Genomic DNA, 115343 nt, shown 5'->3' with positions numbered 1-115343 from the left:
TGCAAATAGCGAGATGATATTGATGCTGACGCCCAATACTGGCATCAGCATGACTGCGCCTAGGAAGCATACAGGAAGCCCAACCATTACCCACATCGCTAGGCGAACACGCAAGAAGATACTCAGCATTAAGGCAACTAGAAATGCACCTTGAAGTAAGTTCTTCAACATCATGTCCAAACGAGCGTTTAAGTAATAAGTCATGTCGACTAAGGTTTTGATCTCCAAACCTTGTGGCAACGTTTTATTCTTGTGCTCGATGTAAGCTTTAACAGAGTTGGCCACTGTGACCATATTCTGATCTTTGGTTGCCTTTACGGAAAAGTAGATAGCGTTTTCGCCGCTGTACTTGAAGTAACGCTCTCCTTCCGTGAAACCATCTTTGATCGTTGCGATATCCTGCAACAGCACCTTACCGCCGTTCGCACCGATTTTTACCGGAATATCGCGAAACTCTTCACCGCTGTAATATTGGTTTTCTATACGGACTGAAATCATTCCTGAGTTAGTACGTACCTCACCCGCTGAGTAGTTTGCTGAGTAGCGTTGAATGGCTTTGGTTACATCATTTAAGGTTAAGTCGTACTTTCGCAGCGTCTTTGGATCGACTTCTACCGCAATTTCTTCCTCTGGGGCACTTAAATCCACCAACATGACATTGTTCAGTTGAAGTAACTCGTCCTCTATTTTTTTCGCGATTGGCTTAAGTTCTTCTAACGGTTTATCCGCAACCAGTGACATTTCGATAACATCTTGCCTAAATTCGACTTGATAGACATTGATTGGCTCCATAGCGGCAGGAAAGCTCGCTATCGTATCAATACGTTGTTTAACGCTATCAAGCACTTCCGATAGATCTCGTTTTACATCGATTTCTAACGAGATGTGGCCGCTGCCCCTGCTTGCTGTAGAAACCGACTTCTTGATCCCCGTAACATCCTTCAGCGATTCCTCTAGCTTGACCAGAATGCTTTCTTCAATTTCTTGAGGAGACGCCCCTGGGTACGATGCACTGACATTAACGTAGTTAATCTCAATATTCGGAAACATTTGTCGCTGAATAAAGAAATAGCTGACGGTTCCCATGATCAATAGAAAAACCATGAGCAAGTTTGCCGCGACAGAGTTATTCGCAAAATAAGCGATTAACCCTTTGGGTTTTAACTGTTCCATGTTGATCCCTTACTGAGCCGAACTGTCGTTAGTATTTGTATCTTGAGCGACGTTAACTAACATCCCTTTTTGCGGGTACTCAGGAAGCGTCAATACCAATTGGTCTGCTTGCTGCAAACCAGAGGCGATCAACAAAAATTCACCTTCCGCTCGAACAACGTTCACGGTACGCGGATGAAGTTCGTTATTTTCATTCATTACCCAGACCGTGCGGTTATTCACATACTCTTGTGGCAACTTGTAAATATGCTGTAGCTCTTTGCCGCCGAAGCTCACCTCAACATAAGAACCAAACTTTAGTGCGGGTTTCTTACTGTCCAAGCCATATGGGTCTTTAATACGCACAACCATATTCACCATGCGTGTACTGCTATCAATCACACCCAAATCACGATCAATAACACCATTTCGCGTGACTTTCTCGATTCCATCCTGAACAACGGTCGCCGTTAATCCAGAATAGTTTTCAGGTAAGAACGCGCTATCAAAACCAGCAATAGGTACTTGAACTTCCGCCGATTCGACATTGTTTAGAACCGCCACTTGCGCCCCTGCAGACACATATTGCCCTACACCAATATCACGCTCGATCACTAACGCATCATAAGGTGCGATAACCACACAGTTTTCTAAATCTCGTTTCGCTCTTTTTAAAGCCGCTCGCGCAGATTTAACTTGAGCTTGGGCGCTTAGAACTTGAGGTTTTCTTAGGTATAAATCACTGACTTGCTTGTCACTGATTTTCTTAGCTTGGCGTTCAGCAACTTTCGCTTTAGCTTGCTCTTCAATCAGTGACGCTTGGGCGCTCGCTAGATTCGCTTCAGCTTCTAACACTGCCGCTTCATAATTATCTTTTTCGATAGTGAACAAGGTTTCACCACGCTTCACAATTCCACCAGTAATAAAGTTTTTATGCCAACTGATTACTTCTCCAGAAACGTGTGCAGACAAACGCGTGCTCTCTAAAGGTTGAACTTCACCATAACTGGTTATCACGACTCGATGGTCAGAAGGGAATAGCGATACTACCTCGACCGTCGGCTCTGACTGTATATCTGCCTTTTCTTCAGACTCAGGGGCACTTGCGGCGATAGCGGAATATCCCGCATAGGCACCTCCAAGCAGTACAATGGGAAATAGCCAACGTAATGATTTAACGATCATTAGAATTCCTTATAATAATTATGTCCTTAACAAATCTGGTCACTAGGACTCTGAACACACCAAATCTGTGTATATAGGTATAAGACTCAAGATTTTATAGAAGTTCACTTATTATTGATAATAAATATATGTATACGTAGATTAATCAAAACAAGCTCACTAATAAAGCAAGGCAATACTTGTGCCAAAATTTAGTTTCTTAATATCAATAGGTTAAGTTAACCTTAGTAAACAACAGAGCAATGAGTTGGTAATTTTCACCAAGATCAGGTTACATTCACCTCGTGAATATTAATATCCCAATTGCACCTAATACGCCGTTAGGCTTCATATTTTATAATCAACTACATCTACTGAACTTTGTCAGTAGAAGAGTCTTTTGCTACGTAATCTAGCCTCCTAACCATTTAATACAGGCGAAAACCTTTACACTCCCTGTTTTCCCCTTACAATTAGCGCAAATTCTGAAAACCAAGGTTATTCCCATGTCTATTCAATGGTTCCCGGGGCACATGCACAAAGCCCTGAAAGAAATTGAAGAAGTTATCCCGCAAGTAGATGTCATTATTGAAGTGCTCGATGCTCGTATTCCATTCAGTAGTGAAAACCCTGCAATCTCAAAGCTTCGCGGTGATAAGCCTTGTGTCAAAGTGCTTAACAAGCGAGATCTCGCCGACCCGGAACTGACGCAGTTATGGATTGACCACTTTGAAAAAGAAAAAGACGTTAAGGCAATGGCAATCACAACGTCGCAGCCTCAAGAAGTTCATAAAATCATGGAGCTTTGCCGAAAATTAGCACCTCACCGTGAGCAAATGGGCAAAAACATTCGAACCATGATTATGGGTATTCCGAATGTTGGTAAATCGACGATCATTAACACCTTAGCTGGCCGCACAATTGCTGTAACAGGTAACCAACCGGCGGTTACTCGCCGTCAGCAGCGTATTAACCTTCAAAACGGTATCGTACTTTCAGACACACCAGGAGTACTGTGGCCTAAAGTAGAAAACCCTCACAGTGGTTTCCGCCTTGCTGCCACTGGCGCAGTAAAAGATACGGCGATGGAATACGATGAAGTAGCATTCTACACAGTCGAGTATTTAGCGCAGCAATACCCTGAGCTACTCAAAGAGCGTTACCAAATCGAAGAGCTACCGGAATCTGACATTGAATTGATGGAAGAGATCGGCCGAAAACGCGGTGCTTTACGCGCCGGCGGGCACATCGATCTTCATAAATGTTCTGAAATTCTACTTCATGAGCTACGTAACGGGACCCTTGGCTTAATTACACTTGAGCTGCCTGAAATGATCACCAAAGAGTTGATCGAAGTAGAAATTGAAGCGGAACGTAAAGCTGCTGAAAAGATCAAGAAAAAAGAAGAACGCAGAAAGCGTTACTTGAAGAATAAGCGTTAAGAACTTCTTAATTATTCCGCATTTTACAGAACGTAGAGTGCGGGATAAATTCAACACCTCCTACCTCCTCTAAAATCTGCCTACAACCTGCTTCCTACATTTACAACTTCGTTACACACATACATACTGTAATTTCAACTTACCCCTTTTATTGCGCGTGTGTGGTATGCGGACTTATACAGGCTTCAAAAAACTCAGGTATCAGACCTACTTCAATAATGAAGTGTATTTGCCGTACGCTAAATTTGTGTACATCCCGATTGCAATGTTCATGGTATTTGCCATTACTGATGTTGTTCATTTCAAAGAAGAAAGCTACCTACCAGTAATCTTGAGAATTAGCGTGTGCCTCGCCATGATTGGTAGTGCCTTCTATTGCTTAAACTATAAGCCCAGAGCATTTCAGTTTTTCGAAGCGGTGTTACTTGTTTTCTCTTCACTATTTTTGGTATACGTTGGCCGCTTAGCCATTGATATGGGAAATTATGATTATCAAGGTGGGATACTACTGGTGATGGTTTACGCAGGCACGTTTTCAAGAATGTCAGCCCGTTATAGTCTAGCCGCACTCTTATGTTCCTTCTTGTGCTACGTGTTAGGCCTTGCGCCATTGCTGTATGAAGTCGACCCTCATCATGAAGTAGAAAGTTTATCTATCCATTTCTCGACGTTTATCCTCGTCGCTGCAGCCTGTTTAAGACGTGACTTAGAAGCTCACAAACGCTTTAGCCAAAGCCTTAAGATTCGCCAACAATCAATTATGCTACGCGAACAAGCGCGTAGGTTTAAATCGCTCTCTTTTATTGACACACTGACACAGTGTAAGAACCGCCTGTTTCTTCATGAAACCATTGAACCTAGCTTAACTGATAGCACCTCTATTGCCGTCTACATGCTCGATATTGATCACTTTAAGGGCATTAATGATAAATATGGTCATCAGGTAGGTGATGCGGTTCTTAGGGAGTTAGCACAGGGAATTCTTGCAAATCTGCCTGCTGACACACACTGTATTCGCTACGGTGGTGAAGAGTTTTTAATTTTGGCCAAAGGATTACTGTTCAGCGGTGTAGAAGTACTTGGTACAGCCTTACTTGAATCAACGACAGAGATAACGAGCTTTAAAGAAGAACGAGTCACAGTTTCGATTGGCGTTTCATTTCATGAGAAAACACTGCTTTCGCTTGATGCCCTGATCGAACAAGCAGACCAAGCGCTCTATCATTCAAAGCAAAATGGCAGAGATCAATTATCTTGGTTTATAAAATAACAAAAGGGAGCAAACGCGCTCCCTTAAGTTTCTTTGAACAAACCAATCTTAACTATAAGTGACTTCTTGGGTATTGCTGGCTAAATGCTTAGGAGAAGACCACGAGTAGACCTTTTCTTTTACTTTCGAGCCACATGGTGCAGCCCACACTTGCTCCAACTCTTCTTTACCGCCAATTGAGGAATAAAAACCCACCGCCTGAGAATTGTCTGTCATGACTTCAAGATAAAGACCAGATTCAGAGAAATATTGCTCAAGCCAGTTAGCCAATTCTCTTAGTAAAGTTCTACCTGCCCCTCGCCCGCGAAAACCGTCGTCAACATGCAGAGCGTCAATAAACGTTCCTCGTTCGAAGCTGTGATTACCGAAAGCACAAACAAACCCAATAAGTAAGCCGCCTTCTTCTAGAAGCAAAACGTGTTGATTGAAAGGTGGGTTGATAAGACGAGTTTGCCAGATAACTAAACGATCGTCGTAGACTTCGTTTTCTAGGTAGTCATCCGCCAGAATTCCTTTGTAATACTTTTTCCAACTATTAGCGTGTAATTGAGCTATCCGCTCATAATCCTTATATTCCGCTACTCTAATTTCCATCTATTAGCCCTTATTACTTCCTTTTAGCGCTTGTTTCTACATTTAACACTACATGTGCTTACATTTAAAGCAAAACATTCTAATCACATTTTACATATTCATAATTGACTTACACGTGTGCGCTGATATTCTAGCGAACAGTTGTAAGCTCAAAGGATTTTTGTCATGAAACCTGACACAATACATCAGGAAAAAAAGCCACCTCTTATATGGCTTAACATCTTTATATTTAGCTTTAGTATGTTGCTTGCGGTCGTCGCTGCACCTGTTTACGGGTATTACTTCGGCTACGGTACTGAACACTGGATTTGGCTTCTTATTTGTTTCTGTTTCTGTAACCTTTCGATTACGACAGGCTACCATCGGCTTTGGTCCCACAAAGCGTTCGATGCACATGCGAGCCTAAGATTTCTATTTGCATTAGGTGGTGCGTTCGCTCTACAAAACAGCGCGCTTCATTGGTCTTCCGATCACCGTGTTCACCACAAATTTGTCGATAACAACGATAAAGACCCATATTCGGCAAAACGTGGATTTTGGTTTTCACACATTGGATGGATGCTTCGTCATTACAATAAAGCAACTTATGACGACTACTCGAATTGTCGAGATCTGAAAAAAGACAAGGTCTTGATGTGGCAACATAAGTATTACATTCAACTAGCAATACTGATGAACTTTGGTGTACCTATTGCGTTGGGCGTAATCTATGGCGACGTGCTTGGAATGCTACTTATGGTTGGCGCGGTACGACTAGTATTGAACCACCACACCACTTTCTTTATTAACTCACTTGCTCATATTTGGGGATCGCAGCCCTTTACTGATAAAAATACGGCACGTGACAACGGTATCTTGGCGTTTTTAACATTTGGTGAGGGTTACCATAATTTCCACCACATCTTCGAGAATGACTACCGTAACGGTATCTACTGGTGGCAGTATGATCCAACAAAATGGATCATCAAGGCATCTTCTTTAGTTGGCTTAGCCAGTAAACTTCGTCAAACGCCACAAGTCAGAATTGATAAAGCACGAGCTACAATGATGCTTAAACGAACTCAGAACCGTATCAGCCATTTACCAGATAGGCAGCAGGTCGCGGAGAGGCTACAACGTGAGTTTGACGACTTGGTCAAAAGCATGAACGACTATTATGAAGTGAAGAAGCAGCTTCTAGAGAGTAAAAAAGAAAACGTGGTGAAAAAATATGAGCACTCCGTATTGAAATTACGTTATCAAGAAATCAAGTCTGACTTAGAGCACCATAAAATGGTTTGGTCTAAAACAGTCACTCAATACTCTTAATTTTTATGAACCAAAGTGCTACTCATTGAGTAGCACTTTGTCATTATTTCACATTCACCCTTTCTCAGCCTAAATACTGACTCCCCCAAAAGTCGCCCTCATATTCGTGATCCAAGGCATATCGCAAAATTTCAAAATTTGCACTTCTCGATCTTTCGACTTAATTTTTATTAGTAATGCGATGAAAGTCATACAAATACCAAAGTAGACACTCAGATATGCACTAGCACCTCTGAAGTGCTACGTACCTAGGTCATCGACACACTATAAGTTTTATTGTAAAGGCCCATGTATGGAACGATCTAAATTTATCTTCGAAAGTGGTTATGATGGTATTTTTGATCTACATAATCGGCGACGCGTACTCAAGGTCATTCTCGTAGTTTCATTTTTAATCATGGTCCCCTTGAGTATCAAAAACTACTACATTGGTCAGAGTTCACTGGCAACGTTACTGCTTATTTTTGAGTCGAGTCTTTTTATTGAAGTCTATGGGGTTCTGTACCTAAAAAAAGCGGTGTTTGGGTACTCAGTTCCACTTGTCTTACTTGGCATCTCTATCATTTATAGTGTTCATATTTTTGGGACGCTAGCGACCTATTGGACGTTCCCGATCATCACGAGCATTGTCTTCGTCGTTCCCAAACACGCTGCATTAGCCATAAATACTTTGATAATAGTTGGAGTATCTGCTGCCGCGTTCCAACATCAAGACTCAATGATCACACTTCGCTTCGCACTAGCATTACTTACCTGCGCCACTATCTCTCACTTTGCCATTGAAGCGGTTAGGACGTTGCAGCACAACTTACGTTACTTATCGACGAGAGACTCACTAACAGGAGCTTTAAATCGCCACCAGCTTGATGCTTTTTTGGAAGATGCCTCTCAAGGAAATAAAAGACAACAAGTCGCTTCGATTGCCATCATTGACATAGATAAATTCAAACAGGTCAATGACCTATTCGGACACGATGTAGGAGACCAAGTCATAAAAATAGTTGTAGAGACAATCAATGAGAACTGTCGACAAAGAGATCTCTTGTTTCGCCTAGGGGGAGATGAGTTTTTGCTGCTTTTTAACAACACAACGCAAGACGTAGCACAGCGAGTTCTTAGCAGCATTTCTCACAAAATACGAAACCGACATTACCCAAGCCACGCCCAAGTCACACTAAGTATCGGTATCGCCGAATCCCAAACCGATGAAGATATCGACCAGTGGATTAAGCGTGCAGACGTTGCCCTTTATGAAGCTAAACGCTCTGGAAGAGATGCCATCTACCTTAACCAAATTCCCCCCTCTCAGACTAGTACGTCTATTAGCCTTTGATATGTATTTCGCTTAGAAAGTATCAACACTGATTATTGGTTTAGAGTAATTCTATATCTTAGCGTTATTTTCTTATGTCTAGCACGGACTTTGTCTAGTCATAAATGCTACTAACCCACCACTTTCCAATTAACAGCAATACAACACTTTAAAAACAACCTATTCCACCAAATTTAATAACAATTTAATTCGTTGCTTTAGATCATGAGAAAGGCAGTTTAGTGTCGTGCTACCGAACGCTTTTCTGTACATTCAATGACATATTCTGAAACAGTTTCTTATATTTTTTACAAATTTAAATGAAGTGGAGAAACCTATGCTAGAGCTCTTGATCGGGTTAGCAGTGACCATTGCCGTCGGCTATTTTATTGTCAAAGGATACAAAGCCGCAGGGGTGCTGTTAACAGCAGGCGTCGGCCTTCTACTCCTTACTGGGGTATTAGGACATACAGTGTTACCAGCAAAAGTTGCATCAACAGGCAACATGGTAACGGACGCATTAGAGTTCGTAAAATATATGCTCCAATATCGTGGGGGCGGCTTAGGTATGCAAATCATGTTACTTTGTGGTTTCGCTTCCTATATGACTCACCTTGGTGCTAATAACGTTGTTGTTAAACAGTTTTCTAAACCTCTTTCGTTTATCAAGTCACCGTATGTCTTACTAGTAGCGGCCTATATCGTAGCTTGTTTAATGTCTTTAGCAGTAAGCTCTGCAACTGGTCTAGGCGTACTACTAATGGCGACGCTATTCCCTATGATGGTAGCTATGGGCATTTCTCGCCCTGCGGCCGTCGCTGTGTGTGCATCACCAGCTGCAATCATTCTTTCGCCTACTTCAGGTGATGTCGTTATTGCTGCCGAGAAGTCTGGCTTAGCTCTTGATGTTTTTGCTGTGCAAACAGTACTGCCAGTATCTATATCAGCAATTATCGTGATGGCAGGTGCCGCTTTCTTCTGGAACAAATATTTAGACAAGAAAGAAAACACACCAATGGAAAAAATTGATGTGTCTGAAATAGAAGCCGATGCGCCCGCTTTCTATGCGCTTCTTCCTTTCTTGCCAATTATCGGTGTATTCCTGTTCAACGGCCGTACAATCCCGGGCCTATCCCTCGATATTTATACCATCGTAGTCGGTTCAATTTTCATCGGTGCCTTGGTCGATTTCGTAACTCAAAGATTCAATGGAGAGAAAACACTAGAAGATTTAGAAGCGTGCTATGCAGGTATGGCTGATGCATTCAAAGGCGTCGTGATGTTGTTGGTTGCAGCTGGCGTGTTCGCGCAAGGCTTAATGTCAATTGGTGCGATTGATAACCTTATTGGCCTAGCAGAAGCAGCAGGTGCAGGCGGTATTGCGTTAATGTTGATCTTAACAGGTTTAACCGTTGCGGCAGCAATTGCGACAGGTTCGGGTAACGCTCCTTTCTACGCATTCGTTGAGTTGGCGCCTTCATTAGCAGCGAAAATGGGCTTGAGCCCAGCTTTCCTAATCATTCCAATGCTTCAAGCATCAAACCTAGGCCGTACAATCTCTCCTGTATCAGGGGTAATCGTTGCAACCAGTGGTATGGGTAAAATCAGTCCATTTGAAGTAGTGAAGCGTACATCAGTGCCTGTAATTTGTGGTCTAGCAACCGTTATTTTAAGCACCTTAATCCTGGTTCCTATGCATGCCTAACTAGCATCAAAATCTATGATAAAAGGGCCTAATCTCTAGGCCCTTTTTAGTTTCTATTACTTTTCATTAGAGCTTGAATCTCCCTACAATTTCTATGAGTTGGCTATTCACATTATCAATGTTAGATGCCTCATCAAGGGCTTGTTTACCGTTGGAGTCTAGTTCCCCCACAATGTCATTAATTGCGGTCATATTTCGACTTAGCTCTTGAGTTACGCTACTTTGCTCTTCCGCGGCCGTCGCTATCTGTGTGCTCAAATCGTTAATTTCAGTCACGAAATTGGTCATGGTTTCTAAACTTTCGACAACCTCTCCTGCTCCCTCTGCCGTTTGTTCACAACGACTTTTCGTTACATCCATAGACTCGACCACAGATTGGCTTCCTTTTAGTAAGCTACCAAGTGCTGTTTCGATTTCTTCAGTACTGGTTTTGGTCCGGCTAGCGAGGTTTCTCACTTCATCAGCCACAACAGCAAACCCTCGCCCTTGCTCTCCCGCACGCGCCGCTTCAATTGCTGCATTCAAAGCAAGTAGGTTGGTTTGCTCGGCGATGTCACCTATCACACCCAAAATTGTGTTAATACCATCGGTTTCGCTACTCATTTGTTGGACATTTTCCGCTGCAACTCCCACGTCAGAAACCAATTCTGACACATTCGATTGCGCTTGCATCGCTGTTTGCTTAGAGCTGCTCCCCGCTTCATTAGCTTTGTTCGTCAGTTGGGCGGTGTTTGCTGCATCCGTCGCCATAGACTCGGCTGTAGAGTTCATTTCTTCAATCGCCGTGACGACTTGTTCAGTCTCAGATACATGGTTTTGCAAGATAACGGAGTTACGCTGGGATTGATCTTTTAGCTTATCGACATTTTCATTGAGATCATTGGTCACTCCCCTAATCTCTAACATCATATGCTGGAGGCTTTCGATAAACTTATTCACGCCATTCGCTATCTCTCCTAAATCATCTTTAGTCGTCACTTCCAAACGCTGAGTAAGATCCCCGTTACCCTGTGACAATCCATCTATAGTTTGTCTTAAAGCCAGAATTGGGCGATACAATGCTTGTAGAACTAAAAACGCAACGACAACACTGACAATAGTGGCAATGAAAGCGCTAAGAATAGCGGAGTATTTGGCTTCCGCTAAACTTGCGAACGCGACATCGTTATCAACACCAATAGCAAAGTACCAACGTTTATCTGCAATATTGATCTGATGAGAGAATAGTAACTTGTCCTTGCCTTCGAACATATAGTGTTTAACGTTACTCACATTAGACACGGCTTCGTTGGCAACTTCCCGCAGCCATGGGTAAGCCGTCGCTTTTTCGCTCGATTTAATTGCTTCAGTTGACGAAGCTAGGATGGTGGTATCTTGGCTCATGATCATCGCGACAGCCCCGGGGATCTCGGTGGCATTTTTTACCATCTCGTTGAGAAAACCTAGCTGCATATCGACAGATATCATCCCATTTTTTATTTTCTCAACAATACTGATCCAGAAAATATCAGACCCCGCGCCTAAATAAGGCTCCGTCATTGCCGTGCCTGGGCTGTTTCTCGCCAATTGATACCATGCACGCTCAGTGATATCGCCGTCGAGTTTATGGTTTGGCCAGCTTTTGGCTGTCTGATTCCAATACCCGTCACCATTTTCAAAACCAATTACGGAGCTATTTAAATTCATGGCTCCCGCCATCACCTTGGTCAATTCGATAAAGCTTTCAGGCGTTCCTGTCACCTCTTCTCTTTGGAATTTGGCAGCGAGTTTGCTTAACCCCGATACTTTTTCTCCCAACTGATTTTCTATCAACAGTGCTTGCTTCGCGACGTACTCTTCATTCGCCGCAGTGATTATTTCAACAAGCGTCTCTTCTTGTTTTATATACGAAACGTAGCTCGAAGCCGATACGGAAATTGCCACCAAAGCAATAATCGAAATGAGTAGTACGTTTTTAAATCCTAGTTGCTTCATTATCCTATCCGCCTATCGTTCACCCTGAAACATAAATAGCAGAGGTCATCAGCCAACTCTGGGCTTAATGATTATTCTATTGATAAGAATAGTCCTTTCTGGATAATTCAGTTGGTTAGATAGGAGGAATTTCGAATTAAAATGGGATCTTGAGGGAAGTGTTCTACGTTTTTGTTTAAATTAGAGGCAAGGCTTTTTACTCATGAGCCGCTCGTAGCAACCGTTGGCCTTTAACTTGCTGATACCACGATCAAAAATGTCAGCCAGCATATGACCTCTATCATTGTTAGGGAACAGCATAAACATAGGATTACTGATCAGCGCTTTTTCTCCAATGCGAATTTCATCTAAGCCGTTATCAGTCAACTCTTCGATCATTAGTAATCCAACTTGTTTTTCAATTGGTAAAACCTCAATCCGCTGTCGATACAGCTTTAATATATTTTCTTCCATGCTTGTCGCACTGATGGTTTTAACATTGTTATCTTCCAAAATTTTCGTAGAGGCATATCCTGGAACACTGCCCACTTCATACTTGGCTAAATCTGAAATGCTATCCCACTCTAAATCTACGTCTTTATGGTAAAACATCAGTGTATCGGCATGAAGAATGGCTTCTTTCGAAATTATATATTGCTGTTGCCTATCTTCATTTGAATACCAAGGAAAGGTTCCATCTCGCTTAGAATATTTGACTAACTTTGCGCTTCTTACCCAAGGATAATATTCAATGACGACTTCATAACCTTCTATCGCAAACGAACGCTCTACGACTTTTTCTATTAGACCTTTCCCTTCTTCACTTGATGTATAGGGGTACCAATCCCCTGAAGCAAGACGAATGACTTGGCTTTCTTCAGCATGAGAAATTTGCCCTAATAAAGTACAAAGTGCAATGAAACATAAGGTTAGCGTATTTTGCATAATGTCAATGTTCAACTAATCCGTGTTCAAAAACTAAACAATCAAAAAATAATCATGACACATGCCGAGTGATAAAACGACTATTAACAAAAAAAACAATAGATAACGTATTGAGAAAGGCAGCATTAGAGAGTGGCAAGGATTCAAGGTCGAGTTTCGCCTAACCCCACGCTAACAGCGTGGCTGTAGAGGGTATTTGAGCGGAGAGTAAAGCTACCAAAAGTAACGGACATACTATGATCAGAAAGCAGATACAAAGAATGCCATGTCGATCAAACATGGCACATCATTACAAATCGCTACAGGCTATCGCTGACAAATCAGCTACTTCAAATCGCCATAGCGTTCCAGGTAAAGAACCGTTGCTGCTGTACGAGAAGGAACTTGCAATTTTTTAAGTAAGCTCTTCATGTGAACTTTAACCGTAGACTCAGAGATAAATAGGTGATCGGCAATTTGCTTGTTTCTATAACCTTTAGCAACCTCTTGCAGTATTTGCATTTCTCGCTCAGTCAGTTGCTCAAAAATATCTTCACGATCTTTATTGTCTTCAAGGTACTTAGCAACCACACTGCTATATGCTTTATCGCCACTATGTGCTTGTTTGAGCAAGTCTATTAACTCGTCAGGTTCAGTGTCTTTCAATAAATAGCCGTCAGCTCCGGCTTTAACAATAGCTTCAATATCAGCTGGGCTATCTGACACCGTAAGAATGACGATATTCGCGTTTGAACCATCCGTACGTAACGCTTTTAGCGTATCAAGCCCAGACATGCCCTTCATATTTAAATCGAGCAAAATAAGATCTGGGTCTTCTTCATGAGCTAAAGCGACAGCCTCACTGCCATTGCTAGCTTCAGCGATTACATCAAACTCATCTTCGAAACTTAACAGTTGGCTAATGCCACGACGCATTAGAGGGTGGTCATCCACCAGCATTACTTTACATATGGTCAAACTTAGATTTCCTTCAAACTTTTATACTTCAAAATTACTTTGCAGCCGCTACCTTTAGCCGCTTCAATTGTTAGGTCACCATTAAGCCTTGCCGCTCTTTCTTGCATGATACTCATACCATAGTGATTCAATTTAGAAGCACTAGGGTCGAATCCATCCCCGTTATCTTTGATTTCAACAAGTACATCCCCTTCTTCATCCAAGCAACACACATCTATCGAAGACGCATTCGCATGCTTGATAGAGTTCATCGTTGCTTCACGAATAAGTTGAAGTAAGTGTACTTGCCTGTGAGCGTCTAGCTCAATTGACGATAAATTATTTATTAGAGTTATTTTAGCGTCCGTGCGCTCATTTAATTGTTCTAGCATATCGCTCAGAGCTTCACCAAAGCTTCCTTCTTTAATTGATAACCTGAACGTTGTTAGCAGCTCTCTGAGCTGTGTATATGCTCCCGATAGCCCATCATTAATCTCCAACGCAATTTGCTCTGTTTGACTAACGTGTTTATGTTCCGGAAGCTTTCCAATCACTCGCTTAAGCAAAGTGACTTGAATTTTTAAATAAGAAAGTGATTGAGCTAACGAATCATGTAGCTCTCTTGCGATCGTCGCGCGCTCTTCCATCAGGATCAGCTGCTCTGCTTTCTTTTGAGCATGATTATAATAGATCGCTCTCGACAATATCTGGATAAAATTCGCAATTAGAGCATGCTCTTCGGTTTGTTCGCTATATGTACAGTACAAATAGCCAAGCTGAACATCATCGAGCTTCAATGAATACTTCTGTTCATAATCTGTCACAACCTCACCTTCGTCGAGGATCAAAGCTCGTCCACCGACATCAGCGATTTCCAAGCGCACCGACGTGACGCTTTCTAAGCTGACTAAATATTGGAGTATTGCGCGGAAGTTATCAGGGTTAATTCTAGCCGCCGTGAGCTCTTGTGATGAATCATAAAGAACTTGTAAAGACTTATTCGCTCTCTGCAATTTTTTTGTTTTTTCATCAACAGCATGCTCAAGATCTCGGTACAAATCTCCCAAATCTTTCGCCATTAAATTAAAGGTACGGGTCAAAATACCCATTTCGTTACTACTCGTAACCTCGAGGTTAACGTCAAAGTCACGGTTCTTTATCTGCTGACTTGCGCCAACTAATGCATGTAGCGGTGTCACCACTTGTTTGCGAACAAAATGAACAACGAACAGAGAGATAATTAAAATTCCACCAAGCCCTAGCCCTCCAACCCAAGCCAACTTGATTAATTTTTGTTCTGAGAACTGCTGAAGTTTAAATACAAAACCATCAATTTCAGACACAAAATTCGCGACAAGGACTAAATAATAGTCTCGCTGATCACTTTCTAATACCGCTTTAAGTTCATGCCACCGAACAATAATTCGGTAGTAATCCTGAGTAATATCTGACGGCACATCCCAATCTTGAAGATTCTTCATAGAAGGTGAATACAGAGAGCTTTCGAACTGCCTGATGTGCGAAGAATAGTCGATAGATTTAATTTGGATATCGTGCGCCAAACGATAACTTTGCATCCTCATTGAACCGGCGACGTTGACCGCTTCAGCATCATTCAAACTTGAAGCTAACGTGAAAATCGCGAAGCCTGTAGTTGCCACAGACAGTAACAAAATCAATAAGAGTGACTTAGCAATGGTGCTAGTAACCGATGAAACATGACTCATAATTTAGGTGGTAATCCTAGGTTCATAGATATGAAAAACAACTAGTTAAGGGGAGAGAATAACAGGCTACCTTTCCAATATGTGATCAACCGCTTCAAGTTTTATTGATCTAAAACAATCTTGGCTAGCATTAACCCTTAGGGGGTATTTATACAATTATTTCTAAAATTACACTACCTATGAAAATTAATTAAAGTTTATTAATAGCTTAGCGTCACAATTCGTTAACAAGATTTTGAGCTTTCACACTTTCAAGTCTGCGAAGTTCTCTTTGTACGCTATATTGGTAAGTGCAATGTTACAAATTGGAAGAGTTAGGTGGTTGACTTAACAAAAAGACGATTATTTTCCCGTAGAAAGGTCGACGAAAGTCAGATTCGCCTACCGTGGATAAAAGAGCTCAGTACGTTTACCGACGACTGCACCCGATGCGGAAAGTGCATTGATGTTTGCGAAACGAAGATTATCACCATCGGTGATGGCAGCTTCCCAACCGTAGATTTCAATAAAGGCGAATGCACTTTTTGTTATCAATGCGCCGATATATGCCCTGAGCCAATTTTCACCGACATGCAAAGCACGCCTTGGCCTGCGAAAGCTTCAATTAGCGAAGAGTGCCTTGCAAATAAAAATGTTGAATGCCGAAGCTGTGGCGACATGTGTGAACCTATGGCCATTCAGTTTCAACTAAGAGCCGGTGGTGTGGCTTTACCCAAAATCGAAGTAGATGAATGTAGTGGTTGTGGGGCGTGCGTTTCAGTTTGCCCTACTTCAGCAATACTTGTGAGCAATAAATAAAAATAACGAGAGTGACTTTATGGCACTAAACGAAGTGCACATTTCAAGTTTAGTCGTACATGTGAGCCCTGAGCACCTTACCGAAATAAAAGCGGAAATCGAAAAATTCGATAACGCTGAGATTTACGGTGATAGCCCGGAAGGCAAAATCATTGTGGTACTGGAGACGGAAAACCAAGGTTTTGTCACCGACACCATCGACGCAATTAACAATTTAACGAACGTATTAGGCACAGCTTTGGTTTATCACCAAATCGAAACTGGCTTAGACGATATAGATTCAGACACTGGAAGTAACAATTCTCAAATCGAGGGTGAAGTATGAAAATGACAAGACGTGCGTTTGTGAAAGCAAACGCAGCAGCATCAGCGGCAGCAGTAGCCGGCGTATCATTGCCAGCAACAGCGACCAACCTGATCGCAAGTTCTGACCAAACTAAAATCACTTGGGACAAAGCGCCTTGTCGTTTTTGTGGTACAGGTTGTTCGGTACTTGTTGGTACACAAAATGGTAAAGTTGTGGCAACTCAGGGTGACCCTGAAGCGCCAGTAAACAAAGGTCTTAACTGTATTAAAGGTTACTTCCTTTCTAAAATCATGTACGGCAAAGATCGTCTTGAGCAACCTCTTCTTCGTATGAAAGATGGTAAGTACCACAAAGACGGTGACTTCGCTCCTGTAGATTGGGATACCGCTTTCGATGTTATGGCTGAAAAATGGAAGCAAGCATTAAAAGATAAAGGTCCTACTGGTGTTGGTATGTTCGGTTCAGGCCAATGGACTGTAATGGAAGGTTACGCTGCAGCTAAAATGATGAAAGCAGGTTTCCGTTCTAACAACATCGACCCTAACGCTCGTCACTGTATGGCATCTGCTGTAGGCGCATTCATGCGTACTTTCGGTATCGATGAGCCGATGGGCTGTTACGACGACTTCGAACACGCAGATTCTTTCGTTCTGTGGGGTTCAAACATGGCAGAAATGCACCCAGTATTATGGACTCGTATTACTGACCGCCGCTTAAGCCATCCTCACGTACAAGTGAACGTACTGTCTACTTACTACCACCGTTCTTTCGAGCTTGCAGACAAAGGCTACATTTTCGAACCTCAATCTGACCTTGCTATTGCAAACTTCATTGCTAACTACATCATCGAAAACGATGCGGTTAACTGGGACTTCGTAAACAAACACACGAACTTCAAGCAAGCAACGACTGATATCGGTTACGGCCTACGTGACGACGACCCGTTACAACAAGCTGCAGCTAACCCGAACAGTGGTAAAATGTCTTCTATCTCATTTGATGAGTACAAGAAGTCTGTAGCACCATACACAGTTGAAAAAGCTTCTGAGCTATCCGGTGTTGCTGAAGACAAACTTATTGAGCTTGCTAAGCAATACGCAGATCCAAACATTAAAGTAATGTCTCTGTGGACTATGGGTATGAACCAACATACTCGTGGTGTTTGGATGAACAGCCTTGTTTACAATATCCACCTTCTAACAGGTAAAATTGCGACTCCAGGTAACAGCCCGTTCTCACTAACAGGTCAACCTTCAGCTTGTGGTACAGCGCGTGAAGTAGGTACATTTTCTCACCGTCTACCTGCAGACATGGTTGTTGCAAACCCTAAACACCGTAAGATTGCAGAGAAAATCTGGAAACTTCCAGAAGGTACTATCCCGCCAAAACCAGGTAAGCACGCTGTTGCTCAAGACCGCGCGCTGAAAGATGGTGCTATAAACGCTTACTGGGTAATGTGTAACAACAACATGCAAGCTGGTCCAAACATCAACGAAGAACGTCTACCAGGTTACCGTAACCCAGCAAACTTCATCGTATGTTCTGACCCATACCCAACAGCTACAGCTCAAGCGGCTGACCTTATCCTTCCTACAGCTATGTGGATCGAAAAAGAAGGTGCTTACGGTAACGCAGAGCGTCGTACTCAAGCTTGGTACCAACAAGTAGAGACTGTCGGTAACGCTAAGTCTGACCTATGGCAAATCATGGAGTTCTCTAAGCGCTTCTCTATTGAAGAAGTTTGGGGCGAAGAGTTGCTAGCAAATGCGCCTGAGTACCGTGGTAAAACAATGTACGACATGCTGTTCAAAAACGGTCAAGTTGACAAGTTCCCAATCGAAGAAGCTCGTGAGCTTAACGATGACGCACACGCTCAAGGCTTCTACGTACAAAAAGGCCTGTTCGAAGAGTACGCTGAGTTTGGTCGCGACCACGGCCACGATTTAGCACCATACGATGTTTACCACACTGTACGAGGTCTACGTTGGCCTGTAGTTGACGGCAAAGAAACTCTTTGGCGCTACAAAGAAGGTTCAGATCCATATGCGAAAAAAGGTTCTGGTTGGGACTTCTACGGTAAACCAGATGGTAAAGCACTGATCATATCTGCTCCATACGAAGCGCCACCTGAAGCTCCAGATTCAGAATTCGATTTGTGGCTATGTACAGGTCGTGTTCTAGAGCACTGGCATACAGGTACTATGACACGTCGTGTTCCAGAACTTTACAAAGCAGTACCAGATGCACTTTGTTACATCCACCCTGCTGATGCTAAAGCTCGTGGCTTACGCCGTGGTGATGAAGTTCTTATTGAGAACAAGCGTGGCGAAGTACGCGTGCGTGTTGAAACTCGCGGCCGTAACCGTCCACCGCAAGGCTTGGTATTCGTACCATTCTTTGATGCACGAATCCTAATTAACAAACTGATCCTTGATGCGACTGACCCGCTGTCTAAACAGACAGACTTTAAGAAGTGTCCTGTGAAGATCACTAAGGTTTCTTAATTACACACTTATTTAATAAGTAAGAATGAATGCTCGGGCTACCGCAATAAACCGTAGCCCAATCAAAGAATTAGCCATTAGGCGGAGAATTGATATGAAAAAACTGATTACAGCCCTACTGTCAGTTGGTTTATTACTGACAGGCGTTGCACAAGCAGAACTTGATAATCCAGGTGGTATCGGTGGTGTTGAATCACTACGCGGTGCTTCTGAATTAGAAGCAACACGTGCAGCTGACGACTTTAAAAAGTTCCCTCGCGATCAAGTACTTGATAGTGAGTATGTATACCAGCCACCTCTAGTACCTCATACTATTCGTAGCTATGAAGTATCTCTAAACGCAAATAAATGTCTTGCTTGTCACAGTTGGAAAAATGCGAAAGAGATGGGTGCGACTAAAATTAGTGTGACTCACTACGTTAACCGCGAAGATGCAGTACTAGCTGACGTTTCACCTCGTCGTTACTTCTGTCTTCAATGTCACGTACCTCAAGCAGAAGCTAAACCTCTGGTTGAGAACGAATTCAAACCTGTTGATTCGTTACGCTAATCGTAGCCATAGTAGAGAGGCTATTATATGAAATTACTTAAAGCGTTTTGGAAACGATTAGCAGCCCCAAGTAAAGCAGCCGTAGGCGTGGTTTTATTCATGGGTTTCGCTGGTGGTCTATTGTTCTGGGGTGCATTCAACACCGGAATGGAAGCGACAAACACAGAAGAGTTTTGTTCAGGTTGTCATGCACCGATTGTTGCTGAGATACAAGAAACTATTCACTACTCTAACCGTTCTGGTGTACGTGCTATCTGTTCAGATTGTCACGTACCTCATGAATGGACAGATAAGATTGTTCGTAAGGTTCAGGCATCTAAAGAGCTATATGCACACTTTATCGCTAAAACCATTGATACCGAAGAGAAATTCAAAGAGCGTCGAGCTCACCTCGCAGAGCGCGAGTGGGCGCGTTTGAAAAGCAATGATTCTTTAGAGTGTCGTAACTGTCACCAGTTCGATTTCATGGACTTCTCAGAGCAAAGCCCACGTAGTGCTAAACAGCATTCAACGGCATTAGCGTCTGGTGAGAAAACATGTGTAGACTGCCATAAAGGTATTGCACACAAGCTACCCGATATGCACGGTGTAGAAGGCTGGTAATAAGGAGTACTTGAATGAGTTCACTAGAGAGTTTTATCTGGCATTTCCTTGGCTACAGCGCAATGCCTGTAATCATTTTAACTGGCTTTGCCTTAGTTGCAGCCTTCTCAGTTTGGCTTCTTTCTCTGGGTAAAGATAAAGAAATCGACTAGAAATAAATCCGTCAGCTTTTGCCTATTATGCTGACACTAAAAAGCCACTGTTTTCAGTGGCTTTTTTATTTCAGAGTGTAGTTCGAGTTAACTATTCAACGATAGGAAGAACCTGTTTCACGTACTCACCCGGTGCAGTCCCAATCACTGGATTTAGCTCAGAACCTTGACTGAACGGTTCAATTTGTTCGCTAGTTTCAAAACCACCTAACCATTGATTCCAATGGGTCCACCAAGAACCTTCCTTATGTGTTGCATTAGTGAGCCACTCTTCCGCTGAATCATCTAGATTGTCGTTCACCCAAAAACCATATTTATTCTTGTCTGGATGATTCACGATACCCGCTATATGACCAGATTCACCTAAAACAAATGTTTTGTTTCCTCCTGTATTCAATGCACCACGGTAAGTGCCTTGCCATAACGCGATATGATCTTCTTTCGTCGAAATGAAATAGCTAGGAATTTTAATTTTGTTTAGATCAATCCAGACACCACCAACTTTTACGCCTTTTTCTTGAACGAGTTTATTTTCAAGATACAGTTCACGTAACAAGAAGTTATGGCACTTCGCAGCCACGTTCGTACTGTCACTATTCCAATATAAAAGGTCGAAGTCCATCGGACTGCTGCCCTTCAAATAGTTATCAACGTAATAATTCCAGTACAGACTGTTTTCGCGCAACAAACTAAAGGTCACGCTTAGCGAGCGTCCATCCATAAACCCTTTGGTCTCGTTTTGCTTCTCAATAGCACTAATGATCGTATCATTGACGTAAGCACCAACCTCACCAGGCTGTGAGAAGTCTAATAGCGTCGTAAAGAAAGTCGCCGTTTTAATGCGCTTCTTCATACGTTTAGCCGCGTAGTAAGCAACCGTTGAAGCTAAAACAGTACCGCCAATACAATAACCTGCGGCGTTAATCTGTTCTTTACCAGTGATTTCTTCAATTGCAGATACCGCTTTAACAACACCATCAGTGACGTAGTCACCAAATTCGACATCCTTTTGACCTAGGCCAGGATTACGCCAAGACATCATAAACACGCTATGACCTTGCTCTAGCAGCCAACGTACCATCGAGTTCTTTTCTCTTAAATCGAGAATGTAGTACTTGTTAATAAATGGAGGAACAATGAGAAGCGGAGTTGCGTTAACTTGAGGGGTTTTAGGGTGGTATTGGATGAGTTCGAAGAGCTCATTTTGAAATACGATGTCACCTTCTGTATTTGCGACATCAAGGCCAAGCCTGAACGCATTACTGTTGGTCATTCGAATTTTAAGGATGTCGGCACTGGCCTCAACATCAGCTCTAAGCTGCTCTAAACCGTCCAGGAGGTTTTCACCGTTTCGTTCTAACGTAAGCTTTAGTAACTCTGGATTAGTCGCAATAAAGTTACTAGGGGATAACGCATTAATCGCCTGACGAGAAAAGAACGCCACACGTTCTTTAGTTTTCTCATCAATCCCTTCTATCGAATTAATGGTTTCTAAATAGCTTTTGCTAAAAAGAAGGTAAGACTGCTTTATAAAGTTATAAAACGGGTCATTCTTCCAAGCTTCATCAATAAATCGTTTGTCACTGCGATCTTCAGCGATAACACTTTCTGTATTGCCCATTAGCACAGCATTTTGCCAAATTTGAAGCTGCTGTTCCCACCATTGGGATTGAAGTTTTAGAAGGTCTGTAGGTTGGTTTATGGCTTGTTCGAAAATCTTGGATGCATCGTCAAAATTCAGTTCTTGCATCGCTTTGTTGAGGGGTGACTGTGCGGCTTCCTTGCTTTGTTCAAAGTTGGTCCACCATTGCTGGTTGGTTTGTTGAAGTTTTACAAGGTAGTCCGAAAAGAGGTGTTGAAACATAACATGACTCCAATAATCGGAAAATCGCCATCAAGCAGAGGCACTTAGCTAAGGTGCATGCTCGATGGCGATTAAAATTTATGCTGGTGTAGCAGTCTTCAAGTTTTCAGTTGTTAGTGTTTCAACATCTTCTTTGAACTCTTTCGCCACTGCTTGAAGTTTAGTGCTATCACTCATCATTTGCTGTGAAAGCTGGCTAAGAACCGCAAGTTGTTGGCTATTAAAAGCAGCAAGCCCTGTTGCATCTTTAATATCTGTTACCGCTTTCATTTGTGCCAAACCCATGTCCGTGTATGTCTTCATTGCGTTCATTTGCAATTCAGTAATAGTTTGGACGTTCTTCGCTACTAGCTTGTTGAACTTGAAGTACGGTTCGAATTGCTTTTCAGTTTGGTCCGTGAAAGTTTTAAAAATATCCGTGTACATAAGTTACTCCTGAGTATTACGATTTAAATTAAGTAATGTTGATTCAATGTCAGCTATAACGCTTAAGCACTTACACCTTTAAGCAATACAGCGGTACCCATTCCTCCCCCTACACACAACGATGCAACCCCATATTGAGTCTTGTTGTTGATCATTTCGTGAATAAGAGAAACGATAATTCTGTTTCCTGATGCGCCTAGTGGATGACCTAATGCTATTGCTCCACCGTTCACGTTTACCTTCGACTTCCAAGCATCAAGTGGTAATTCGTGCTGTTCCGACAGCCCCTGCATCACCCCTAAAGCTTGTGCTGCAAATGCTTCATTCAGCTCAAACAGATCAATGTCTTTAAGTTCTAAATCCGCTTTGTTCAACGCCTTAGAAACCGCTTCAACTGGACCTAATCCCATAACTTTAGGGTCTAAGCCTGATTGAGCATAACTAGTGAGCTCCACAAGAGGAGTTAAGTTGTATTTTTCAACAGCAGATTCTGACGCTAATACAATCGCACTCGCGCCATCGTTGATACCGGATGCGTTGCCAGCGGTAACGCTACCTTCTTTGTCAAAAGCCGGGCGAAGTTTAGAGAGGCCCTCAAAGGTTGCGTCAGATTTAGGGTATTCATCAGTATCAAAAGTGACGACTTTCTTGCGCTGTTTTACTTCAACGGGAACAATCTGGCTCTCAAACTTTCCAGCCTCGATTGCTGCGACAGCTTTTTGCTGACTTTCAAGTGCGTAGTTGTCTTGCGCTAAACGAGAGATATGAAGGGACTTCGCAATGTTCTCTGCGGTCACGCCCATATGGTAGTTATTGAACGCATCGGTTAGGCCATCCCCAATCAATAGGTCCGTCATGTTAATACCGCCCATTTTGTGCCCGTTACGAATATTCGCGGGAACGATAAACGGGATCTGCGACATGACCTCAACGCCTGCTGCTACCACAACTTCCGCGTCGTTTGCTTTTATATGTGCCGCAGCATCCATCACGGATTTCATTCCACTGCCACAAATCATGTTTACGCCATACGCTGGAACCTCTTCAGCAATGCCAGCTTGGATAGAGGCTTGACGAGCGACTCCCATCCCTTGCCCTGCTGAAATCACATTTCCAACAATAACTTCATCAACGATCTCAGGAGCAATGTTTGCTGAGCCTAGAGCGCCCTTAATTGCAACACCTGCTAGTTCCCCGGCTGAAACTGATTTTAGCGAACCTGTAAATGAACCTATTGGTGTACGTTTTGCTGCTACTACAAATACTTTTTCCATCATTCAATCCTTGTTAATCCCGAACATCTATTAGTGCATGTATAAGCCGCCGTTAATCGACAGAGTTTCACCTGTGATATACGCACCCGATTCACCCGCTAGGTAACCGACAGCATTTGCGATTTCTTCAGGTGTCGCTAGACGCTTCATTGGGATTTGTGCTTTTATGGATTCAAGTACTTCTGGTTTCATTTGTTCAACCATAGGAGTTCCCGTGTAGCCAGGTGCAACTACATTAACCGTTACACCACTTCTAGCCCCTTCTGCAGCCAATGCTTTTGAAAAACCAATCATTCCCGCTTTCGCAGCTGAGTAGTTGGTTTGACCAAATTGCCCTTTCAAGCCATTAACTGAGGATATGTTAATGACTCGGCAGTTCCCTTTCTCACACATTGGTGCAAACAAAGGCTGAGTTACATTGAATAAGCTATTTAGGTTTGTATTAATTACATCATTCCAAGCTTCAACATTCATTTTCTTGAACACGCTGTCACGAGTAATACCAGCATTATTAACTAGAACATCAATTGTCCCTTCGTCTTCCAATAGTTGACTTAATCGTTCTTGGCATTCAGCTGTATTCGTCACATCTAGTTCAAATAGTCTAACCTGATCTTCGTTAAAGCCTTTTTCATTAAACCAGTCCAAAGCACATTGGTAATTACCCGTAAAATATGTCGCGATAACTCGATATCCATCCTCTACTAATTTTGAAGATATCGCCGAGCCAATGCCACCCTTTGAACCAGTAATTAAAGCTAGTTTTTTCATTTATGATTCCGTCCCTTTACAAGCCTAAAAAATAATAACAGCACAAATTCAATGAAATATAAGAGCTGGCTTTTATACAATCCATTCACTCTATTTAATCTCTAGTATTTAAACTAACGAACTATTGTTACATTTCAAAAACAATTTAATTGAATATATAAAAACACGACTTCGATCCCATCCGCATGAAATGTTATATATATGTTATTTTTTGTAACTTACTGATTTAAATGAAGAAAATAGAGAGACATAGATACCAATAGATACCTAAGCCGTTGTTTTTAAAGGGCTAAATTGATTGCATATGAGGTTTGCAAGGTTTTTGTAGGATCTCGATAAACAACCATAATCTACGATAATCTCTCGACGCACTTCAAAAAATTACTGATAAAATTAGCAATTGTGAAATCGAGCTAGAACTATCAAAGAACATACTCCTGAATATACTAGGTATTGATAGGATGTATTTAAGGTAAAAAAACCACCACCCTTTAGGGTAGCGGTCAAAGTATTAATTATAAAAGTTAATTATATAAAATTATCAATAAATAGTAATCATTCCAATCTAAACGTTTCGTTTTTAATTACGTCTAGATAGATTTTATTTTCAAGCTTCATCCCATCACAATAGATGAAATATATTTCCTTATTCTCAAACTTAATCGACTTGACCCAGCCACCTAATTCATCAAAATCCTCTGGCGAACAGTCACCTTTTGATATTAACTCTTTTGTCGCTTTTCTAAATTGATCTTTATAACTAAGTAAATCGTCAGACTCCTCAATATAAGAGTCTAATATTTCTAGGTTTTCTTCATCAGAAATAATAACTTCGTCTTTGCTTAGGCCATCCATAGCGATCCACTCAGCTACTTCTTCACCGCCGTCTTCATAAACGATGTAGTCTGATATTCTTACCCAGCCATCTTTTTTTTCTAAAATCTCGACTTCATCTGATTTATATCTATATCCTTCAATGACACCGGCATCACTAGGATCGTTCACTATCGCAACACGTCTCTCTTTCACGTAATAGATTTTTTTTCCCATCTGTTGGGACAGATCCATAATTGGTTTTGAATCCACCGTATCTTTCATTGCATTCGTATCTTGTGTTGGGACGTCCTGCTCAACCGGTTCTGCTTGCTCTTTATTCATAACCAAGAAATAGTACGCTGCACCACCTCCACCAATCAGTAGAAGTAGCACTAAGCCAATAATCACTTTTTTCATTTATATCTTCACCACCAAGCAAGAGAGTCTTCCTAGAAGTGTACAACAACTAATGTAGGCACTCATCTATACTCTAATCTAGACAAAGAGTATTGAGATATAAATCAAGTGTTAATTTGGTGAGAAATGAATGCTTTAACGTACAGAACATACACCACAATTTTGGGTACTTTGGGGCTCCTCTTCTGTTCTGCCTGCTTCGCGCAACATTGTACGAATCAATCTTGGACTCAATTACTCGACAAGCAACACCAAGTCGAACATTGGTACAATCACAACACGATGGGGTTCAACGAATTACTCAACCTACAAGAACATCAGGTTTTTATGAGTAAGGAATTTACAGATAAAGAACTCCAATCGTTTTGGCACCCTAAGAAAACGGAATTGCATCAAAAACTCCATGACCAGATTGAAAGTTCTACCTACCTCTCTGAATTACTTTTAGATAGAACTCATTTGATTCGAGAGAAAATGGACGAGGTGTCAGGGCTAACGCTCGCGTGGAAAGAAATGAGCATTCACTGCTTGAAAGCCAACTTAGCGTTGAACTATCAAACTAGCCAAAATAATGTAAGTACCTCAGAATCGTTACTACAAGACCTAGCCACTTTAGAAAGTAAATACGATGCCCTTCGCCGCCTTTACGAACAAGAAGCTTTATCACTTAAAAATTCAAAACCTTAGTATAAAAATTCAAGTTTTCCCTTCACTGAAATTCACATTACTACTTTTTCAACAACCAAACCTACAGCAACAAAAAATCAACAAATACAGTTAATTACACTGCTTCATTTATCAGCAAGCTGTACATTTGGACGTCAAATCCGAATAATAATTGCGATATACATCACAAAATGATTTACAGTGCCCCGAAATTTGTTATCATAAGATTTCATATAACTTAACAATAAATATTAATCTGGCTAGGTGTATGCAAAAAAACAAAGTTTTCAATCGCTTGAATGATATTGAGTGCCCAGTCGACGTAAAAGCTAAGCTTCTATCTGTCGTACAGCACATGGAGAAATTTGGTTCGGTAAGTGAACTAGAACTTTGCAAAATTTTTGGAGAAGTAATCTGGAATGATGGTATTGACTACCATTCACACGCATTTTCATTTCGTATTGATGAGGAAAAACGTCACTGTTTAATCTCTAGATTCAAATACCATTAAAAGATACACAGAAAAAGGAGCTCTATGAGCTCCTTTTTTTATTGCCTGCTAAAAACGTAAAGACACTACTGATAGATAGGCAATGCTGAGTTTCCTTTTACCTGCCTTATCGCTAAATGAGTATGGATGTCTTTTACATTTTCAAGGCGCTGCAGCTTTCGTGTAAACTCTTCGTATCCGGTTAGATCTCTGCTCACCACCTCTAACAAATAGTCATAAGCACCAGACACCACGTGACAGCTGATCACCTCCTCCATTTCAACGACCGCTCCTTCAAATAGATCAATTGAACGCTCCTGATGGTTATTCAAGCTCACTTCAACAAACACCGTCATTGCAATTCCCGCTTTTTCTCGAGATAGCGTAACTCGATAACCATCGATAATGCCTTTTTCTTCAAGGCGTTTGATTCTTCTTGCACAAGGTGAAGCTGACAAGCCGACTTGATCAGCTAACTCGGCAGTAGTTAGCCTTCCGTCTTTTTGTAACAAAGACAGTAAATGTAGGTCGATTCTATCCATACCTTTCCCATAGTTGATTAGTATCACCAATAATTATCAGTTTAATGGTGAAAACCGCCAAAGTTCAAACAACTTAGTCGTTTTTTGCCAACATTCCCTAATTAGAAGCATCAATAATATTTATAGAATCCACTTATATGTTACAACTCGATGAAATACGGATATTTAGCTATTTGTGTCACCTTATTGCTATGGGCTGGTTTTTTCCTTTCTCTGAAAGGAGGGGCTATCTCTAATTTGACCCCAGCAGACATCGCATTGACTCGCTTTGCTTTACCAGCATTGGTCCTCCTTCCCCTAGTTAATAAACATATAAAACAGATCCTAAATGTTCCTGTGAAATATCTATTAGGTATGTTTATTGGCTGCGGCTTGCCTTACCTTTTAGTTGCAAGTTACGCGATGAACTTTGTCCCGGTATCTCATGGCAGCGCACTCGTACCCGGCACATTGCCGCTCTTTGTTACGGGAATTGCTGTCATGTTCTATAAGCAGCCTCTTAGCTCACACCGCATCATTGGAATTGGTTTGATTATTGTTGGTATTTCGATATTTTTGAGTACGAGTATCAGCACCTACAATTGGCAGCAAACTCAAGGGCACTTATTGTTCTTACTAGGAAGCTTCATGTGGGCTATTTTTACCATATCGGCTCGAGTGGCGAACCTCAATGCTCTGGTGACGGCAGGGTTAGTTTCGCTCTTTTCTAGTATCACTCTGCTCTTGTCGATAGCATTTGGCGCACTAGATAGCCACTTATTCAACTCTCCGCTTAATGTTTGGCCATATAAAGAGTTACTTGTACACCTATCTCTACAAGGCGTTGGTGCAGGCCTAATCGCTGCATTCACTTATTTATACGCGGTTGGTAAGCTTGGCGCTGAACGTTCCGCAGCGTTCGGCTCAGCGACACCAGCCATCGCCACTTTGCTGGCCATCCCCATTTTTGGTGAAGTTCCCGATCTCACAACTTGGGCGGCATTATTTTTCATTTGTATCGGCAGCCTCATTGCGAGCAATATATTTATGAAAAATGATGCATCTATGAACTATCAGCCGACCGCTCGTTAATTGGCTTAGTTGAGCCAAACAACTCACAGAAAGGACGCTAAGGGAATAAATAACGCGTTAGTTTTGAACCTTAGTTCAATCTCCATTACACTAGCGCCCCTTTCTTGTTAGCTAAGAGAATTCACATGCAACGCGATTACACGCTCAATAGTTTACTCACCATGCCACGCCACGAACTTGAGGAGTTCAGCCTGCGTATGATTCACCGCTTAGTTCCAGAAGATGCTATGAATGAGCTATTCACATTCGAGCAAGAAGAAGTGACAAGCGAAGAGCGAATGCAATCGGCTAAATTTGATGCGATGCTGCGAATGACTGCTATTGCATTGGGCGAGGTCAATCTTGCATTTTCGGAGTCAGAAAACTCTCAGCAAAACATCGAAAGAATGACAAGATTATTGCTCTGGCATTTCTACTCAATCTCTTTCAATTTAGAAGAAGCGATTAACTTAGAAATACATTGTGCAAAAGTCGAAGAGATCTTGAAAAACGCTCCGACCGATGCATTTGGCTGGGTCAAAGAACTGACTGAACTACTGCATTTCTACGCCAAAGTGAACGAAGAAAACGCTTAACATTAGATTCAAAAAAGCAGCCGAACTGGCTGCTTTTTATTTTTACTTACAAGTAGTTAGCATCAACGAGCTCACTCGTTTCAACTTTGGTCACTTCTCTACGATTTTCCAACCAAGTCGCCACTAATGCTTTTTCTTCTTCCGTTACTGAACGGTAACGCTCAATTGAGCACAAGAAACCTTCAAACAACTCAAGACCACCGCCACCGAAACATAATCCAATACTGTCGATGTAGTCGATAAACTCATCCACAAACTGATCATAGCTATCGAAATCATTGATAGACGTTACACAGCTCACCTCGAAACCTAAAATGGCAAACTCGCCCAAATACAATTTTTTGCGAATACGACGATTTTTATTATCTAACTTATCAAGTTTCATGATGTTCTCTCTATTCAGGTTGAATACGGCATTTATACACAGTTCTCAAAGATAACCAAAGTAATTCATCATCACTATGCTACAAAATATCTTAATGTAATCATTTGGAAACAAAAGCTTAACTAAACTTGCAATAAAGCGTCACCTTTCTCTATCAGGATTGCTAACAAATTAATTCTAATAAACTACATAGGACGCATTACACATGAGCAAAGAAACCTTTGACAGTACTTTATTTAATAAAAGTAAGAATAGACCTTTTGAAGCCGTACTAGAAGCAAGCCTATCTAGAAGAAAAGTACTCAAAGGCGGGCTCGGTTTAAGCGCGATGACCGCTTTCGGAGCATTCGGGCTTTCTGGCTGTGGAAGCAATACTTCTGGTGTGGATACTGGCTCTCAGAGTGGTCAGAGTAACGCCGTACTTAATTTCGATTCAATTCAAGGTTCACTGACCGATGGTGTCGTTGTTCCTGTAGGTTATACAGCACAAATCCTCGCGCCATGGGGAACGCCACTAAACACGTTCGGCAACCCTTGGCAAAGTGATGGCTCCAACACTTCCGATGATCAAGCAAACGCATTGGGTATGCATCACGACGGAATGCACTTCTTTCCAATCAGCACTGACGGTAATGATGGGCTTTTAGTCATCAATCATGAATACATTGATTCCAATGCACTGCATCCAAACGGTCCGACTTCAACAAACGGAGTTCGCAGTGATATTGACGAAGTACGTAAGGAAATCAACGCACATGGTGTCTCTGTTGTACGTATTACCCTTATTGGCGATACATGGACTGTCATCGACGATGATCCGCTAAATCGCCGATATACAGGCGCAACAGTCATGGATGTTTCAGGCCCTCTTGCTAACCATGCGCTGCTTAAAACTAAATTCTCGCAAGATGGTAGCCAGGCTAGAGGCACATTGAATAACTGTGGTAACGGTTATACGCCTTGGGGCACCTACCTAACGTGTGAAGAAAACTGGCCGGGTTACTTCGTAAACACCGGTGTTCGCACTGAAGAGCAAGAACGTATCGGCGTTTCCACAACGGGTACTCGATATGGGTGGGATACACTATCAGACCACAATGAAGAACGATCCGACGAGTTTTCGCGTTTTAACGTGACGGAATCAGGCGCTTCAGCCCTTGATGATTATCGTAACGAAGCAAACGGGCATGGTTACATTGTCGAAATTGACCCATACACGCAAAACTCCCGCGCCAAAAAACGCACCGCACTCGGTCGTTTCCGCCATGAAGGATGTACGTTTGGCAAACTGACCGAAGGCCAGCCTGTTGTCTTTTATTCCGGGCATGATTCTCGCTTCGAGTACCTGTATAAATTTGTTTCCGATGCAGTATGGGATTCAGCCGATGCTTCACCTAATAACCGTCTCGTTACCGGAGACAAATATATGGACGCAGGCACACTCTATGTAGCTAAATTTAGCGACGATGGAAGCGGCGAGTGGCTACCATTAACGATGGAAAGCCCAACTTCTAATGGCGGCACGCTCGCCGATGAATTTGGGTCACTCGCAGAGATAATCATTAACACTGCCGGTGCTGCTGATTTACTGGGAGCAACGCCAATGGATAGACCTGAATGGTGCGCGGTTGATCCTAAGACAGGAACTGTTTATCTAACCCTTACAAACAACACCAAACGAACCGAAGATCAAACCGATGCTGCTAACCCAAGAGCGATTAATAAGTTTGGTCACGTTATTCGTTGGGACGAAGGTTCTACTGTTACTGACTTTGAATGGGATATTTTTGTATTCGGTTCACCTGCTGATGGCGACCTAGAAGAGACTAACCGCTCTGGCCTTGATGATTTAAACCAATTTGCGAGCCCCGACGGCCTAGCATTTGACGGGCGAGGTATCCTATGGATACAAACCGACAATGGCGCATCAGAAGTGACAAGTTACACCAATGACCAAATGCTAGCCGTTGTACCATCTCGCTTATCAGGGAATGAATCGATCAATGAGTCTAACCAAGCCCAACTAAAACGATTTTTCGTCGGGCCTAATGGTTGTGAGGTGACAGGTTTTGCTATGAGTCCTGACTACAAATCCGTTTTTATCAACATTCAGCACCCTTCTAATTGGCCATACAGTGAAGATGCGACTCAAGTGACACCTAGTGACACAACATTAAGACCACGTGCATCTACGGTGGTTATTCGCCGTCAAGATGGTGGTGAGATAGCCGTATAGCCTAAGAGATGTACGCCTAATCTATAAATAAAAAGGCGAAGTCATATGACTTCGCCTTTTCGGTTATTCTGGGTTTTGTGCATGCCAAGCATCGAGCAACGACTTCCCGTAGATAACTTCTGTCTGCATGTGTAAGTAGAATAATACCGCTACCAAAACAAAGCAGGCTGCGTTGTACCAATTGGTAATTCGACGCCGCTTTTTTTCCTCAAAAACTGCAAACTGAATTCCGACTAGGACAAAAGGATAAAGCCCTAACGCAATCAATAACCCGCCTAAATAATTTGAAATCGCCATTGGATCTAACATGATTTAGCTCCTATTGTGTTTACAATCATGAGCTTATCAAAAGCGACGTTTCAGTTTTGGTTCAACGAATCAATTTGTCGAGCTATATAACTAATCGGGGCTTAGGTTAAGAAAAGAGTCCTGCAAAGAACAACTTAACGGTATCAAGCAGTCGTTTAAACAAACTTCCTTTTTCCACTGATTCGAGCGCAATTAAAGGTTGTGATTTCACATCCTCTCCATCGACAGTGTAATGAACAAGGCCAAGCACTGCCCCTTTTTCGATAGGCGCTTTAAGTTCACCGTTCAACTCTACCGATGCCGTCAGTTTATTTCGGTCACTGCGGGGTAGCGTGACATAAGCGTCTTCTGCCACACCAAGCTTGATGCTATCAGCCTCTCCATACCACACGCGTTCAACCGCGACTTGGTCGTTACTCTTGTGTGGATTAACCGTATCGAAGAAACGGAAGCCATAACTCAAAAGCTGCTTACTTTCTGATTCCCTACTTTTCGCGCTAGACGCCCCCATCACAACCGCAATCAAGCGCATGTCACCCTGTGTCGCAGAACTTGCCAAACTGTACCCAGCGCCAGAAGTGTAACCAGTTTTCATTCCGTCAACGTTCATACTTCTATCACGCAGAAGTCCGTTACGGTTGTACTGTGTAATACCATTATATGTATAAGAGGTTTCGCTATAGAGGCTATAGATATCAGGTAAATCTTTGATGATGGCTTGTCCTAACAGAGCAATATCGTAAGGTGTAGAATAGAGATTTTCAGCATCTAAGCCATGTGCATTGGCAAACTGGGTATTGGTCAGATTGAGGTTCGCAGCCCATGAATTCATTAAGCCGACAAACGCCCCTTCCGAGCCTGCCACGTGCTCTGCAATTGCCACACTCGCGTCGTTACCCGACTGAACAATCAAACCTCGATAGAGATCCATCATGTTTACGTCGGTATTCACCTCGATAAACATCTTCGAAGAATCGGGGAAGTTTTTTGCCCAAGCATTTTGACTGATTCTGACTTTATCATTTTCAGAAATGTTTCCTCTTAGCATTTCTTGGCCAGCGACATAGCTTGTCATCAGCTTGGTTAAGCTTGCAGGGTTAAGTGGTGTGTTGGAGTTGTGCTCAACGATGACTTCACCGGAATGGAAGTCCATTAACACATAACCTTTCGCTCCAAGCGTTGGAGGATCAGGAACAATAGTTGGCGCTGCGAAAGCTGAAGAAACAAATGACATTGAGCTAATGAGAACAAGAGGAAGCTTAAGAGAGAAGTTCATTTGATAGATATCCTGAAAAATCATTTATTTCAGTATATCCAAGCCACAGCAGAATATAGGGTAAGTTTACTAAGATTTACGTTAATCTAAAATTAGTTACATTTAGCAGTCCAAAAGATATTAAAACTCTTCAATAAAGGAAGCTTATTCATAGATTAACGATATGAATAAGCTTCTATAATCTACTTAGTTAAGAGAGTTTGAACTTATCCATCTCTTGATTAAGCTCAGTCACTCGGTCTCGAACTTGGTTGGTTGTTTTATCTGAGTTCTGACTAATACTGGATACTCCTTCGACTGAATGAGTCACTCCATCCACCAGCTCTGTAATCGCTTGTGTGGCATTCGATTGTTGATCGGCGGCAGACGCTAAATTCAACATTTGCTCATTTAGGGTAGCAATCAAGTTTGTGGTTGAGTTTAACTTCTCTACAGCCTGCTCGGTATGAGATGCTCCTTCTTTTGCCAAGCCTTGGCTCAGTTCAATCTCTTTCACCACAGAAGATGTCGACGTTTGAATCGCGTTAACAATCGTATTAATCTCAGTGGTAGATTCCGTAGTCCGAGTTGCAAGTAAACGAACTTCATCTGCGACGACAGCGAAACCACGTCCATATTCGCCGGCTCTAGCAGCTTCGATCGCGGCGTTCAAGGCAAGTAAGTTGGTTTGTTCCGCTAGACCTTCGATCACCTCAGTAACGCGTCCTATTGCTTCGCTTTCTTTGCTCAGCTCACTCACGAGTCGATTGGCTTTATCAATGGTTTCATCCAACTTTATCGCTACCTCTCGATTATGATCTAAGGCAGACGCACCTTCGCTTAGCTCTTGCTGAGAATCACTCAATGACTGCACCGATTCTTGGGCTAATACCGCAGTATTATTCGCCGATTGAGAGACTTCTCCAATCTCCTGCCCCATTCGATCAATATTCACTTTTTGATTGTCGACTTCATCAATTGTGTCACGGTTACATTGAAGTAGTTCGGCCATGCTTGAATCGACCTGCTCTGCTTTTCTTGTTACCCCTTGGACAATGTCGCGTAATGAATCATTCATCTGATTGATCGATACCGTCAAAGTCGTTAGCTCATCTTGTCCGGATATTTTTAGGTTCGGTTGGGAAACATCACCTTGAGCGATCAACTCTGCACGCTTGGCAACGTTAGAAACCCTAGAACCAATACTGCGTCCGAGGTATCTAGCGACGAATACAGCGATTAAGGATACAACTAAAGCAGCTGCAATCAGCAAGGTACTTACTTGTTGGACATTTTTTTGGATACCTTGTCCGCTCTGGTCCGCGATTCTTTGTTGGTCCGATACGATCTTATCTAGACTTTGTTCAAGCTTGGTTGCATTCGGGATCACCACGCTCGACATATAAGCGTTCGCTTTATTCCAATCCGAAGATTTGCGTAACGCAACGACTTGTTCTGCCAAAGGAAAATACAACTGCTGCATTTCTTTGAACAATTCCCAAAGCCCTTTATCACTGCCGGACAGTAAATCAACTTTACTTTCAATTTCTGCCACTGATTTTTCATGGGACTTGATAAAGTCAGCATACTTACTTAAGTAGTCGTCATGGCCATAAATCAAAAAGTCACGCATAGAAGCTAGTGCATTAGCAAGCGACGTATAACTGTCAGCGTATAAGCGGAATAAACGCTTACGCTCACCCCCTTCTTTATTGGACGCTTCATCGTTAATCAGACCTTGCAACTGATCGAGCGCGACTTCAGCAATAGGGGCGGCTTCATTAATAAACAAATTGTGGGCTAGCAAGTTTTCATCGCTGTGCGCTAATTCGCTTAACGCAGATAACGACTGACTGAAATCTTGCCACTGAATCAATATTTGCTCGTAACGTTCAGATGATAAGTGCTGCTCCAATGTCGGGATAGTCGCAGCCGTTTCTTCTGCGATTGCTGTAAGGTGATTTAGCTGCTGCTGACCAAGCACTTCGTCATTGCCTAATAGCATATAAGCCCTCACCGTGGACAAACTGGCCTGCACGGATTGTCCGATAGCGCGACTGGTATCGACGGTGGGTAAATCTGTTGTCAGCAATGAGTGAGTGTGTTGTTCTACAGTACTAACACTGCGGTAGGTAAAACTTGCAGATGCGATAAAAAGTACGACAAGTAACAGAAAACCTAACTGTAACTTACTGGATATCGAAAGCTTCATCCCTAAGCTCCTTTATTGAATTTGAGACAATATATCACGAGTTAATGAAATGTTAACATTTTACAAAACACCTTGTGACTACTATCGCCTTAGCTGACTATAACTGCCGCCTTACTTAGGCTATTCGTCCAAAAAAATAAGGGTGACTAATGTCACCCTTATTTAACAGACTAGCTTATTGCCACTCTAAACTGATCTTTTCTCGTCGAGAGAACAAGTGAACATGTCCTTCTATTATCGACTTTTGAACATCAAGCTCTTTTTGATTGCTGGCACTGCATACAATCGTGAGCATGTCAGACTGGTCATTAACTAAGAATCGACTAGTTCCCACTGGGAACTCAACTACCCCTTGAGTATCGCTCCAATCTGCCGACACTTTCCGAGCAAAGTGACGGCATAACACGGTTAGGTATTTACTCGCGTTTGAAGAGTGGATCTCGACTTTGGTTTCAAATACTGTTGTCATAATGAATCACATTAAAATTGATAAGCAAGAGACAGCTTGTAGTTACGCCCTGGTTCATAATCATCGGTAACCGCTGTACGAGCTAGTCCACTTCTTGAAGCATGAGAAACATAAAGCTCATCAAAAATGTTATCGATACCGAAAGTAACACTTAGGTTTTCAACATCTGCAGGTAGCCACTGCGCATACAAGTTATGCACATCGTACGCTTCTTTTGGATCAGTTCCTTCAACTACGTTATCTTCTTCCAGTACAACAATTGACGTCCAGCCAAACTGAGTATCAATGGAATCAGCTTGGTAGTCTAAAGTCACCGCAATGCTGTCACCAATGTCGCTACTATTACCGTTACCAGCGATGATAGGCCCACCATTCGTTACATCTTCATTATCAGAGCGAGAGAATGACACTTTCGAGTGGAACATCTCGTAGCCGTAAGTCGCACTCAACTCAAAGCCTTCGATTTCCGCATCACCAAGGTTATAGATTCGGTAAGAACCCGTCGCACCTTGATAAGCCTCTGTAATGTAGTCATCAATGGTGGTTTTGAATGCCGTAAACGTTGCACCCACATAGTGGCTATCGATTTGTTTATCAAATCTCAGACCAGCCTGCGTGTTTTGACCAGTCTCCGCTTTTATGTCGTCATCAACATAAGCCACGTCCTGGTATCGAATGTAAGTTTCAAGTAGCTCTGGGCCTTTGAACAAAGAGCGTGTGTTGGCAAACACTGCCCAATCATTCGCAAACTGCCAATCGGCGCCGAGCGACCATGTCACCTCATTGAAACTCTTATCACTCGTCACTGCATCGCGTTGATAGTCGTCATAACGTAAACCAGCCATTACAAACAAGTCGTCAGTTAGGTACAGCGTATCTTCAACAAAGACCGCAATTGAAGTCGTGGATTCTTCCATAAACTTCTCACTGCCGTATTCACTGCTGGTCGTTCTATCTAAGTATTCCGCACCATACACCACAGAGTTATCTAACCCGGCTAACGCAAGCTGAGACTGGAATTTTGTATTGATGCCGAAGTTTTCGTTTTCAGCGCTATTTTCAGAAGCACGAGTTGGTCGCCAATTTGTGATCACCGATTCATCGCGCACAATTTCAGTGCTACTAGAGTAAATGTTTACTTTGCCTGTATGTTTCTCACCACGAAGTTGGTACGTCGCTGTATAGGTGTCACGGTCATAATCGGTAGGAACCAGGTCATCACCCGTAAACACGTTATTTGCAGAGCCTGCCATATCAGGACGCGGGTTATAATCCCCACTGTCACGATACATATCGAGGCTCAGTTGGAAACGATGTAAGTCCGACGGTTCAAAGCCCACTTTCGCTAACACATTGTACACGTCGCCTTCCGCGCCGAACGTTTCAACGCCGTCACCGTCTTCGAAGTTATCTCGGCTAACACCGTGACCATAAACAAGCGCATCCACTTTATCTGATAGCTTGCCAAATACCGTGACAGATCCTTGTTCGCTATTGTTCGACGCAATGCCACCAAATACACGGACACCGAATGTCTCATCATAACGCAGCAAATCTGTAGCATCTTTTGTTTCAAAGTAAACCGCGCCACCTAAACCAGACTGCGTCACTGAGTTGTTACCGACCTGAATATCCGCAGATTTAATGATGTCAGGGTTTAATGTCAGGTTTCCAATATGGTGGAACATGTTGGCGTGTTGAGATGCGCCATCAAGTCGAATATCAAGATCCGTTTCCCCCAACCCTCGAATGTTAATTCGTTGGTTAACTGAGTGTGTGCCCCCTACATCAACACCAGGAATATCACGCAATAAATCAGACATATGATCGGCTTGCTTCAGAGACATGTCTTCCGCATATACCGATTCTGAACTACTGGATACTTTCGTCCCCCACACAACGACTTCTTCAAAGTCTGTGCTTTCTTGAGCTTGTGAACCACCACTTAACGCCATCGCGATCGCAAAGCCAAGTAGTGTCTTTCTTTTGGGAGTGATATTCGCCGTTTCCATGAAACTATTCCTAAATACAAATGATAATAATTCGCAAACATGTTAAGTTTCAATTTCATTAATAGATAGCTGAATGAGTTATGCAAAAACGCATAACTGTTATGAGGAACGTTAAAATGGCAAACCAACAACTTATCCGTCCTAGAAAAGCGGTAAAGAAAGTCGCGCTAACCAAGAAGATTGAAGATTCTGAGAAGCAACTGATTGTTGGAACAAGGAAAAATGTCGACTCACCATTGGTACAAGGTCAGTTCGTTTCTTACCGATGTGGGGAGCACTACTCTATTCATGGAAGTAAAGCCGTCGAGCTCAGTGATTCCGAAGTCGTTTCCGTAGCGCCCTCTTCTGTCATCATTACGCTGCTTTTAGAAGGGGAAATAGAATTCGGCTACAACAACTTAAACTTTGCGTTAAATGCAGAGCACTCACCGCAAGCGATCATTGTAAACCTAGATAAACCGACCAACTTTAGGCGAAAAATTAACGCCGGGAACCAAGTCACCAAACTCAACATCATGATGTCTCCGCAGTGGATGAAACAACTTAGCGGTAACTTAGCAGACAACATGCCTTTTCTCGAAACGTCAGAGGCGTTTCAAAATATCCAAGTGACCACTGAAATGGTGTCGCTCGCGAGTAAAGTTATTGAAAATGAAAACAACCCTTCGTTTCTGAATTCACTCGCAACTGAAATAACCGTACAGCAATTGATCCTCTTAGTGTGTGAACAATTAGAATCTAGGCTGTTCCAAAATGCATTCGATAACAAAGTTCACGATAGAGACCAAAAAATCAATGACACGATTCATTACATCGAGTCCCACCTAAATGAAGAGATAAGCTTAGAAACCATTGCCGAACATATGATGATGAGCGTATCGAACCTGCAAAGGCGTTTTAAGCAAGAGCTTGGGGTCACAACCGCGGTTTATATTAGGCAAAGACGCCTAGAGGTAGCTAAACAACATATTGAGAGAGGCTCGATGACGATAACAGAAGCGGCATATGAGGCGGGTTACCATCACCCTTCAAACTTTTCTAATGCGTTTAAAAAAGCCTTCGGGTATTCACCTTCAGGCTTTTTAGATCGAAATGAGAACCTAAGTTAAGCGATAACGCTCACTAGTAGTAGGTACACATCCTTTTTCCTTCGACAGTCATAACGTTAAAAGGCGTGTCGTAAATGCTTTCAAGCACGCGTTCTTCAATGACCTCTTCTACAGAGCCATTGGCGACAATCTTGCCTTTTTTCAACGCGATCACTTTGTCTGAATAGCATGACGCAAAGTTAATGTCATGAATCACAACCACTACTGCCTTATTCATTTCGTGCGCTAAGCGCTGAATGTTTTTCATGATCTGAAGGGAGTGTTTGATGTCTAGGTTATTAAGCGGTTCATCCAAGAACACGTAATCCGTGTCTTGAGCAATGACCATCGCGATGAACGCCAATTGCCTTTGCCCTCCGCTCAGTTCATCTAAGTACTTATTCTCAATAGCGTTGAGACCCAAGTAAGTGATAGCTTGTTCGATTACTTTCTCATCGTGAGCCGTTAACTTCCCTTGCGAATAAGGAAAGCGACCAAATGAGACCATTTCACGAACAGTAAACCGCATGGTAATCGAGTTTGCTTGCCGTAAAACCGCCAACTTTTTAGCCAACGCTTTCGTATCCCAATCAACAAGATCTTTGCTATCAATAAGGACTTTACCACCGTCTTTTTCTGTTAGTCGGCTAGCCATTGAAAGCAACGTACTTTTTCCAGCACCATTTGGGCCGATAATCGAAGTGACTTTTCCTTTTTCAAAGTTTGCACTCGCTTGTTCGACAACCGTGTGCTTTCCGAAATACTTCGTTAGTTTATCCAATTGAATCATGGTAGGCCTATATCACCTTGTTTCGAACAAGCATCGAGAGGAAATAAATCCCTCCCACAAAATTAATTACAACGCTAAGCTTGGTTTCAAATTCAAATAGATTCTCAACCATCCACTGCCCCGTTAACAGTATCGCGACAGACAAAAGCGAGCACCCAACAAGCAATATTCTATGCTGATACGAACTGAACCATTCCCGAGTTAAATTCGTTACCAGTAACCCAAAAAACATGATTGGCCCAATGACAGCGGTCGAAATGGCAATCAATATGGCTGACAGAATTAGGCAATATCGAGTTATTTTCCTTACATCGACACCTAAACTGATCGCGTTATCGGTATCCAACCAAAGTACATCTAACTGCCTATTTAACCGATACAGTAGAATACTGACCAAAGCTAGAACAGGAGCTGTCCAATAAACCAAATCATCGTTTACGTTATTGAAACTCGCAAACATGCTATTCAAGACCGATGCGAATTCATTGGGATCAAGCAGCATGATCAAGAACGAAGCGACATTACCAAAGAGCTGACCAAAAATAACACCCAACAAAAGCAGCACTAAAATATTGGCTCTTTGTTTACGAAAGTAAAACGTGAACAACAACAATGAGAAAATGAGCATTAAACTGGTCGACAGCGCAAAGTTTAAGAACGGATTAATCACCATCACACTTAAACCGCCGAAAAGTACAACGATCAAGACTTGGGTCAATATATATAGGGCATCAAAGCCCATAATACTTGGTGTCAAAATCCGATTATTGGTGATGGTTTGAAACACCAAAGAGGATTGAGCGATAGCCACAGCAGCGAGAATCATGGCTAGTACTTTAGGAACTCGGCGAGAAAGAAAATACTCATAGTTGTCTGCTGTCAGCCCCACGCCGATAAACAAACCAGCAAAGAGCACTGCCACTAAGAGCAGTAGAAGTAAACGGCTAGAATCACGCATGCTTTTCACCTTTCAATACAAGGTAAATGAACACAGCCCCGCCTAAGATACTAATAATCATAGAAATTGGCACTTCATAAGGGAAGATTATCGTTCGGCCAACCAAGTCGCACACTAGTACGATCAGCGCTCCCGCAATGGCGGTGATAGGGATATTTCGACGCAAGTTATCACCGTAAAAACGGCTAACAATATTAGGCACGATCAAACCCAAGAAAGGTAGCTGACCGACAATCATGACGATAGTCGCAGACATCACGGAAACCAAAAGAACCCCAATAATCAAAACTTGTTGGTATTTCAATCCCAAGTTCACCGCGAAGTCTTTCCCCATTCCCACGGCTGAAATTCTTGTCGCGTACATATAACTCAAGAGCGCAACTGGGACAGCGATAAATAGCAGCTCATAATCGCCCATTAGCAAATTGGCAAAGTTAGCGACCGCCCATCCTGATAGGTTTTGTACAGCATCGAACTTGTAAGCGACAAACATCGCCATTGATTCGACAACGTTACCGAAAATCAGACCAATTAAAGGAACAAAAACAGCATTCTTAAATTGAATTCGGCTGATAAGCTGAACGAACAATAATGTACCCGCCATCGATACACCGAAAATAACGAGTAGATTTTGCCCATCACCAAATAGGACTAGGCTTAATACGTAACCAAGCATGGCACATTCAAACGTACCTGACGTGGAAGGAGCCGCGAAACGGTTTTGGCTAATTTGCTGCATAATCAAACCAGCAATACTTAAACCTGCACCCGCTAACAAAATCGAAAGAAGCCGAGGGAACCGGCTTGTGAAAAGAAGTTCTATCGCTTGTGGGTCACCAGCAACAATCGCTGCTAGTGACACATCACTGACCCCAACAAATAATGAGGCAAGGCTTAACAGCAGTAGAACAAGCAATAACTTTTTCAAAGTTAACCTCTGCTCAAGAAGATTCTACTTTAGCCCGATTGACTGTTTTACATCTGAAACCATTTGCTCCGTCGCCGTCACGCCGGAAATAGACAAATACCAAGCATTAACATCAAGGAAAGTCACCGCATTATTTTTATAAGCGCTGGTCGCTTTCACTAAATCATTTTCAAAATCTTGCTTGGTTGTGCTTTCCCCTTTATTCACTAGCTTATTACGATCAATCACTAGTAATGTCGTTGGGTTAGCATTACGAATGTACTCGTAAGAAATCAAATCACCATGGCGCGTTGGCTTAATGCCTTCCACGGTTTCAGAGAAGCCAAAATCTTTATAAATAGAAGAGAATCGAGACTGAGCACCAAAGGTAGTGATGTTATTCCCTGAACTCATCACCGTTAAGGCATCGACATTATTTTTCTGGTTATACGCTTTAATTTGTTTAAATTCAGCATCTAGCTTGTCGATCGTTTGTTCAACTTTGTCGGCATTGTCAAAGATTTTAGCTAGCTTACGCCACTGCTCTTGAGTGCTTTCCCAGTAGCCTTGCCCGTCTTCCGCTGCAAACAATACTGTTGGGGCAATGTCCGTCAGTTCGTCGTACTTTTCTGCCGCACGACCACCAATGATGATCAAATCCGGCTTTTGCATATAAATCTTTTCAAAGTCCGGTTCGAATAAGCTCCCCGCAGATGCATAGTCATCTGAGTAGTACTTTTTCAGATAGCTCGGTAACGTGCCCGCTTTCGCCACCGCTACAGGCTCAACACCAAATGCATTTAAGGCATCCAAAGCTCCTACCCCAATAACAACAACTCTTTCTGGGCTTTGCTCTAATGTTGTCTTGCCTAGCTTATGTTCAATAGTGACTGGTGCAGCCAGTGCTGCTGACGAAAACAAGCAAATTAATGCTGTTGAAAGTTGGCGGTTCATAGCAATCCTTAGATGAATTTATGGTAATGATTTCGATATTCATTATCATTTAGATTGCGAAATATAACGGCAATTTTCTTTAATAGCAATATGATGATTAAGGGTTTACTTTCGGTAAGTCGCGTAAAATCATAGAAATATAGGTAGTAATTCGCTCTTTACGTTGCTGCTTGGCTAAGCCCTGTTCTATGCCACTTTGAGCGAGCGTTTGCCACAATGGCTGAGTCATATTTGGACGATACATCACCATATATAAAGACCCTTTATCCACTTTATTGCCACTTTTATCGTAAAAAGGAATCCCGGTTGAAAGCTTGGTGTAATCGAAGATCGTTGAATCTTTCAGCACCGACTCTTCCGCCAAACCAAACCCAATAATGACATCCCCTGCTCTTTGACCTTTTTGTAAACGGTAACCTCGCAAGTGCATTTCGGTTTCAATGGCCTTTTTCACCATGTCGGTTACTTCTGTACTATCGATGTCATTAGCTAAATAAGCGCGCTCGGAATTCGGATGCCAAGAGTAGGTTTTTACATTCTTGTTCATGAATGAAAAGTCACCACTGGTGACCATTCCATAATCATGGCTATCAACAGGCACTGTTGTCGTGCAAGCCGCTAACATTCCAGCCAAGCTTAGAGAAACACACCATTTTGTAACACGTCGAATCGCTCTCGAACCCATATGCAACCATCCTTTGTTCAATCAATGCCTTCGGGGGAATTACTCTCAACATAAACAGTAATTTATCGATAGGAAATACTATTAAACGTTTGCGTAATCGCTAACCTTCACTTATGCCAATTTTGGGGGTTTCATCACAAATTCACGCTTGTTATAGTTCACCACAGTTAATATAACCAGACCATTCGAGGCACGGAGCTTCCTCAATATTCTCAAGATGAGAAGAATTGGTACCGACAGACAATCGGCAAATTAAGAGGATCAAATAATGGAATTCAATATGGTTGAAATCTTAGGCTACGCAGCATCTATCATGGTTGCTATCTCACTGACAATGAAGGACATTGTTCGTTTGCGCGTACTTAACTTTATCGGTTGTGGCTTGTTCACCGCATACGGTGTCATGATTGATGCTTGGCCGGTTGTGGCGACAAATGGTTTCATCGCTTGTGTGAACATCTACTTCCTTGCAAAAATGCAACAAGAGAAGAAAGCTGACTCTTTAAAAGAAGCAAAGGCTTAATGCCAACCGTTTAAAATCGAGACACCCAATATAAAAAGCCCAAACATTTGTTTGGGCTTTTTACTTATTGAGCTTTTTCTTGAGCAAAGAGAGTAATACCTACTAATTACTCTCAAATCTTACCTATGCAGCCCTACCACAGAGCTGCATGATTTTCTCTTAGTCTTCGTCGTCGTGCATTTCTGCCCAAGTTTGAGCACAACGTACAGCACGCTTCCAACCTTTATAACGACGGTTACGTTTCTCTTCATCATGATGAGGTTCGAAGCTACGATCTAGCTCGGCTTTGTCTGCTAGTTCATCAACACCATCCCAGAAACCAACCGCTAGACCAGCAAGGTAAGCTGCACCAAGTGCCGTTACTTCCGTTACTTTAGGACGACGAACTTGCGTGTCCAGTACATCAGCTTGGAACTGCATTAGGAAGTTATTCGCCACCGCACCGCCATCCACGCGAAGTGCAGATAACTTAATGCCTGAATCCGCTTGCATCGCATCTAGTACATCACGAGTTTGGTAAGCAATACCTTCCAATGTCGCACGAATGATGTGATTAGAGTTAACGCCACGAGTTAGACCTACAATCGTACCGCGAGCGTAAGCATCCCAGTATGGTGCGCCAAGACCTGTAAACGCAGGAACAACGTAAACACCGTTTGACGAATCCACTTTAGTCGCGAAGTATTCTGAATCTTTCGCATCTGCTAGTAGCTTCATTTCATCACGTAACCATTGAATAGATGCACCACCCATGAATACCGCACCTTCAAGCGCGTAAGCAGGCTCACCATTCGAACCACATGCAAGTGTTGTAAGCAGACCATTTTTAGACGTTACTTTCTCTTGGCCTGTGTTCATCAATAGAAAACAACCTGTACCGTATGTGTTTTTCGCCTGACCAGCTTCTACACACATCTGACCGTAAAGCGCCGCCTGTTGGTCACCAGCAATACCAGCGATTGGAATACGAGTACCGCCTTTACCACCAATGTTCGTTTGACCATACACTTCTGATGAACGCTTAACTTCTGGCAACATAGATGCTGGAATGCCAAGCTCTTTTAGCATTTTCTCGTCCCAGCACATATCGTTGATGTTAAACATCATTGTACGTGAAGCGTTCGTGTAATCCGTTACGTGAACACGGCCTTGAGTCATTTTCCAAACTAACCATGTATCAATCGTACCAAACAACAGTTTACCGGCTTCAGCATCTTCACGCGCGCCTTCTACATTGTCTAAAATCCACTTAACTTTCGTACCTGAGAAGTAAGGGTCTAGTACCAAGCCTGTGTTTTCGCGGATGTAATCTTCTAGTCCACGCTCTTTTAGCTCTTCACAAATCGATGCAGTACGACGACATTGCCAAACGATCGCGTTATAAACTGGCTTGCCTGTTTCTTTATTCCATACAACAGTTGTTTCACGTTGGTTCGTAATACCGATACCTGCAATTTCATCACTTCGAATGCCTGATTTAGCAAGTACTTCAACCAATGTAGATGATTGAGTCGCGTAGATTTCTAGAGGATCATGTTCAACCCAACCCGCTTCTGGGTAGATCTGAGTAAATTCACGTTGTGACACACTCACGATATTTGCATCGTGGTCAAGAATTACGGCACGAGAGCTAGTGGTTCCTTGGTCTAAGGCAACGATATACTTTTGCTCAGTCATAGTGGTGTCCTTTTTGTTTCTGTCATTATAATTTTAGTTGATTACTGGCGCCCCACTCGCTAAGCGAAGCGCGCTAAATCGATAGAGTTTGAATTATGCGTTTGCTTGTTTAACTTCAGCTTCTTCTTCACATTGATTTGGAATCGTGCAGCCTTGGCCTTCTACTGGTAAGTATGCGGCGATTGCTTTCGGGTATAACCATCCACCGAAACAAGCACCAGCGATAGGAGCAAGAACAGGCACGATGAAGTAAGGAATATCACGAGCACCAGTTAGGGCATGTTCCCAGCCAGCAAAGTAAGCGAAGAGTTTAGGGCCAAAGTCACGAGCAGGGTTCATCGCAAAGCCAGTCAGTGGACCAAGTGAACCACCGATAACGGCAATTAGAATACCGATCAGCAGAGGGTTCATCGCCCCACGTGAAGCACCATTGTTTTCATCACCTAATGCTAAGATTGCGAACATTAGTACCGCTGTAATCACGAATTCCACCGCAAAAGCGCCAAAGAAAGAAAGTGAAGCGTGTGGATAGGTCGAGAAAATACCAGCAGTTGCTAGAGCGTCTTCGCTGCTTCGTACAAAGTTATGTGCGATTTCATAATCGACGAATAAGTTGCTGTATAGACTGTAAACCAGCGCTGCCGAGCAAAATGCACCTGAAAGTTGAGCCACAATGTACGGCAGTACTTTCGACTTATCAAAGCCATGAAATGCCGCAAGTGCAATCGTCACTGCCGGGTTAATGTGTGCGCCTGATACGCCAGCGGTACAGTAGATAGCGATGGTGACACCGAAGCCCCATACAATACTGATTTCCCATTGGCCAAATTGAGCGCCAGCTAGCACTAATGCCGCTACACAGCCCACACCAAAAAATATCAGCAAGCCAGTGCCGATAAATTCGGCAAGACACTCTCCAAAAAGAGTGTGTTGTTTCTTATTTGTCATCGTAGGGTCCTTTTTCATTATTGTAATATCCAAGATGCTTCAAAAATTGGGGGATTCAGAAGTTCTTCAGACATATATGCATGTTCACTGCACGGGTTACATTCTGCATATATGTTTCTTTTCGAAAACCCACACGAAACAAAAATGAGCGTTCGAACACACTTTTGTAACATACGTGAAGACAAAATGTTAAATAACGCAGACCAAGTAAATAGAGCAAAAACTCCTTATACCCATTTAGGGTTAGCCAAACAAAAAGCTCATCTGACCAGATCTTGAACACCTTTGTTTATCTAGCTTATAGCGAACTATTAACAAAACTGTTAATGCTTGGTAACTACTTTTTTGCTTCAAAGCTGTGGTTACTCAACAGCATCGAGCTATAACACCCCTAACAATATTCGAGTGACAACACATTTCCATCTACGAAAAACGCCTACAAGACCTTGCTCAAACGAGCATTTACAAACAAAACATTCCAAAAAGGAGCTCTTTAAACTGTTAATTGCTTATATGAATAGCAAAACGAACATTCACCCCCTCAAAACAATCAGACAGAAAAATCGATGTGATTCAAACTTCCTTCAATTGCCGTTCCTCAATCAAGCTAAATCGTTCACATGCACTACAATTTAAACGGTTAAACGGGCTTACATTTTGTGTTACAGCAGGCATGGAGTTCATCAATGCAAAAACCGGGATCCGGTCATTACAAGCGTTCTATTCAATTTCAACTGACGTTCGCCAGTATCGCTATCATTACTCTGCTCGCGATTTACATCGTGATTAACAGCAGTTACAAAGACCAAGAAGCCGGACTCATTAACCTATTTAACAAAGTTCAGGTTTCGTCCCAGCACATGCTGTACGTTCGACGAGCCGAAAAGGATTTTATTTCGAGGGTGGACTCAAAATATATACATTTGGTGAAAAGTAGAATTGAGGCGTTAGAAGAAAGCACCCACTTGATTTATAAACTCATGAACGAGGCAGATCTGCCAATTTTATATTCTCCCGATAGAATTCGCGACGCTATCCAAACTTACACGGACACCTTCTACGAACTCTCTCGACTCATTATTCAAATCAAAGGGGCGAATAACCAAGGGTTATTATGGGAGTACAATGAAGCAAAGAATCAACTGCTACAAATAGCCTCTGAGTCTGGCGTTCCAGAGCTCTTGCAAGCCGTCATTCAGTGCGACAATGCCGCTTATCGATTCTTTCGCTCATTTTCCACCGCCGAGCTAGAGAATGTAAAACAAGGATTCGATAGCGTCATGTTACATGCAGAAAGTGCACGATCAGTGCAAATAAATGACGTGTTAAATTATAGAGATTCGTTTTACAAACTTCAGCGAGCGTACGAAGAACTTGGATATAACCATAACAGTGGTGCACACGGACAGTTACGTAATGCGATTCACGTTGTTGAAAAGGAGCTATCCAAACTCCACAGAGAAGTTCCAAGGCTCATACAAGACAGAATGGAGGAGATAGAGGCCAATCTAAGCTTAAGCTTATCGGTATTCAGTGGTTCGCTTGTAGGGATTCTTTTGTACTTATCTTTCTCTATTATTCGTTTAGAGAAAAGTTTAAAAAATTCCCGAAAACAAGCTCTGTCGGCTAACAAAGCAAAAAGTACATTCTTAGCGAACATGTCCCATGAAATTCGCACTCCACTCAATGGCATTATCGGGATGTCAGACATTATGTCTGACACTCACTTAGATCCTCATCAACGCGAATATCTAGCGACCATAGAAACCTCATCAAAATCATTATTGCTGTTGATTAACGACATTCTAGACTTATCTAAGATAGAAGCTAGACGCATAGAAATCACACCTCACCAAACAAATGTGAGACAAGTCATTCTTGATACCGCGGCGATCTGCATTCCGCGAGCAATTTCGAAGGAGCTAGACGTTGAGATAGCAATCGCTTCCAATGTCCCTGCCAGCGTGATTCTAGATGAGCATAGACTGAGTCAAATCCTCTTAAACCTGACAGCCAATGCAATAAAGTTTACCGAAGCAGGCAAAGTCACATTAAAAGTATCTGTTGGTGATAATAGTAATATCACTCCAGATAGGAACGCAGAGGGTGAAGTAAATAAAGAGACTCATTCGAAAAGTGGCAATGACGAAATTCAGATACATTTTTCGATCATCGATACGGGCGTAGGGATAGAAAAAGACAAGCAGCGTTACATCTTTTCCCCTTTCACCCAAGAAAACGACAACATTACCCGACAATTTGGAGGAACCGGCCTCGGCTTGAGCATCAGTAGTAAACTCGTGTCATTAATGGGTAGTGAACTTCATGTTGAATCGGAAAAAGGACAAGGAAGCCACTTCTATTTTGGGCTCAATACAAAAGTATTCTCGCGCACTCACCATATTAGCGAAACTGTTGCTCAGGCCCGGATATCGGTCATTACCTCAACGCCAACAGTGCGTGACGTGCTACTGGAAGAAATGACGGTTTATGGTATCTACCACCGTGAAGTGGTCACGAGCCTAGTTTCTTTAAAGCCATGCGATATTTTTATTTATCACCATACCGATGACACGAAAACTAATCGTGACCTTCTTGAAATTGCTCATACGTGGCCTGATACCCCAATCATCATTTTGCAAGATATGTACGCTTCATTGGCCCCCCCTCCACCAGCGGTCACAGGTATCGTGAAACTTCCTATTTTGGGGCATCGATTCATTTCGACTCTTGAGAATGCAATGAGCAATAATCCGCTGAACGACAATGTTGCGGATACAATACCGAAAACTGAAGAGCCTTTACACGCAGAAGCTACTAGCAGCGCGCAAATTCTGATCGTTGAGGACAACGCCGTCAACGTTCAAGTCGCCGGAATGTTCGTCACTAAACTTGGGTTTACGTTCGATGTTGCGTTTAACGGGCAGGAAGCCATCAATAAAATACGCGCCGGAAGAGAGTTCAAGTTAATTCTGATGGATTGCATGATGCCCGTCATGGATGGCTTCACCGCTACTCGAGAAATACGTCAGTACGAGCAACAACACCAATTACGGGCGGTTCCCATTATCGCACTTACGGCGAGTATCCTAGAGCAAGATATTCAGCAGTGTGAAGAGGCAGGAATGGACGAGTATTTATCAAAGCCAATAGACCGTGAAAAGTTCTCGAGCATCATCAATAAGTACTTGTCCTAAAATCGTATCAGCCACTTATTCGTAATGGCTTAACTTACGAACAACCAAATGCCTACACCAATCATCAACGTACCGGCTATTCGATTCATTAATTTTACGTTGTCGGCTTGGCCAAGCAGTTGCTTCAGGCCTTTACCCCCGGTTGCATACAAAGTCATGCACACGAACTCTGAAACCAAAATGATCGACACAAGAATAAACAGCTGAGGCGCTAGTGAAGCGCTGCTATTAATGAAAGGGGGAAGTAGTGAGATCATGAAAGCCCAACCTTTCGGGTTCGCAATTGCCGTCACAAAGCCTTGAACGACGAGATCCCAATCTCCGCCAACTTTGACTTCTTGACTGTCAGCGCTGATCGCTAGTTTCCCTTTTGAACACCACATTTGAATCCCGAGGTATCCTAAATAGGCTGCACCCACAAACTTAAATGCAGTGAATAGCCAAGGGTAATTCAGCATGACTGAGGCAATACCGAGAACCGCCGCAACGGATACGACCGCCACACCCACCAGTTCGCCAATCATCATCCACAAAGTACGTTTGTAGCCAATACTCATGCCCAGGCTTAACGCCAACGTCATACACATACCTGGTGTGATGGATACAAAGAAAAATGTCGGGATAAAAGCCCAAAGAAGTGCACTGTCCATTTTCGCCTCTTACTCAAAAACACAAAGAGCCACACGAGGTGGCTCTTCTGACTTAACTAAAGTGCCAATTATTTACGGCGACTTTTAATACGATTCATCATCGCTAAACGACGTTCAGCGGATGCTTGATCTGGTTTATCTTCGTTCGGGTTGTTCTTACGGCCTTGGCGATTCTTATACGCAGATTTAGTATTCAACTTTTCAATATAGGCATCACGTTTTTTCGGCTCATAACCCGGCTGTTCAACGCGACGAATACGTTGTTGAATAAGGGTTTCAACTTGAACTACCGTTAACTCTTCTTCGCGGTTTACGAAAGAAACAGCGTGCCCTTGTTTTCCAGCGCGACCCGTACGACCAATACGGTGCACATAATCTTCGGCAAGGAAAGGCATATCATAGTTAATAACATGAGGTAGATCTTCAATATCTAGTCCGCGCGCTGCAACATCCGTTGCAACCATTACTCGCGCTTTACCTTCTTTGAAATCATCAAGAGCACGGCGGCGAGCACTTTGTGCCTTATCACCATGACAAAGTACAGCTTTAATACCATCAAGCTTTAGCTCTTTAACGATCTCGTTTGCCGTTTCTTTGTAGTTAACAAACACTAAAACTTGCTTCCAGTTTTTACGGCCAATTAGCTCAGATAACAGCTCTGTTTTGCGCTCTTGATCAACAGGGTAAACCACGTGGCCAACCGTTGCTGCGGTGCTGTTCTCACGCTCTACGCTAATACGCTTAGGCTTACGAAGAATATCGACAGATAGCTGGTTTAGTTGAGTAGACGTTGTCGCTGAGAACATCATGATTTGCGGAGAGGTTTCCACATCTAGCATAATTTTACGGACGGCGTTAATGAAGCCCATATCGAGAATACGGTCAGCTTCATCAAAAACTAAAAATTCAAGATTAGAAATAGACACATTGCCCGCTTCTAAGTGCTCTTCTAAACGTCCAGGGGTCGCGACTAGGATATCAACACCCAAATCTAACTGACGAACCTGTGAAGACATTTTGTTACCGCCATAAACAGCCGCAACGCTTAATGAGGTGTATTTCACGTAGTCTTTAATGTTCTGTGCAATCTGAGCAGCCAACTCACGAGTTGGAGCAAGGATCAGGCCGCGAGCCGTTCCACGAGAAGCCGTTTTACCGCTGTCTAAAAGGTGTTGGATAACAGGTAAAGAAAACGCAGCGGTTTTACCCGTACCAGTTTGAGCAGTTGCAAAAATATCATGCCCTTTACGAGCCATCGGGATCGCTTTTTGCTGAATTGGCGTGAGTTTCTCATAGCCACATTCAGTAAGAGCTTTTACAAGTTCTGGGGCAAAACCTTGAGAGGAAAATGACATTGTTACGGGTTCCTTAAGCAGACAGCCTACATTTCTAAACTTTAGCCGTGCACTATAAAGGAATTAGAGTGATTTATCTCACATTTATCGTGATATAACGCAAATTTTCTCACATATATCTCTTTAGATCAGCTCGTTTGAGCGAGGTATGAATCCTCTGCGCCTTTTATGTAAACAAAGTCGTCACAAATTCTGATTTTTAGAAGGATCCAAAACAAAAAAGCCCATCAAATTATGATGAGCTTTCAACAAATAGAACGAGGGCAAACAGTTACAGCTCGCCTTCTTCGATCACAACGGTGGTTTTCTTTTTCGAGCAATGGAAAAAGTTCAAGCTATCAGGCAAGCAAACCAATGAGTCCACAGTACCAGCATCAATTACACCAATGTATTGATGCTTATTTCCGGCATAGTTTCTGCGCTCTGCAGCCACTGGTTCATACAATTCGTATTCACCTGTCACCCCAATCTTTTTGTATAAGCCAGCCCCTGCTTTAGCAAGAATTAACGGGCGGTCTATACCCTCTTCCAACTTAATCGTTTTATTTGATTGAACATGAACTTGAGTCGAACAAGCAGATAAAGTAATCGAAGCCGCAATAGTAAATAGAGTCTTTTTCATAGGGTCACAACTGTATATTAAGTAATGGGATAACAACCAGCAGCGACATTATACAGAATATCAAACCGAATAAAGCCCAAAGAGCCAAATACAGAACAACACTCCGATAATATATAAACCACCTCACACTGATAATGATTTATATATAAGAAACTCCATGTTATAAAAACTATTCGCTTACATTATTCAATATCACAGAGCTTAAGTAGAACTTTTTCTAGCTCTTCCCAAGGCATCAACTGAGAGTCAATCACCTCCAAACGAGATTCGAAGCCTTCTAAACCCACTTCATTTACCGAAACCACTTGATTGGCAACATTAAATGCATAGCAACCTTGTGTGGTGTTAACAACGGCCTTTACTCGTTCCGCTGTTAAATCAGAAAGCATGGAGAACAGTTGGTCAAAATCAAACTGATGTTCTGCGCCAAACAACCAACCACAACTGAAGTAGCCCTGACCTTTATTTTCTTTACGGATGAAAGCCTTGCCTGGCGGAAGTTCAAACTGAGGTTCTTGTGAAGCATGTTCGTGGTGGTGCGCTTCTATTCCAAAAGATGCACTTCCGTGTACGCGCTCGATATCTAGCACTTCTAACGGAATTTCACCATGATGTATCAACTTACTGAAGACCTTGGAAGGCGATTGGTTAGTCACCCAGTCATTGAATACATCGATGTCTTCAGAGTGAACCAAATCCACTTTAGTACCGATCACAACATCTGCGCTGTCTAGTTGGTCATTAAAGTTTTGGTTACTCGTGTATTTCTCGTTACTTAGGTTTCTAGGATCGACCAAGCCAAGTGTCGCTTTTAAATCAACATATGGCTGATACTGCTCTGAAGTCAGTGTCGCAATCACTTGTTTAGGGTGACCAAGCCCCGTTGGCTCAATAAGTAAGCGATCGGGTTTTTGACGTAATAAAGCGTTAATCCCTACCGACATAGGTACGCCAGCGGTACAACACATACACCCACCAGGCACTTCTTTGATCATTGCACCTTGGTCTGTCATCAATGCGCCATCGATCCCGATTTCGCCAAACTCATTGACCAAAACTGCCCAGTTTTCATTTTCAGGCTTATTCTTAAGCAGGTTCAATATAGAGGTGGTTTTACCTACCCCTAAAAAGCCAGTGATGATATTCGTTGGGACCTTTGAGACCATGTGTATACTCCTTTTTTCTTTCGAGTATATACGCATTAGAAGTGTTTTAGCCACTTAACTATATGGTTGAAACTAAACAGAAAGGTAAAGACAAAGAAGCAGAAAAGAGATTTGAGAGAGCGCAAAAGACAAAAGGCGTACCTTTAAAAGTACGCCTTACCCTCGTTACTCAATCGTGAGTTCGCGAATCAGGAAGTCTATTGATGCGACCTGAACATATTACGAGGAACTAGAATTGGTTTTTTGAATCCATCCAAATTGTGTGTAAAACCTCACTTCTCCTTGCGGTTCGTTATGTTGCTTTACAATTTAACTATGGTTCATTTTCTCGAAAAAACAAGCTAGGAGCTATAGAAGAGTCGAAACTGTGAGCTATCTTCCACAGTTTCATCTATCAAACTTTAGTTTCTTTCATTTTTGAAAAGATAGGTTTCGCAATTGCCGATGTGGCGACAATTCATCCAGGTGTACAATCACTCCCGCAAGCTTTGAAGCACGAAATAATCCGCATCACAGTTTTCCTATTCTACCGAGACGCAAACGATTCTTATCTTTACTTCACTAGTGAGTATTTGTAGCATCCGTACCCGACAGCTCGGACAGGCATAAGTTAGAGCTTTAATTCTAAATGGAGAGTATTTTTGAACTGGAAACGTCTTATCCGAGTCCAAAACGTTCCGCCTTCTCAGGCTGCGTTGGCGCTTGGTGTTATTGGGCTTGGACACGCTTGGGCTTTGTATGTACCAGGTTTAGGTGATTCAGCTCGGCCTTTTATGGCTGCTATCGGCGCACTTCTACTACTTCCAGTTCTTCTAAAGTACTTAACTAGCTATAGAACCTTCATTAATGATATTCGTCACCCGTTAAGCGGTAGCTTGATGGCTCCGATGAGTATGGCTCTATTAGTCCTCTCCGACTATTTGGCCGCGATTTCTCCGGCACTCGCCTACCCTATCTGGTTTGCTGCTTTACTGCTTCACTTCACAATGATGGTGCTGTTCTTTAGCTTCCAAATCATGAACTTTAAGATGTCGAACATTGTGCCGAGCTGGTTCTTGTATCCGGTCGGTTTGATCAGCAGTTCATTAGCAGGCTCTCAGTTTGGTCTCAATGTCTTTTCCGAAACTCTTGCCACTGTGTGTATCGCGATTTATTTTTTTATGCTACCGCTGGTGCTTTATCGCTTAGTGTTTGAAGGTAACTTACCAAGAAGAGCGCGCCCGACACTTGCGATTATGGCGGCTCCAGTCAATCTGTCGTTAGCGGCTTACCTCGTGAACTTCAAAGAACCAGACCCGATTCTAACCGGTGCGCTCGCAGGTATCGCTATCACCATGACGTTGATGATTTACTTATGCTACATCCGTCTGATGCGTTTAAAGTTTCAACCATCAATCGCTGCGGTGACTTTCCCATCTGTCATCAGTGCCATCGCAATGCATCGCCTCACCACCTTTTTTGAGGTTGAGCACCCGCGATGGTACTGGCTACATAACTTTGGATTCTTTGAATTAACCATCGCAACCATTTTGGTGATCTGGGTATCAGGTGGCTACATAAAAATGTACTGGCCGGAATTTTTCAGCCCAGTAAAAGTGGTTCAAAAAATCAAACGTTAATACCCTTTCAACCATTCTATTGTTAACAAAAAGCCCCAAGTACTTATCGAGCACTTGGGGCTTTTTACACAATCAAACGAAAGCTTACGATAGGTGTTCTTCTTTTGGTCGTAGAATGATCATTGCGCCTTTGTGCTCGCTATCGTTATTGAGAATTGGGCTGACTTGCACCTCAACTAAATAGGTTTTACTCGGGTCGCTTAATTTTCTCACCAAAACCTGACCACTGTATTCACTATAAGTCTCAAGCGCTCGGTACAACCAATTTGATACGCTCGGGGCGTTCTCATCAACGCAAGCTAGTAATAGTTCAAAGTCTTGCTCGTACAATTGTCGCGAATCGATCTTCAGCCATTCAGCAGCTGCTGGGTTGCAATAATCGACTCGACCCCGGCTATCCACGGTAAAAATAAAATCACTGATCGAATACAACAACAGCTGACTGAACTGATGCTGTTGATACAAGTTATTGTAAATCTCACTAAACTTATTGCTCAGTACGCCTATTTCATTGTACTGGTTATGTTTGAACGGTTTAAGATCCTCAGCAAACTGGGAGCCATTCACTTGATTCAACCATTCGATTAACCGAACTATGGGGTTAGTCACCGTCGCTCTTAAAATAAACAACAGAGAAAATGTCAGTATAAATAGCATAATAATTTCAGGGATTAGCCAACGCCAAACTGAACTCCATTGATGCTCTTGCCTATCCATTTCAATTTCTATCAATAACGGCAATGACACTTCATCAGAAATGAACAAACTGAAGACACCTTTTGCTTTATCTTCAAAAAAAATGATTTCTGATTTTTCTACCTTCCAGCTTTTGCCAAACCGAACATGTTCTACTGCATCAGACTGCGTCATATTCACAATGTTAAAAGACTCCCCAACCAGTTCGCTGATCCATTCCAATGTACGTTGATTCAGCTCTCTCATTAGCGTGATTCTTCCGTTCGTCGTCGCCTTACCCGAATTGTCACTCGTTGGGTTTGAAACATAAACCAAAATACGACCATGCAAAAAAATCGCACCTCGCTCAACTTGATCTGACGTTTCCAATGGGTTGAGATTCAGCTCATTCCACAATGCCTGCTCGGTAGAGTAGTCATACGAACTCAATCTGTGGAGTACATTCCCCTCTAAATTTTGTATGAGTACCACATCAATATTTGCTGAATTGAGAGAATCTAAATCCATAGAACCTTGGATAAATTCAAGACTCGGAGATTCAATAAACCGATAGGTTTCATCCCATTCGCCATAGTCTTTCGCTAATAACGCGACGTCGTCAACTTGTGATTTAAGTAAATTGAGTCCTATCGACAGGGAGTTTTCAACTTGCTCTATCTCATGACGTTCGTGCTCTTTCACTCCAACGATTATAGAAATTGCCGTCATTACACTAAAGGTTAAAAGCATGGCTAATATGAAAATCATGATCAGCCGTTTTTCTATCGAATGGTACCACTTGATCGTATTGTCTTTAGCCAAAGGAAGGTCCTATTCAGTGTCTAGATCTATGAGCTACACGCATTATTATAGTAATGCGAATCATAGAATAATATACCGTATATTAAGAAGGCGCAAAAAAGGCCTTGCCGAAGCAAAGCCTTATCAAAATATCCCGATACTTATAGTGCGGCGTGAGGCCCAAATACTTCGTAATGAACTTGCTCTCGAGGGATGTTCAACTTATCTAACTGACCGACCACATGCTCCATAAAGCCAATCGGTCCACAAATATAGAAATCGCTCTCGCTGAACGATTCCGTGTTAGCGATAGAATCTAGCTGTAACAAGCCAGTTAGTGCGCTCTTTGGCTCACCATTCAATGGATTGTTGTACCAAGTCTTAGCGGTCCAGCCATTCGTTTCTGTAATATCCGCGACACGCTGAGAAAACGAATGCTGCTCTTCATTCTCACAAGCATGTAAGTAACGAACGGCTTCTTGCTTGCCTTGCTGATTCAAATATTCCAGCATGGATTGCATTGGCGTTACACCTACCCCTGCAGAAATTAACGTCACTGGCTTGTTGCGCTCTTGATAGAAAAAATCGCCTGCCGGAGCGTATAAATCGACAATGTCACCCACATTCACATTGTCATGTAAGAAGTTAGACACTAGACCTACGTTCTCCGTTTCTAGTCCTTCGCGCTTCACTGATATTCTATAGTTGCGACCATTGGGAGCTTGAGACAGAGAATACTGGCGTATTTCTTTATATTGGCTGCCTTTAGGCGTCACTTCGATACCTACGTACTGACCCGGGATATAATCCAGCACTGACCCACCATCAATCGCCTCGAAGACGAAGCTTGTTACCAATGCTGATTCTTCAATTTTTTCAACCAGTTTAAACTGACGAGCGTCTTGCCATCCGCCAACCGCTTGCTTGCGCTGTAAGTAAAGTTCCGCTTCACGATCGATAAACACTTGAGCTAAGAATAAGTAAGCCGCCGTCCACGCTTCTTCGACTTCTTTAGTAAACGCATCTGGAGCAAGTTCGCGTAGCGTTTCGATCAAGTGTAATCCGACAATTTGATAATGCTCTGGCTGGATATTGAAGCTTGTATGTTTGTGCGCAATTCTTTCTACTGCGGTCGTTAACGCTGCAAGGTTTTCAATGTTTTTAGCATAAGCCGCTATCGCCTCAAACAGCGCAACACTCTGGCGACCCGTTTTTTGATGGGTCATATTGAAGATATCTTTTAGCTCAGGATTATGCGAAAACATACGCTGATAAAAGTGTACCGTCAGCTCTGGTCCTGCGCTTTCTAATAGAGGAATAGTTGATTTGATGATATCGATGTGTTGGTTGTTAAGCATGGTTTTCTCCGATCACTAATGGTCAAATTTGAAGATTGCTGTCAATTTGACCTTATTATTTTCATCTATTGATGTTTGGCTTTGATTTTTCATGGCGGCGATTCTTTGACCGCTCACTCATTATTTGAAAAAATCCGACTTTGGAATCAATCAGCCTAACCAATGAAAATTAGACAAGTTTACTTTTGATTCAATTACCTACATTGCACCAACCGTGCCAACTCTTAAAACCGCGTGATTACTCAATTCACCATTCATTGATCTAAATCAAATATGTCTTTATGACCTTTATTTAAAGTCATAAAGACACTACTATGTAAGAAAAACAAAAAGGTTTTTGCATGCAAGACATTTCTGCTTCCACTTTGATGGAAATGACTATCGGGTTGGCCAGTGGCCTAAACGACCAAGATCGCTTCAATCGATTAATTGATGCGATTCGAAAAACCATCACATGTGATTGCGTCGCATTGTTAAGCCTTCAGGGAGACACTCTCGTCCCGATCGCGATGCAAGGTTTGAGCAGAGATACATTTGGCAGACGTTTTGTTATTTCAGAACACCCGAGATTCTCGGAAATTTGTGAATCACGAACGCCCGTCCGCTTTGATAGTGACAGCTCTCTTCCTGATCCTTTTGATGGATTACTGATTGATCATGACGGCGACTTACCTATGCATGCGTGTATGGGCCTTCCTCTTTACTTTGGCGAAAAGCTACTCGGCGTTCTCACACTCGATAGCTTAGCTCCGGACGTGTTTTCCCAAATTCCAGCTCGAAGCTTAGAAGTCCTTTCAGCAATTGCCGCTTCAAATATGCAAATGGCTCTGACCTTTTCCCAACTTGAACATCAAGCCAAGCAATCTAAACGTCTTTTAGAAGAATTAAATGAAGAAGCGTGGGAAAGAGACGGCGGCGAGCTTATTGGTAAAAGCCCAAGCATGTTGGCTTTGAAAAGTGATATCGAAGTCGTTGCGCCATCAGAATTCAATATTCTGATCCACGGTGAAACGGGAGTTGGTAAAGAATTAGTTGCCCGCACCCTGCACCACCAATCGCAACGTAAAAGAAAACCTTTGGTGTACGTCAACTGCGCGGCAATCCCTGAGAACCTAGTAGAAAGTGAGCTTTTTGGCCATGTTCGCGGCGCCTTTACTGGCGCAGACAAAAACCGATTGGGTAAATTTGCGCTTGCAGACGAAGGCACGCTATTTTTGGATGAAATCGGCGAACTACCGTTAGCGGCGCAAAGTAAATTGCTTCGTGCTCTGCAAAATAATGAAATTCAGCCCGTCGGTCAGGACAACATTCAAACCATCAATGTTCGTGTACTAGCTGCAACCAACCGAGATTTAAAACAAGAAGTCGAAGAAGGCCGATTCCGTGCCGATTTGTACCACCGACTCAGTGTTTACCCAATTGCCGTTCCCGCTCTGAAAGATCGTGGAGATGATGTCAGCTTACTCGCGGGGTTCTTCTTAGAACAAACCCGAAGAAAGCTCGGTATCAGCCAAGTAAAATTCCGCTCCGATGTTCTGACATTTTTAAACCGTTATGGGTGGCCGGGTAACGTTCGAGAACTTGAACATGTCATTAGCCGTTCCGCACTCAAAGCATTAGCGAGAAGCACCAACAAAGATTTGGTCACTATCTCCAAAGAAGACTGCGGCCCGCTGGATGGCGAAGTGGTGACGACTCCCAACCACGATGATTCCGCTCCGACGACTCAACCAACCATCGACTTATCTCTTGGTTTAAGAGACGCCACAGAAGATTTTCAGCGAACCATCATTATTGAAGCGCTAGAACAAGCAAATTACAACTGGGCACAGGCAGGAAGAATGTTAAAAACCGATCGTGCTAACCTGACTCGATTGGCAAAGCGACTTGGGCTAAACGTATCAAAAACGCATAAAGTAGAAAGGCTTTAACTGACAAACAACATAATAGTGTTGGCCGTGTTCAATTCTGTTACATCGTTTTTGCAGTCTTACGAGCATCTTGTGCGAGTTGTGTATATAATGCCGCGAATTGTAAAACTTAATTTAAATATGTAGAGATACTTATGAAATTTGTTCGCTGGTTTTTAGGCCGCATTATATTGCTACTTAACTTTGTATTTTCTCCGCGTGGCGTGAAGCGTTCACAAGAAGAACAATCAAAAGTCAACCAACTCGCAGAAGGCCACGCCCTATATCAATTCGAAGCGTGCCCATTTTGTGTAAAAGTTCGCCGTTCGATGAAGCGTCAATCGGTTAACTTCGAACTGCGTGATGCAAAGTCTAACCAAACACACCGTGCAGAGCTAGAAGCAGGTGGCGGTCGTGTCAAAGTACCTTGTCTACGTATCGAGAAAGATGGAAAAACTGAGTGGATGTACGAGTCATCAGACATCGTTGCTTACTTAGAAAAGAATTTCGCTTAATCTTCTCCGTTTTGTCACCAGTATCACGCTGGCCAAAATAAGATTAGAGCTTCGAATCAAAAAATCCCTCGTCATGAGGGATTTTTTATATCAGGTGTCAGCTTGATTGTGAGTTTATCGAGTCACTATCAATATCACTTCAGCGCGGCGGTTACATGCTCGACCAGCGACAGATGCATTGTCACACGCGGGAACATACTCACCATAACCTCTCGTGTATATCGTGCTACTGCCCACTCGTTGCTTTTCTAAGTGCATTTTTATTTGCATCGCACGTTTTTCAGAAAGCACATCATTCACGGCATAAGAGCCCGTGCTATCTGTATGCCCTTCAACAACAATTTCAACATCGCTTCGCTTCGACAGATAGTCGCCAAGTAAATCCAACCAGCGGTTTTCCATCGACATTAAACTTGATGAACCAGTATTAAAGTTAACGTGCTCCGTGAGCTTAAGCATGACATGCTCACCAGGTATGCGTTCGTATTCAATTCTATTTTGCTGAAGAAAAACTTCTAATGCGTCATTAACTGGAATGCTTTGACCATAATTTGTCGCAATGGCTTTCTGAGGCGCAGCTGGTTTTTCTACTACTCCCCAATCTGGATTCTGCACTTCAAAATCAGATCTCGGCGCAGTATCTAGCATATTCTGCGGACCGAGCATCCCACATCCGCTCAATATCAGACTAAAAATTATTGCAGCATACTTCATTGATTCACCACGTTACGAATTCGCTATCCTTTACGACTATTATTCTTATCGGCATTGTTCTTAAAACTTTAGCCAAAATATTCATTTAGCTCCTGCTTTTTTGACGGATGCTTTTCGCTTTTTTCCGCAATGATTAACCAAATTCTGACCTCAAAATTTGCATTTAATTACTTTAATACGGTTTTCCTGATCAGGTTAAATGGTTAGAATCACACGACTTATAAAGATAGAGCAAACCACATGTTTAAATCGTTTTCTAAAACACTTACCGCACTTTTCGCCGTTCTTGTTATTGCGGGTTGTAGCGAAAGTAATGAACCTCAATTAGGCAAACAATTCCAAAAAGTCCCTGCAGACTTAACCAGCTTCAACTTGTCGCCTGTCACTGAAGTATTTTCACTTAACTGTGGCCACTGCCGCACCATGGAAGATTCCATCCCTGAAATTGAATCACTCACTAACCAAAAAGTGGGGAAAGTTCATGTCACGTTTAACGAAAGTGCTCAGATCAGCGCGATGATTTTCTACACTGCCGTTATGCAGCTTAACGACACGCCTGACCACGCTTTCATGAGCGATCTATTTGCAGCAGTTCAGATGGGTGGAGACGTCACACCAGAGCAACGCCAACAAGCGTTAGATTCTGCATTCACTTCTCGCAACCTTGTTAGCCCTTACCAGCTAAACAAAGAGCAACAAGTCGCATTATTTGAATACCTTAAAAAAGCGGACGACATTTCGGTCAATGGCCAAATCAACTCTGTTCCGACATTTATCGTGAACGGCAAGTACCAAGTGCTTACCGCTGGACACAACGATGTTCAAGGTATCGCGAACACTATTAACTACCTACTGACTCAGCCTTAACCGTTTCAGTTTTGCATTCACTCATTACATAGAGGCTTTTCATGAGCAAATTTGTATTTCCGATTATTATCTTCATCCTTGCTGCGTTTTTTATTTACCGCACATGGAACAACCATAAAGCAGCTGACGAAAACTTCGAAAAGGGCCAAGCGTTCCTGATCGAAAATGGCAAGAAAGAAGGCGTCATCACCACAGAAAGCGGACTTCAGTACCTTGTTCTTGAAGAAGGTACAGGAACAGTTAAGCCAACTGCTAGCAACCGCGTGAAAGTTCACTATCACGGTACGTTGATCGATGGCACAGTCTTCGATAGTTCTGTTGATCGTGGTGAGCCTATCACCTTTGGTGTTAAGCAAGTGATCAAAGGCTGGCAAGAAGGCCTTCAATATATGGTCGAAGGCCAAAAGATTCGTTTATTTGTTCCAAGTACTTTAGCGTATGGCAAAGGTGGCACAGGCCCTATTCCACCAGCAAGTACTTTGATTTTTGATGTTGAACTGTTAGAAATCCAGTAAATAGAATTCGCCGAACTTTTTCCTCTCCTAATGAGGGGAATCAAAGCTTCACGGCAAACATAATAGAAAAAGCCCGCTGGTTTAAATCAGCGGGCTTTTTTATTTAAACCGTGTTACACGTTACTGTAGCAAGCTTAAATCTAGGTCGCTAAGCTGCTTTTCAGTCGCGCCTTTGCTGATGCGAACGCCATTGTGCTCATTCCACACCTGCATAAGTACAGCCGTTACATCGCTGTCGTGCATGTGGGCAATATGGAAATCAAATAGCATCAAGTCATCAGAAGGCTGAAGGTAAACTTTATGCTGTTGAATCGCAGTGGTGATTTGGTCCGCTTGCTGGGCAAGTGTCACTTTGTTTGACGTTAGCTCACTACGCAATTTAGCTACATGCGTCTCGAACTCTTGGCGCGTCACGCCTGTGCTCACTAGAGTGCTTAACGTATTTTTCAACACATCAAAACCCGCTTCTACGTCTTGCTCTGACGCCATAACAACCGTTGTTGTTGTCATCAGCTTATGGTCAAACAGTTCAACTTCGTTAGTTTCAAAAGCCGTTACCGCTAATTGCTTACGTTCATACGCTTTTTCTAGGCGTTCAGAAAGTATGCTACGGGCGATATCACGAGTCAGCTTTTCACGACGTGCTTTCTTACTGTCTTCAATATCAAAATCAGACAATACGGCAATCGATACCACTTCAGGGCGATGATCCATCTGCTGGCCAGCTTCAATTGCCTCTGATGATGAGTTATTAACTTTACCCGTTTGAGCGGCTAGCTTGTCTAAATCAATAAACTCTGATGTTGAAAACTGGCTCAGTATTTCTCGCTTTACTTTACTCACATTAAAGTTACCCACGACAACTAAAGAAGATGAATCCATCTCGGCCATGTTCACTTCATCTTTTAGTGAGTCTGCCAGCGTTGTAATAACGGCTAGCAATTCTTCTTCTGTTTCTGGTGACGCGTTAAACGCAGGAAGTGCAGTCGCTCCGCTATCTAAGCGAATCTCAAACCCACTTTCTACGGTCGGCATTAATACATAGCGAAACCCGTTGTTGAGCTCTGAAGTACTCATCTGGCGCGGTAACATTAAGTCTGAGCGAGGGAACCAATTATCATCCGTTAGCTTTGCAGAAACAGTAGGGGCTGCCACCAACGAAGCGAGTAACAACGTACTGATCGTTTTTTTAGCGTTAACAGTGGAAAGTACAGATTTAAAGCGAGATGTAGGGTTGAGCATGCGAAACCTCAATAAGAGCAAATACATTATTAGCCAATGACCGAATGAGCCTTTTTGGCGTTATTTGTTATTGAAGATTGCTGATAGCCGTTCCGTGTTTACTTGCATAGTCCATTCTTACAAACGAATTGATCATTTGTAGCTGCACATACCTAAGCCTTTAATAATAAAGAGCAATTGGCCAAACAAGGGAAATGAGCATCTTATAAATTTTGCAAGATGATATATTAACCAGGTGAATATATCAAATAGATAACAGAATGAAGTTTATTTAACCATTTCTAATAAATCTATTTATTAACATAATCATCAACTTAAGCAAATGATAACTAACAAAGTGTACATTATATGCACGACAATTCTTAGCGACCTTGAACGCCTCTGTCTACGCTTTGAATAGGTTTGCTCAATAGATGGATAGGATCATGTTAATTAGAGTACTGGCACTTTTACTTTCGTTTTGCGTCTCTTTACCTTCTGTAGTGATTGCAGCTTCTGACAAAGGTATGAACTCTTACATTGTCGTATTGAAGTCATCCCATAAGGCTAAGAATAACGCTCACGAAATCGCTCAGCAGAATAACGGTAAAATTAGACATATGTATCGACGTGTACTCAATGGCTTTTCGATCGACGTTCCTGAGCAAGCCTTAAACGGTTTAATGAACGACCCTCGTGTGGATTACATTGAGCCAAATATCGCGATGTCGATTGTCTCCGCTCAGCCGATGCCGACCGGTTTAACAAGAATATACGCTGATGCAGACGCACTAAAAATAGATGGCTCAGACGCGTTTCCCGTTGATGTTGATGTCGCAGTTCTGGATACCGGGATCGATGTTGATCACCCTGATTTGAATGTTGTAGGAGGAGCTAATTGCTTGTATTACACAGGAAAAGGGCCTCATCGTCGCGTGTATAACTGTGATGTAAGCTTGGGTGGTGATGATGACCATTATCATGGTACCCACGTTGCCGGTACCATCGCTGCAATCGATAACTCTATTGGTGTTGTCGGGGTTGCACCTGGCGCTCGCCTATGGGCAGTGAAAGTGCTTGATTCACAAGGCTCTGGCTCAATGGGTGGCATTATCGCCGGAATCGATTGGGTTGTTGACCAAGGTGACATTGAAGTGATCAATATGAGTTTGGGCGGCTCTGGCACAAGTAGCGCCATGAATACATCTGTGGCTAACGCTATCGCGAACGGAGTTACTGTTGTTGTTGCTGCGGGGAATAGCAACGCTGACGCTTCAGGTTTCACCCCTGCCAATGCTCCAGGTGCTATAACCGTATCTGCTCTTGCTGACTTTGATGGTGAGGCCGGAGGGCTAGGTACTCCAACTTGTCGTAGTGATGGCGATGATACGTTAGCTGATTTCAGTAACTGGGGCTTAATTGTCGATATTGCGGCGCCGGGCGTGTGTATTTTCTCCACCTACCCGCTAGAACGCGGTTCTTACAATACCATCAGTGGGACTTCTATGGCGGCTCCTCATGTTGCAGGAGCTGCAGCACTATTAGCGAGTAACGGAACTCAGGACATCGCTGGTACATTAATGAGTAAAGGTAACCTCGGATGGACAGATGAATCTGGCGATGGTGTGAAAGAACCCTTGCTCGATATCAGCCATGATGATTTCATCCCGCACTTCGTCGACCCAGGTTTTGATGCTCCACCAACCGCGTCATTTAGCGTTAGTTGCGAACAACTTACCTGTACATTCGATGCTTCAGACTCTAGTGACGACAACGGCGTAACCAACTATGCTTGGACGTTTGGTGATACGGGCTCCGCTTCCGGTGTCGCACCAGAGCACACATACAGCTCAGACTTTACCTATACTGTAACGCTTACAGTTAGCGATATTGCAGGCCAAGAGGACAGTACGTCACAAAATGTGACTGTTACCTCCACCGTTTCATCAGAACAATTATCAGGCAACTCAGCCAATAACGGCTCAAGTTGGACTGCGACCGTAACAAGTAATCTCACACTTAGCGGTACGTGGTTAGCAGATGGCGTAGAGACCACTTGTGATGAGAATGGGAATACTTGTACTCTTTCAGGCATCCGCAAAAAAGTATCCAGTGTAACCTTTACCTCTAACAACAGTGGTAACGCCCAAATTACCATTCTAAAACCTTAGCGCTTACCCTCAGGCTACATGATTCTCATGTAGCCTGAGCTTCTCATTCATGTTCAAGTGCCTATTATATATAACCGCATATTTTCTATTGGCCGCAACCGCGAACGCTGAGGTAATCAAAATCAATGCGATTGATTGGTGCCCTCAGCTTTGTGCAGATAATGACAAACCTGGTTACGTCATGGATACCGTCAAACTCGTATTTGAAGGTAGCCCATACGAAATAGAAGCCAAAACTTACCCTTGGACTCGTGCTATTTTGGGCGTCTACAACGGAAAGTCACACGCCTTGTTGTCGCCTGCCAAAAACGAAGCCCCCAAATTACGCTACCCTCAGCACGCAATTGGCGTTCAAAGGATGTGCTTTTTTACTTCCGTTGACTCTGAGTGGTATTACCAAGGACTCAGTTCACTAAAAAACCTGAAAATCGGTATTGCCTACGATACCTCAATCGCGAAACTCAATGATTACGTCTCTTTAAATAGGGAATAATTTGAGTTTCTTCCATACAATCACGAGTTCCTAATACGCAACCTCAACATGCTTTCACGAGAGCGATTAGACACTTTCTTATTCACTTACAATTCAACGATTTTTTCATTACAGCAGCTCAATCTCGAATCAAGCTACCGAGAAGCTGGCTGCGTATCAAGTGAGCCCATCTACATGGCTTTTAGCCCTAATCCTGATCAATCAGAACAAATAGATGAATTAATGCGCTTCTTTGACCGACGTATGCAGAAGCTGAAAGAAACCGGACAAATCGAGTCCATCATGGAATCGTATCGACTTGCAGACTGGCAGCCATCTATACGCAAAAATTAACACTAGACGGCTGGTCTAGTGTCATTTATAGTCTGCCCATGAATACGAAAACTAACGATACTCGCCAACATATCCTCAACGTCGGATACCAACTCATCGTAGAGAAAGGGTTTACCAGCGTTGGGTTATCACAACTTCTTAAAGAAGCCGATGTGCCTAAAGGCTCTTTTTATCACTACTTTAAGTCTAAAGAACAGTTTGGTGAGGCTCTGATTAATGATTACTTCGAACAGTACCAACAACGTTTGGATGCTGCGTTTAATCAAGCCCAAGGAAACCACTATCAGCGTTTAATGGGATACTTTGAACGTTGGTTAAGTGTTGATGATGGTCGATGTAACGCGCATAAATGCTTGGTTGTAAAACTCAGCGCTGAAGTCTCTGATTTGTCAGAATCAATGCGCATGGCTTTATTGACTGGTGCTAACTTCGTCACCCAAGCGATAGGCGATTGTGTCAGTGCCGGCATTGAAGATGGCTCGATTGCTCAACAAGATCCCAAACAATCAGCTGAGGTACTCTATTCCTTGTGGCTAGGGGCAAGCTTATTGAGCAAACTCAATCAAAGCACCGATAACTTGCAACATGCGTTACAAACCACATCTACGATGCTGAAAAAGTAACAAACGAACAAGCCCGCCAACGGTTAACCTTTGGCGGTTTTTTAGAAACGAACACCAGACGACTGGTCTAATAATAATTTAGGAACTACCAATGACTGAACAAAACCGCCGTATTGTCCTCGCCTCTCGCCCTGTCGGTGCGCCTGTCGACTCAAACTTTCGCTTAGAGCACACCGAAGTTCCCTCGATTAAAGACGGCGAAATGCTATTACGCAGTGTTTACCTTTCTCTCGACCCATACATGCGCGGTCGAATGAGCGATGCCAAATCATACGCAGACCCAGTGAACATCGATGACGTGATGGTGGGGGCGACCGTTTGTCAGGTAGAAGAATCTAACCATCAAGATTTCCCTGTTGGTGAATGGGTGCTGGCGTACACAGGTTGGCAAGATTATGGCGTATCTAATGGTGAAGGGCTGATTAAGCTTGGCCAGACTCCGAGCCACCCTTCTTATGCTCTAGGCATCATGGGTATGCCCGGTTTCACAGCTTACATGGGGCTACTTGATATCGGCCAACCAAAAGCAGGCGATACATTAGTCGTTGCAGCTGCCACTGGCGCGGTTGGCGCGACTGTCGGACAGATAGGCAAACTCAAAGGCTGCCGAGTCATCGGTGTCGCTGGTGGAGCCGAAAAGTGTCGCTACGCTATCGAAGAACTCGGCTTTGATGATTGTATCGACCACAAGGCGGATGATTTCGCGCAACAACTTGCGAATGCATGTGAAAATGGCATTGATGTGTACTTTGAAAACGTTGGCGGAAAGGTATTTGATGCTGTAATGCCTCTACTCAATACCGGTGCACGTATTCCAGTTTGCGGTTTGATTTCTCAATACAACGCGACGTCCCTTCCGGAAGGCCCAGATCGTATGTCGAGCCTAGTCGCAACCTTACTGATCAAACGAATCAAAATGCAGGGCTTCATCATCTTTGATGACTACGCTCACCGCTACCCTGAATTCGCTCAACAGATGACCCAGTGGCTATCTGAAGGCAAGATCAAGTATCGCGAGCACCTAGTCGATGGTCTAGAAAATGCTCCTGAAGCATTTAAAGGACTTCTTGAAGGCAAAAACTTCGGCAAGCTCGTTATTCAAACTAACCAAGCTAAGTAAGGATAAATCATAATTACTTTACACCACCTCAATAAGTCGCGTTCTAAACGCATTATCTGGTTACTTGAAGAGCTTGAGTTAGATTATCAAATCAAACCTTACCAACGTGACAGTGTGACCTTTCTTGCACCACCAGAGCTAAAGAGCATTCACCCTTTGGGTAAGTCTCCTGTATTGGAGGATGACGGACTTGTCATTACTGAATCTGGCGCGATTACTGAATATCTCATCGAGAAATACGGCGCAGACAAATTTGCACCTAAGCGCGGTACAGCGGAATATGTTGAATATTCGCAATGGATGCACTTTGCAGAAAGTTCTGCAATTCTACCGCTGCTTCTTAAAATGTTTGTCACTAAAGATGGTTGTGAGACTAACTTCCTTGGTGATTATGCCGATTCTGAAACAGCGAAAGTGATGAGCTACTTTAATGAATCCTTAAAAGACAAAACTTACTTGGTCGAAGAGAAGCTTTCTGGCGCGGATTTCATGATGTCGTTCATCGTAGAGATTTTGCAAAACAGTGGCAGCCTTGAGGCTTTCGAGCATATCGAACGATACGCCAAGCAACTCTCATCGCATCCGGCTTTTCATAAAGCGAATGAAGTAGAGTCAACATACTCTAACTAGCGTTATACGTTTCAATTACCCAGCATTGGCTCCACCACTTTGGTTCAATGCTGGGCATCTACCTCTCGCCACAACATCGCCATCGCTTCATCAAACAGATAAAAATATATAATCAAGCCCAGGTATTCCTCTCGTTTGCATACCGCTAAGGCCACTTCAGCCGCTTCTACATGTGGGTAACCGTAAACGCCGCAAGATATAGCGGGAAATGCTATCGAACAGCATTGATTTTTCATCGCTAGCGCGAGTGCATTGACATAAGCTGACTCCAACAAGAGTTTTGGCTCAGACACTTGTTCGTAGACTGGCCCTACAGTATGAATCACATAATTCGCTTGTAGCGACCCTGCTACAGTTAGCCTTGCTTCTCCAGTTGGGCAACGTTCGCCATTTACTTCTGGTACTTGTAAACATGCTTGCTTAAGCTCAGGCCCCGCCGCACGATGGATAGCACCATCTACTCCACCACCACCGAGCATTCTAGGGTTCGCTGCATTAACAATGGCATCGACTCGTGCCGTCGTAATATCACCTTGTACTATGATTATATTGCTCATGATTGCTTATTCTCCTGCGCGTACTACGCTCGTGCTCTAACTAGTATTGGCGATATCACGCTAATGATCGGCAATTAACAAAAATATAATTAGCAATGTTCAGCGTTCATTCGTAAATCGAGACCAATGGAAAGTTACTTTTACTATACATTTGGAAAATAAATTAACTCAGCAAGCTTGCTATTCGCTTCGCTCACCCCAATAGCTTAAACAGAGCCGACACAACTTCATCTTTTTTCTCGGTAAACATAAGGCAGATATATGCAGGCAAACACATCCCAAGAGCACAATTCCGAAAGCCTAAACGTCAAGCCCGAGAAGAAAACTAAGAACCTGACCATCTTGTTCGAGCTCTTCCAATTTGTTCGTCCATACAAAGCGAAAGTAGCCGCCGCTTTAGTTGCATTGATCTTCACTGCTGCTCTGACGTTATCCGTCGGTCATGGTGTTCGCATTCTCATTGACCAAGGCTTTTCGCAACAATCGCTCAGTGACTTAGGCAGTGCGATTCAGTTCATCCTTGCCGTTACTGTAATGATTGCGATTGGTACATTCTTCCGTTTCTATTTAGTTTCCTCTGTTGGTGAACGTGTCAGTGCTGACATTCGTCTTTCCGTCTTCAACCACGTGATCACACTCCACCCGAGTTACTTTGAAACCAATGGCAGCGGCGACATCATGTCTCGTATCACTACTGACACAACGCTACTTCAAAGCATCATAGGTTCGTCGTTTTCGATGGCCATGCGAAGCGCATTGATGTGCATTGGCGCTGTCATCATGCTGTTCGCGACCAACATAAAACTCACGCTCATAGTACTTGCTTCAGTTCCATTTATTCTGGTGCCAATTCTTGTGTATGGCCGACGCGTCCGTGCCCTATCACGCAAAAGCCAAGATTCGATGGCTGATGTCGGCAGCTATGCCGGTGAAGCCATTGAGCACATTAAAACCGTACAAAGCTATAGCCATGAAGCCCAAGAACGAGCCTCGTTCTCCGAAGAAGTCGAGAAAGCCTATGAAATTGGCCGTCAACGCGTTAAGCAACGTGCAATCTTAATTTCAGGCGTGATCGTAATCGTGTTCAGCGCAATCGCCGGCATGCTTTGGGTTGGAGGTAGTGACGTTATCAACGGTACGATGTCAGCGGGTGACCTTGGTGCATTTGTGTTTTACGCCATTATGGTTGCTTCCTCACTAGGCACGATTTCAGAAGTACTCGGTGAACTACAACGCGCTGCAGGTGCAACTGAACGATTGATAGAAATCCTACAAGTAGAAAGCCACATCGTTGCGCCAGTACAAAACCCTGTGGCAGTGAATGGTTTATCGGCCGAAGTCGCTTTCAACAATGTGACGTTCCATTACCCTTCCCGCCCCGACCAAGCCGCGACAGGCAACTTGGTATTAAAGGCTCAAGAAGGCAAAGTTCTCGCCCTAGTTGGCCCATCTGGTGCAGGTAAAACCACACTATTTGAATTGCTCCAACGCTTTTACGACCCTCAATCAGGCAGCGTGACTCTAGGAGGCGTCGATCTTAGGCAGTTTGACCCAAAAGACTTACGCGATCAGATGGCATTAGTGCCACAACAACCCGCCCTATTCAGCCATGACGTGTTCCACAACATTCGTTACGGCAACCCGAATGCGACCGATGAGCAAGTGATTGAAGCGGCGAAGAAAGCGCACGCCCATGACTTCATTATGAACTTACCTGAGGGTTATAACAGCTTTCTTGGAGAACGCGGGGTCAGGCTATCTGGCGGGCAAAAGCAGCGCATCGCAATTGCACGCGCCATTCTCAAAGATCCGAACATTTTACTGCTTGATGAAGCCACAAGTGCGCTAGACAGTGAGAGCGAACATCATGTTCAGCAAGCATTGGAAGAGTTAATGAAAGGTAGAACCACCATCATTATTGCTCATCGCTTATCTACAATTCAGCATGCAGACCAAATCGCGGTATTGGATCAAGGTCGCTTATTCGAAGTCGGCAATCACCAATCTTTGATGAAAAGCTGCGAGCTCTACCAGAGGCTTGTAGAACTGCAATTTAAGCATTTAGCCGCCTAAGCGTTCATTTCGCTACTCCATTGATGCCACTGCCCTCTTATTTGAGGGCATATCCACATTAGCACTTTCCTTTCACTTCATACTTCCCTACGATTGTGTCCCTTCTGTTCTTTATGTAAATATCCACTTATGCCTGCACAAATGTTAAGTGTTATCCCCGTAGGGCTTAGGTTCATGCTGATCTCAGCATTAGCGTTTGCGCTGATGTCGAGTTGTGTGAAACTCGTGAGCGCCCATGGTATTCCTGTCTTCGAAATCGTTGCGGCAAGAGCGATCATTTCTTTGCTGATCAGCTATGTTGATGTCAAAAGAAAACGCATTTCCATCTGGGGAAATAACCAGAAATTGCTCTTAGCCCGCGGAGTGGTAGGTTCACTCGCGCTGATTTGTGTATATTACGCAGTAGCAACTCTCCCCCTTGCAGAAGCCACGATTCTCCAATATTTGCATCCTGTTTTTACTGCGGTATTAGCGTTGCTCTTCTTACGTGAACGGATTCAAGTCTCGACCATGATATGCATTACTCTGTGCCTATCCGGTCTATTTTTGATCGTAAGCCCAGGGACACACCTCGCTGGCGAAGTCGAACTACCGTCAATCAGTGTTGTGGCGGCATTGCTAGGCGCCTTCGGTAGTGCCGTTGCGTACGTCATCGTTAAAAAGTTAAGCGGGACAGAAGACAGTTCTGTCATCATTTTCTACTTTCCGTTAATTGCTCTGCCTTTGTCTCTCGTTCTATTGGGAGATGACTTCGTGATGCCTAACTTTGAAGCCTTAGTCTTGCTCATCTTCGTCGGCATTTTTACCCAGATTGGTCAGGTAGGTTTAACTAAAGCTATGAAAGTTGAAGTCGCCAGTAAAGCCACTGCATACTCCTATGTTCAAGTTGTCTTCTCTATTATTCTGGGTTGGTTGATATTTAGCGAAATTCCATCGGCTTGGACATTAATTGGTGGAAGCTTAATTATTACCGGAGCGCTGATTAACGTCTTCGGCGGTAAAAAGTAGAGGTGGTGAAAAGTAGTGACGGTAGACTAAGCACTCTAAAAACCTGAGGTTTTTAAGCCTTGTCCTTAACGTGTACACACATTTCAGGGCGAGACACCCCAACAAAAAAAGCCGACTGAGAAGTCGGCTTTATTATTGGTGTTTAACAGTTTATCTATGTTTAGCCGTGACAGTTACAAACCTTGAACGTATTGCGCGTTAGTGCGAACTTCCACTAGCTGATCGAGTTGCTGCTGAGAGCCTTCAACGCCGTTCAGTAGGCCTTCAAAGTGTTTAATCAACTCGACCTTATCTTGCTCTTCTTTTGAACCCGCACCGATGTTGGTTAAGTCAATGAAGAACTCATCAAATAAACCTGACAGATCGTTAACCGCTTCATAGTTTAAGAACTGCTCATGGTTATAGATGCTAGGGTAGCCCCCTTTCTGCTTATCAACCGCAAACGAGATGCCTTTTACGTTCGTAATGGTGGTTGCTTTCTCACACTTAAGCATACAGCCCGCTTCAATGCTCGGCTTGTTACAGCCAACCGTTCTTTGGAAGAAACACTGGCGACTTGTCATCATCAAGATCGGGTGGTAAATGCTGTAGAACAACTTAAAGTTTTCTGGACGCTTAATGTGGCGAATTTGGCCTTTGTTGATCTCGTTTGAGATGAACGCACCTGCACAGTTAAGCTCTTCTTTAAGCGTCACTAATGCGTGTGAGTTTGTCGTATTCATGAATGGACCCGCAACCCACTCGATGCCCATTTCGAACGCTTTGTACGCGATACCTGTGTTATTCGTAACAATACGCTGTGGTTTTACTTCTTCAAGGATACGCACTGCTTCATCGTAGTCTTTACCAATCAATACCGCAGGGAACCAAGGGATCAAGCGCGGGTTCTCGCTCAAGATGTCAATGTACTTGTTACAACGTTTCTTGAAGCTTTCTGGCAGTTTGAAGTACACATCCGCATCCGTAACGTCACATAAGTGAAGGTCTTTCACGTCTGCAATAAGCATTGATAACGTTGGCGTTTCATTGACCTTTGCCTGTTGTTTCGGCGCAGGCACTTCCACATGCTTAATCACTTTTACTGAGCCATTCAAAATGAAGTCGATTTCATCTTTAATGTCAGAGACTTCTCTTAATGGAAGCGCTAACCCAGAGGCTAAATCATCGAAGTTGTGACCTTCTAAACTGTGTACTGCGCTCTTCACTGATTTAAAACGTTTCTTAAGCAAATCTTGAGTCAGTGCTTTTTCTTCATCTTCAACCAGTAGTGACTTAGATTGAACAACGATTGGATCTTTATCAGACAACACGGTCACGGTTAATGGTTCACCCATTTTTGCAGAGAACGCGATCGTGACTGGCGTTTTGCGGATGTCGAGGAACTTGATCTTCTCGCGCATTTCATTACCCAGAACATCTTTGTCTGTGTGCAGGTTTTCAGTGACTTCTTGAATTTGAACCACAGAGATTTGCTCAGCTTTCTCAGACGCCTTCTCTGAAGCTTGTTCAACGGCATAATTGATACTGTTATCGCGCGGGTTGTCGATAAACATATCTTTGGTTAAGTTGCCTTTTAAGAAAGAGTTCGTGAAATCTCGGTTGAAGACTTTGTGTAGGTTAGAGTCATCTTCAAGCAGCAAACCGCTTTCTACAAAGCTGTCAATTTGCTTTCTCCACGTATCAACCACGGTATACACATAGTGTGCACCTTTAATGCGGCCTTCAACTTTCAGGGAGTCTACTTTCGCGTCAACGAGCTCAGGTAAGTCGTAGTAAGCGGAGTTATCTTTTAAGTTAAGCGGGAAACGGTTACCAGCTTCGGTGATTTCGTATTCATCACGACACGCTTGGCTGCATCGGCCACGGTTACCCGAGTTACCGACACTTACAGAGCTTGAGTAACACTGACCAGAGAATGCAATACACAGTGCACCATGAACGAATACTTCAGTAAGCACATCCACATCATGCGCAACTTCAGTCAGTGTTTTAATTTCTTCTAAGTTCAGTTCACGAGATAGGTTAACGCGAGATGCACCAATCTTAGATAAGAATTTAATTTGCCCTTCGTTGTGCGTCGTTAGCTGAGTAGAAGCGTGAACATCTAATGTTGGGAAGTGTTTTTTCACTAAGTCGAATAAACCTAGATCTTGTACGATAATGCCGTCGACCTTGGTGTTGACCAATTGGTTTAACAACTTAACAATGTTTTTGATTTCATGTTCCAGCAACACAACGTTAAGGGTCAGAAACACCTCACAGCCATACTCATGAGCAAGGCGAATCACTCCGTTCAATTCATCCAATGATAAGTTGGACGCTCTGTTACGAGCATTGAAGGTGTCCAAGCCACAATAAACCGCATTCGCACCCGCTACGATGGCTGCTTTAATAGCTTCTACATCACCGCCTGGTGCCAATAACTCTATTTTTCTGCTCATTTTTGAAACCGCTCACTTGCTTAACTTATAATATTTTTTGAGCGCGTATTCTAACGACATCACTAATTCATTACCACAGCTCAAGCTTTTATTGACCTGAATCACAATAATAATTATAGAAATAGAGTTAGAAAACCGTCACTTACTTCAAGCGAGAACAGTATGTCATTACCAATTTTGTATTCTTTGCGCCGTTGCCCTTACGCGATGCGTGCTCGTATGGGGCTAATTCTCGCTAAACAACCCGTGTTGTTACGCGACATCGTTACTCGAAATAAACCACAAGAATTACTGGAAGCGTCGCCAAAAGGCACGGTGCCAGTGCTAGTGTTAAGCGATGGACAAGTCATTGAACAGAGTTTAGACATTATGAAATGGGCACTGCAATTGAGCGACCCTGCCAACCTACTTCGCAATGACCAGCCTGAGCTAGCGGATACGATCCAGCAATTAATCGCGTTAAATGATCAGGAATTTATTCCGAATCTAGAACAATATCGTGCATCGATGCGATACCACAATGATGATCAAGTTCAGCGCCGAGAAGCTTGCGAATCCTTTATTCGCCCATTAGAAGAAAGGCTGAAAAACCACACCTATTTGTTTGGCGATACCCCAAGCCAAGCTGATTTCGCCCTGATGCCTTTTATTAGCCAATTCGCTCGCGTCGACAAAAAGTGGTTTGTGCAGTCTTCATACACCAACTTAGCTAAATGGTTAAAAGCGCATTACGAAAGTCCGCTATACACAAAAGTAATGAAGCAATACCCACAGTGGGTGGAAACAAAACAAGAATTCCTATTTGAGTAACCCTATAGAAAAGGCAATAGGTTGACCTCAATCAAACAACAGACTTCTGAGTTACTCACACGGAAGTCGTACTTTCTTGATTAAAAACAATAAACTACGAAATATCCTGCTGCATGCAAATAATTAGCTTAAACGCTCACATTAACCACTACCACTTTTGGGTAGTGTATCAGTACATTAACTACTGCAGTGAGGTTTGGTTATGTTTTATGTGCATATGCTCCTGTTATTGACGGTCATATTTATCGGAATCCGCCATGGAGGCATAGCGTTTGGCTTATTAGGGGGATTAGGTGTTTCGGTGCTTGCGTTTGTCTTTGGTGTGGCGCCTGGATCTCCTCCTATCAGCGTCATGCTCATCATCTTAGCGGTGGTTGCCGCTTCCGCGACTTTGGAAGCAACAGGTGGCTTAAAACTACTGGTTAAGTTCGCCGAGCGTCTATTACGTAAACACCCGAGTCAAATCGTATTTCTTGGTCCACTTTGTACTTATTCTCTTACCGTATTGGTCGGAACTGGACATTCAGTCTATCCCCTACTTCCCGTGATTTATGACGTCGCTTATAAAAAAGGAATTCGTCCAGAAAGGCCAATGGCAATGGCAACGGTCGCCTCACAAATGGGGATCACTGCCAGCCCTATTGCAGCTGCCGCGGCTGTGGTAATGGCAACGGCTGCTGATAACCAACTGGATATTGGTTTGGTGAACGTATTACTGGTGACGATTCCTGCGACCTTAATTGGCGTTTTAGCGGGTTGCTTGTGGAGCCTGAAGCGAGGAAAAGAGCTAGACCAAGACCAAGACTTTATCGAGCGTTGTAAAGACCTCGAGTTTAAAGCGCAGCTCATCGACGAAACCAAAGAAGAGGAAGACAACCAGTCTAGCCATCAAACCGCTAAACGCGGATTGGGAATTTTCCTTGCCGGTATTGCGACTGTCATATTCGTAGCGATGTTTGGTAAAGACCTATCCTTGCTTCCGGAAGGTGTGAAGATGTCTGTCGCGATTCAATTCTTGATGCTGTCTGTTGGTGCGTTGATTCTACTCACCACTAAAATTGATCCCAAGAAAATCGTTCACAGTAATGTCTTCATCGCGGGTATGACAGCCGTGATTATTATCTTCGGTATTGCATGGATGAGTGACACCATCATCGGCTTCCATAAGCCTTACTTGATTAGCTTGGTCAGTGATATTGTTGCCGCACACCCTTGGACGTTTGCGATTGCAATGTTCGTGGTATCGGTATTTCTGAAAAGTCAGGCAGCTGTGCTGACCATTATGCTTCCATTAGGCTTTGCTATGGGCATTCCTGCACCAGTCCTGATTGGTGTACTCCCAGCGTGTTATGCCTATTTCTTCTTCCCGTTCTACCCAAGCGACTTAGCTGCCATTACTTTTGATCGCTCAGGTACCACTCGTATTGGTCAATATGTATTGAACCACAGCTTTTTGTTACCCGGGTTCATCGGCGTTATCACTGCAACTTGTGTCGGCTACGTACTTTCGACCATGCTCGTGAATTAGCACTTTCATTCCAAAGAGAAAAAGCCAGTTGAATAACAACTGGCTTTTTAAATTCGCACTCTCATGTACTTATCGCAACTAGGTATGGAGGATTAGCGATAAAGAGATTTGGTCGACTCCCTTACGATCAAGTCAATCGGTGGAAGCCTCGCTTCATGCCTTTCTCCTGATAACAAGTTCAAAATCGATTCAGCACACACACCACCAATCTCTTCAATTGGTTGTCTGAGTGTGGTTAATGCTGGCGTAAAATACTTAGACGTCGGTAAGTCATCAAACCCAATCACAGATACATCTTCTGGAACTTTATACCCGTAATCATGCAGAGCTTTAATCGCCCCATAAGCCGTCTGATCATTCGCTGCGAACAACGCTGAAAAATGCACTTTAGACTCGATCAACTCTACTGTTTTTTCATAGCCTTGCTCGCTACTAAAATCGCCCTGCTTGATCAGCTTTGGCAACACTTTAATGCCCGCTTCACCCAGTGCTTTCTTATAACCTTCAAATCGGTCACCGGAGTCGGGCTGGGACGATAAGCCTTTTATATGCGCGATATTGACGTGACCTTGCTGAAGCAAGTGCAGAGTTGCCATATAGCCACCCAGAACATTATCTAAGTTCAGAGAACGAACATTCGGCTCAACAATGTCATAGCCAACCGTCACAATCGGAATGTCTTTCGCATACTTGGCAATGTCTTCATTCGTGACACTGCCTGTAACAATGATCATCCCATCTACGTTATTGTTGGCTAGGTATTCTAAGGCATGAATTTCGAGTTTTCGTTGCCAGTGACCCGTAGCGATCACCAACGAGTACCCTTGAGCAATCAAGGTTTTCTCCATATCGTTCAAAATACGACTGGTGTAAGGGCTGTCTGGATGTTGCACCAACACTCCAATAGTCAAAGAGCGGCGGTTGGAGTTTTCTTGCATCTGAAAGTTAGGCTTGTAGCCAGTGTCTTTGATCGCCTGCTCAATGTTTTGGCTTTTGTCATCCGACACATATGTGGTTCGATTAAGGAAGCGAGAAACCGTACTAGGAGAGACACCAGCTAGCTTGGCTACATCATATACTGTTGTTTTCTTTGTCTTACTACGCATTTTAATACTCTGAATCTAGCTAACCGCAAGCCGAGCAGCGAATACTTCCCCACAACTCAACTTGCGTTTTCGACAGTGAGCGACCCCGTAGTGGCACTCACTGCTGACCTTATCCACCTTTAGCTGCTAAGCACGATATAGATACGCGAAGATCATCCCGGGTCTAAAATAACGACCTGCGGTATATTTCAACCCTGTGCTAGACAACCACTTAAGCAACTGGGGTGCGGTCTCTTGAGGAACCATCCCTTTAGTTATATTAACAAATTCATCAGCATCCTGCGTCAGGCTTGGAGTGACCCGACCATCAGAAAGTAAACAATTTTGTTCTTTTAACATCATAATCCAGCTTTTCGCTTCAATTTCACTCAAGTTAAAGGATGTTGATAGTTCTTGTTCAGTGACTGAAACTGAGCAATTGAATCCTTCTGGCGCCGCAAACGGTATTTTTGAATAGTCGTATAACGCCGTATAAACCGTATCCATCAGCGTCTGAGCTTGCGGTGCTTTGCCTGCCAACTTCAATGCCGTTGCCACACTAAACTGTACGCCAATCCAAACATCTTGAGCTTGAAAAGCGTCATGAGGCATACCATCAGCGAGCGTCATATTCGCAACCCCCAACTTAGGGCTGTTGATTTCGAAGTTATGCTTATAAACATAATCCAACGCTCGCTCAATTCTCTCGTCTAGGAATATCCCTTCAAGTCCCATCAATTTTAGATAACTATCCGCTAACAAGGCGTCTCCGAAACTGTTATCAGAATCCTCGACTAACGCCGTGTATTCCTCAGTGAAAGCATGGGGCGCAGTTTCAAACAGTTCGCGCTTTTTCCTTAAACGCTGTTCAACTTTGCTGATATCAGAGCTTAGATCCGTTTGGTTAAGGTAATCATTTAACAAGTTTTTATCCGAAACGGCTGCACCTGTTAGCCCTAACCCAAGAGCATTCAACTCAGTTGTACCCTCGCCGGTTAAATGCTTGGCTTGTATCGGTGTCACGTAGAAGTGGTAATAGCCCTTTTTCTCATCCCATAAGCTGGCTTCTAACGTTGCAAGTGCTCGTTTGGAACGTGCTAGATAGCTTTGTGCTAACCCACTTTCCCCCTGTAACATCGCCAATTCACTCGCCGCCTGTAAACCTGCCACCCATAGACTTGCGCAGTAAATAGAAATCCCGTGAGACGCAAGATTATCGAATGTATCATCGGTGCCACGAGTTAAGGGCAACTCATCACCTTCTGCGATTAAGTTAGTCAGAAAGTCGATGCTTTCCATCACCGCCTGCCAACAATCATTCACGACCTCTAAGTTTTGAGTATTCTGATAGTGGCGATACACCATTAAAATGTATTTAGGTGCAAGGTCTTTCCATTCTTTCACGTTGTGCCAACTGTAAGCGTCAGGCTGGATGTCAAATGGGCTACCGAGATCGTGGATCACTGCGCCCCTAACTGCGCGTACCCCTTGGTATTTTTCATCGATCAATTGTGCGTTAGGTTTAGCTTCATATTCCCAATAGCGTCGTTTGGTAAAATCTTCTGCCAGAATCGCTTTAGAGAAATCTCTCATCACGCAACCATCTAGCTCTGGCAATAGGTACAAAAGCGAAAACGACCCGTAGAAGTACACATCGAGCGAGTTGAAGAATGGGTAGTCCACACATTCCTTGACCAAGAATTTATCTTCTTTGTCCCATACGGTTGATTCTGCCAAAAACGACAATGAATTCATTGCCATGGTGGCGTAGCGTTCCGCCGTTTCAGTGTCGGATATCTGCTCATTAGCCTGCAGGAGAAACGCGCTCTGTTGAGCGACAATCGCCTGCTCGATAGCTTCTAGCTTAGGAAGCGTATCTTGTAACATCGCTTTCGCGGGTAAGGTTTGAGGATAAAATTGAGTGTAAGCCTTGTCAGAATGCCAATCATTGAGCATGACTTTGCTGTGAGCCATGACCTGAGCAAACCTAAGATCGATTGTTTCACCTGGATTCAACTCTATTTGTACGCTCACCAAGCCACTGAGCGCTTCACGTCCGCTGTAGATGCCCGTTTCAAATTCTGCATTTGTTCGTCCAGTCCCTAACGCGTATTCGACTTGCTGCGTCACTTTCGAGGTGTACACCGTCGGTTTCACAGATACACATACTCTTCCCGATTCCATAAGATCGTTCTGGGCTTGAACACCAAACACAACTTCGCCTTCAATATCACTTTGATATGGTGAGTGACTGGTTAATTGAACCCCGGAAAACATCGTTTTTTCATCCGAAACATCGAAAGCACGGTGCTGCTGAGCGATAGGGTTTTGCGATAACTCACATGCTGAATCTTGGATTCCGTCTCTACTTTTCGTGTAAGTCGAGCCGATTAAATTTTGCAACGGTTGAACCAAGGTAACGACTTTCTTTCGTTGGGTTCGGTTCACTAGCTCAAAATGATTCCAATGCATCGGTAACGAACATAGTCGTTTATCGCCTTTTACTATTGGTGAAACCACCTTTCGCGTTATTTCTATGTCATCTGTAAATGAATAGCGATACTCCGCCATCGGGTAAAGCGCTTTATAGTCCACTTTATCGCTAGAAATTGAAGGGATTATATTATTACGGTCCGATGTTAACGATATTGATTCAGCCGTTTCATTAATCAATAAACCATTAAAGAAATCTAAAGCAACATATAACTGACAAATAAGAGAACTGAAGTCTTCATTGATGTAGTGAATTGTTTTATTTGAAAACTCAACGTTCCACTCTATAAAATTCTCGATATTGTCTGAATAAAAGGTTTTGTTATTAATTGCTGACTTAATCAATGTCAACGCTTCTTCCATTTTATCCGGTGATATTTTTTGTCCATTAAAAATAGCCGGGTAAAACTTCAGATGAACAGCAAGCTCTTGGTAACATGGAATTTTTAAACTCCCAACTGAAACAACATCAGCCACGGAAGCATAAAAGTCATTAAAATCAACACCTTGCTTAGAGCAATCAACAAAGATACCTGGGATAAAACTGAAGTTTGGTGTGCTTCCATTCGGCGTTAAAGTAAACGTATTACCGATGCCACCTACCGCCATGCCTGTATTTTCCGGCGTGGTTGAAATAGGCGTATACCATGGTTGAATAAATTCTACTGCATCGCCTTTTTTACATAACTGTTCTGATTTTCCGAAATATTGGGTGTATGGAATTTTATTATTCATTTTTTAAAACCGCCATTGAATATTTTATTCTTCTTGTTAATATCTTTTAAAAATGGAGATGCAACATGTTCAAAATTATAAATGAAAACTTTGGAAGTTTTGACTCTGTCAGAATATTGAACTCCCAACATGGCATAGAACTGCAAATAATTAATGGATTTGGCGCAATTATTAATAAATACATTGTCAATAATAGTCCATTTTCTTTTATCAGTGGCTATCAAGATCATCAAGAGATCATCGACCAACATCCATTCTTTTCTCGCAGTGCTAAATTATTCCCATTTCCAAATCGTCTGAATCTAGGCTGTTACACTTTCGAAACCCGAGACTATCGCCTACCCGCTAACTTTCCTTGGTCAGATCATGCCGTTCATGGCCTTCTCTACAACCAGCCATTCAAATTGACCCACTTCTTCGCTGATGAAGAAAGTGCAAACGCGAGTTTTCAATTCAAAACAGACTCGCTACATGAAGGCTTCCCGTTTGCTTTTGAAATCAATATCACATTCACTATCAACGTGGATGGTGTGCTCCACAGCTCCACAGAAGTCAAAAACTGTGGCGACACGAGTTTTCCATTTGGTGATGCGTGGCACCCTTACTTTTCGCTCAATACTAAACGTGAAAACTGCACGCTCACTCTGCCTGATTGCGTAGAAGTGATTCACAATAACGACTTACCTACCGGGCAAACTCAACCATGCACCGAGTTCTCTCAGTCAAAGTCATTACAAGGGTTGGCACTTAATCATTGCTTCCAATTTCCTGAGGGAAGCAAAACCGAGATCGCACTAGAACGTGATGATTTAGTGGCTTCTCTCTACTACCAACAGGATGAAACTTATCCTTATGTGCAACTTTATACGCCCGACCAAGAGCAAAGCATTGCGATTGAACCTATGTCTTGCCCAGCTGATGCGTTCAACAACCATATGGGTTTGTTAACGTTAGCGCCTAACCAGAATCAAACGTTCACTTGGCAATGCCAAGCCGTGTACCGCCCGAATTAACCAATCTGTTTTTGTCTTTAATGGAACAAAGGGCGCACGAAGCGCCCTCAATGTTTTAGCCTAGAACCACTTCGACTGTGTGTTCGCCAGAAGTAAATATCGGCGCTTTATTACCTTCAATGAGCTCCCCGTTTACTTTCATTTCAGCGACACCTTTACACACCTTATTCGGGTTAGTAACGTGAATATGGTAAGTCGCACCACGGAACTGACGACGGACTTTAAACTCAGGCCATTCAGCCGGAATACAAGGGTCCACCAGCAAGCCATCAATTTCAGGTCGAACACCCAGAATCCACTGCGTACCTGCAACGTATGTCCACGATGAAGTACCAGACAGCCATGCATTACGACCTAAACCAAACTGCTTGTGCTCGTCGCCTAGGATATTCTGAGGGTAGCAATATGGCTCTGACTCAAACGTATCGATGTCTTCATTTTTTGATGCTGGGTTAATCTGACGATAGTACTCATAAGCGCGTTCGCCGTTGCCCATTTTCGCTTCTGCGATCATCACCCATGGGTTTGAATGCAAGAAGATACCGCCATTCTCTTTCGCCCCTGGTGGATAGGTTGAAACACCGCCTAACTGAGGATCAAATCCGTTATAACCCGGTGTAGAAAGCTTGATGCCATTGGTTGTGTTCAGCTTGTTGTAAACCGAATCTAGCGCTTGTGTCGCACGCTCTTGCGTCGCAAAACCAGAGATCACAGGCCAACTTTGACCGTTAGTGTAGATCTGCCCTTGCTCGTTCTTGTGAGAACCAATCGGCAGGCCTTGCTCATCAAAGTAACGCACAAACCATTCGCCATCCCAACCGCACTCATTCACTGTGCTCTGCATCTGTTGGTACTGATCTTTAAACTTGGTTGTTAGCTTCGCTTCACCACGCAACTCACAAAGGTCCAGCATATCGAGCAGGGCTTTGCCGTACATGTTGGCTACCATCATCGACTCAGCACCCGTTGGCAGGTTCACCGTGTCATTCCAGTCTGCAAAACCTAATAACGGTAGACCGTGCTCACCCGTATTGGTGTAGGTAAATTCAATCGCGCGGCACAAGTGATCCCAAACGGTGCCTGTTTCCACAGGATTGCCCGCTTTGTCTTTTTGATAGAACGGGATCGTTTTATTCAAGAAATCAGCGTTGCCCGTCTCTTTCACATATTGAGTGACTGCGTAGATGATCCACAGATGATCGTCACCATAGTAATCTGGGCGATCTTCTTCTTCGCGCGAATCCCCCGCATTAGCTTCCATTGTGGATGGGAAGAACTGATGCATCGCAGAACCATTCGTATTTTGAACAGACAGCAAACGTTCAATAAACTCGCGTGCTTCTTCCGGCATGTGTGTAATAACACCTAACGTATCCTGCGACGAGTCACGGAAACCAATACCGCGTGCGCCATAGCCAAGTTGATACAAGGACAAGTAACGCGACCAGTTTTTGGTCGTATGGCACTGACGTGGGTTGTGTACATTAAGCATCGAGTTCATTGCCGGATCAGGCGTTTCTACTTGAACGGTCTCCAAGTATTGATTCCAATGATCGGCTAATTCCGAGAATGCATCATCAACGGTTGTATGGTTGCGGTATTTTTCAAGCATTGGTTCTGCTTGCTCTAAACTTTCTGCCTGAGTCAGTTGAACGACAGTGCGCTCGGTTTTATTGGGCGTTAACCAACCTAATCTCAAGTTTAGCGCGCCAATATTGTCGCCTCGTAAACATTCGGTATTGCCTAATTCAGGGTTGTCTAACGCTTCCGGAGACGCCCATGTACCAAACCCAAAGTTGCCAAGGAACGACTGACGATCGCCATCAAACGATGTCGCAACTCTGTCCGCTGTCATTAGGTTGACCGCATAATCACGCTTCATGAATGCGTACTGTTCCAGAACAGTGTGTCCCGTAGGCTGAGTGTGAGCATTCAAGGTCATCGTTTGTGGCACCCAATCTGCGTTAAGCAATTGCTTCAACGCGTCAAAGTGAGTGAACTCATAAACTGGTACTACATCAACATGCAGCGACTTATCTGAAATATTGGTGACTTTTACATCTTGAATCAGTACTTGATCAGCTTTAGGAACAAAGAACGTCGTTTCACAGCGAACACCATAAGCTTCCGCTACAATCGTGGTGTATGACAGCCCGGTGTGATTCTCAAACTTGTCTAACGGCTTTAATGTCGGCGTGTAAAATGGCGAAAATACCTCCACGTTGCCCGCTTCATCGCGGACTTTTAAATACATGGTGGAACCTTTAAAGTCTGAGTTAGGTAATTGAGCAATGTACTTCGTAATACGATTTAATGCAGGATCACCCTTACATAAAAGTACACCGCCATTACTATCAACAATCCCACCAAAATCTAGCGTGCCAACGTAGTTACACCATTTGATTGGCGTGCAAGGCGTCGTTGCCACATATTCTTTGTTTTTGTCGTCAAAATATCCGAATTTCATCATCACTATCCCTAGCCCCTCCAATTAGGAGGAGCCAAATACAATTGGTCAATATTTATTGTGAAGTGGTGGCGAGCATCTTTCGCCACCCAGTGCGCTAGCTAGCGAGTGAGTTTTCGCTCAGCGCATCAAATAAGTGGAATGCATCGAGGTCGAGGTACAATGTCAGAGTATCCACATCCACCTCGGCAGCTTGAGTTTCCACCATCAAAGGTTGGCCTGCGATTTCAGTTTTCAGCAAAATGCTGGCACCTAGTAGTTCTTTATCTTTGATCTTCACAGGGAATGGTAATACTCGGTCATGGTCTACTTGCTCTGAACGCAGGTGAATGTCCGTTGGACGAACACCAAAGTGAAGCGCAAGGTTCTTCGATGCCAGTGACTTAAAACGCTCGGGGAGTGGGATATGAACATCGCCTAGTTCAACGAAGAACTCCCCTTCTTTTTCAATGAGTTGGGCATCCAACATGTTCATGGATGGGTTACCAATGAACTGAGCGACAAACTTGTTAGCTGGGCGTTGGAACACCTCAGTTGGTGTGCCCACTTGAGCAACATAGCCGTCTTTCAGAATTACGATGCGGTCAGCTAACGTCATCGCTTCAATTTGGTCATGAGTCACGTAGATAGTCGTTGTTTTAAGTTCACGGTGAAGATGTTTGATCTCTTCACGCATCACACCACGTAACTTAGCATCTAGGTTAGACAGAGGCTCATCAAACAAGAACACTTTCGGAGTACGAACCATCGCGCGGCCCATGGCTACACGCTGACGTTGACCACCAGAAAGCTCTTTAGGTTTACGATCAAGTAGCGGGTCAAGCTCGAGCATTTTCGCCGCTTTACGTACTTCAACATCGATTTCCGGCTTCGGCATGCCTTTCAATTTCAAAGCGAATGCAATGTTCTCGTACACTGTCATGTGTGGGTAAAGCGCGTAGCTTTGGAACACCATTGCTAAGTCGCGGTCTTTTGCATCCACTTTGTTCATGACTTTACCGCCCACAACGATATCGCCAGAACTAATGCTTTCAAGACCAGCCAACATACGAAGCGTGGTCGATTTACCACAACCTGATGGGCCAAGGAACACAACGAATTCACCGTCTTGAACCGTAAAATCAAACTCTTTTACGACTTCAACATCACCAAATGATTTCTTGATATTTTTAAATTCAACTTTAGCCATTATCTATTCTCCTCAGCACGCTCTTGCAACATATTTCGGTAAGCGATAGCGCTCTGTTTCAATGTTCTTTTTTGTGTTTGGTAATCAACATGGACGATGCCAAAACGTTGGCAATAACCGAATGCCCACTCAAAGTTATCCATCAAGCTCCATGCAAAGTAGCCATCTATTTTCACGCCCGCTTCTACAGCGTTGTGCACGGCTTCAATGTGCCCTTGGAAGTAACGAACACGTTGCTCGTCCTCTACGACACCATTTACACATTCATCGTTACCAGCTGCGCCATTTTCAGTGATGTAAATTGGTGGCAAGTTGTCGTATCGCTCATTTAAGCGCACCATCAAGTGCGTTAGCCCTTGAGGGTTAATTTCCCAACCAATGTAGGTATGCTCTGCATCAGTTTGCTTCACTGACTCGATATCACCGTTCTCATTAAAGCGCGCCACATTACGTGTGTAGTAGTTGATCCCAATGTAGTCCACTGGCGCGCTGATAATGTCCAAGTCACCTTCTAAAATCATAGGAAGGTTCGACGCTTGACGGTCTACGACTGGCTGTGGGTATTCACCCTTTAATACAGGGTCGATGAACCAGTGGTAGTTCTCCGCTTCACAGTAGTCTGCAGCGCCTTGGTCTTGTGGTGCCAGTGGGTAAGCCGGAGTTGAGTTGAATACCACACCATGCTTAGCATGAGGCGCATTCTTGCGAAGAATCGGCATCGCCAAACCATGACCTAGCATTAAGTGGTGAGAGGCTAAGAAGCCCTCTTTTTCACCTTTGATACCTGGCGCGTGTTCGCCCCAGCGGTAGCCTAGGAATGCAGACACAAACGGTTCATTCAGCGTGGTGTACACATCAATCTTGTCGCCAAAGTAGTTACTCACGACTTCTGCATATTCTGCAAACTTGTAAGACGTTTCACGGTTTAACCAGCCGCCTTTGTCTTCTAGGTATTGCGGTAGATCCCAGTGATAAAGTGTCACGAACACCTTCATGCCACGAGCATGGCATTCATCGATGATCTGCTCGTAAAATTCTAATCCTTGCTGATTCACCACGCCGTCTTGCGGCAAGATACGTGGCCATGCAATTGACAAGCGGTAAGCATCAACGCCTAACCCTTGAATCATCTCGATATCTTGTTTCCACAAGTGGTAGTGGTCGCACGCCACATCACCACTGTCGCCGTTGTCTACCTTACCTGGCGTCTTACAAAACGTGTCCCAGATAGACGGTGTACGACCGCCCTCTTCAACGCCGCCTTCAATTTGGTATGAAGATGTCGCGACACCGAATACAAATTCCTTACTGCGTAACTTTGAATCACTTGGAAGTTGAAATTTATTCATTGTTATAACCCTTAAACCTAACCTTTAACTGCGCCGGACGTTAAACCACTGATCATCTGTTTCGATGCGAACAGGTATGTAATCACGAGTGGTAAAATAGAAATTGTGGTACCTAGCATTACCGCGCCCCATGGCGTATTCGGAATACCTTGAACACTTCGTAGTGCTTGTGTGATGACGTAGTTGTCAGGGTTGTTCAGCACAACAAGAGGCTGCATAAACATGTTCCAGAAGAAGACGAACTGCACGATAGCGAGTGTTGCTAGTGCTGGTTTCATCAGTGGCAGTACCACACTCCAGTACGTTCTGAACTCACCTGCGCCATCCAGTTTCGCTGCTTCTAATAGCTCTTTAGGAATCGATGCAATCACGTGCTGACGCATCAAGAAGATACCAAATGGTGTGGTGGTAAACGGTAGCCATACCGCCATGTGGTTATCCAACAAGCCTAAGAATTTCACGATCATGAAGTAAGGGATCAAGCTAAGCACTGGCGGAATCGCCATTGAGCCAACCAGCATGCCGAACAACACGTTCTTACCGCGGAACTTAAACACAGCAAACGCGTAACCACCCATGCTACAGAACAGTAGTGAGATGGTTGTGCCTAAGAAAGCTACGTAAATCGAGTTAAACATCGCTTTCCAAAACGGCATGATTTCCAGCAGTTTTGCATAGTTCACCATTAGGCTATCGCCAATCGCAAAGCTGATGCCAGAGCCGAAGATTTCCGAACGGTCACGAGTTGAAAGCAGTGCTGACCACACAAACGGGAACACCGTAATGATTGCGGAAACAATCAGTAATATGCCGAGCATGACCATCAAGATCTTAGTCATGATGTACATAGTGCGTTCGCTTGGCATTAGGCCACTTAGTGGTGAGGTATTTGTCTTAATTGATGTCGACATCTTAATGTTCCCCTAAGCCTTTCTTACCGAAGAATAAAAATTGAACCAAAGTGCAAGACGCGATGAGTGCAAACAGAAGCCATGAAATCGCTGACGCTGTGCCCATTTCTAACCATTCCCAACCCACTTTGTAGAGGTACATAGAGATAGTTAAACCAGATTGACCTGTACCACCTGTACCACGCGTTAGAACGAACGGTTCTTCAAACATTTGCAAGTTACCGATGATGGTCATGGTGATAGCAAAGAAGATGAATGGACGAATCATTGGTAGTGAAATGTTCCAGAAGCGGCGGAAGGCGTTGGCACCATCCATACGAGCAGCTTCTAAAATATCTTTAGGAATCGTCATTAACCCTGTGGTGTAAAGGACGATGTTAAAACCGGTGTATTTCCAGAAAACCATGATCGCGATAGACGGCTTCACCATAGTCGCATCGTCTAACCAACGGATTGGTTGAAAATCGTTAACCCAAGCAAATGCCCAACCAAACAGCGTGCTATCGGCCAGAGCCATTAGCGTTTGGTTAATAATTCCTGAGTTAGGAGAGTACATGTTGAAGAAAATCAGTGACGCTGCGACCGTTGATGTGATGAACGGTAGAAAGTACGCCGATGTTAGCCAGTGACGCATACGGTCACCCATTGAAACCAACATGTAAGCCACTGGAATAGCGACTAAGTGCTGAGCCACACCTGACGTGATTGCTAGCCATAATGTGTTCTTTAATGAACGCCATAGCCATGGGTCCGTTAAAGCAATGTAATAGTTCTCAAAACCAACGAACTCCATCGCATCCATGCCCTTAACAGGGTTCCATTCATGGAACGAAAGATAAACAGAGAACAACAGCGGGAAGATCCCAAATACAGAAAAAATGATCAGAAACGGCAGAAGGAATCCATACGGTGTAAGCGCTTTCAAATTCAGACGAGAAAAAAAGCTTTGCTCCGCAGGTTCTATCGTTGTGCTCGCTGTATGATTCATAGTAACGACCTCTTAAAAAGGAAGCGCGTTATCCACGCTTCCTCACTTACTCAAAGTAATGACAAATTAAAGATTACGCGTACGACGCTTGATTAAGCGCTCCGCCTCTTTAAGCGCTGTCTCGATGTCCTTGCCTTCATCCAGCACTTCCATCAATGCATTCTCTAAAATAATCGAGCGAGCTACGTGATCGCCTTGAGCCGGAGCTACTGGTTTAATGTTCTGCGCCACTTCCGCAAAGAGCAGACGTGCTTTCTGACCACCTAGGAATTCCATCTCTTCTTGGAACAACTCATCGTCGTAAGTGGTAGTGTTCGCAGGGAAAGCCGCAATCGTTTCGAAGTGTTTAAGTTGAACTTCACGATCAGTCGTCATGTATTCAATAAGCGCCCATGCTTCATCTGGGTTTTCAGATTGAGTTGGGATAGATAGGAATGAACCGCCCCAGCTGCCGTAGATGCCATCAGGTAGGTTTTCTACCGCCCACTTACCTTTGGTTTCAGGTGCAATCCAGTTGTTTAGGTGACCAAGAAGCCAAGCGCCAGAAAGTTGAGTTGCAAATGTGCCGTTGCGGAAGCCTTCGTACCATTCGTTAGACCAAGCCAAAATGCGGCCATCTAAACCTTTGTCGCGAATCTCTTTTGCTACTTCAAAAGCGTGAACAAAACGCTCAGATGTTACAACTGGGTTGCCATCTTTATCGAAGTAAAGGCCTTCGCCTTCAGGAACCGTTGTGAAAATGATCGCTTGTGCAACATCGGCTGCTGAAGCGATAAGTTGTACGTTTTGCTCTTTCAGCTTCTCACCTGCTTCGATGTATGAGTCCCAATCTTTAATTGCGTCTTCAACATTGATGCCCGCTTTTTCAAACACGTCGGTGCGGTAGTACATCACACCAGGACCGAGGTCGACTGGGATACCATACATGTCGCCGTCTGCACCTTTGCCCTGTGCCCACGCATAAGGCGCAAAACGCTCTTCGTATTTATCAGCGCCGTAATTTTCAGATAGGTTTACTAGACCGCCCGACCCCACAAAAGGACCAATTTTCTCAACGTCTACAACAATCACATCACCTGCACCAGAGCCAGTCGCTAGGTTTGTGGTCAGTTTTGTATGGTGATCACCATGATTGTTCATCAAGTAATCGACCTTGATTCCCGTCTCCTTTTCAAAATCTGGCAACAAAACTTTCAAGCTACTGTCGAAATCCGGAAATCCGTCAAAACGAATTTGGTTATCCGCAGCATTCGCTGTTGCAGCAAGTCCTAATGCAACCGCGCAAGAGAGCGCTAAGGTCTTAAATTTCATGTTCTATCCTTAATATTTTTTATAGGGTATCTAGTAAATTTGTTACTGAATTTCTGGTTACTAAACTCGGTAGCAATTTAAAGTTCACATCGCGTTTTATCTTGTTCAGTTTCTGTAGAGTGAGCTGCACTGCCTCAATACTCATCTCTTCGATTGGAAAATTAATGGTGGTCAAAGTAGGGGTCAGATATCGCGTGAATATGGTGTTATCGAAGCCAACAAGAGAAACATCTTCCGGTACTGAAAGTCCTTCTTCTTGCAACACCTCAAACGCACCAAATGCCATGTGATCATTGGAAGCAAATATCGCCGTAAACCTACAATTACGGTTAATCAACTTCTTCATCGCACTTACGCCAGTCTCTTCGGTAAAACCCGCTTCTAATACCAACGCTTCGTTATATGGCACTCCCGCCTCTTCAAGAGCCTTTCGATAACCTTGCAAACGCCCCCGTGCGTCTGCCTTGTCTAATGGGCCGGTAATACACGCAATGTCTGTATGTCCCTTTTGCAAAAGATATTGAGTAGCGAGTTGTCCCCCGACCTCATTATCAATATCAATGCAACTCATCGCCATTTCTGGGATGAAGCGGTTAATCAAAACCACAGGGGTCCCCTGTTCTTCCAGTTCAATTAAATAGTCATCACTCAATAGTTGAGTATGAAGAATCAAAGCGTCCACTCGGCGCCCCAATAGAAACTCCACAGATTCACGCTGTCCTTGTTCTGTATTAGAACCAGCAGTCACTACGGCGTGATAACCGAAACGGCGAAGGTTTTCTTCTAAACAATGCAAAATACCTGAGTAAAACGAGCCACCTAATTCAGGAACCACAATCCCAATACTGCCAGTACGACTAGACGCTAACGCTTGGGCGATTGAGTTAGGGCGATACCCCAGCTCTTTAATCGCTTTTTCCACTTTCAGCTTCTTGTCATGGCTCACACGACTCGTTCCATTGATCACTCTTGAAACTGTCGCTTGGGATACACCTGCATGCTCTGATACGTGCTTAATTGTTGCCACTCGAACCTCAATACTTCATTAGCTTGTAACCGCTTACAGGAAAGATTATTGATGAAGCACGGGTTCGTTAGAGTGAGTCACATCACACTCAGCCTGAGGTGAAATTGGCAACTTTGTAAATGTTGAAAGCGCTTACAGAAAGTCATCGCGCCATGAAACTGTTTCATGGGATTTATTTCACTTTGTGAAAATAATTGTGAACACGGGCTCATAGAAGCAAAGCCAGAGTATTCAAACCACACAACATATAGGTTCAAGCTTCGACAAAACAGCGCAGTGTGATCCCTTTCTGATAGCGATATAGGAAGAAAAAAGGTGATCAATACACGTGAAACCATACAGAAAAAGCGTTAAAGCTTTTCGCTCTAACGCCTAGTTTTCTTCCGCTAACCTGTGGATCTGAATGACATATTGAGTCATCGGAGTAGTAGATAAAAAAAGGGGCACAAAGGTGTGCCCAAGAGGAGTTAAGAATGAGTAATGTTGCCCTATCAATCTGCCTTTAGGGCTTAAAATGGACAGTAGTTTGCTTATCGACTACTTATTTTAATTACCACCAAGCTTCAAACATTGCGCCAAATGTCACTGTGTCTGCTTTTACGTTCTCGTTGATGTTCTTCGTTTCTACGTCACCCACTGTTGAGTAGAAACGTAGCATTGGGCGGCTACCCGGCATCCCACCTAACGAGACGTTTTGAGAAAGCGTCACTTTCCAGCCGTTCTTTTCACCACCATCATCGTAATCTTCTGTCGCGTAACCCGCTTCAAGCCATGTCGAGTGAACGTCATCCCATTGGTACTGAGGACGAACGATACCCGCGTATTCACTGCGATCTAAATTACGCCCCGTGTCCGCATCGTTCACGTCATCGCCAGAGATATCTTTGTATGACACCAAGTAATCAACGATGAATTGAGGGTTCACTTCGTAATTACCTTCTAAGCTTGCGTAGAACACGCTCTTATCGCCAGCCAGCTCAAATACAGAGTCGTCCGCGCCGTCTGCATACTTCATCACAAGTTTGTTGGATGCACCTAGACCTAACGTTGCACCCAATTGCCATGCCGTTTCATCGCTTACCTTAGGCTCACCAGCTACATCGGCTTCATTTGACGCAAAACCATAGTTTGCGTAGATATCTAGGTTACCGATACCCGCATCAATGGAGTGCAGTTTTGAGGTCACAGCATAACGGCCGTTATCATTACCTAATGCGCCATCAGCGCTGTCTACTTGACCCACAACCGCCATGTCAAATTTAGCCGATCCAAGATTTAAATTATTGAAACCACCACCTTGACCATCATGTGTCATCCAGAAGTAATCGTTCAAACCTTGTTGCGGACGCTGATGAAAATCTCGACCACCCCACATGTATAGCTCAGGTTGGCTTTCAAAAATGTTGGTCACGCCAGCGTACATTTTCTTTAGGTTTACGCCGCCTGAAGAGCTCCACTGATCGTTGCTCCAGTCATCAACCATGAAAACGACATCCCACTTCGCACCACTATCTGCTTGGAAAATCTTGGCTAATTGAACTTCACCCCCGTTCACTTCATTACCCAAACGCCCCAACGAACGACCTGTACTACCCACTTCCACGTAACGATTATCGCCGCCGGAAATATGCGCACCGTAACGAGCATAACCAGAGAAGATAATGCCTTCTGGTACTGGCGTGTCTGGTGTCAGTACGGCTTGCTGTTGATCGTTCACATAGTCAATCTCAACCACTCTTGACTCTAGCTCTTGGATTCGCTTTTCTAATGCCTCGACATCAACATCAGCGGCAAAAGAAGAGATAGATGCAAGCGAAGCTGCCACTGCTACAGATACTGGCAAAAGCTTAAAATTTTTCATTTTTGTTTCCCTGTTATTGTTTTGTATTCGAACAGGAAAATATTAAGCAATGAAACAACTGAAAAATTAGCTTCTCTTCACACCCAAACATTCAGCAAAAAGCCATGAAACAAATCCAACTATCAAGCGGATTTGTACTCTTTATTAATCAGAAAGATAGAATAAAGTTGAAGAGAAACTAAACACTGAAATCGCTTTCATTTCATAGATATTGGCGGGTTCGGTCACGAACCCGTTGCGTATAAAGCGGCCAAGTTGGCTAACACATTTGAGCAAATTTCATCATTTTGAAATGTTTCATGACTGTTCAGGATTGTGAGGTGTAGCTAGAAACAAATTTATAGAAATAGTCGTCGTTTAGTGACTGGTTAACGACCCGCGAGGATTTGCAGGTCGATTAACGCAATCGAGAGAAAAGAAGGCAGACAGGACTACAGATCAACATGTATTGAAGTTTTACACTACCCACTCATAACGTTGCCTATTACCCTTGAACTATTCTTTAGTCACTCTTGAAGAAAGTAAACGGTCTAAGGTTGTTCGCGTAGGGAGCGCTGTCATTGCGCCTTTTTCCGTGGTCGCTAATCCACCGCAAGCATTCCCCCACTCTACAGCGTTCAGCACAATATCCTCGTGCAGCCATTCGGCTTGCTGAGACAGGCGTGCCAGCAACCCACAAACAAACGCGTCACCCGCACCAGTTGTGTCGATGACCTTGACCGTGGTTGCACTCACTCTGAACGCTTTTCCATTAAAGATAACCAAAGCGCCGTGTTCCCCTTGAGTAATCACAATCAACTTCAGTTCAAGCGGCGCTAACTGCTCAATCCCAGCTTCAATCGACGGTGCCCCAGTCAGCAGCATGAGTTCTTCTTCAGAAAATTTAACCACATCGGCGAGAGCGACAGCTTTCATCACGACGGAAATCAGTTCATTCGGGTTCTGCCAAACCTCCTCCCTTAAATTCGGGTCGAAGCTAACGAAACCGCCGACTTGTTTCATTCGTTGTATCGCCTCCAGAGTACTGGTACGGCTAGGCTCATTGGCTAAAGCAATAGAGCATGCGTGTAACCACTGACCAGCTTCAAATTGCGGTATATCTTCCTTCTGCATGAACTGATCAGCACTCGGCTTGACCATAAAAGTGAAGGTACGCTCACCATGCTCATCAAGGTCGACCAACACTGTAGAAGTCCGCTGCGCTTTATCCAACTTCAAACTCTCGACATCAACGTTTTCGTCCAAAAGCGTTTGCTTCATGAATTTTCCGAGAGGGTCGAGGCCAACTCGCCCAAAGAAACCGCAGTGACAGCCCAATCGCGCAACCCCCACCGCAACGTTCGCTGGTGCGCCACCAGGGCATTTCAAATACGTTGTTGGAGTATCAGGAATCAGATCAACGACAGCGTCGCCGGTTAGCCATACTTTATTCATATCAATCCTAAGGTGTAATACGCGCCATCGAATATACGATTCTGCACACATGGAACAAACCCACCGGAGCATTACAAGTGGGTTTGAAAGTAAGTCGCTATAGGGGGAACGCTTACTTTCTCGTAAGTCGTTTCATTGCTGTAAACTAAGCACTTTTCACTGGGTTATACAGTCTAGTAATCGCAAAAGAGGTTGCAAAGGCACTCGCGATAACCGTTAAGTAACCGAGAACTGAGCCAAAAGAGTCAGAGTACAACAAGATACCTGGAATAAAGGTGATCCCCATTCCCGTCGCGCTAATCCCTAAAACGTAAGTAACGAAACCACCAACCGCACCACCGATCATACCGAATAGGAATACTTTGCCGTACTGCAGGTTTACCCCAAATAACAGTGGCTCTGTAATACCAAACAGTGTCGACATTGAAGCACTGTACGCGTTACCTTTCTTAATTTTGTCTTTAAGCAAAGTCGCAACAGCAATCGCGGCACCGAATTGACCAGCCATAGACGCTGTGCCCAAAGGTTGAAGAGGGTTAGCACCCGTTTCATTGAGCAAGCCAATTTCAATCACACCCAATGCATGATGCAAACCAGTAATAACAATCGCTTGTTGCACCGCACCATAGAAGATGTATCCCACACCTAGCGGCAGATCGAGAGCCATACGCACTAAGTAGTTACAACCATGCTCAACACTTTGTAGTATCGGTCCGAACAGGAACAAAATAATAAAGATAGCAAACGTAATGGTTAAAAATGGAGTAAAAATAAGGTCAACGCTTGCCGGTATAACACGTCGTAGATTTCGTTCTAAGTAAGAGACAAACCAACCCGCAAAAATCGCTGGAAGCACCGTCCCTTGATAACCAACCAATGGGAAATCAATGCCGAATAAATTGACTAACATTGGCTCGGCACCACCATTTGCGACCACCCATGCATTAGGCAGTTGCGGTGCAACCATCATCAATCCAACGACAATAGCAATAATCGGATTCCCACCAAATTTTTTAGCGGCTGAGTACGTGATAAGAACAGGTAAGAAGGCAAATGCAGTATCAGTCAGCATACTGAACAGAGACAGTATTTCCGGTGAGATTTGCATCCCGGAATGGAGCATCATTCCGCGCAGGCCCATAAGTAAACCTGTGGTCACTAAAGCTGGGATCAACGGGATTAAGATATCCGCTAAGGTTCGAACTACCTTCTGACTAACGGTCATGTCGCTAAACGCATCTTGCTTAAAATCGTTATTGTCTAACGCATCGCCAAGCGTTGCTTTTAAGGCGTTGTAGATATGAGTGACTTTACCGGTACCAATAATAAATTGGTGCTGGCCAGACTGATAAAAGTAACCGCTAATTTGTGCAATTCCTTTCGCTTTTTCGACATCGACTTTCTCGTTGTCTTTAAGAATCAGACGTAGTCGCGTTGCACAATGCTCCGCATTACGAATATTCTCATGTCCTCCGATACTGCTAAGTATCTCATTCACTGTTACTTCATAGTTCATGCTATCCACCTATTTATTATATTGTAAGGTATTGCAGGTTAATATCCACTTCGGTTTCATCTTCAAGCGAAATCTTTAAATAATGAACATCATCATTGGGGAAAAACAACGATGTAAAAACATCTCGTCCATTTTCCACAAATACTTCTATAACACTTTCATCGCATATATATTTGACACATGATGATTTAGTCTCTGATATATAACTTCTTACATTGCCAAACTCATAATCATCTTTATGGTGATTGTATTCATAACGACTCATCAACAGATTGTTGCTATGGTTATTTATTTTAAAAGTAAAACATTCACCAGACTCGCTAACTAATTCAATGCTAACCTTTCCTTTTATTTCTTTTATATCTAATTCAAAGGAAAGAGAATCCAGTTTTATTATCTTATTCTCATTTGTACGAATATTAATTGCGGTCTGCTTATTAACACCATCTAGCTGGTTTACGGGAAGCTGGCCAAGGCGGTTATCTTTAATAGAAAGTGCTCTTGGTAGCGTTAACGTATTCACCCACCCTAAAGCTTGAGTCGGGAGATCTTCATCCGTTCCAGCCCATCCCACCAGCGTTGCATCGCTTGGGCTATTTGCCATTGTTTGCGGGGCGTAAAAATCAAAGCCTCGATCGACTTCATCCCAATTCAGCGCGTTAAAAGACAGGGTTTCCCAGTCCATACTGCCTAAGCAATAAACCACGTTATATCGGTTCTGAAACCTAGTTCCATTGGCTTTTAATCCTTGGGGAGAGAAGATCAACACGTCTTGTCCATCAACTTCCAGTAAGTCAGGGCACTCGAACATATATGCTTGTTCGAAAGGCGCATCAACCTCGATCGAAAGCTCCCCAAGAAACTGCCAATCCACTAAGTTATTGGCACTATAAACAATGATACAGCCTTGTAGATCTTGCTCTCTTTGCGCGCCAAGTAACATGAAATACTGGTCGCCATGCTTAACAATTTTTGGGTCACGCACATGTCCTGTGTAACCAGCAGGCACTGAGCTGATCACCGGGTTACTTGGGTGTTTTACAACTTGATTCTGGTTGTCCAAAATAGCTAAACACTGATTTGCATCACGGCCGTTCGGCAATTTCACATTACCGGTATAAAATAGATACGCTTGCTCATTTTCTATAAACGCAGCGCCTGAATAAGCACCATGTAATTCATAATTTTCTTTCGGTATGATTTTACTTCCTTGCTCAGACCAATTATATAAATCATTTGATGTTAGATGCATCCAATGTTTTAATCCGTGGAAAGTACCAAATGGAAACCACTGATAAAATAAATGATATTCGCCACCAAAATAACAAAACCCATTAGGATCATTTAACAAACCAAATGGTGGTGTAATATGAAATTTCGGACGGTGTTTATTATTTTCTCTTATTTTATCAAACTCTGAAATTTCATTGACTGTTGCAGTGTCAATGGTTCTATACTTTAATTCTTTCAAGACTGACTACCTAGCTCGTTCCGTTGAAAAAAGAATATGAGCAAAGCATGCTTTATAAAAGATACTGCAAGCAGCATCAGGTATATTTTCTGCCCAAAATGACCAATACGGCAGTCAAACGTGATGTAACACTAAATCTTGTTACATGAAACAAGATAATATCTACCTGTTAAACAATTGAGGTTTTGAATGCCTGGAGTAGTTCGATGACGATAAGAGAAGTAGCGAAAGCCAGTGGAGTATCCATAGCGACGGTTTCAAGGGTATTGAATGGCAGCGAAAAAGTATCGAATGAGGTCAGGCTCGCAGTAGAGCAAGCTATCGCAGACCTTAACTACCAAAAGCCGCCCCCGAAGCGAAAAAAAGCGACAAAATTATTCGCCGTGATCGTACGGAACATGACTAACCCATTCTTTGCGCAGTTGGTCGATGTGCTCGAACAAGAAGCGTATAAACACGGTAGAAGCATTCTACTGTTCAACAGCCGTAACAACTTACAGCTTGAGAAAACCTTCTTGCTAGAGTGTGAAAACCATAAAGTAGATGGAGTATTTTTAATCCCTCGTTCTTTAAAAGATGCGCACCTAGAATCCTTAAAAGCGTTTAGTTTTCCGGTCATCTTACTCACCGCCACAACACCATTAATCGCAAGTATTGGTACACATCATCAACACGGGGGAGCGTTAGCCGCCGAGCATTTTATACAACAAGGTCACCGTCAAATTGGATTCATTGGCGCAAGTGGGCAGCAATCTAGCCGATTCATTGGCTTTCAGAATGCGTTAAATAGCAAAGGAAGAAGCCTCGAACAGCGCCACATATTGACCCCCTTCACGTCCGAACAGCTTGAAGCTTTCATTAAAGAGCAAATTTTAGAATCTAACCGCCCCATCAGCGCGATTTTTTGTTCTGATGATATTGTCGCTAGCCAGACTTTTAATACGTTGAAAGCTCAACATAGTTCGCAAGCCGAGCTCGTTGAAATTATCGGTTTCGACGACACTTATATCGCGCAATCACTTGGCTTCTCCAGTATTAGCCAGCCAATGAAACAAATTGCGCTTTTAGGTTTCGATATGATGATTGAAACGATTCATCAGGGTCAGAGCGTCAATAAAGAAGTTTTACTCGAACCAAAGCTGATCATACGCCATTCCCCGGCCAGTGGAGGGGCGAGCCGTAAAGCAGAAATACTTAAAGAAGAGTAAATTAAAAAGGCTGATGCTCCCAGTACGATCAGCCTTAATATGATTTAGTTTGCGCCAACCATCCACCCATTTTAGGACTGAATGTATTTGAGTAAATCTAAGCTCAATTGACTCAATACACCTTTCGCAGGTTTGGTATGAGAAAACGTTCTCAAGCCATAGATTCCCATCACTAAAAACTGTGATAACTCTTCGCAATCTCTTCCGCTAGTGATCTCACCATTCTGTTGAGCCAAGCGAATTTTGTCAGTAAATGCACCTTGCCATTCATTCAGCATCGTTGTGATTATTTTTTCAACTTCTTCATCTTGATGTGACAGTTCACTCAATGCTTTTTGCAGTAAGCAATCTTGGATTTGCTCGCTCTCACACTCTTCGACGACGCTTTCCAAATATGACTGCAAGCCATCGATGATGGTCGGTTTACTGTCAAACAACTCTAAAAACTCGTTATTGCGCTCTGCTCGGTATTGCTCTAATGCAGCAATCAGCAACCCACGCTTATTCTCAAATGCACAGTAAATTGAGCCAGGGTGTAACCCTGTAGCTTTCTTCAAATCCTGCATACTTGTTTTGCTGTAGCCCTTAGAAATAAAAGCATCCATGGCAGATCGTAATACTTTTTCTCGATCAAATTCAGCACTGCGCATAGTCGTTCTCTGTTCAACTCGGTATTGCTTGATCATAACGTATTTTGAACATTCATTCAAAAAAGTTCTTGAACGGTCGTTCAAAATGAACTAATTTGAATGGGCATTCAAGAATTACCACACCAGATATGGAAGGCTCAACATGGAAAACCTATTTCAATCATTCGCTTTGAACGACACCATTACTCTACAAAACCGTATTCTAATGGCACCGCTTACCCGTTGTATGGCAGACGAAAACTTGGTTCCTACTCAAGCAATGGCTGAGTACTATGCTCGCCGTGCAGAAACTGGCTTGATCATTTCGGAAGCGGTCATTATCCGTCCTGACGGTCAAGGTTATCCGAATACACCGGGGCTATTCTCTGCAGAACAAATCGAAGGTTGGAAAAAGGTGACAAGTGCTGTCCACGGTAACGGCGGTAAGATTTTTGCTCAGCTGTGGCATACCGGCCGTGTTGCGCACCCGCACTTCTTTGACGGAGAATACGTACTCGCGCCATCAGCTCTGGCGGTTGAAGGGTCGGTTCCTCGTATGCGAGAGCTAACTTACACCGTACCAAAAGCCGCAAGCAAAGAAGAAATCGCTCAGCTCGTAGCGGATTACAGCCAAGCCGCAGCAAACGCCATCGAAGCTGGGTTTGACGGTGTTGAGATCCATGGCGCGAACGGTTACCTACTTGATCAGTTTTTACATCACGCAAGTAACATTCGTACTGATGAATTTGGCGGCTCAGCAGAAAACATGTCTCGCTTCCCGCTAGACGTCGTCGACGCTATTGCCGAGCGTATTGGTAAAGACCGAACCGCATTGCGCGTTTCACCTGCTGCGTACTTCAATATTGCAGAAGACACTCGTGACCGCGAAGTTTTTGACTACTTCCTAAAAGAGTTAGAGAAGCGTGACCTTGCGTATCTACACTTGGGTATTTTTGATGACTCAATGACGTTTGACTACCTAGGTGGTACGGCGTCGTCATACTTACGAGAAAACTATGCCAAAACATTAGTTGGTGTGGGTAGCTACACAGCGGAAACCGGCAGTGATGCTATTCAAGCGAATCAATTCGATCTACTAGCGATTGGTCGCCCACTTATTGCCAACCCTGATTATGTCAGCAAATTAAAAGCTGGTGAAAGCCTTGTTGAATATTCAGACGAAATGCTTGCCGAACTCGTGTAACACTAAATTTCAATTTTAAAGTCGCAACATTGCCTTTTCGTTGTGCCAGTTAAATTTAATAAAATTCGTTCTCCCTTTACGAATAAAACTTTGCCACTAAATAGCGATATTTAGTGGCCTTTTTTATTATTTATATCTTATCAATTCATATAGATAGTACGAGTTCTTACTGCATTAGTAGCATTAATCTATTAGCGAGCACCCCGTATGACCGAATCGATATCGCTATGAAGAATGACCATCTTATTAACTCATGTGACAATCGGATTGGATAACATTGTCTTTGGCGCTTAGCCTCTTGTCCCTTAGTTTCGCAACAGAAAGCACGCACCACTTTACTTAACAGCCACTTCGCGGCTCTGCCTTCTTCGAACGTCACACGCCTTATCTGGTGCCTAATCAAACACCTCAAACGCTAAAAAGTCCTAATTCATTTGGATAAATACCAAAAATTATGGATTTATCCTTTGTAAGCCTTGTAAAACTCTTGCATTGATTTATAAATCCACTCTTAGCCTTCACCCTGCACTTTTCCATTGGAAACAATGACATGTGACATACATCACGCAGCTTATATGTTCATCAATTGTCGCTTAATGGGAATAGCCTGCCTCTAAGCTTCCAAGATGAATGTCGTCACTATCCAATTCATTGCCACTATTCGAACACCATCAATTAGGAGTTAAGACATGCACTGTTCTTTCAATTTAAATAAAAACGAAGAGAGCTTGCAGTTGATCTACAACGAACAGAAAATTTATATAAAAAAGGACTGCCAGAAAATTTCTGAAGTCGAACTCAATAATAAAGAAAGTTTTGTTTTTAAATTCCTTGTAGCCAATTCTTCCGTTGCGACGCCTCAATCTGCTCGAGATATTGAGAAGTCGTTCAAACGCCATTTTAATGAAGAATTAAGCCTTTATGCACTAAAAAATATTATCGCATCGATTAGGAAAAAATATCGCCAACTTTGCCAAGATGCCCAAGTAATTAGCCACAGCCAGCTTATTTCAAACCTGTATAAAGTGGGGTATTTCTTAGACTTGGAAAAAGCCAGCATATCGGCAAATTGTTGCAAGAAAGACATCAACCACTTTAAGCCCGCTCGCCTAGAAGTATTCAAGTTGTTATTGCGCACCTACCGTAAAGAAGCGGCACAGTCTTTACTTGTTATGTTAGGGCTGTCTGCCGGGATGCTGTTTGTCGTGTACTTCTTTCAAATTTTATACACCACGACAATTGCGGTTGAGTACAGTCAAAATACCCAGGAGATCGCCGATGAAGTAATGTCATATGGTTGCGACAACGACGGCGCTATCCATGCATTAAGACACTCACTCAATATAGATTCAGTACTGTTAACCACCGCTTCTGCGTCATGCTTTATTTCTCGTAATGAATCTAAATTGATTGACCCAAGTCGCGACGAAGATTTTTATGACAGCCGAGACTTTTCTTACACTCGCTTTTCGGCGCAAGAAAGTGAAGTGCAGTTAGTCGCCCGTATTTCAAAACGCTCCATCGAGTCCCGCTATCGAAATTCAGTGCTTCCGCTGTTTATTGACACCGTGAAGATTGAAAAGAATGGCTTTGACATCGTGACACTAGGCGAAGCTGGTATCCCTGTTTACCGCAAAGTCTTACCTTCTGGCGCGACTCTCCATTTTTATAGTCAGCATATTCTCACCTTGTGGGTGGCGCTATTCGTAACCTTAACTTTAATTTGCTACCGCCATTACCTGCTTGGTGCTGCGATGTACCTTTACCGTTGGACTCACATTTCCTATGAAGAAGAGCCCATCATTAACACCCAAGACAACAGCATTCTTTATTACGAACTTTTAAGCCGAGTTTGTAATGTAGGCGTATTGAACTTCATACATGCCATGCGAAAAAGCAATTTGCTTACTTTCCATACCATCTTACAAATCGAGGCCGTCAAAAAAGCCAAACAGAATAATAGCCACGCGATATACGGGATCAATGTGTGCCCTTCAGCGCTAGTTGGTCGCAATTTTCGTAAAATCCGAGAGCATTTAGAAGCGATGGAGGTTAATGAGTTTATTGTGGAGATCACCGAATATTCCAACCTTGGATACGGTAACGAAGTAATAGATAACATTAATGAGATCAAGAGGCTTGGCATTACGATAGCATTAGATGATTTTGGCACAGGGAACAACAACATCGAAATCATCAGTGTAATATCCCCAACTTACTTAAAGCTCGATCGCTGCTTCGTAAAAGATATTGAATCCGGTGAGCACCATACGGCCGTTTTAACCAGCATTTCCGAGATCGGACGCCTATCGAATATGACGATGATTTATGAGGGCGTAGAAACTCGCCGCCAACAATATATTTTAAGCCAACTTGGCTACAGCCTTCACCAAGGCTACCTATACAGCCGCCCTTAGCGTTTGATTCAAACCCAAGGTTATATTGTTGCCTTGGGTTAGCTTTCAGCCTTGATTTAGATCTATTTCGTTGTCGTTGTCGTTGCCGTTGGAATTTCGTGTATTCCAAATAAAGGCATTACTGAGTGTATGGTTAGTGGCATATCAATAACTAAGGCCCCATACATCATGTCAACAAATACCACGCCCGTATTGTCATCGGAAGGACTATGGGATAAAACGATAAGGATCACAAAAGCATTTTTCACCTACTGTTTTAAGCTGATTATCGGTTTATCGATTCTAGTTGGCGCATCAGTAGGGCTTTCTAAACTTGGCACTATTCATGGTAAATCACTACCAGAAGAGTATTTCTTAAACGGCTATCCAACTATTTTGAAGCTTCTGGATTCTGAAGTGTTTATGGGATTTGTTTTCTTCGTAACGGTCGCAATCCTCATTTATGTGGCATATCTATTTTGGCGTTTACATGAAGTCGCCGTGCATCGCGCAGCCGAAATGTCGAGTGCTCACACGCAAATCGTCTTCGCACTTTCATTGTGTGGTTTGTTCATCGACAAAACTTGGTGGGTTCTCGCGTTGATTATCGCCTTCGCTCGCTGGGACGTCTTAGCGCAAGAGCTTTCGAACATTATCCGTAACGGCCGTTCGGCTAAGAAAGTGGAGGAATAAGCCATGAAAGAGATAATGCTCCCTTACGTGCTCATTTGTTGGATTCTCGTCAAAACAGGCGTGATCCAATGGACTCTGAAGAATGCGGTCATCATTGTCAGTACTGGACTCCTACTCGCTGTCGCGCTATTTACCGCGCACCGATTCTGGTCTCCAGCAGATCTAACCGATAGCACCACGGTTAAAGCACCTCATGCAGTACTCAGCCCATTACTTGGTCAAGAAGTTGAACAAGTGTTTGTGGATCATAACCAAATGGTGAAAAAGGGTGACCTTATTTATACCCTCCGCACTGAAGACACTCAGTCGCAAATGGATGGGTTACAAGCACAAAAAGATGCCGCTCAAGCCGAGATCTTAGCCTTAGTCCATCAAATCGAGAACGATAAAAAGAACCTTGCGCGTTTAGAGAAGCTGAATGAATTTGCCCAAGAGTATCAGCGTGATGACATTCGTACTCGCATAGAATCTACTGATGCGAAGATTGCGTCAGTCAACGCTCAAATCCTCAATATCGAAGCGCAAATGGCCACAGCGAATTGGCAAAATGAACGTCGTGAAATTCGCGCACCATTTGACGGGCAACTTTCTATTACCAATATTGTGAATGGCACCCGTGTAGGTAACATGCACCTTTACGACACCAGTAAAAAGTTCGTTGAAATGCGTATTGCTGACCAGACTTATCGCGGTATTGAGATTGGCCAGTTCGCTGAATTTTATATTGATGCTTACCCAGGAGAGATCTTCCGAGGTCGTGTTCACAGCTTAACGGCGGGTACCGGTGAGGCGCGTGTTTCTGTCATCAACGGATCTCAGCATGTTCGTCAACACGTAGGGAATAACATGGGGTCTCATGGCCGTACTATCGTCATTGAATTCGAAGAGCCGGAAGGTTACAACGTTCCAATTGGTGCGACAGGTTCTGGCTGGGTTTCTGCAACTAAGCCTCACCCAGCTCTTGGTTTTATGGACATCATCGGTGCAGCAACAGTAAGACTGAAAGCCTACAAATCATACTTATCGGCGCTCTAGAGAATGCCAATATCATCCATCTAGTTTGCTAGAACTAAAACCCAAAAAAGGAAGCCATTGGCTTCCTTTTTTAATTAAAGTCCGTACTACTTTGCAGTGCCAAGGCGAGTGTCGACATAGTTATCAACGATTGGCTCCAAAATCTCCGTCAGCCACTTCTGTTTTGCAGCATGCCTTAACGAAGCCTTGGTGATCAATGCGACGTCCAGATTGAGTTTGTGTTGTTCATTTTCATCTCGGTATGGTTCGTACCTAAGTGTGAAACAATCGTCCATTAACTGGTTCATTAATTGGTGGCTATCGACAATCACTCCCACTTCGACATTAGGGTCTAACGTTTTAAAATGGTCGGCATGCTCGTTCACCCCAGAAATAATGAACTTTACGTATTCACCTTCTTTATTCCCTTCGAAATAGCCCGCGCCAGAATGTATACGCTTCTGATAAAAGCTTTGTGGCTTGTCATTAATAACATGAAGACCAATATCTACGTCTTCAGACAAAATCAGTGACTCACTGTGCTCCCCCCACTGCCTAAGCTCAATGACAGCATCACTGTCTCGGCGAATAGTGCGAATAATCTCTCTGCCAAATTGAATCAAGTAAGGTTCAACGATATGTATCGTCACTTTAGTTAATGTACGAGGGTCGAACCGTTCCGGCTCTAATGCCAGATCAAGTTGCTCCAGAGCCGCTCGTACCTTGGGTTCAATTTTTTCGGCATAACTTGTTGGCTCTAACCCCTGAGCATTTCTCAAAAATAACGGATCGGCTAAATCTTCTCGTAACTGCGCAAGCACTTTAGAAACGTAAGACTGAGAGCGGCCAATCTTCTGCGCTGCCCGCTGGGTCGAGCGAGTTTGCATAATGGCTAGGAACACATGTAGAGCGTTTAAATCATTCATTATTTGACACTTTTTCAATAATACTTCTTCAAAGCTAACTGAATTACACACATCTTTCCAATGAGACGCATAAAATTCTCCTCGCACTCACTCAAAACACGTTAAATCAGTCACTTAAAAGTCATATCAATTAGTAATATCGATTATTCCTAATTAGAAAGCGCATTTCCTTACAATTAAGGCAGTCTTTTTCTCACACCACAATGGATTGTGTAACGAACACTTAGAGGCAAGGAGTCGCCCTAACGAGTAATTAACCATGCCTAATCCAAATAACCGTTTCTCTGCCGTCACTCAAACCCAAACCTTTGCCTCTAAATCTAGTGGCTCCGCAACGCCAGCGCTATTTACATTATCGCTTCTTGCTGCTGCACTTTTCACCACCACATCGGCATCAGCCAGTGGACTTTTTTTGCAAGAAGCCGTCATCGCTAATGCGGGTACAACCGGTGCGGGCGATGGCGTCTACACGGGTTCAGCCGCCGCTATGTGGGCAAACCCAGCCACGATGTCAGGCATGGGTAAATCGCTCACCACAGTGAACGCTCTTGGCCTAGATATTGAAATGAAATACCGCGATGCAAACAGTGATTCAACGAACAATGGCAAAGCAAGTACCACAATGCCTTCTGTCGGTATTTTCCACGCTCGCCAATTGAACGACGATGTTCATCTAGGTTTCGCTTTAGGTACAGTTGGTGGCACCAGTTTGGATTACGGTTCAAAATGGGGTGGCGCTACGCTGATGTCTGACACCACACTTACTGCGTTGCAGTTTAACCCATCGGTCAGCTACCAAGTTAACGACCAAGTTTCTATTGGCGGCGGGATCCAATTCAACTGGGCATCACTCGAAATGGGCGTGTTAGGCGGTCAAGTTAACATAGAGCAATCCTCTGATTGGGCCTATGGGTTCAACCTAGGTGCGATGTATCACCACAGTGACAAGTTAGACCTTGGTTTCAGCTTCCGATCCAAAGTAGAACACGATTTCAATACCAACCTCTCAGAGCCACTACAATCTGGAGTTGCCACCGAACTCGCGGTGCCTGCGATAGCAGATATTAGCTCTCGATACGCGCTCACCAATGACTTAAACTTACTCGCTAGCATTCAATTCCATCGCTGGAGCGAATGGGATGAAACCTCATTTGGAGGAAATCTAGCCATCGACCGCGATTGGGACGATGTATGGAAGTTTGCATTCGGCACCGACTATCGATTAAACGAAGACTGGCGCTTAAAAGCCGGCTTCTCTTACGAAACCTCACCGCAAGACGACCCTACCAAGCAATGGGTCGATCTACCTGTTGGCGATCAATACCGCTATTCCGTTGGCGCGAGCACAAAGTGGCAAGAGTACACTTTTGATGTGTTCTACGAATTCGCAGATTTAGGTTCAGTCGATATTGCAAGAAATGGTGTCATTCAAAATCATGGTCCAATCAACGTAAATGGATCTTTTGATGGGCGAATTCACTTCATCGGCGCAAGCATGACATTCTAGGGTAAACAATGCATAAATTTGTAATCAGCACTGTTGGGTTCATCGGTATTTGCAGCCTAGCTATTGCGGACGAAAAGCATCACGAGGACCCAACTAAGATCATTACCAAAGCAGGTATATCTTACAGCGAGGGGCTGAAGCTTTCTGGTTCACTAGGGCTTGATGACGCTCGAAAAATCAACGGCAGCATCAATGCTGATGGCGATGAATGGCGATTGGGCGGCTCTTGGTTATTTCCTGTTGGCATCGTCAATTTTAATTTCAGTCGAGCCGAATATGAACCTGAAGGCCATAGGAATAACTACAGCATAGGGACGTTTGTCCCACTTAGTTATTTTGATATTGCGCCGATGGGCTGGCAAATATTTCCAATGGCCGGTTACAACTATAATGACGGTGAAATTGCTTATTTCGATGACACTGATATTGAAAATGACTACGTCATGTTGCCTGCTTCCTCCCACGGTGGCTATATTGGTGTCTTCACGTTAAAACCACTTTCAGACAAATGGACATTAATGGCGTTTGGCGGTGGCTCGATGGGTTCAGATGACTATTCTGGCTATTGGACTGGTGCAGGGTTAAGTCATAAATTGACTCATACACAATCGTTCAATTTCTATGGTGTCCTTGCTGAAGACGACTATGGAGAAAACAATCGGCTTGGCATCTCGTACACCTACGAATTTAAATAACCTCAAAGTCTGGGTTACACCGTAACCTAGACTTTCTAAAAATAAGGGGGCTCTCTTTCTCTTCTTAAGAATAATCGCCTTTTTACAGAGCCAACTTTAAATCACGCCATATCAAAGGTACTATCTCGCCACCAGCACAGACGCATCATCGCTTGTCTATCCACTTGGCTAATTTAAGAACTACTCCATGTCCAAACCTACTCGCATCGCTCACTTACTCACATTTACTAGTGACATAAGTCGTATCAAGGCGCCGGATCGTTTTACTTTCCCGTATTACTATACGCCGCACAAACTTGCCGAATTTGCTATGTCTGAGCTGCAACTTCAACTGACGCGAGAGGGCGTGGACGAAGCTAGCAAAGGTAATATGTATGGAGTATTGGTCGTTGCTGATTCGAACGGAGAATTAGGATACCTGGCGGCTCATGCAGGAAAAGTTACGCTTACCCAAGAGCAAATTGACGGTTTACCACTCGCATTTGTGCCTAGCGTATTCGACTTTGCTGGCTTTACCGATACGTCGCTTAGTTTGAATAAGCAAATAGAAGAAGTATCCGAAAACCTGCTAAAACTGAGAGCAGACATACTCACGTCAGACCTTAGCAATGCGCTTCACCGTTTAGATCTTGAATCGAAAGCTTCGCTTATCAAAGTTCAGGAAGACATGTCCGCAAGTAAAACGCGCCGCCAACAAATTCGCCAGCAAGTAGAACAAAGCGGTGATGTTGAAAAAATAGCGTTAGTCATTGCCGAACTCGGTAATGAGAGTAGCCAAGAGAAACGTGCGCTCAAATCTCTGAAGCAACAAATCAAGCAATCTAAGGCGGCGTTAGAACAAGACATTTTGTCTGAGCAGCAGTCCCTCGAACGACTGATTGAACAAGAACAAACCCTTCGCGCCGAATTAGAATTAATTCGTCTTGAACACTTTCAGTTCTTGAACGCTTCTCTAGATAAATCGTCACTAAAAACGCTGCTTAACGGACATAGCGCGCTACCAAATACTGGCGAGTGCTGCGCGCCAAAATTGCTTAACCATGCTTTTAAAAACGGCCTCAAACCATTGGCGCTTGCCGAATTTTGGTGGGGAAGCTTACCTAAAGCGGAAGTGAGACAGCATGGTAATTTGTACCCCGTCTGCCAGAGCAAGTGCTTTGAAATTCTCGAACACATGCTCCAAGGCATGCTGTTGGAAGACAACCCACTTATCGTGACGCCATCACTCGATAAAGAACTCGATATCATCTACCAAGATGAAGTCATGGTCGTTGTGAACAAGCCGGAGGAATTTCTTTCTGTTCCCGGGAAGTTCATCGAAGACTCGGTTTACACCCGTATAAAAGCCCAGTATCCAAACGCAACCGGGCCACTTATTGTCCACCGATTGGATATGTCTACATCAGGCTTACTGGTTTTGACGCTAACTGCGGAAGCTAATAAACATGTCCAACAACAGTTTATTAACCGCACGGTAGAAAAGCGATACACCGCCCTTTTAGATGGTCTTGTTACACACGAGTCAGGTACGATCAAGCTGCCCCTATCTGGAGACATTACCGATCGTCCTCGGCAGCTTGTCTGTGACAAACATGGTCGAAAGGCTGAAACAAAATGGGAAGTGGTAGAACAAAATAACGGCAAAACCAAAGTCCACCTTTACCCTAAAACCGGCAGAACCCATCAATTACGTGTGCACTGCGCCCATCCTCTGGGGCTTGGCGTTCCCATCACCGGAGACGACTTGTACGGCTATAAGCTTAATCGACTGCATTTGCATGCCGGCTATCTCAAGTTAGAGCACCCCGTGAGTGGGAAGGTCATGGAATTCGAAGTATCTGAAGAGTTTTAAGCGCACAAACACCAAACACCAAACACCAAACACCAAACACCAAACACCAAACACCAACAATTTATTCAACGTCAGTCACTTAGTATCAAGTGGCTGACTCACTTTACACCCCGCCATTGATTCTTTTTGCTGATATTCCCTTTCATATTAATAAATGTGTTAGTATCACCGACTTTTTGACGAACCTCACACTTTTATTGCAACGGTGTTTAGGAAATACATAGGCTTTAACCAGCCAAATATAGCGAAAGTATAATGTCCGACTTGACGAATGTCGCCAGCGAACACATCAACACTCAGCCACCTTCAGCCGCTTTTACACAAGCTCAATCCTTATTTAAAAAATTAGAACTCGGTAACCCTGTCCTTTGGCTAAGCGGCAGTTTTTTAGTTTTGTTTGTACTGTTAGCCATCACCAATACGGGAGCACTCACCGAATTAGTGAATACAGGCTTTCAATATTCGACTCAATGGTTCGGCGCTTTTTGGCAAGTTTTGCTTTTCCTGAATTTTGTCATTGGGCTTGTACTCGCCGTCGGCCGAACAGGCTACGTTAGATTAGGTAATCTATCCGCACCAGAAATGGACACCTTTAAATGGATGGCCATTGTTCTCTGCACACTACTTGCGGGGGGTGGCGTATTCTGGGCGGCAGCCGAGCCTATCGCTCACTTCGTCTCTGCCCCGCCACTTTATGGCGAAGGCTCTGCCAAAGAGATGGCGATAAATGCCCTCTCTCAATCATTCATGCATTGGGGCTTCTTGGCTTGGGCCATTCTGGGCGGGTTATCTTCGATTGTTTTAATGCATCTTCACTATGATAAAGGCCTGCCACTGAAACCTCGCACCTTGCTTTATCCGGTTCTGGGAGACAAAGCAGTCAACGGTTGGATTGGTAACCTTGTGGATGCATGTAGCATTGTCGCGGTTGCAGCCGGCACGATTGGACCAATTGGTTTCTTAGGCTTACAAATCAGCTACGCACTTAACGAACTGTTTGGCGTAACGAATTCCTTTAATACTCAAGCCCTCATCATTGTGTTCGCGATTGCGATGTACACTCTATCGGCATTGAGCGGTGTGAATAAAGGCATCCAGATCGTAAGTCGCTACAACATCATTTTGTCGGTGGCTTTGATTGGCTACTTACTGATAGTCGGGCCAACGGGATTCATCATCGATGGTTACTTGCAAGGGCTTGGCGGCATGATCGATAACTTCGTTCCTATGGCACTTTACCGCCAAGACACCGCTTGGTTAGGTGGCTGGACGGTGTTCTTCTGGGGATGGTTCCTAGGGTATGGCCCAATGATGGCCATCTTTATCGCCCGCATCTCTCGCGGTCGAACCATTCGCCAAATGATCTTATCCATCAGCATCGCAGCTCCGCTGATCACGTGCTTTTGGTTCAGCATTGTTGGCGGTAGCGGCTTGGCATTTGAACTCGCGACTCCAGGAGTAATTTCTTCTGCATTCGAAGGTTTCAACTTACCAGCCGTACTGCTAGCGATTACTTCTGAACTGCCATATCCCGTTCTGATCTCAGTGCTATTTTTGGTTCTGACGACCACGTTTATCGTGACAACCGGCGACTCCATGACTTACACCATCAGTGTTGTTATTACTGGCTCAACCGAACCTAATGCGCTTGTGAGATCTTTTTGGGGCATCATCATGGGTATCGTCGCGATTGCACTGATTTCGATGGGCTCTGGCGGTATTTCAGCTTTACAATCTTTCATCGTTATTACTGCCGTACCAGTATCGTTTATCTTATTACCTTGCTTATGGCATGCACCTAGAATTGCTAACCATATGGCAAGGCAGCAAGGCGTAATTTAGTACAAAGCTAAGCGATAACCGCATCCGACTGGGCACCTAGATTTGATTTAGGTGCCCTATTTCTATAACGTTCTATTCCTACAACGCTCAATTTCTATAACGCTCTATAGCCGCCTCACACTCAAAAATGAGCCTGCTTGCGCTCAAATAAGTTCATTTAATTTCATTAACCTAGTTGTGTTCCATATTCACATTTAGGTCCTATATGAAAAAACTCACTTCTCGTTTCGTACTTACATTTTCACTTTCTGCACTATTAATCTCACCAAGCTTTGCTAGCAGCAGCGTCGTATCTGTTAAAGATGAAATCTATGGCATCGTGTTTTCAGACCACAATGGTGATAAAGACGCACTGAATGCTGCTATTCAAGAATGTCAGGTGCTTGCTCAAAGTGTTGCTCAACCTGTCGCTGACTCCGGAAAGCCAGTCAACGGCAGTGGTGCTCGAGGAGCCGCAAAAGGCGCGGCTGCTGGTGCTGCGGTTGGCGCAATATCCGGTAACTCGGGGAGCGACGGAGCGAAAATTGGTGCCGCTATTGGGTTAGTCGGAGGAAGGCTTGGTAAAAATGCCGAACAAAATGCGCAACAAACTCACAGTGTTCAACAGCAACAACAAGTGATGCGAAACTGCATGGTCGAGCGCAACTTCAATGCTCTAAACTAAGGGCGATATCATGGTGTTTCGAATCCTTACCATCGCGATTTTTTTATTAGCGATTTTCCCTAGCGCATTGCCTGCGGCAGAGGAAAAACCCTTTGTTTCCGCAGGTGTTGCCTTCGTTGAAGACGTTGAGCTCTATACGTTCGAGATTGGCGCAGAGGTGGCCCCAAATATAAACTGGTCTTTGGGATACAGTACCACCTTCAACAGCCCAGACTCTTCAACATTCACCAGTATTTACCCGACAACCATCGACTCATGGGGTCTACATACTGCGTTAGGGTATGAGTTTAACCTTAATGAAAACTTGGCAATTACTCCAAGAGTTGGACTGACCTATAACGCCATCACTATGCAGCAGACCGATCCAGAAACGGGTGAAGCCATCTACGAAGGAGACAGAGACGAGTTCTCACCTACGGTCGGGGTTAAAGTCGACATTGGTAGAGTGGGATTGATATCGGAATTCTATAAGGTGGACTTGGAACATCCTGAATTTTCGGATAATAATTACGAAGATACCGCTGTAAGGATCATGGCGGCTTACAACTTCTAGTCTCTTCCCTAAGGGTATTATGCGCAAAACCATCACTTGCCTCACGGCTTTATTCGCGTTCTCTCCCATTCACTCAATTCACGCGATTGAGTTTTTCGATCCCATTGATGGCGCATTGGATATGGGGGAATATCTTGCAGAGAACGCCTATGGCTTTCTCCCTGTGCCTATCGTCATTACAGAACCAGCGGTGGGTTATGGGGCCGGTTTTACTGGTGTATTTCTCCATGAATCTGACGAGCAACGAGCAAAACGAAAAAAGCTAGCATCACAATCATTAGACGGTGGTGCTCAGTTGCTGACACCCGCAATTACTGCCGCCGGTGGCTTTTTCACAGAAAACGGCACTTGGATGGGCTTCATCGGACATCGCCGAACCTGGGACAAAGACTCCGTACGTTACCTTGGTGGGCTTGGCTATGGCGATGTAAACATGACTTTTTACCCAAAAAGCACCCCGGATATTCTTGCGCCAATAACTTCAGGTAACGGAGTCGAATTTGGAATGAAAGGCGGAGGCGGCCTGCAAAAACTGCAATTTCGTTTAGACGATACCAACTTTTTCCTTGGTGCATCGCACCGTTATTACAAAATGGACTTAGAGATAAACAGCCACCCGAAAGCCGACGACATTTTGCAAAATCTAGCCAACACTTCCCCAAGCTTTTCTGGTTTTGGCATTATTGGCGAATATGATTCTCGAAACAGCTTCTTAGACCCAACTCAAGGGTATAACTACACTGCCGAATTCGTCGTATTCGATGAAAGCATCGGCAGCGACTATGACTTTTCGTCCCTCAATGTCAAAGGCATTAACTACTGGGAATTATCTGATGATTGGTCTCTTGCTTTAAAAGGGCTCTATAAATCGATGTATTCGAACGACCGGTTCTTACCACCTTCGGTATTTCCCGATATTGAACTGCGTGGCATTGCGCGTAACCGCTATCAAGGCGACGAAACCTTATCCGTCGAATCGCAAGTCACATGGCAATGGGCACCAAGGTGGTCAACGAATGTCTTTGGTGGTGTTGGCTATGCCGCTTCCGAAGAAGACAGCCTCTTTAGCCAAGATGAACGCTACTCTTACGGCTTTGGATTCCGTTATCTCATTGCTCGTCGGTATGGTTTGAAGTCCGGCATTGACTTCGCGTTTAGTGAGGAAGACAGCGCCGTATACTTCCAAGTCGGCGCCGGTATCTAGCGTCTACATACCCCAATTCGACTGTGAGCAAAAGTGAAGCCAACTCATTTTTGCTCCACTTCTCGTTAGTGCTATACATCATCGGTATCTTGTTAATACACGTTTGTCATAGCAAAATTTATCCCACCTCTAATTACAAACCTACGCAGTACTTTCTTAGTTAACCCATACAGAATCATTCTATATTTTGGAGTTTAGTCGCTCATGGTCATTGATAAACCGCTGTTTATAAATCAAAAGTCCAGTAGAATTGGGACAACTAAGAAATAGAAAGAAAAATTCTGCTTTTAAATATAGAAACTTTCTGTCTAGTAACTGTTGAACTAAGCCGCTTCGCGGAGGGCTTTCCTCTCACTTACCCGATAGACCAAACTTATGATGTATCCATAGAT

At 43.5% G+C, this 115343-nt stretch carries 98 protein-coding genes (1 of these 98 running past the window's edge); 47 read left to right on the top strand and 51 right to left on the bottom strand.

Features of this window, described 5'->3' with window-relative positions; all coding sequences use genetic code 11:
• A protein-coding gene (locus ACHUFI_RS19105; RefSeq protein WP_394252040.1) for an efflux RND transporter permease subunit crosses the window boundary here: on the bottom strand, window positions 1-1173 show its start. 1953 nt of this gene lie to the left of the window's left edge; the window shows 1173 of its 3126 coding nt (coding positions 1-1173); its start codon is at window positions 1171-1173; its stop codon lies beyond the left edge, outside the window.
• 9 nt (window positions 1174-1182) lie between these two features.
• A complete protein-coding gene (locus ACHUFI_RS19100) occupies window positions 1183-2337 on the bottom strand; it encodes an efflux RND transporter periplasmic adaptor subunit (RefSeq protein WP_394252038.1) in 1155 nt (384 codons plus the stop codon).
• A gap of 485 nt (window positions 2338-2822) precedes the next feature.
• On the opposite strand from ACHUFI_RS19100, the gene ylqF reads away from it, so the two are divergent.
• Both ylqF and ACHUFI_RS19090 read left to right on the top strand, forming a co-directional pair.
• Window positions 2823-3758, top strand: a complete 936-nt coding sequence (gene ylqF / locus ACHUFI_RS19095) for a ribosome biogenesis GTPase YlqF (RefSeq protein ID WP_394252036.1) — start codon at window positions 2823-2825, stop codon at window positions 3756-3758.
• Window positions 3759-3987: 229 nt separating this feature from the next.
• On the top strand, window positions 3988-5028 hold the full coding sequence (locus tag ACHUFI_RS19090; RefSeq protein WP_394252034.1) for a GGDEF domain-containing protein: 1041 nt from the start codon (window positions 3988-3990) through the stop codon (window positions 5026-5028).
• A gap of 48 nt (window positions 5029-5076) precedes the next feature.
• On the opposite strand, the gene ACHUFI_RS19085 is transcribed toward ACHUFI_RS19090, so the two are convergent.
• Entirely contained in the window at window positions 5077-5622 is a 546-nt protein-coding gene (locus ACHUFI_RS19085) for a GNAT family N-acetyltransferase (RefSeq protein WP_394252032.1), read from the bottom strand.
• 165 nt (window positions 5623-5787) lie between these two features.
• Between ACHUFI_RS19085 and ACHUFI_RS19080 the strand changes: the two genes are divergently transcribed.
• The 3 genes from ACHUFI_RS19080 to dcuC all read left to right on the top strand — a co-directional run bounded on the left by ACHUFI_RS19080 (window position 5788) and on the right by dcuC (window position 9947).
• Window positions 5788-6930, top strand: coding sequence for an acyl-CoA desaturase (locus tag ACHUFI_RS19080; RefSeq protein WP_394252030.1), 1143 nt, complete (start codon window positions 5788-5790; stop codon window positions 6928-6930).
• 292 nt (window positions 6931-7222) lie between these two features.
• Entirely contained in the window at window positions 7223-8263 is a 1041-nt protein-coding gene (locus tag ACHUFI_RS19075; RefSeq protein ID WP_394252028.1) for a GGDEF domain-containing protein, read from the top strand.
• A 316-nt stretch (window positions 8264-8579) separates the two neighbouring features.
• A complete protein-coding gene (dcuC, locus tag ACHUFI_RS19070) occupies window positions 8580-9947 on the top strand; it encodes an anaerobic C4-dicarboxylate transporter DcuC (protein WP_394252026.1) in 1368 nt (455 codons plus the stop codon).
• Window positions 9948-10013: 66 nt separating this feature from the next.
• On the opposite strand, the gene ACHUFI_RS19065 is transcribed toward dcuC, so the two are convergent.
• The 4 genes from ACHUFI_RS19065 to narQ all read right to left on the bottom strand — a co-directional run bounded on the left by ACHUFI_RS19065 (window position 10014) and on the right by narQ (window position 15508).
• Window positions 10014-11921: a methyl-accepting chemotaxis protein gene (locus ACHUFI_RS19065; RefSeq protein WP_394252024.1), complete on the bottom strand. Its 1908-nt coding sequence runs from the start codon at window positions 11919-11921 to the stop codon at window positions 10014-10016.
• A 180-nt stretch (window positions 11922-12101) separates the two neighbouring features.
• On the bottom strand, window positions 12102-12860 hold the full coding sequence (locus tag ACHUFI_RS19060; protein WP_394252022.1) for a substrate-binding periplasmic protein: 759 nt from the start codon (window positions 12858-12860) through the stop codon (window positions 12102-12104).
• A 309-nt stretch (window positions 12861-13169) separates the two neighbouring features.
• Complete coding sequence (locus ACHUFI_RS19055) at window positions 13170-13802, bottom strand: response regulator (RefSeq protein ID WP_394252020.1); 633 nt, start codon at window positions 13800-13802, stop codon at window positions 13170-13172.
• A gap of 2 nt (window positions 13803-13804) precedes the next feature.
• Window positions 13805-15508, bottom strand: coding sequence for a nitrate/nitrite two-component system sensor histidine kinase NarQ (narQ, locus tag ACHUFI_RS19050; RefSeq protein WP_394252018.1), 1704 nt, complete (start codon window positions 15506-15508; stop codon window positions 13805-13807).
• Between the two features lie 318 nt (window positions 15509-15826).
• Here narQ and napF point away from each other — a divergent pair, with 318 nt between their 5' ends.
• The 6 genes from napF to ACHUFI_RS19020 all read left to right on the top strand — a co-directional run bounded on the left by napF (window position 15827) and on the right by ACHUFI_RS19020 (window position 20422).
• Window positions 15827-16306: a ferredoxin-type protein NapF gene (gene napF / locus ACHUFI_RS19045; RefSeq protein WP_394252016.1), complete on the top strand. Its 480-nt coding sequence runs from the start codon at window positions 15827-15829 to the stop codon at window positions 16304-16306.
• A gap of 19 nt (window positions 16307-16325) precedes the next feature.
• The gene (locus ACHUFI_RS19040; RefSeq protein ID WP_137357327.1) at window positions 16326-16631 is read left to right on the top strand and encodes a chaperone NapD; all 306 of its coding nucleotides are present in this window, start codon (window positions 16326-16328) and stop codon (window positions 16629-16631) included.
• Window positions 16628-19117 carry a periplasmic nitrate reductase subunit alpha gene (napA, locus tag ACHUFI_RS19035; RefSeq protein ID WP_394252014.1) on the top strand — a complete coding sequence of 830 codons (2490 nt, stop codon included), beginning with the start codon at window positions 16628-16630 and terminating at the stop codon, window positions 19115-19117. Before ACHUFI_RS19040 ends, napA begins: the two co-directional genes overlap by 4 nt.
• Before the next feature lie 94 nt (window positions 19118-19211).
• Window positions 19212-19667, top strand: a complete 456-nt coding sequence (locus ACHUFI_RS19030; RefSeq protein WP_394252012.1) for a nitrate reductase cytochrome c-type subunit — start codon at window positions 19212-19214, stop codon at window positions 19665-19667.
• 27 nt (window positions 19668-19694) lie between these two features.
• Window positions 19695-20270, top strand: coding sequence for a NapC/NirT family cytochrome c (locus tag ACHUFI_RS19025; protein WP_394252010.1), 576 nt, complete (start codon window positions 19695-19697; stop codon window positions 20268-20270).
• A gap of 14 nt (window positions 20271-20284) precedes the next feature.
• Window positions 20285-20422 (top strand): TIGR02808 family protein, encoded by a 138-nt coding sequence (locus ACHUFI_RS19020; protein ID WP_394252008.1) that lies wholly within the window; start codon window positions 20285-20287, stop codon window positions 20420-20422.
• A 91-nt stretch (window positions 20423-20513) separates the two neighbouring features.
• On the opposite strand, the gene phaC is transcribed toward ACHUFI_RS19020, so the two are convergent.
• The 5 genes from phaC to ACHUFI_RS18995 all read right to left on the bottom strand — a co-directional run bounded on the left by phaC (window position 20514) and on the right by ACHUFI_RS18995 (window position 25990).
• Window positions 20514-22286: a class I poly(R)-hydroxyalkanoic acid synthase gene (phaC, locus tag ACHUFI_RS19015; RefSeq protein WP_394252006.1), complete on the bottom strand. Its 1773-nt coding sequence runs from the start codon at window positions 22284-22286 to the stop codon at window positions 20514-20516.
• A gap of 78 nt (window positions 22287-22364) precedes the next feature.
• Complete coding sequence (locus ACHUFI_RS19010; protein ID WP_137357321.1) at window positions 22365-22712, bottom strand: phasin family protein; 348 nt, start codon at window positions 22710-22712, stop codon at window positions 22365-22367.
• A gap of 62 nt (window positions 22713-22774) precedes the next feature.
• Window positions 22775-23986 carry an acetyl-CoA C-acetyltransferase gene (locus ACHUFI_RS19005; protein ID WP_394252056.1) on the bottom strand — a complete coding sequence of 404 codons (1212 nt, stop codon included), beginning with the start codon at window positions 23984-23986 and terminating at the stop codon, window positions 22775-22777.
• A 30-nt stretch (window positions 23987-24016) separates the two neighbouring features.
• The gene (locus ACHUFI_RS19000) at window positions 24017-24757 is read right to left on the bottom strand and encodes an SDR family oxidoreductase (RefSeq protein WP_394252004.1); all 741 of its coding nucleotides are present in this window, start codon (window positions 24755-24757) and stop codon (window positions 24017-24019) included.
• A gap of 555 nt (window positions 24758-25312) precedes the next feature.
• Complete coding sequence (locus tag ACHUFI_RS18995) at window positions 25313-25990, bottom strand: hypothetical protein (protein WP_394252002.1); 678 nt, start codon at window positions 25988-25990, stop codon at window positions 25313-25315.
• A gap of 126 nt (window positions 25991-26116) precedes the next feature.
• Here ACHUFI_RS18995 and ACHUFI_RS18990 point away from each other — a divergent pair, with 126 nt between their 5' ends.
• Together ACHUFI_RS18990 and ACHUFI_RS18985 are read left to right on the top strand one after the other, a co-directional pair.
• Window positions 26117-26677, top strand: coding sequence for a hypothetical protein (locus ACHUFI_RS18990; RefSeq protein ID WP_394252000.1), 561 nt, complete (start codon window positions 26117-26119; stop codon window positions 26675-26677).
• A 247-nt stretch (window positions 26678-26924) separates the two neighbouring features.
• Window positions 26925-27167, top strand: a complete 243-nt coding sequence (locus ACHUFI_RS18985; RefSeq protein ID WP_394251998.1) for a hypothetical protein — start codon at window positions 26925-26927, stop codon at window positions 27165-27167.
• Window positions 27168-27232: 65 nt separating this feature from the next.
• On the opposite strand, the gene ACHUFI_RS18980 is transcribed toward ACHUFI_RS18985, so the two are convergent.
• Window positions 27233-27688, bottom strand: a complete 456-nt coding sequence (locus ACHUFI_RS18980; RefSeq protein WP_394251996.1) for an Lrp/AsnC family transcriptional regulator — start codon at window positions 27686-27688, stop codon at window positions 27233-27235.
• A 150-nt stretch (window positions 27689-27838) separates the two neighbouring features.
• Here ACHUFI_RS18980 and ACHUFI_RS18975 point away from each other — a divergent pair, with 150 nt between their 5' ends.
• Complete coding sequence (locus tag ACHUFI_RS18975; RefSeq protein ID WP_394251994.1) at window positions 27839-28759, top strand: DMT family transporter; 921 nt, start codon at window positions 27839-27841, stop codon at window positions 28757-28759.
• A gap of 125 nt (window positions 28760-28884) precedes the next feature.
• Window positions 28885-29334, top strand: a complete 450-nt coding sequence (locus tag ACHUFI_RS18970; protein WP_394251992.1) for an exoribonuclease R — start codon at window positions 28885-28887, stop codon at window positions 29332-29334.
• Between the two features lie 46 nt (window positions 29335-29380).
• Here the strand turns inward: ACHUFI_RS18970 and ACHUFI_RS18965 are convergent, their stop codons facing one another.
• Entirely contained in the window at window positions 29381-29719 is a 339-nt protein-coding gene (locus ACHUFI_RS18965; RefSeq protein ID WP_394251990.1) for a YggL 50S ribosome-binding family protein, read from the bottom strand.
• Window positions 29720-29924: 205 nt separating this feature from the next.
• Between ACHUFI_RS18965 and ACHUFI_RS18960 the strand changes: the two genes are divergently transcribed.
• Complete coding sequence (locus tag ACHUFI_RS18960) at window positions 29925-31955, top strand: PhoX family protein (RefSeq protein ID WP_394251988.1); 2031 nt, start codon at window positions 29925-29927, stop codon at window positions 31953-31955.
• Window positions 31956-32018: 63 nt separating this feature from the next.
• Here ACHUFI_RS18960 and ACHUFI_RS18955 read toward each other — a convergent pair whose 3' ends face one another.
• The 5 genes from ACHUFI_RS18955 to ACHUFI_RS18935 form a co-directional block, all read right to left on the bottom strand.
• A complete protein-coding gene (locus ACHUFI_RS18955; protein ID WP_394251986.1) occupies window positions 32019-32264 on the bottom strand; it encodes a hypothetical protein in 246 nt (81 codons plus the stop codon).
• A gap of 106 nt (window positions 32265-32370) precedes the next feature.
• A complete protein-coding gene (locus tag ACHUFI_RS18950) occupies window positions 32371-33540 on the bottom strand; it encodes a serine hydrolase (protein ID WP_394251984.1) in 1170 nt (389 codons plus the stop codon).
• Between the two features lie 190 nt (window positions 33541-33730).
• Entirely contained in the window at window positions 33731-35731 is a 2001-nt protein-coding gene (locus ACHUFI_RS18945; RefSeq protein WP_394251982.1) for a methyl-accepting chemotaxis protein, read from the bottom strand.
• 175 nt (window positions 35732-35906) lie between these two features.
• The gene (locus ACHUFI_RS18940; RefSeq protein WP_394251980.1) at window positions 35907-36200 is read right to left on the bottom strand and encodes a DUF2218 domain-containing protein; all 294 of its coding nucleotides are present in this window, start codon (window positions 36198-36200) and stop codon (window positions 35907-35909) included.
• Between the two features lie 11 nt (window positions 36201-36211).
• Window positions 36212-38212 carry a TonB-dependent siderophore receptor gene (locus ACHUFI_RS18935; RefSeq protein ID WP_394251978.1) on the bottom strand — a complete coding sequence of 667 codons (2001 nt, stop codon included), beginning with the start codon at window positions 38210-38212 and terminating at the stop codon, window positions 36212-36214.
• A gap of 116 nt (window positions 38213-38328) precedes the next feature.
• Between ACHUFI_RS18935 and ACHUFI_RS18930 the strand changes: the two genes are divergently transcribed.
• The gene (locus ACHUFI_RS18930; protein ID WP_394251976.1) at window positions 38329-39321 is read left to right on the top strand and encodes a helix-turn-helix domain-containing protein; all 993 of its coding nucleotides are present in this window, start codon (window positions 38329-38331) and stop codon (window positions 39319-39321) included.
• 13 nt (window positions 39322-39334) lie between these two features.
• On the opposite strand, the gene vctC is transcribed toward ACHUFI_RS18930, so the two are convergent.
• The 5 genes from vctC to ACHUFI_RS18905 form a co-directional block, all read right to left on the bottom strand.
• A complete protein-coding gene (gene vctC / locus ACHUFI_RS18925; RefSeq protein WP_394251974.1) occupies window positions 39335-40090 on the bottom strand; it encodes an iron chelate ABC transporter ATP-binding protein VctC in 756 nt (251 codons plus the stop codon).
• Between the two features lie 7 nt (window positions 40091-40097).
• The gene (locus ACHUFI_RS18920) at window positions 40098-41048 is read right to left on the bottom strand and encodes an iron chelate uptake ABC transporter family permease subunit (protein ID WP_394251972.1); all 951 of its coding nucleotides are present in this window, start codon (window positions 41046-41048) and stop codon (window positions 40098-40100) included.
• Window positions 41041-41976, bottom strand: a complete 936-nt coding sequence (gene vctD, locus ACHUFI_RS18915; protein ID WP_394251970.1) for an iron chelate uptake ABC transporter permease subunit VctD — start codon at window positions 41974-41976, stop codon at window positions 41041-41043. The genes ACHUFI_RS18920 and vctD overlap by 8 nt, the downstream gene beginning before the upstream one ends.
• Before the next feature lie 24 nt (window positions 41977-42000).
• Window positions 42001-42909 (bottom strand): siderophore ABC transporter substrate-binding protein, encoded by a 909-nt coding sequence (locus ACHUFI_RS18910; protein ID WP_394251968.1) that lies wholly within the window; start codon window positions 42907-42909, stop codon window positions 42001-42003.
• Window positions 42910-43006: 97 nt separating this feature from the next.
• On the bottom strand, window positions 43007-43594 hold the full coding sequence (locus ACHUFI_RS18905; RefSeq protein WP_394251966.1) for a DUF4136 domain-containing protein: 588 nt from the start codon (window positions 43592-43594) through the stop codon (window positions 43007-43009).
• Between the two features lie 268 nt (window positions 43595-43862).
• On the opposite strand from ACHUFI_RS18905, the gene ACHUFI_RS18900 reads away from it, so the two are divergent.
• The gene (locus ACHUFI_RS18900; protein ID WP_394251964.1) at window positions 43863-44117 is read left to right on the top strand and encodes a hypothetical protein; all 255 of its coding nucleotides are present in this window, start codon (window positions 43863-43865) and stop codon (window positions 44115-44117) included.
• Window positions 44118-44276: 159 nt separating this feature from the next.
• Here ACHUFI_RS18900 and glpK read toward each other — a convergent pair whose 3' ends face one another.
• Together glpK and ACHUFI_RS18890 are read right to left on the bottom strand one after the other, a co-directional pair.
• On the bottom strand, window positions 44277-45794 hold the full coding sequence (gene glpK, locus ACHUFI_RS18895; RefSeq protein WP_394251962.1) for a glycerol kinase GlpK: 1518 nt from the start codon (window positions 45792-45794) through the stop codon (window positions 44277-44279).
• Window positions 45795-45887: 93 nt separating this feature from the next.
• Window positions 45888-46742, bottom strand: a complete 855-nt coding sequence (locus ACHUFI_RS18890) for an MIP/aquaporin family protein (RefSeq protein WP_394251961.1) — start codon at window positions 46740-46742, stop codon at window positions 45888-45890.
• Window positions 46743-47428: 686 nt separating this feature from the next.
• On the opposite strand from ACHUFI_RS18890, the gene ACHUFI_RS18885 reads away from it, so the two are divergent.
• Window positions 47429-49939 carry a histidine kinase dimerization/phospho-acceptor domain-containing protein gene (locus ACHUFI_RS18885; protein ID WP_394251959.1) on the top strand — a complete coding sequence of 837 codons (2511 nt, stop codon included), beginning with the start codon at window positions 47429-47431 and terminating at the stop codon, window positions 49937-49939.
• A 29-nt stretch (window positions 49940-49968) separates the two neighbouring features.
• Here the strand turns inward: ACHUFI_RS18885 and ACHUFI_RS18880 are convergent, their stop codons facing one another.
• The 4 genes from ACHUFI_RS18880 to ACHUFI_RS18865 form a co-directional block, all read right to left on the bottom strand.
• Entirely contained in the window at window positions 49969-50589 is a 621-nt protein-coding gene (locus ACHUFI_RS18880) for a LysE family translocator (RefSeq protein WP_394251957.1), read from the bottom strand.
• A gap of 68 nt (window positions 50590-50657) precedes the next feature.
• Window positions 50658-51944 carry a DEAD/DEAH box helicase gene (locus ACHUFI_RS18875; RefSeq protein ID WP_394251956.1) on the bottom strand — a complete coding sequence of 429 codons (1287 nt, stop codon included), beginning with the start codon at window positions 51942-51944 and terminating at the stop codon, window positions 50658-50660.
• Window positions 51945-52215: 271 nt separating this feature from the next.
• Window positions 52216-52566, bottom strand: a complete 351-nt coding sequence (locus ACHUFI_RS18870) for a hypothetical protein (RefSeq protein ID WP_394251954.1) — start codon at window positions 52564-52566, stop codon at window positions 52216-52218.
• Between the two features lie 182 nt (window positions 52567-52748).
• Window positions 52749-53732 (bottom strand): CobW family GTP-binding protein, encoded by a 984-nt coding sequence (locus ACHUFI_RS18865; RefSeq protein WP_394251952.1) that lies wholly within the window; start codon window positions 53730-53732, stop codon window positions 52749-52751.
• 641 nt (window positions 53733-54373) lie between these two features.
• Here ACHUFI_RS18865 and ACHUFI_RS18860 point away from each other — a divergent pair.
• Complete coding sequence (locus ACHUFI_RS18860) at window positions 54374-55351, top strand: TDT family transporter (protein ID WP_394251950.1); 978 nt, start codon at window positions 54374-54376, stop codon at window positions 55349-55351.
• Window positions 55352-55435: 84 nt separating this feature from the next.
• Here the strand turns inward: ACHUFI_RS18860 and ACHUFI_RS18855 are convergent, their stop codons facing one another.
• Together ACHUFI_RS18855 and hmpA are read right to left on the bottom strand one after the other, a co-directional pair.
• Window positions 55436-56848, bottom strand: a complete 1413-nt coding sequence (locus ACHUFI_RS18855; protein ID WP_394251948.1) for a CHASE4 domain-containing protein — start codon at window positions 56846-56848, stop codon at window positions 55436-55438.
• 140 nt (window positions 56849-56988) lie between these two features.
• The gene (gene hmpA / locus ACHUFI_RS18850) at window positions 56989-58185 is read right to left on the bottom strand and encodes an NO-inducible flavohemoprotein (protein WP_394251946.1); all 1197 of its coding nucleotides are present in this window, start codon (window positions 58183-58185) and stop codon (window positions 56989-56991) included.
• 341 nt (window positions 58186-58526) lie between these two features.
• Between hmpA and norR the strand changes: the two genes are divergently transcribed.
• Together norR and ACHUFI_RS18840 are read left to right on the top strand one after the other, a co-directional pair.
• A complete protein-coding gene (norR, locus tag ACHUFI_RS18845; RefSeq protein ID WP_394251944.1) occupies window positions 58527-60116 on the top strand; it encodes a nitric oxide reductase transcriptional regulator NorR in 1590 nt (529 codons plus the stop codon).
• 134 nt (window positions 60117-60250) lie between these two features.
• Window positions 60251-60610 (top strand): glutaredoxin family protein, encoded by a 360-nt coding sequence (locus ACHUFI_RS18840; RefSeq protein WP_394251943.1) that lies wholly within the window; start codon window positions 60251-60253, stop codon window positions 60608-60610.
• Between the two features lie 114 nt (window positions 60611-60724).
• On the opposite strand, the gene ACHUFI_RS18835 is transcribed toward ACHUFI_RS18840, so the two are convergent.
• Window positions 60725-61324: an OmpA family protein gene (locus ACHUFI_RS18835; protein WP_394251941.1), complete on the bottom strand. Its 600-nt coding sequence runs from the start codon at window positions 61322-61324 to the stop codon at window positions 60725-60727.
• A 240-nt stretch (window positions 61325-61564) separates the two neighbouring features.
• On the opposite strand from ACHUFI_RS18835, the gene ACHUFI_RS18830 reads away from it, so the two are divergent.
• Window positions 61565-62191 carry a thioredoxin domain-containing protein gene (locus ACHUFI_RS18830; protein ID WP_394251939.1) on the top strand — a complete coding sequence of 209 codons (627 nt, stop codon included), beginning with the start codon at window positions 61565-61567 and terminating at the stop codon, window positions 62189-62191.
• Between the two features lie 41 nt (window positions 62192-62232).
• On the top strand, window positions 62233-62706 hold the full coding sequence (locus ACHUFI_RS18825; RefSeq protein WP_394251937.1) for an FKBP-type peptidyl-prolyl cis-trans isomerase: 474 nt from the start codon (window positions 62233-62235) through the stop codon (window positions 62704-62706).
• Window positions 62707-62826: 120 nt separating this feature from the next.
• Here the strand turns inward: ACHUFI_RS18825 and ACHUFI_RS18820 are convergent, their stop codons facing one another.
• Window positions 62827-63948 carry a hypothetical protein gene (locus ACHUFI_RS18820; protein WP_394251935.1) on the bottom strand — a complete coding sequence of 374 codons (1122 nt, stop codon included), beginning with the start codon at window positions 63946-63948 and terminating at the stop codon, window positions 62827-62829.
• A gap of 425 nt (window positions 63949-64373) precedes the next feature.
• Here ACHUFI_RS18820 and ACHUFI_RS18815 point away from each other — a divergent pair, with 425 nt between their 5' ends.
• The 6 genes from ACHUFI_RS18815 (at window position 64374) to ACHUFI_RS18790 (ending at window position 69297) form a co-directional block, all read left to right on the top strand.
• Window positions 64374-66098 carry a S8 family serine peptidase gene (locus ACHUFI_RS18815; protein WP_394251933.1) on the top strand — a complete coding sequence of 575 codons (1725 nt, stop codon included), beginning with the start codon at window positions 64374-64376 and terminating at the stop codon, window positions 66096-66098.
• Between the two features lie 49 nt (window positions 66099-66147).
• Window positions 66148-66591, top strand: coding sequence for a hypothetical protein (locus tag ACHUFI_RS18810; RefSeq protein ID WP_394251931.1), 444 nt, complete (start codon window positions 66148-66150; stop codon window positions 66589-66591).
• Between the two features lie 48 nt (window positions 66592-66639).
• Window positions 66640-66924 carry a hypothetical protein gene (locus tag ACHUFI_RS18805; RefSeq protein ID WP_394251929.1) on the top strand — a complete coding sequence of 95 codons (285 nt, stop codon included), beginning with the start codon at window positions 66640-66642 and terminating at the stop codon, window positions 66922-66924.
• Between the two features lie 38 nt (window positions 66925-66962).
• Entirely contained in the window at window positions 66963-67547 is a 585-nt protein-coding gene (locus ACHUFI_RS18800; RefSeq protein WP_394251927.1) for a TetR/AcrR family transcriptional regulator, read from the top strand.
• Window positions 67548-67638: 91 nt separating this feature from the next.
• Complete coding sequence (locus ACHUFI_RS18795; RefSeq protein ID WP_394251925.1) at window positions 67639-68667, top strand: NADP-dependent oxidoreductase; 1029 nt, start codon at window positions 67639-67641, stop codon at window positions 68665-68667.
• Between the two features lie 9 nt (window positions 68668-68676).
• The gene (locus tag ACHUFI_RS18790; protein ID WP_394252054.1) at window positions 68677-69297 is read left to right on the top strand and encodes a glutathione S-transferase family protein; all 621 of its coding nucleotides are present in this window, start codon (window positions 68677-68679) and stop codon (window positions 69295-69297) included.
• Window positions 69298-69341: 44 nt separating this feature from the next.
• Here the strand turns inward: ACHUFI_RS18790 and ACHUFI_RS18785 are convergent, their stop codons facing one another.
• A complete protein-coding gene (locus tag ACHUFI_RS18785; protein ID WP_394251923.1) occupies window positions 69342-69854 on the bottom strand; it encodes a macro domain-containing protein in 513 nt (170 codons plus the stop codon).
• Between the two features lie 261 nt (window positions 69855-70115).
• On the opposite strand from ACHUFI_RS18785, the gene ACHUFI_RS18780 reads away from it, so the two are divergent.
• Together ACHUFI_RS18780 and ACHUFI_RS18775 are read left to right on the top strand one after the other, a co-directional pair.
• Window positions 70116-71927: an ABC transporter ATP-binding protein/permease gene (locus ACHUFI_RS18780; protein WP_394251921.1), complete on the top strand. Its 1812-nt coding sequence runs from the start codon at window positions 70116-70118 to the stop codon at window positions 71925-71927.
• 129 nt (window positions 71928-72056) lie between these two features.
• Entirely contained in the window at window positions 72057-72935 is an 879-nt protein-coding gene (locus ACHUFI_RS18775; RefSeq protein WP_394251919.1) for a DMT family transporter, read from the top strand.
• Between the two features lie 173 nt (window positions 72936-73108).
• On the opposite strand, the gene ACHUFI_RS18770 is transcribed toward ACHUFI_RS18775, so the two are convergent.
• Complete coding sequence (locus ACHUFI_RS18770; RefSeq protein WP_394251917.1) at window positions 73109-75376, bottom strand: peptidase U32 family protein; 2268 nt, start codon at window positions 75374-75376, stop codon at window positions 73109-73111.
• A gap of 162 nt (window positions 75377-75538) precedes the next feature.
• On the opposite strand from ACHUFI_RS18770, the gene ACHUFI_RS18765 reads away from it, so the two are divergent.
• Window positions 75539-76186, top strand: coding sequence for a glutathione S-transferase (locus tag ACHUFI_RS18765; RefSeq protein ID WP_394251915.1), 648 nt, complete (start codon window positions 75539-75541; stop codon window positions 76184-76186).
• 202 nt (window positions 76187-76388) lie between these two features.
• The gene (locus ACHUFI_RS18760) at window positions 76389-77714 is read left to right on the top strand and encodes an anaerobic C4-dicarboxylate transporter (RefSeq protein WP_394251913.1); all 1326 of its coding nucleotides are present in this window, start codon (window positions 76389-76391) and stop codon (window positions 77712-77714) included.
• A gap of 92 nt (window positions 77715-77806) precedes the next feature.
• Here ACHUFI_RS18760 and ACHUFI_RS18755 read toward each other — a convergent pair whose 3' ends face one another.
• Entirely contained in the window at window positions 77807-78820 is a 1014-nt protein-coding gene (locus ACHUFI_RS18755) for a LacI family DNA-binding transcriptional regulator (RefSeq protein ID WP_394251911.1), read from the bottom strand.
• A 126-nt stretch (window positions 78821-78946) separates the two neighbouring features.
• Complete coding sequence (locus ACHUFI_RS18750) at window positions 78947-82027, bottom strand: GH116 family glycosyl hydrolase (protein WP_394251909.1); 3081 nt, start codon at window positions 82025-82027, stop codon at window positions 78947-78949.
• A gap of 65 nt (window positions 82028-82092) precedes the next feature.
• On the opposite strand from ACHUFI_RS18750, the gene ACHUFI_RS18745 reads away from it, so the two are divergent.
• Window positions 82093-83040, top strand: coding sequence for an aldose 1-epimerase (locus tag ACHUFI_RS18745; RefSeq protein WP_394251907.1), 948 nt, complete (start codon window positions 82093-82095; stop codon window positions 83038-83040).
• Between the two features lie 55 nt (window positions 83041-83095).
• On the opposite strand, the gene ACHUFI_RS18740 is transcribed toward ACHUFI_RS18745, so the two are convergent.
• The 11 genes from ACHUFI_RS18740 to ACHUFI_RS18690 all read right to left on the bottom strand — a co-directional run bounded on the left by ACHUFI_RS18740 (window position 83096) and on the right by ACHUFI_RS18690 (window position 98564).
• Window positions 83096-85510, bottom strand: coding sequence for a glycoside hydrolase family 94 protein (locus ACHUFI_RS18740; RefSeq protein WP_394251905.1), 2415 nt, complete (start codon window positions 85508-85510; stop codon window positions 83096-83098).
• Window positions 85511-85604: 94 nt separating this feature from the next.
• Entirely contained in the window at window positions 85605-86696 is a 1092-nt protein-coding gene (locus tag ACHUFI_RS18735; RefSeq protein ID WP_394251903.1) for an ABC transporter ATP-binding protein, read from the bottom strand.
• Complete coding sequence (locus ACHUFI_RS18730) at window positions 86696-88045, bottom strand: GH1 family beta-glucosidase (RefSeq protein WP_394251901.1); 1350 nt, start codon at window positions 88043-88045, stop codon at window positions 86696-86698. The genes ACHUFI_RS18735 and ACHUFI_RS18730 overlap by 1 nt, the downstream gene beginning before the upstream one ends.
• A gap of 17 nt (window positions 88046-88062) precedes the next feature.
• Window positions 88063-88911: a carbohydrate ABC transporter permease gene (locus ACHUFI_RS18725; RefSeq protein WP_017061568.1), complete on the bottom strand. Its 849-nt coding sequence runs from the start codon at window positions 88909-88911 to the stop codon at window positions 88063-88065.
• A gap of 46 nt (window positions 88912-88957) precedes the next feature.
• The gene (locus ACHUFI_RS18720) at window positions 88958-89944 is read right to left on the bottom strand and encodes a carbohydrate ABC transporter permease (RefSeq protein WP_394251899.1); all 987 of its coding nucleotides are present in this window, start codon (window positions 89942-89944) and stop codon (window positions 88958-88960) included.
• A gap of 66 nt (window positions 89945-90010) precedes the next feature.
• The gene (locus ACHUFI_RS18715) at window positions 90011-91255 is read right to left on the bottom strand and encodes an ABC transporter substrate-binding protein (protein ID WP_394251897.1); all 1245 of its coding nucleotides are present in this window, start codon (window positions 91253-91255) and stop codon (window positions 90011-90013) included.
• 19 nt (window positions 91256-91274) lie between these two features.
• Window positions 91275-92282 carry a LacI family DNA-binding transcriptional regulator gene (locus ACHUFI_RS18710; RefSeq protein WP_394251895.1) on the bottom strand — a complete coding sequence of 336 codons (1008 nt, stop codon included), beginning with the start codon at window positions 92280-92282 and terminating at the stop codon, window positions 91275-91277.
• Window positions 92283-92832: 550 nt separating this feature from the next.
• Window positions 92833-94143, bottom strand: coding sequence for a carbohydrate porin (locus ACHUFI_RS18705; RefSeq protein WP_394251893.1), 1311 nt, complete (start codon window positions 94141-94143; stop codon window positions 92833-92835).
• A 495-nt stretch (window positions 94144-94638) separates the two neighbouring features.
• A complete protein-coding gene (locus tag ACHUFI_RS18700; protein ID WP_394251891.1) occupies window positions 94639-95577 on the bottom strand; it encodes an aminoimidazole riboside kinase in 939 nt (312 codons plus the stop codon).
• A gap of 145 nt (window positions 95578-95722) precedes the next feature.
• The gene (locus ACHUFI_RS18695; RefSeq protein WP_394251889.1) at window positions 95723-97093 is read right to left on the bottom strand and encodes a PTS transporter subunit EIIC; all 1371 of its coding nucleotides are present in this window, start codon (window positions 97091-97093) and stop codon (window positions 95723-95725) included.
• A 16-nt stretch (window positions 97094-97109) separates the two neighbouring features.
• Entirely contained in the window at window positions 97110-98564 is a 1455-nt protein-coding gene (locus ACHUFI_RS18690) for a glycoside hydrolase family 32 protein (RefSeq protein ID WP_394251887.1), read from the bottom strand.
• 206 nt (window positions 98565-98770) lie between these two features.
• Between ACHUFI_RS18690 and ACHUFI_RS18685 the strand changes: the two genes are divergently transcribed.
• The gene (locus ACHUFI_RS18685) at window positions 98771-99772 is read left to right on the top strand and encodes a LacI family DNA-binding transcriptional regulator (protein WP_394251885.1); all 1002 of its coding nucleotides are present in this window, start codon (window positions 98771-98773) and stop codon (window positions 99770-99772) included.
• A 71-nt stretch (window positions 99773-99843) separates the two neighbouring features.
• Here the strand turns inward: ACHUFI_RS18685 and ACHUFI_RS18680 are convergent, their stop codons facing one another.
• The gene (locus tag ACHUFI_RS18680) at window positions 99844-100422 is read right to left on the bottom strand and encodes a TetR/AcrR family transcriptional regulator (protein ID WP_394252052.1); all 579 of its coding nucleotides are present in this window, start codon (window positions 100420-100422) and stop codon (window positions 99844-99846) included.
• A gap of 142 nt (window positions 100423-100564) precedes the next feature.
• Between ACHUFI_RS18680 and ACHUFI_RS18675 the strand changes: the two genes are divergently transcribed.
• The 4 genes from ACHUFI_RS18675 (at window position 100565) to ACHUFI_RS18660 (ending at window position 105729) form a co-directional block, all read left to right on the top strand.
• Entirely contained in the window at window positions 100565-101605 is a 1041-nt protein-coding gene (locus ACHUFI_RS18675; protein ID WP_394251883.1) for an alkene reductase, read from the top strand.
• 689 nt (window positions 101606-102294) lie between these two features.
• The gene (locus ACHUFI_RS18670) at window positions 102295-104022 is read left to right on the top strand and encodes an EAL domain-containing protein (protein ID WP_394251881.1); all 1728 of its coding nucleotides are present in this window, start codon (window positions 102295-102297) and stop codon (window positions 104020-104022) included.
• Window positions 104023-104190: 168 nt separating this feature from the next.
• Complete coding sequence (locus ACHUFI_RS18665; protein WP_394251879.1) at window positions 104191-104694, top strand: magnesium transporter; 504 nt, start codon at window positions 104191-104193, stop codon at window positions 104692-104694.
• A 3-nt stretch (window positions 104695-104697) separates the two neighbouring features.
• On the top strand, window positions 104698-105729 hold the full coding sequence (locus ACHUFI_RS18660; RefSeq protein ID WP_394251877.1) for an HlyD family secretion protein: 1032 nt from the start codon (window positions 104698-104700) through the stop codon (window positions 105727-105729).
• A gap of 86 nt (window positions 105730-105815) precedes the next feature.
• On the opposite strand, the gene ACHUFI_RS18655 is transcribed toward ACHUFI_RS18660, so the two are convergent.
• Window positions 105816-106634 (bottom strand): LysR family transcriptional regulator, encoded by an 819-nt coding sequence (locus ACHUFI_RS18655; RefSeq protein ID WP_394251875.1) that lies wholly within the window; start codon window positions 106632-106634, stop codon window positions 105816-105818.
• Window positions 106635-106893: 259 nt separating this feature from the next.
• Between ACHUFI_RS18655 and ACHUFI_RS18650 the strand changes: the two genes are divergently transcribed.
• The 7 genes from ACHUFI_RS18650 to ACHUFI_RS18620 all read left to right on the top strand — a co-directional run bounded on the left by ACHUFI_RS18650 (window position 106894) and on the right by ACHUFI_RS18620 (window position 114951).
• Window positions 106894-108141 carry an OmpP1/FadL family transporter gene (locus ACHUFI_RS18650; protein ID WP_394251873.1) on the top strand — a complete coding sequence of 416 codons (1248 nt, stop codon included), beginning with the start codon at window positions 106894-106896 and terminating at the stop codon, window positions 108139-108141.
• 8 nt (window positions 108142-108149) lie between these two features.
• Complete coding sequence (locus tag ACHUFI_RS18645) at window positions 108150-108836, top strand: hypothetical protein (RefSeq protein WP_394251871.1); 687 nt, start codon at window positions 108150-108152, stop codon at window positions 108834-108836.
• A 187-nt stretch (window positions 108837-109023) separates the two neighbouring features.
• Window positions 109024-110688: an RluA family pseudouridine synthase gene (locus ACHUFI_RS18640; protein WP_394251869.1), complete on the top strand. Its 1665-nt coding sequence runs from the start codon at window positions 109024-109026 to the stop codon at window positions 110686-110688.
• A gap of 255 nt (window positions 110689-110943) precedes the next feature.
• Window positions 110944-112530: a BCCT family transporter gene (locus ACHUFI_RS18635; protein WP_394251867.1), complete on the top strand. Its 1587-nt coding sequence runs from the start codon at window positions 110944-110946 to the stop codon at window positions 112528-112530.
• A gap of 205 nt (window positions 112531-112735) precedes the next feature.
• Window positions 112736-113194 carry a glycine zipper family protein gene (locus tag ACHUFI_RS18630; RefSeq protein ID WP_394251865.1) on the top strand — a complete coding sequence of 153 codons (459 nt, stop codon included), beginning with the start codon at window positions 112736-112738 and terminating at the stop codon, window positions 113192-113194.
• 10 nt (window positions 113195-113204) lie between these two features.
• Window positions 113205-113747 (top strand): outer membrane beta-barrel protein, encoded by a 543-nt coding sequence (locus ACHUFI_RS18625; protein ID WP_394251863.1) that lies wholly within the window; start codon window positions 113205-113207, stop codon window positions 113745-113747.
• A 19-nt stretch (window positions 113748-113766) separates the two neighbouring features.
• Complete coding sequence (locus ACHUFI_RS18620) at window positions 113767-114951, top strand: BamA/TamA family outer membrane protein (RefSeq protein WP_394251861.1); 1185 nt, start codon at window positions 113767-113769, stop codon at window positions 114949-114951.
• Window positions 114952-115343 lie beyond the last annotated feature (392 nt).

The sequence above is a fragment of the Vibrio profundi genome (assembly GCF_043642225.1).
Classification (GTDB): Bacteria; Pseudomonadota; Gammaproteobacteria; order Enterobacterales; family Vibrionaceae; genus Vibrio; species Vibrio profundi_A.
This window is presented reverse-complemented; position numbering and strand designations above follow the sequence as displayed.

What these genes read in the sequence shown, in the direction of transcription:
- ACHUFI_RS18820 (WP_394251935.1), bottom strand. Translation starts at nt 63,948, where the DNA reads ATGCTCAACCCTACATCTCGCTTTAAATCTGTACTTTCCACTGTTAAC.
- ACHUFI_RS18930 (WP_394251976.1), top strand. Translation starts at nt 38,329, where the DNA reads ATGGCAAACCAACAACTTATCCGTCCTAGAAAAGCGGTAAAGAAAGTC.
- ACHUFI_RS18830 (WP_394251939.1), top strand. Translation starts at nt 61,565, where the DNA reads ATGTTTAAATCGTTTTCTAAAACACTTACCGCACTTTTCGCCGTTCTT.
- ACHUFI_RS18880 (WP_394251957.1), bottom strand. Translation starts at nt 50,589, where the DNA reads ATGGACAGTGCACTTCTTTGGGCTTTTATCCCGACATTTTTCTTTGTA.
- ACHUFI_RS18670 (WP_394251881.1), top strand. Translation starts at nt 102,295, where the DNA reads ATGCACTGTTCTTTCAATTTAAATAAAAACGAAGAGAGCTTGCAGTTG.
- ACHUFI_RS18735 (WP_394251903.1), bottom strand. Translation starts at nt 86,696, where the DNA reads ATGGCTAAAGTTGAATTTAAAAATATCAAGAAATCATTTGGTGATGTT.
- ACHUFI_RS18785 (WP_394251923.1), bottom strand. Translation starts at nt 69,854, where the DNA reads ATGAGCAATATAATCATAGTACAAGGTGATATTACGACGGCACGAGTC.
- ACHUFI_RS18770 (WP_394251917.1), bottom strand. Translation starts at nt 75,376, where the DNA reads ATGAGCAGAAAAATAGAGTTATTGGCACCAGGCGGTGATGTAGAAGCT.
- ACHUFI_RS18975 (WP_394251994.1), top strand. Translation starts at nt 27,839, where the DNA reads ATGAAATACGGATATTTAGCTATTTGTGTCACCTTATTGCTATGGGCT.
- ACHUFI_RS19080 (WP_394252030.1), top strand. Translation starts at nt 5,788, where the DNA reads ATGAAACCTGACACAATACATCAGGAAAAAAAGCCACCTCTTATATGG.
- ACHUFI_RS18885 (WP_394251959.1), top strand. Translation starts at nt 47,429, where the DNA reads ATGCAAAAACCGGGATCCGGTCATTACAAGCGTTCTATTCAATTTCAA.
- ACHUFI_RS18875 (WP_394251956.1), bottom strand. Translation starts at nt 51,944, where the DNA reads ATGTCATTTTCCTCTCAAGGTTTTGCCCCAGAACTTGTAAAAGCTCTT.
- ACHUFI_RS19065 (WP_394252024.1), bottom strand. Translation starts at nt 11,921, where the DNA reads ATGAAGCAACTAGGATTTAAAAACGTACTACTCATTTCGATTATTGCT.
- ACHUFI_RS18660 (WP_394251877.1), top strand. Translation starts at nt 104,698, where the DNA reads ATGAAAGAGATAATGCTCCCTTACGTGCTCATTTGTTGGATTCTCGTC.
- ACHUFI_RS18705 (WP_394251893.1), bottom strand. Translation starts at nt 94,143, where the DNA reads ATGAAAAATTTTAAGCTTTTGCCAGTATCTGTAGCAGTGGCAGCTTCG.
- ACHUFI_RS18960 (WP_394251988.1), top strand. Translation starts at nt 29,925, where the DNA reads ATGAGCAAAGAAACCTTTGACAGTACTTTATTTAATAAAAGTAAGAAT.
- ACHUFI_RS19005 (WP_394252056.1), bottom strand. Translation starts at nt 23,986, where the DNA reads ATGGAAAAAGTATTTGTAGTAGCAGCAAAACGTACACCAATAGGTTCA.
- ACHUFI_RS18835 (WP_394251941.1), bottom strand. Translation starts at nt 61,324, where the DNA reads ATGAAGTATGCTGCAATAATTTTTAGTCTGATATTGAGCGGATGTGGG.
- ACHUFI_RS18775 (WP_394251919.1), top strand. Translation starts at nt 72,057, where the DNA reads ATGCCTGCACAAATGTTAAGTGTTATCCCCGTAGGGCTTAGGTTCATG.
- ACHUFI_RS18815 (WP_394251933.1), top strand. Translation starts at nt 64,374, where the DNA reads ATGTTAATTAGAGTACTGGCACTTTTACTTTCGTTTTGCGTCTCTTTA.
- ACHUFI_RS18635 (WP_394251867.1), top strand. Translation starts at nt 110,944, where the DNA reads ATGTCCGACTTGACGAATGTCGCCAGCGAACACATCAACACTCAGCCA.
- ACHUFI_RS19000 (WP_394252004.1), bottom strand. Translation starts at nt 24,757, where the DNA reads ATGAAAAAACTAGCTTTAATTACTGGTTCAAAGGGTGGCATTGGCTCG.
- ACHUFI_RS18920 (WP_394251972.1), bottom strand. Translation starts at nt 41,048, where the DNA reads ATGCGTGATTCTAGCCGTTTACTTCTACTGCTCTTAGTGGCAGTGCTC.
- ACHUFI_RS18890 (WP_394251961.1), bottom strand. Translation starts at nt 46,742, where the DNA reads ATGACAAATAAGAAACAACACACTCTTTTTGGAGAGTGTCTTGCCGAA.
- ACHUFI_RS18640 (WP_394251869.1), top strand. Translation starts at nt 109,024, where the DNA reads ATGTCCAAACCTACTCGCATCGCTCACTTACTCACATTTACTAGTGAC.
- ACHUFI_RS18870 (WP_394251954.1), bottom strand. Translation starts at nt 52,566, where the DNA reads ATGAAAAAGACTCTATTTACTATTGCGGCTTCGATTACTTTATCTGCT.
- norR (WP_394251944.1), top strand. Translation starts at nt 58,527, where the DNA reads ATGCAAGACATTTCTGCTTCCACTTTGATGGAAATGACTATCGGGTTG.
- ACHUFI_RS18720 (WP_394251899.1), bottom strand. Translation starts at nt 89,944, where the DNA reads ATGAATCATACAGCGAGCACAACGATAGAACCTGCGGAGCAAAGCTTT.
- ACHUFI_RS19030 (WP_394252012.1), top strand. Translation starts at nt 19,212, where the DNA reads ATGAAAAAACTGATTACAGCCCTACTGTCAGTTGGTTTATTACTGACA.
- ACHUFI_RS18990 (WP_394252000.1), top strand. Translation starts at nt 26,117, where the DNA reads ATGAATGCTTTAACGTACAGAACATACACCACAATTTTGGGTACTTTG.
- ACHUFI_RS19025 (WP_394252010.1), top strand. Translation starts at nt 19,695, where the DNA reads ATGAAATTACTTAAAGCGTTTTGGAAACGATTAGCAGCCCCAAGTAAA.
- dcuC (WP_394252026.1), top strand. Translation starts at nt 8,580, where the DNA reads ATGCTAGAGCTCTTGATCGGGTTAGCAGTGACCATTGCCGTCGGCTAT.
- ACHUFI_RS18655 (WP_394251875.1), bottom strand. Translation starts at nt 106,634, where the DNA reads ATGAATGATTTAAACGCTCTACATGTGTTCCTAGCCATTATGCAAACT.
- ACHUFI_RS18805 (WP_394251929.1), top strand. Translation starts at nt 66,640, where the DNA reads ATGCTTTCACGAGAGCGATTAGACACTTTCTTATTCACTTACAATTCA.
- ACHUFI_RS18665 (WP_394251879.1), top strand. Translation starts at nt 104,191, where the DNA reads ATGTCAACAAATACCACGCCCGTATTGTCATCGGAAGGACTATGGGAT.
- ACHUFI_RS18905 (WP_394251966.1), bottom strand. Translation starts at nt 43,594, where the DNA reads ATGGGTTCGAGAGCGATTCGACGTGTTACAAAATGGTGTGTTTCTCTA.
- ACHUFI_RS18755 (WP_394251911.1), bottom strand. Translation starts at nt 78,820, where the DNA reads ATGCGTAGTAAGACAAAGAAAACAACAGTATATGATGTAGCCAAGCTA.
- ylqF (WP_394252036.1), top strand. Translation starts at nt 2,823, where the DNA reads ATGTCTATTCAATGGTTCCCGGGGCACATGCACAAAGCCCTGAAAGAA.
- vctC (WP_394251974.1), bottom strand. Translation starts at nt 40,090, where the DNA reads ATGATTCAATTGGATAAACTAACGAAGTATTTCGGAAAGCACACGGTT.
- ACHUFI_RS18745 (WP_394251907.1), top strand. Translation starts at nt 82,093, where the DNA reads ATGTTCAAAATTATAAATGAAAACTTTGGAAGTTTTGACTCTGTCAGA.
- narQ (WP_394252018.1), bottom strand. Translation starts at nt 15,508, where the DNA reads ATGAGTCATGTTTCATCGGTTACTAGCACCATTGCTAAGTCACTCTTA.
- ACHUFI_RS18950 (WP_394251984.1), bottom strand. Translation starts at nt 33,540, where the DNA reads ATGAACTTCTCTCTTAAGCTTCCTCTTGTTCTCATTAGCTCAATGTCA.
- ACHUFI_RS18650 (WP_394251873.1), top strand. Translation starts at nt 106,894, where the DNA reads ATGCCTAATCCAAATAACCGTTTCTCTGCCGTCACTCAAACCCAAACC.
- napA (WP_394252014.1), top strand. Translation starts at nt 16,628, where the DNA reads ATGAAAATGACAAGACGTGCGTTTGTGAAAGCAAACGCAGCAGCATCA.
- ACHUFI_RS18995 (WP_394252002.1), bottom strand. Translation starts at nt 25,990, where the DNA reads ATGAAAAAAGTGATTATTGGCTTAGTGCTACTTCTACTGATTGGTGGA.
- phaC (WP_394252006.1), bottom strand. Translation starts at nt 22,286, where the DNA reads ATGTTTCAACACCTCTTTTCGGACTACCTTGTAAAACTTCAACAAACC.
- ACHUFI_RS18955 (WP_394251986.1), bottom strand. Translation starts at nt 32,264, where the DNA reads ATGTTAGATCCAATGGCGATTTCAAATTATTTAGGCGGGTTATTGATT.
- ACHUFI_RS18760 (WP_394251913.1), top strand. Translation starts at nt 76,389, where the DNA reads ATGTTTTATGTGCATATGCTCCTGTTATTGACGGTCATATTTATCGGA.
- ACHUFI_RS18700 (WP_394251891.1), bottom strand. Translation starts at nt 95,577, where the DNA reads ATGAATAAAGTATGGCTAACCGGCGACGCTGTCGTTGATCTGATTCCT.
- ACHUFI_RS19085 (WP_394252032.1), bottom strand. Translation starts at nt 5,622, where the DNA reads ATGGAAATTAGAGTAGCGGAATATAAGGATTATGAGCGGATAGCTCAA.
- ACHUFI_RS18625 (WP_394251863.1), top strand. Translation starts at nt 113,205, where the DNA reads ATGGTGTTTCGAATCCTTACCATCGCGATTTTTTTATTAGCGATTTTC.
- ACHUFI_RS18680 (WP_394252052.1), bottom strand. Translation starts at nt 100,422, where the DNA reads ATGCGCAGTGCTGAATTTGATCGAGAAAAAGTATTACGATCTGCCATG.
- ACHUFI_RS19100 (WP_394252038.1), bottom strand. Translation starts at nt 2,337, where the DNA reads ATGATCGTTAAATCATTACGTTGGCTATTTCCCATTGTACTGCTTGGA.
- ACHUFI_RS19040 (WP_137357327.1), top strand. Translation starts at nt 16,326, where the DNA reads ATGGCACTAAACGAAGTGCACATTTCAAGTTTAGTCGTACATGTGAGC.
- ACHUFI_RS18980 (WP_394251996.1), bottom strand. Translation starts at nt 27,688, where the DNA reads ATGGATAGAATCGACCTACATTTACTGTCTTTGTTACAAAAAGACGGA.
- ACHUFI_RS18865 (WP_394251952.1), bottom strand. Translation starts at nt 53,732, where the DNA reads ATGGTCTCAAAGGTCCCAACGAATATCATCACTGGCTTTTTAGGGGTA.
- ACHUFI_RS18900 (WP_394251964.1), top strand. Translation starts at nt 43,863, where the DNA reads ATGGAATTCAATATGGTTGAAATCTTAGGCTACGCAGCATCTATCATG.
- ACHUFI_RS18620 (WP_394251861.1), top strand. Translation starts at nt 113,767, where the DNA reads ATGCGCAAAACCATCACTTGCCTCACGGCTTTATTCGCGTTCTCTCCC.
- ACHUFI_RS18800 (WP_394251927.1), top strand. Translation starts at nt 66,963, where the DNA reads ATGAATACGAAAACTAACGATACTCGCCAACATATCCTCAACGTCGGA.
- ACHUFI_RS19020 (WP_394252008.1), top strand. Translation starts at nt 20,285, where the DNA reads ATGAGTTCACTAGAGAGTTTTATCTGGCATTTCCTTGGCTACAGCGCA.
- ACHUFI_RS18810 (WP_394251931.1), top strand. Translation starts at nt 66,148, where the DNA reads ATGTTCAAGTGCCTATTATATATAACCGCATATTTTCTATTGGCCGCA.
- ACHUFI_RS18935 (WP_394251978.1), bottom strand. Translation starts at nt 38,212, where the DNA reads ATGGAAACGGCGAATATCACTCCCAAAAGAAAGACACTACTTGGCTTT.
- ACHUFI_RS18840 (WP_394251943.1), top strand. Translation starts at nt 60,251, where the DNA reads ATGAAATTTGTTCGCTGGTTTTTAGGCCGCATTATATTGCTACTTAAC.
- glpK (WP_394251962.1), bottom strand. Translation starts at nt 45,794, where the DNA reads ATGACTGAGCAAAAGTATATCGTTGCCTTAGACCAAGGAACCACTAGC.
- ACHUFI_RS18765 (WP_394251915.1), top strand. Translation starts at nt 75,539, where the DNA reads ATGTCATTACCAATTTTGTATTCTTTGCGCCGTTGCCCTTACGCGATG.
- ACHUFI_RS18985 (WP_394251998.1), top strand. Translation starts at nt 26,925, where the DNA reads ATGCAAAAAAACAAAGTTTTCAATCGCTTGAATGATATTGAGTGCCCA.
- ACHUFI_RS18630 (WP_394251865.1), top strand. Translation starts at nt 112,736, where the DNA reads ATGAAAAAACTCACTTCTCGTTTCGTACTTACATTTTCACTTTCTGCA.
- ACHUFI_RS18685 (WP_394251885.1), top strand. Translation starts at nt 98,771, where the DNA reads ATGACGATAAGAGAAGTAGCGAAAGCCAGTGGAGTATCCATAGCGACG.
- ACHUFI_RS18910 (WP_394251968.1), bottom strand. Translation starts at nt 42,909, where the DNA reads ATGAACCGCCAACTTTCAACAGCATTAATTTGCTTGTTTTCGTCAGCA.
- ACHUFI_RS18970 (WP_394251992.1), top strand. Translation starts at nt 28,885, where the DNA reads ATGCAACGCGATTACACGCTCAATAGTTTACTCACCATGCCACGCCAC.
- ACHUFI_RS18740 (WP_394251905.1), bottom strand. Translation starts at nt 85,510, where the DNA reads ATGATGAAATTCGGATATTTTGACGACAAAAACAAAGAATATGTGGCA.
- ACHUFI_RS18795 (WP_394251925.1), top strand. Translation starts at nt 67,639, where the DNA reads ATGACTGAACAAAACCGCCGTATTGTCCTCGCCTCTCGCCCTGTCGGT.
- hmpA (WP_394251946.1), bottom strand. Translation starts at nt 58,185, where the DNA reads ATGCTTAACAACCAACACATCGATATCATCAAATCAACTATTCCTCTA.
- ACHUFI_RS18940 (WP_394251980.1), bottom strand. Translation starts at nt 36,200, where the DNA reads ATGACAACAGTATTTGAAACCAAAGTCGAGATCCACTCTTCAAACGCG.
- ACHUFI_RS18945 (WP_394251982.1), bottom strand. Translation starts at nt 35,731, where the DNA reads ATGAAGCTTTCGATATCCAGTAAGTTACAGTTAGGTTTTCTGTTACTT.
- ACHUFI_RS18695 (WP_394251889.1), bottom strand. Translation starts at nt 97,093, where the DNA reads ATGAACTATGAAGTAACAGTGAATGAGATACTTAGCAGTATCGGAGGA.
- ACHUFI_RS19010 (WP_137357321.1), bottom strand. Translation starts at nt 22,712, where the DNA reads ATGTACACGGATATTTTTAAAACTTTCACGGACCAAACTGAAAAGCAA.
- ACHUFI_RS18965 (WP_394251990.1), bottom strand. Translation starts at nt 29,719, where the DNA reads ATGAAACTTGATAAGTTAGATAATAAAAATCGTCGTATTCGCAAAAAA.
- ACHUFI_RS18725 (WP_017061568.1), bottom strand. Translation starts at nt 88,911, where the DNA reads ATGCCAAGCGAACGCACTATGTACATCATGACTAAGATCTTGATGGTC.
- ACHUFI_RS18750 (WP_394251909.1), bottom strand. Translation starts at nt 82,027, where the DNA reads ATGAATAATAAAATTCCATACACCCAATATTTCGGAAAATCAGAACAG.
- ACHUFI_RS18780 (WP_394251921.1), top strand. Translation starts at nt 70,116, where the DNA reads ATGCAGGCAAACACATCCCAAGAGCACAATTCCGAAAGCCTAAACGTC.
- ACHUFI_RS18645 (WP_394251871.1), top strand. Translation starts at nt 108,150, where the DNA reads ATGCATAAATTTGTAATCAGCACTGTTGGGTTCATCGGTATTTGCAGC.
- ACHUFI_RS18715 (WP_394251897.1), bottom strand. Translation starts at nt 91,255, where the DNA reads ATGAAATTTAAGACCTTAGCGCTCTCTTGCGCGGTTGCATTAGGACTT.
- ACHUFI_RS18675 (WP_394251883.1), top strand. Translation starts at nt 100,565, where the DNA reads ATGGAAAACCTATTTCAATCATTCGCTTTGAACGACACCATTACTCTA.
- ACHUFI_RS18825 (WP_394251937.1), top strand. Translation starts at nt 62,233, where the DNA reads ATGAGCAAATTTGTATTTCCGATTATTATCTTCATCCTTGCTGCGTTT.
- ACHUFI_RS19075 (WP_394252028.1), top strand. Translation starts at nt 7,223, where the DNA reads ATGGAACGATCTAAATTTATCTTCGAAAGTGGTTATGATGGTATTTTT.
- ACHUFI_RS18730 (WP_394251901.1), bottom strand. Translation starts at nt 88,045, where the DNA reads ATGAATAAATTTCAACTTCCAAGTGATTCAAAGTTACGCAGTAAGGAA.